This window comes from Spirosoma arboris (genome assembly GCF_009754945.1).
GTDB classification, from domain to species: domain Bacteria; phylum Bacteroidota; class Bacteroidia; order Cytophagales; family Spirosomataceae; genus Spirosoma; species Spirosoma arboris.
The window spans coordinates 111,993-227,335 of the sequence record NZ_WPIN01000001.1 but is presented as its reverse complement, the minus strand read 5'-3'; the positions used below and the strand labels follow the sequence as shown (position 1 = coordinate 227,335).

Here is a 115,343-nt window from a genome sequence, read left to right as displayed (position 1 = left end):
AAACTGTAGATAACACTTGGCAATAAGCAGTTAACAGCTATATAGTAACCATCATAAAGCGATTTGCAAATCACGAAACGCTTACCACCTAGGTGCCATTCATTGTTGCATTATTACCCAGAATTAACCCAGATAAGGGTAATTTAGCCTCGCAAAAGACTTTACAATCCTGGACGTGCGTACTTAGTAAATAGGGGCCGTAACGCTCGAACCTAACTAGCCATTAATTAACCTAAATCATGCAGGCAACAACCGCACCTGGCAAATCGACGCCAGCGACTTTTACCGACAGCAAGTACCTCGTTACCCTCGTCTTTGTCACATCGCTTTTCATGTTTTGGGGTATCGCCATTACGATGGGCGATGTGTTGAACAAGCACTTTCAGCATGTTCTGAGCCTGACCAAGACGCAATCGGCCTTTGTCCAGTTTGCTATTTTTGGCGCTTATTTCGTTATGGGTATTCCGGCTGGCTTGTTCATGAAGCGGTTTGGTTATAAAAATGGCGTATTACTGGGACTGTCACTATTTGCAATCGGTGCGTTTTTGTTTGTCCCAGCGGCAGCTGCTGTTTCCTTTACCTATTTTGGTATTGCTCTTTTCATACTCGGCTGTGGCCTTTCTACACTCGAAACGGTTGCTCACCCATTTGTGGCTTCCCTTGGCGATCAGCGTACCAGTGATCAACGGATCAATTTTGCGCAGGCGTTCAATGCTTTAGGAGCCATTATCGGACCAGCCATCGGGTCGTATTTTCTGCTACGAAATAATACTGAAGGAAGTACAGATCTAACTTCCGTTAAGACCTTATACATTGCTATCGGCAGTGTAATCGCCACCATTGCTATTCTTTTTTCCTTCGTAAAAGTCCCTGCTTTAACAGACCCACACGCAGCGGTCGATCCAGAAGCAGCGAATGTCGACGTTGAGCCCGGAAAAACTCTTTTTCAACATACGCACTTTGTATGGGCGGTAATTGCTCAAACGTTTAATGTGGCTGCGCAAGGCGGAACCTGGGCATTCTTCATTAATTACGGCCACGAAAAAATGGGATTCTCCGACGCCACAGCGGGCAATTACATGGTCCTGTTTATGGGGCTAATGCTCGCCGGTCGTTTTGTGGGTACATTTCTGATGCGCATCATCGCTCCTCACACCTTACTGGCTATTTTTGCAGGTAGCAATATTCTGATGTGCCTCATCATTACACAAAGTTTGGGGTGGCCTTCCTTCATTGCGTTACTGATGCTCAATTTCTTTTTCAGCATCATGTTCCCAACCATTTTTAGTCTGGGCTTAAAAAATCTGGGATCGCACACGCAACAGGCAGCTTCATTTATTTCAATGGGTGTAGCTGGGGGGGCTGTTTTCCCATTTTTGATGGGTATGGCCGCCGAGAAAGATGTAGCCAATGCCTACTACCTGCCAATCATCTGCTACACGGTCATTTTCCTGTTCGGAGCTAAGTTTTACAAGGTGAAGTGAGTTCAAAATTATTATCCACTTTCACGGGTATTTCAGGCCTATTCCTGACTATTTCTCGTTGGAATCTAACGCCAGCACAAAACAGTTGATTTCTGTTTTGTGCTTATTTTACCGTAAAATATGTAAACGTTCTGCTGTAAGCAGACAACCGATAGTTTTATGCAAACTGAATTGACCCCTCTTGCGAATAGCCGCGTCGAACAGGAAACCGTTTTTGAAAGCCGATATGCCAACTCTCCCAACGAAGTGAAAGGCATGAACACGGATCAACTCCGCCAGAATTTTCTTATTGAAAATCTGTTCGTAGCGGATCAGTTTCGCTGGGTTTTGTCATTCTTCGATCGATATCTGACCGGTGGTGTTATGCCTATAGCAGAGCCCTTAACGCTGGAAGCACCCGATCAACTCAAAGCAGCCTACTTCCTGGAACGCCGTGAATTAGGGATCATCAACGTCGGTGGGCCGGGGCAAGTGGTAGCGAATGGCACACCTTATGATTTAGAATACAAAGAGGCTCTTTACATTGGCCAGGGAACGCAGAGTGTCCAGTTCAGCTCGCATGACGACGCCAACCCAGCCAAGTTTTATCTGAATTCTACCCCCGCCGGTCATAGTTACCCAACCCGAAAAATAGCACGGGCAGATGCCGAAGTTGTTGAGCTAGGCAGCATGGAAACCGCCAATCATCGGGTTATTAATAAGTTACTGGTCAATAGTGTTTTACCAACCTGCCAGCTGCAAATGGGTATGACAGAGCTGAAAGCCGGTAGCGTTTGGAACACTATGCCTGCGCATACACATGATCGGCGCATGGAAGTCTATTTCTATTTTGAAGTCCCGCAGGGACAAAGTGTCTGTCATTTTATGGGGCAACCGCAGGAAACCCGCCATGTATGGATGCAGAACGAACAAGCCGTTATTTCACCCAACTGGTCGATTCACTCCGGGGCCGGTACGTCGAACTATACCTTCATTTGGGGAATGGCCGGTGAAAACCTCGACTACGGTGATATGGATTTCTGTGCAATCAATGATTTAAAATAATACGAATGCAAACCTATTGGGGTGTCGACTTAGGCGGCACCAAGATTGAAGGCGTTATTTTATCCGCCCCCTCGCCCGATGCGGTCATTATCCGCAAACGCATTGACACCGAAGCCCATTACGGTTACGAACATATCGTCAATCAAATTGGGAAACTGATCGAGTTACTCAAAGCCGAAACAGGGCTCCAACCCGATAAAATAGGCTTTTGTACACCAGGAACCCTCGATCCCGAAACAGGTACGATGAAAAACTCGAACATGACCTGTATCAATGGGATGCCGTTCCCACAAGACCTTGCCCGTACCCTTGGCGTATCCGTTACCACGACCAACGATGCGAACTGCTTTGCTCTCTCCGAAGCCACAATGGGTATTGTGCAGGATGTCATCCCCGATTACCGGATGGTCTTTGGGGTTATTTTGGGGACGGGTGTTGGCGGAGGTGTCGTTTTCCGCGGCTACGACGGTATACCAGTCGTGCAGGCAGGTCGTCAGGGTATTGGGGGCGAATGGGGGCATAACATTCTGGAAGAAAACGGTTATCCCTGTTATTGCGGCAAACGGGGCTGTAATGAACAGGTTATCTCAGGCCCAGCTCTGCAACGGTTTTATCTCGAACAAAGTGGAGAAAGTCGAAATCTAAAAGAAATTCTTGATCGGTATTATCAGGGCGCAGATCCTTACGCAGCGGCTACTGTGGACCGGTTGCTAGAGTATTTTGCCCGTGCCATTTCTACCATTGTGAACATGCTCGATCCAGATGCCATTGTGTTGGGCGGTGGTGTCGGGAACATCGACTTGCTCTATACAGAAGGTGTTGAGCGAGCGAAAAAATATGCATTTAACGATGGGCGACTCAATACGCTATTTTTAAAACCTAAACTTGGTGACAGCGCCGGGGTCTTTGGCGCTGCCCTAATGGGTTAGTGTCTATCTAAAAACCAATTATACTAAATTCTGGTACAGATATAGCCACTTACACGCTCGTAAGTAGGCTTAGTTACCGAATAATAAAAATCGGTTTCTTATATAAGAAAAAGCAAATTTTTTGTTTAAACTTTGATAGAAAAACTATCCAAAAAGTTAAACAATGAATTTGGCATGGAACGTAGACTCAACCAAAATGATCCACAATTACTAGATTATTCAACAGAAGCCACGGTTCTGACTAACTGGCTCGAAGCGACTTCTACTTTCTATATTCATTATAACCAGCTAGCTCCCTTTGCGAGCAAAGAGTACACACAAAAGGATTTACATTCGTTCAAGCGGCCTATCCCTGTTAATCAATTAAGGTCATTGCTAAGTAAAATGAAGCATGAGTTGGCAAAGCTCCTGCTTGATTTGGATCTGACGCAAACACATAACCTAGCCTGTACAAAGGGTAAGTATAAACAGCTAATCGCTCATACCCGTATCCTGAATCGTTTGAATCAGGAGGCAGAGGCAATGAGTTTTTTAGCTCAGCCAATCAAAGGTTAGATGCTTTTTACAATTTATCGTCCATAGCAGATAGCTTCTCGAGCGCGAGGTATAATGCCTGGTTGCCCGACGAACCTTTGTCCATTGCCTGAATAGATACGTAGAGTTGTTTAACCAACGCCAGACCAGGTAAGGATAATTTCATGGCATCAGCTTCTTCAAGTGCAATGCGCAGGTCCTTCACAAAATTATCGACTGAAAATCCAGGTGAATAATCGCCTTTGACAATTTTCGGGGCCAACACATCCAGACTCCAGCAACCGGCTGCTCCTTTGGAGATTGACTCAAGCATTGTTGTCAGATTAAGCCCCGCTTTCAGGCCATAAATCAACCCTTCACAAACGCCAATCAAGGTACCGGCAATGGTAATCTGATTGCACATTTTGGTGTGTTGCCCCGAGCCAGATGGGCCCTGGAATACTATATTTTTTCCGAACGTCTCAAATAAAGGAAGGACTGAATCAGCGACCTGTTTATCGCCCCCAATCATAATGGACAACGTACCATTGATTGCTCCCACTTCACCGCCCGAAACGGGGGCATCGATAAATTGGACACCCTGCTTACCAGCCACCTCCGATATCTTTATGGCAAGACTTGGTTTCGTCGTTGTCATATCGATCAGAATGGTACCGGGTTTTACAGCGTTGATGATGCCTTCCTGTCCAAAATAACACTCCTCCACATCAGTTGGCGAACCAATGATGGTGACAACCACGTCAGAGTCAGCAGCAACCTCAGCGGGTGTGTCGAACCAGGTGCAACCTAAATCGATCAATTCCAATGCCTTACTTTTTGTCCGATTCTGGATATTGACCTTATAGCCTGCTTTTAACAGGTGCTTAACCATAGGCTTCCCCATAAGCCCGGTACCAATCCATCCGATTACTTTGTCTGTAGTCATTACGTTACTATTAAAAAATTACCAGCCTTTTGTATGATCTATATGATTTCCAAGATCATACTTTACTCATACAGATCATGAAAATCTGCGTTCTATTCGCGATTACTTCTTTGACTTTCTTAAGCAGCTAAACCCGTTGAGGGCAGTTGTAGGGTAAAAAAGCACAGCAGAAGGTCTGCCATGCTTTCCAAATCCAACCTATGATGTAAAACAATGTAATGGATAGAAGATTAGTGGTTGTACCCATACATACAAACTCAGTGCGTTTTCGCCGTCGTTTTCGATTTTCCAGCCACGGGTTGTGCTATAAATTCGATAAAATCGACGCGGGCCGTTTCGCTACCGTTGGCAATGCCAACTAGTTCAATTTCATCGCCTGTATTAATTTTTATACCAGGAATCGTTTTTCGTCTCCAGCAATCAACGTCTTCCGTTAGTTGCCAGGTTGCTTTTTGTTTACCGGCAACCGATACGGCCAAATTGGCTTGCCCGCCTTTTTCATCGGCATACGAAACCACAATATCATAAACACCCGATGGATTTGTAAAGGTTGATTTCGCCGTTCCTTTAGTGGTCGTCTGCACACAAGGTTCAATCAGGAACCTGTCGGCAGTATAGCCCGAGAGCGTCATAGTTTCGACCTCCATACCCGAAATTGGCGTAAATCCGGCAACACCCGCTTCGCTAAGCCCATTCCTGACAGCCCGTAATAAAGAATAAGGCGAGCCATCATAATGCTTGATACCAATTCCCTTAGCGCCCCCATCTACCGAAATTTTAATGCTTGATTTCACGATTTCAGGGGTTGTGAGCAAGCGGGTAGGAACACCTGGAATAATGGGCATATCATTTCCCATAAAATATTTCGTGGTAGCTATTCTGGATTTTCGATCTCCTTTCTGATAACCGTTTTGCTCCGTGTGGGTCGATAAGTGAACGGAGTTGATGTTGTTCTTCAGCTCTTCGAGTTGTAGGCCAGATGTTCGGTCGTTGAGGTCATTTAAGCGAAAATCAATCTTTGGATTTATCTCGTGTAGCTTATCGGTCACTAACTTATAGATTTCTGTCGTGGATGCTATCCGAAATTTGCGCCAGTTATCCAGCTGCGGTTGTGCATACGGATTGTCTTTTAGAACGGGGATGGCAGCCTCCATATCGAAGCCCATTGATTTGGCTTTCCGCTTGCAGGATTCACAGAAACAAGTGCCGCCTTTCACGGGATCATCGGATCGACTAAACAGCAACATACACGTCTGAACGTAGTCTACATCGTAATTTTTGGCCAGATCGCCGTAAAGAGCTACCAGGTATTCCCGCACATCCGGATGATTGGTACAGGGCCGCTCAACGGGGTTATTATTAATATCCCGTTGTTTAAATTCTTCATGTTGATTCAGGTATTCGACCGGAATATAGGTATGAGAAACTTCAGCTCCCGCCCGAAGACCACGTGCATGCGCTTTGTCCAGAACCAGCTTTAACCAATCGGTTTCATTGAGCCAGGCATACTTTGAAAACATCGGCTTAATCCGCCCGTACAGGCTCATTTGTGGCCGAAAATAAGCTCTGGAGTCTTCGGCATCCCATTCCCGACGAATCGGATTATGGTTAAATGTGAATGTCCCCGGCAGTTTATCATTGTTGAAAGGCCGGTGCTCCTGGTGCATAACCGCCAGCATATACACGGAATTTACACCGGCTATGCTGGTCATATTGTCGAGGATAAGGTCGATACCTTCATCGTGCACTTCCCAGGGGTAAATACTCCCGGTAACTTCGAAATTTGGAGCAGGTACATTAGAACGCTGTATTACCTGTGCATTTACGTTTGCGATACACAGCAATGCAAAGGCTGTCAGAAGACCTTCTTTGCCGAAAAAGAATCGTTTCATCGCGCTTAATTGAGTTAAGAGGAAAATATCAGCTTACCAAGTTTGGGGTTTGAGGCTTCTTCTTCGTCATGACAACAATGGTTGAAGCCAGAGCAACTAATAGAATGGCTAACCCAAGAAGGTACACATACCCCCGCGATGCATCTGGGGTGGCAACGATCTTCGTACTATTGAGCATCTCATACACCGGAATGATCCATTTGACAGCATAAGCCTGCGCCAGCGTGATAACACAGATGACACTCAGCATGATAAAACTGTGTTTCACCGTAAAACGAAAGAGTTCGGATTCTTTCCCGACTAAATCGCCAGCCGCGGCAGCTACCGCGATCGACTGTGGCGAAATCATTTTACCAACTACTCCACCCGATACGTTAGCAGCAACCGTCACCACCGGGTCGACACCGATAGAGGCTGCTGTAGCGTATTGAAGTTTGCTGAACAGCGCGTTAGCCGATGTATCGGAGCCCGTAATGAAAACGCCTAGCCAACCCAAAACCGGGGCAAAGAATGGGAATAAAAAGCCCGTGTTAGCCAGCACAGCCGCCAGCGTGAGCGTAATGCCGGAATCATTCACGATGTAAGCGAATCCCAGTACAGCAGCTATCGTCAGAATCGGAAACTTCAACTGATTGACCGTAGCGGCAAATACCTGCGCTCCTTCACGATACGTTAGTCCGATAAGCGGAATAGCGATGAGGTCAGCAATGAGTATGGCCGTTCCTGCAGCTGATAAATAATTGACTTTGAATAGTTTAGGCAACAAAACACCCTCTTTATCCTGAATGGCATTATGTAGACCCGGTACTTCGAACTGAAACATGCCGATTGAGTTGAGCACGTCCTTGATGGGTTGCATGCCCCAGGCAATAACCATAATCGTCAGCACCATAAACGGCGACCAGGCCCGCAGCATTTGCCCATTCGTATACCTGATGTTAGTATTGACAGTAGGGGCTGGCTCGTTGGCAAATCGCCACACCACTTTTGGCTTCCAGAATCGCAGGAAAACCATCAGGCAGACAATTGAACCCAGTCCCGCAATTACGTCGGGGAGAGAGGGGCCTAAATAGTTAGAGGAGAACCATTGCAGAAAGGCAAACGAGATGCCCGACACCAGCACAGCCGGTAAAACCTCCTGCGCCTTTTTAAAGCCAGAAATAATCGTTACCAAATAAAACGGCAGTAATATCGACAGTAGCGGCAACGTGCGTCCTACCATTTGCGAGATAGGCAACTCTGGAATTCCTGACACCTGTGAAGCTACCGTAATGGGAATGCCGATTGAGCCAAATGCAACGGGAGCTGTATTGGCAATCAGGCAAATTCCCGACGCATAGAGTGGGTTGAATCCTAAGCCAACCAACATGGCGGCTGTGATGGCAACCGGTGCACCAAAACCTGCCGTACCTTCCAGAAACGAGCCAAACGAAAAGGCAATTAGCAGCGCCTGCAATCGTCGGTCGGAAGTGATGGACGCCATGAAGTGCTTAATAATCTCAAATTGACCGCTTTTAACGGTTAGGTTGAAAAGAAAGACAGACATGGTCACCAGCCAGCAGATCGGGAAAATGCCATATAAAGCGCCATGCCCAATGGAGATGACGGCCAGTTTTACAGGCATGCCGTACACAAGAATCGCAATGAGTGTGGCAATGACAATAGCAATCAGGCTGGCTTGGTAGCCCTTCATTTTTTTGATGATCAATGCCCAGAAAATAAAGAGAATGGGCACTGCCGCAATCAGTACGGACAACGCTATATTATTCAATGGGTCAATAACCTGCGTCCATTTCATAGGATTAACTGCATTTAGGTATTCACTAATAAGTAGGTTCAGTTTTTCAACATGGGGCCGTTCGTCGTTACAGCACTGAGAACACAAAGCAACAAGACATTGATTGCTAACTATTTAACCTCTGTATTCTCTGCGTCTTTATGTTAAAAAACTCAGTTTTGCATCGCCCACTTCTTATCGGTCTTCTCACCCATATCCAATACCAGCGTGCCCCCGTTCATCAATTCATCATGCGAAAACGAAAGTGATGTCAACGGTTTGCCATTCATGGTTGCCGATTGGATGTATTTGTTTCGGCGCGACGACTTGGGGGCCAGCAAGGTAAATTTCTTGCCGTTGGGCAAATCAATGCTCACTTTGGTGAACAGTGGACTGGTAATGCTGTAGCGGGGAATGCCGGGTGTAATAGGATAGAAACCCATAGCTGAAAAGACCACGAATGAAGACATTGACCCACCATCCTCATCACCAGGAACACCGAAGATGTTGTCCTGAAACCAGGTATCGAGCAGGAGTCGGGTGTATTTCTGAGTTTTCCACGGTGAGTTGGTATAATTAAAAATGTAGGGAATAAAGAAAGTCACCTGATTGCCCATCGCAAATTGACCGATCATACCCGTCTGGTTGGGCCATTTCTCCCAGAAAACGGGCTTACTGCGATCGAGTCCTTCCCGGAAAAGCTGGTCGAGTTTCTGCTCCATTTTATCCGCTCCACCCATCAACTCTCTCAGCCCTTTGAAATCCTGCTGAACATTCCACATATAACTCCAGCCGTTGTTTTCATTGTAGTAATCAAACCCGTTGTGGCCACCGTCAAATTTGGGATCAATATTGATCCAATCGCCTTTAGCGTCTTTGGGCATAAAGAAGCCCGTTTTTTCCTGCCAAACGTTCTTATAGTTTTGCGCCCGGGGTGCATACTTTTTATACACATCCTGATTACCCAATTCCTTACCAAGTTCACTCAACGCCCAGCTATCATAGGCATCACCTAAAGTTATAGCCACCGACGACCGTTTCTGACCAGACTTTTGTGAGGCAAAGGCATCGGTTTCTGCCTCACCAGGATGGAGTGCTGGATAATATCCTTTTTTGTAATAAAACTCTTCAAGGTCACCTTTTGGTCCATTTCTGAAGGGGAGCATGGTTGCCTGTTCAGCGTTTTTGAGCATGCCTTCAAAGGCCGTTTTGACATCGAAATTTCGAATCCCTTTTCGATACGCATCCAGAAACATCACTGATGATTTGAACCCAAACATCCCTGGGCGATCACCAAAAGGTCTCGGATACTCAGGCATCCAGCCACTTTGCTGGTACATGGTCACGTACGACTGAAGCATATCGGCTTCCCGTTTTGGGTCGAGAATTGAGCGTAAAGGGTGTAGGGCCAGGTAGTTGCCCCAGGTATAGTCATCGTTGTAGAAAGGGCGAGTGGCGTCATGCACCTGCTTATCGGCACCACTGAAATATTTCCCATTCTCCGAAAAGTCAATCATTCGGACGTAACAGCGATAGAGAGCGGTGTAAAAACTGCGCTTCTGAGCCTCAGTGCCCCCTTCTACTTTTATCTGACCAATCGTTTTTTCCCAGGCAGCTTTGCCCTTCGCTTTAAGCTGATCGAACGTAACGCCGGTTAGCTCTTTGTCAAAATTCTTCTTCGCTTGTTCGGGGCTGACAAACGAAACAGCGTAGCGGAATTCAACAATGGGACTATCGCTTTCGCCGTAGCTGGCAAAGGCCCGTTCGCCAGCCATTTTCTTAGGCTTTTCCGGCACTCCACTAACCGTGTATTTCCCCCAGTCTTTTTCGCCGTCTTTCTTACCTGTTTGTGGCTTTCCCGTAAAAACGCCATAGAGATAAGCCATTCCTTTTTGGTCATGGATGGCATCGACAACGAACTCTGTACCAATGAGTTTATTGCCATCCTGGAGTTCATATTTTCCGTTTGCATAGTAATGCGATAACAGGAGGTTCTTTTTGACACCAGCTGGAAAAGTAAATCGGTAGATACCCGTTTTTGCACCTGCTGTATATTCCGTCAGAATATCATCGTCCGTCAATTTCACCGAGTAGTACCAAGGCTGAGTTACTTCCAGATCATGATCGTAGGTCAGACGACTATACCAGGCGGTATCCGCTACGTTTCCGACAGACGGTTTTATGGCAAAAATCATCTGGGGTGTAATGATATTCTGGCACAGCATCGGGAAGTCGGTGATCTGCATATCCAGATGATCCTGCCGATGCGGAAACACGCGCACCATCTGATTGGGCAGATGGACAATAGGCCGATTGGTGTTCAATAAAGGCGCTACGTTTCCAATGGTTGGGTCGATGTAATTAATGCCTGTACTGCTTACTTTAGTTGTTTGGGCTAAGCTGAGTTGGCCCAAGCTGGAAGCAACAATCAGGGTGGTTAAAACTAGTTTCCTTAACTTATCGTGGAGCATTGTTCGATTTATTTTGAAATTGAACGAGTCAGGTTAAATGCAAGCCATTTCTGTCATCTCGACGAAAGGAGAGATCTTAAGCTTGACTAATTAGGAAGTTCGAGATCTCTCCTTTCGTCGAGATGACAGAAAAATAGTTTGGTTTTCAATACGTTATTCCCCACTTCTTATCGGTCTTCTCGCCCATATCCAGTACCAGCGTGCCGCCATTCATCAACTCATCGTGCGAAAACGAAAGTGAGGTCAACGGTTTGCCATTCATGGTTGCCGATTGGATGTACTTGTTTCGGCGCGACGACTTGGGAGCCAGCAAGGTAAATTTCTTGCCATTCGGCAAATCAATGCTCACTTTGGTAAACAGAGGGCTCGTAATGCTATAGCGGGGTAATCCGGGTGTGGTTGGGTAAAAACCCATGGCCGAGAAGACTACGAATGAAGACATTGACCCGCCATCTTCATCACCAGGAACACCGAAGATGGTATCCTGGAACCAGGTATCGAGCAGGAGTCGGGTGTATTTCTGAGTTTTCCAGGGCGAATTGGTGTAATTGAACAGGTAGGGAATGAAGAAGGTTACCTGATTACCCATCGCAAACTGGCCGATCATACCCGTCTGATCGGGAAATTTTTCCCAGAAAACAGGCTTACTACGATCGAGACCTTCCCGGAAAAGCTGGTCGAGGTTTTGTTCCAGTTTGTCTGGCCCACCCATTAACTCGGTAAAGCCCTTGATATCCTGCTGAACATTCCAGCGATAACTCCAGCCGTTGTTTTCATTGTAATAGTCATTACCGGCGTGGCCACCATCAAACTTGGGGTCGATTTCAATCCAGTTGCCATTTGCGTCTTTTGGTATGAAAAAACCGGTTTTAGCATGCCAGACGTTCTTATAGTTCTGCGCCCGTGGAGCATATTTTTTATACACATCCTGATTGCCCAGTTCCTTTCCGAATTCGCTCAACGCCCAGCTATCGTAGCTGTTTCCCAACGTAATAGCAACAGCCGACCGACGTTGACCGTTGCCGTGGAGTTTAGCAACGGAGTCGGTTTCTGCTTCGCCGGGGCGGAGTGCAGGATAATAACCTTTTGCGTAGTAGAAATCATCTAAGGCTCCTTTCGGATCGTTCCGGTGCGGCAGCATGGTTCGTTTATCGGCGCTTTTCACCATGCCCTCCAATGCCGTTTTGGTATCAAAATTCCGGATTCCTTTGCGATAAGCATCCAGAAATACCACCATGGATTTGAACCCGAACATCCCCGCCCGATCACCAAAGAATTTTGGATATTCGGGTATCCAGCCGCTTTCCTGATACATACGCACATACGTCTGTAGAATGTCGGCTTCGCGTTTTGGATCGAGGATTGAGCGCAACGGGTGCAACGCCAGGTAGTTGCCCCAGGTGTAATCATCCGTGTAGAATGATCGGTTGTCCTCATGCACCTTCTTGTCGTAGCCACTGAAGTATTTCCCTTCTTCCGACATATCGACCATGCGAGCGTAACAGCGATAGAGAGCCGTATAGAAACTCCGTTTCTGGGCATCGGTCCCTCCTTCCACCTGCACTTGTCCAATTGTTTTTTCCCAGGCAGCTTTGCCTTTTTCTTTAAGCTGATCGAACGTAACGCCGGTTAGTTCTTTGTCAAAATTCTTCTTTGCCTGTTCAGGACTAATGAATGAAATAGCGTAGCGGAATTCCTGCACCGGCGCATCAGATTCGGCGTAGCTAAAGTATGCCCGTTCGCCATCTACTTTTTTATGTTTTTGTGGAGGCCCGAGAACTGTATAGCGACCCCAATCTTTCTCCCCCTGCTTTTTTCCACTTTCGGGCTTGCCAGAGACCTTTCCATACAAATAAGCCATGCCTTTCTGCTGGTGATTCGCATCATCTACGAATTCAACTCCAGTTAGGGTATTGCCATCAGTCAAGTCATACTTTCCTTTTGCGTAATAATGCGACAACAGCAGGTTTTTCTTTGTGCCGGTCGGGAAAGTAAATCGGTAAATACCCGTTTTTTCTCCAGCCGTGTATTCGGTCAGTATATCATCATCCGTCAGCTTCACCGAATAGTACCAGGGTTGGGTAACTTCCAGGTCATGATCGTAGGTCAACCGCCGGTACCAGCCTGTATCGGCTAACGCACCCGCATAGGGCTTGATCGCGAAAATTACCTGTGGTGTAATGATATTCAGGGACGACATCGGGAAGTCGGTAATCTGCATATCCAGATGATCCTGCCGTTTGGGGAACATCCGCACCATCTGATTGGGCAACTGAACAATGGGCCGATTGGTATTGTAGAAAGGCGCCACATTCCCAATGGTCGGATCAATGTAGTTTATGCCAGTTGTTGACGTAGCGGGCAGAGACTTCTTTTTTTGTTGAGCATAGCCAATTTGAATTCCTGTTAGAGAAAGAAGGATTGACAGGGTGAATATGGTCTTGATTCTAAAGCTCATGAGTAGGTTCAATTTTTAGTAGCCCCTCTCCCGTTCTGGGAGAGGGGTTGGGGTGAGGGTAACTACAGAATTAGCCGCTTTTCCCTCACCCCCGGCCCCTCCCGCAACGGCGGACCGCCCAAAACGGGAGAGGGGAGAGTAACATGATGCACTAATTAATTATACCCCGGATTCTGTGGTAAAACAGCCGGGTTATTAATGATTTGAATTTCGACTAATGGAATTGGAAAAATACCGTTAAACGCCTTAAAACCAAGTGGTCCCATCACCGTCGTTAACCGATCGGTTCTAGCCAGATCAAACCAGCGGACTCCTTCCATCGACAATTCGTATACCCGCTCATCATATATCTTCGTACGTAATTCATCTTTTGTCATTGTCGTATACGCAGGCATTTTTGCGCGGGTACGTACCTGATTCAGGTAGGTAAGCGCCAGATCGGTTTTGCCGTTTTCGTTCAGGGCTTCAGCATACATTAATAAGACATCGGCATAACGGATTACCTTCCAGTTTACTTTACTGTCGTTCAGGGAGTTGGTAATAGCCAGGTATTTTTTGGTAAAGGTTGCAATTTGCAGGAAACCCTGAAAAACGCCGTTGTTATCGGTGTATCCTTTCGCTACGGTCACATCCCGTCTTGGATCAGCGGGGTCAAAGGAATCAAACAGAGCAAGGGTTGGGGTATTTTGTTCGCCTGCTCCCCCCTTAATACCATAGAAGGTTTCTGCTAACGAGTTGGCTGATTTTGGCAAAAACTTATTCGAAAACCCACTTCCTGCCCCCAGGTTACCATCCTGGTATTCGATATCAAATACGTACTCACTGTGGTGCTCATCTTTGGTGTAATCGAACAGGTCTTTGTAGTTGGGCAGAAGCGAATAACCCAGAGTTGTCACTTCCTGAAATTTAGCTTCTGCTTTTACAAAATCCTTCCGTGTCATATACACCCGTCCCAGAATCGCTTTTGCCGCTCCTTTCGTTGCCCGGCCTACATCAACTCCCGTGTATTTCGCAGGGAGCTTCGCTTCTGCTTCTAATAAGTCTTTGATAATAAGATCGTCGTAAATCTTATCTACCTTCTCACGCGTTTTGGTGTAGCCTTCCTCAATCGTTGTTGGTTTGGTGTTTAGAGGCACATCGCCATAGATGCGCACCAGATCAAAGTACGCAAAAGCCCGCAAAAACTTCGCTTCGCCAATGTGTCTGTCTTTATTGGTGACGACAGCCGGATCGGCGGATTCTATTTTCGATAGAATAAGATTAGCCCGGCTAATGGCGCTATAATAATTCCGCCAGCTGGATATCATCAGGGCCGCATCGCTGTTCATGTTGAACTTATCCACCGAAATCAGAAAGGCATCGTTCCCAAGTGCGTGCCACGAATCATCGGCGCGCAAATCGCCAAAGATCCAGAAATCCTGGTACTGATTGCGGAGCATGCTGTATACACCAACCACCGCGTCCTGAAAATCTTTATCGGTTTTGTAAACAGCGTCAACACTTACGGTAGATATCGGATTCAATTCAATAAAGTCCTTCTGGCACGACATGGTAAGCATGGATACGAAGAGGACAAGGCAGGCTATTTTTTTCATGTTCGTAGTTTTTACGGAGTGCCTTTATTAAAATCCTACATTTAAACCGATGAGTAAGCTTTTGGGCAACGGGTAGTCGTTAGCCTCAACGCCCGGCGTTAATGGATTATCCGTCGTACTGACATCAGGGTTAAACGCCGTGTTTTTCGTGATTATGAACGGGTTCGTTGCGTTTACATAGACCCGGAGTGACCCAAGTCCAAGTTTTTGCACAATGTTTCCTGGCAATACGTAGGCTAGTGAAATGTTATTTACCCGCAGGTAGGTGCCTGTATCCAGAAACAATTGACTTGGCAGACGAACACCACCGGTAGGCGTATCGTTTGGTCTTGGGGTCTTTCCATCACCAGGGTCCTGTTCCGATTTCCAGTAATTGTTGCTGAATGCATAGCCTCTCACACGAGCCCGTCCGCTATTGCCTCCGCCCCGAGACGTATTATACACCATACTCCCCTGCGAGCCCTGAAGTGTAAAGCTCAAGCTGATATTTTTATAGCTAACACGGTTTGTCATGCCATAATAAAAATCAGGATAGGGCGATCCCATGATCGTTTTATCCGCATTCGTAATGACGCCATCGCCATTGATATCCACGAATCGGATATCGCCAACGTGCGAACGGTCGCTGCCAGTTGGATTATAAAACGGCCCTTTATCCAGTTCTGCCTGGGTTTTAAAGATGCCATCCGTCAACCACCCGTAAAACATACCAATTGGCTGCCCAATCTGGGTAACGTTGTTGCCCGAGTAAATAGGATCGCCCTGTGGGCCTAATTTCACGACTTTATTGCGGTAGGTAGAGAGGTTAAAATCTGTTGACCATTTAATTTTCCGGTCAACGTTTACGGTACTTAAAACAAATTCCCAGCCCGTGTTTTTCACTTCTCCAATGTTCTGTAAAGCTGTACTAAAGCCAGTATTATTCGGGATATTTACATTTAACAGCAGGTTGGTATTCTTCGATTGAAAATGGTCGATCGAGCCGCTAATCCGGTTATTGAAGAAACTGGCATCGACACCAAAATTTATGGATGTTTGCGTTTCCCAGGTTAACGACGGATTGCCAATTCGTCCGGGTGCAATGGCAGTGGCAACCGAGTTCCCAAGTCCGTAATTTTCATAGGTAATGGTGCCATACTGGTCATAATTGCCAATATTATTATTTCCTGTTACCCCGTAACTGGTTCGTAGTTTTAGTTCATTGAGGCTCCGTACGTTTTTCAGGAAATTTTCATCCGAAATACGCCAGGCCAGCGCTACCGATGGGAATAAACCATATTTATTTTGAGCACCAAAGCGGGACGATCCATCGGTACGAATGGATGTAGTTACGTAGTATTTACTGTTGTAATTGTAATTCACCCTTGCCAGATACGATAGCAAAGACCACTCATAAATGCTTGATGTACCGTTGGTGATGAGTCCACCCACCGCACTTAATGTAGGCACTAGATTATTAGGAAACTTATTGCTGCTCAGCAAATTAGACTCACCATGTTCTTTCTGAACTGTGTAACCCGCCAGGGCCGCAAATGAATGCTTGTTAAAACTTTTCGTGTAATTCAGTGTGTACTCCGTAAGCCAGTTCGTCGTCAGAGAGGAATTATCAGTTCCTAACGCTAACTCATTGGCGAAGTAAACACGCTGAGGTCTGAAATACATGCCCTTCCCACTGATGAGGCTCCCTCCTATCAGAACGTTGAACTTTAGTCCGTCCATAATTTGATAGTCGAGGTTGATATTACCCAGCAGGCGAAGCCCTTTTTGGGACGTAATTGTTTCCTGAGCAACGGCCAACGGGTTATAGATATCAGCCATATCGGCCAGACCTGCGTAATTGAAATAATTGCCATTAGCATCCAGCAACGGGCGGAAATTGTGAATTTGTAACGTAGAAGCTACAATGCCTAACGTACTGGCCGTACCACCACTAACGCCCGTTGATGGAAGCGAACGTTGATCTGTATACGACGGATTGAAATTTAGTTTTAGAGACAGCCTTTTTGACAGCTGGGCGTCAATATTGGTCCGAAGCGAATACCGTTTGAAACCACTATTTATGATAATCCCATCCTGGTTGAAATACTCACCACTGACCGCATACCGTACATTTTCGGAACCACCCGTTGCCGACAGCTGAATCTGACGCTGGGGTGCGGTAACCAGTACCTTATCCAGCGAATTTTCATCGGTTGTGTTTCGTCCTTCCAGCACATCCATAATAATAGTGGGAACTGGTGTAAACCAGGCGGTTGCAGGCCCTGTCACATCTTTACCAGCGTCCAGATTCTTATTTCGCATGCCATCATAAAAAAACTGAGCCTGTTGAAGCGAGTTCTTCATAATGGGCACTTTCGACACTTTCTGCCAGCCATAATACGTATCGAGTGTAATGGCTGCTTTGCCCGACTTTCCCCGTTTGGTGTTGATAATCACAACCCCGTTTGAGCCCCGAGATCCGTAGATTGCCGTTGCAGAAGCATCTTTCAGTATATCCAGAGTTTCGATATCATTCGGGTTTAAGGTCTGAATGTTATCGGTCGGAAAACCATCGACGACGTAGAGAGGACCAGCGCCCGCCGAGATACTACCGATTCCTCGTACCCGAATTTGCGGGGCAGCACCTGGCTCACCCGAAACAGCTTTCACCTGAACGCCCGCTACCCGACCCGCCAACCCCTGCTCAATACGGGTCACACCCAAATCCTTTACCTCTTTGCTGCTTATTACGCCAACGGAGCCCGTCAAATCTTTCTTTTTGACTGCTCCATAGCCCACAACGACGATCTCATCGAGGGTTTTATTATCTATTTTAAGCGTAACATCGACAACAGTGCGATTACCAATGGCCACTTCCAGAGGCAGGTAGCCTACAAAACTAAAGATGAGTATAGCCGACGTATTCGGTACATCCAGTTTATACTTACCGTCTGCGTCGCTGGTCGTTCCTTTTTGAGTGCCTTTTACCACAATGCTCACACCGGGTAAATTCTCGCCTTTTTCGTCTGTTACGGTCCCCTGTATCGTTGTCTCGGCCAGTGCAGGAACATGCATATCCAGCGAACTATAGGCCGGTAGCGTAGTTCGGTTAAGGGGTGCTGTCGACAGAATTCCCGTGGTCTCCGAAGCGTTTGGCAGAACTTGGTTGACCGTAGTTTGAGCCTTCCTGCTTTTCACAATCACATAAACGCCTTCTCTTATTTTTTTAAAGCGAAGATCATATGGATGAAGCACCTTCGTTAAATTCTCTTCCAGCGTCGCCGTTGTCTCAATAACGGATGCGTTCACCGGTTGATTGACGAGCCGATCCTCAAAAAGGATATCGACATGGTAACGGGCTTTGAACTGAATTAGAACCTCACGTAATGAAAGCGTTGTGGCAGCAGGTACGGTTTGGGTACCCGTTGTGGTCATTTTTGAGCTAGCCAGCAGTTGGGCGGGTGCCTGATAGCATACAAACAGAAAAAAGCTGTGTAGCAACGTTTTTCGAGTTACCCGTAAAAAGTATCTCATGATCTAACAGGGATTAAAGGGTAGGAATTAGTCTTTGAAAACGATTTTATTGTTTTGGCGCGTCAAGTTGATGTCGAATAGTTCAGTAATCATGTCCAGTACTTCATCAGCATTATGAGCCGGGAAGGAACCCGTTGCGGTACGATTGGCTAATTCTGGATCTTTTATCTCGACCTGAAAGCCGTAATTTTCCTGTAGAATGGCGGCAATTTCTTTTAGCGAGGTTCTGTCTAACGTAATCCGTTGGTGTTTCCAGGCAGACTGGATTTCGGGATTGGCGGTATGCGCCCTTGTTAGCTTACCCGAATTATCCATTGTCACTAAATCACCGGGCTTCATGATAATGGACGGTGATTTGGGTGTTTGACTCATTTGCAGCGCGACCTTACCTGTACGAAGCGTAATCTGAGATCGACGCTGGCGGGCAAAAACCGTAAACTGCGTGCCTAATACGGTTACCTGTAGTCCTTTGGGGGTAACCACGACAAAACGCTGATTAAGCGGAGAATGCTGTACCTGAAAATCAGCTTCGCCGGTTAGTTCAACGGTTCGCGTTCCATCGCCGAAACCAAAGCGGGGAAACCGTAGCGACGAATTGGCGTTTAGCGTTACCAGCGATCCATCGGTTAGTTTAACTTGTTGTGTCTGACCGTATCCAACCTGAATGGTTTTGTAAAAAATGACCCCTTTCAACCCAAATACGGAAGCTCCGATTAACGTAATCAGTACAATAGCCGCCACCATTTTATGATTATAATACGACCACCAGCCAGGATTACGGGATACCGCCAAAAACGGCTGACTTTCGGGAGCCTCCTGACTTACTCGTTCCTGCGTCCGGGCAAATGCATCCTGCCAGGATGCAGGTGCCTGCAAGTGAGCCAATTCCCATTCGTGCAACCACTGATAATATTGCTCATGATTATTCGGATTCTGTAGCCAGGCTTCAATCGCTTTTTTTTGAAGAGGTGAGATCTGACCAGCGAAATAGTCGAACAATAGATTTTTTACAATAATATCTTCCATATAAGTTATTCAGGTTGACTGTGGATGTGTATTTTACCCTTAATTAACGAGCCAGAAAAGTAGACCTACGGCGAGGACTGCCTTTCGGAGATCACTTAATGCACGAGCCATATGAGCCTCAACCGTTTTCAGAGCAAGGCCAAGTTCGGTGGCGATTTCGTGATTTTTCTTCCCTTCAAATCGGCTCAGCAGAAAGATGCGCTGGCACTGTGGCGGCAGATTATGAATGACCGACTCTATGCGCTGAAAGAGTTCATCATATTCTATCAGGAGTTGCGGACTTTCGGCACTGGGAACCTGTTCCGATAATTCAGGGGAAGTCATACTGCGCTCTTCTTTGAGCTCATGCCGGATATAGGAATAGGCACGGTTACGAACGGCTGCGTATAAGTAAGCTCTGTAAGTAATCTGGATGGAATTGAAGCTATTACTCTTCCAGAAATCGTGAAATACTTCGCAGACAATATCTTCCGCCTTCTCTTTGGTGTACACAAAGCGAAGCGCGTGACTAAACAAGGCTTGATAATAGATTCGAAATAGTGCCTCAAACCCTTTGTTTGTCGACTCGGTAAAAGCTACTCGAATCAGATGTTCGTTATCTACCACTATTGACTGTAGTTCATCGTGTCGTAGACTACTTCCTTTATGAAAAGAAGTTTCTGAAACAGAAAAGTGTTCGACTGGGCGCATTGGCTAAGGGTCAGAGAGTATTTACATGGGTGACTGATTTTATCCCATTTACCCTTAGTCGCCAGCAAAAAAAAGTAAAAATAAAACTTCGCGTAATTACATTTAATCCCTTTACATAAGCATAAAGTTTATGTTTTATAACGATTTACCCCTCCCTAGTTGCCCTAATAAAGGCAACTAGGGAGGGGTAAATCGGTCGTTTTTGTGGGAAAAAGTGTACGTTCTGTGATGGAGTAGCGACCAAATGTTTATGGAAGAAGTACTCATGTATGCAGATCATACCGTACGGCATGAGCATGCATTATATTATTTCCTGCCCCGTCAGGGGCTCAACAGCGCAGCGTCGGCAGGAAAAAAAGTACTCATTTTCTTTCGTGGTGTCAGTTTCTTAAAACTGACATGATAGGTTTCTTAAAACCTACTGGATATGCTGTCAACTTAACGAGGTTTCTCAAAACCTCGCTTGTCAGTTTCTTAAAACTGACATCACCATGGGCTTAATCTTACGACTATAGTGAGGACACAGGCTTAACTAATCAGCCCTACTCATAACTCATCTTAATGGATCGAATATCGCTTTTACCCTTATTTTCTCCCGAAATACTGACGCCAATACGAGGTGCCCGATCCCAACGGGGAAGAAAAAAGGCATTCAGTGGATCATCGGTGACGAGTTGGGGTTTACCGCCGTCCACTTCCCGGCTGAAGGTATAAAATTGTCCAGCAGCGGTATGTACCAGCAAGTTAACCGAGTGTGCATTTTCGGGTATTGTCTGAGTTTTCAGAACTGTGCGGGTGCCCTCTTTTACCTGCCAAAGCTCCAGCGATCCTTTCTGGACGCCCAAGCCAAGCCCATTGGCCGCGTCGCCATACAAACATATACTTTGGAGAACACCGGGTTGCGGATTGATGGCTGCCGAAAAGGTGTAGGTTCCTCGTTTGATAACCAGGCCGAGAAAACTTCCTATTGGGCCAGAAGTAGTATTAACCAGTTGCAAGCTACCTTCCTTAGTGCTGAAGGTTGGCTTAGGCAGGCTAACATCCCAAACCCAGGGAATTTCAGTCTTCGTGTCCTTAAAATTTAGCGTTAGGTTAGGCACTATCTTCTGGCTATCCCCCGATGGCGATTCGCTCAAAACGGGCATTTTGGTACCATAGCGAAAGGCGGGCCATTGGGTTTTATCATCCCAAACTAATTCACTTAGTACACCCTGCCGTCCCACAGACGTAAAATCGGTTCCATTGTACGCATGGTGCAGATAAAAATAGCGATTATCGGGCGTAGTGACCACCGTTCCATGACCGGGACATTTCCAGGTTTCGTTGCTAACCAACACCGGATTCCCAGCGTATTTTTCCCACGGGCCCTGGAGTTTTTCGGCCCGTGCCAGACCAACCTGGTAATTGCATCGGGGACCGCAACAGGCATTGCCCGAATAGGTCATGTAGTAATACCGACCCCGTTTAAAAATAGCCTGGCCCTCTGCTCCTCCGCTTTCCCAATTAGTACGGTCAGCGGTTAATAGCGTAAAGGCTTTGCCGGTAACTTTAAGACCATCAGCCGAGAGTTCGGCACCCAGTATCTCAATGTCCTTACCTTTGTCTAATCCGTAGGCTTTCCAGGTAATGTACAGTTTTCCAGCATCTTCCAGCACAAATGCATCAATGGCTTCGGAGGTCCATTCGATCAGCAAGCCATGGTCGGTGAAGCCCTTACGCAGATCACGGGTGCTGGCGACACCGATGTACGACCGTTTGTCTGATTTCCGACGGGCGGTATAATACACGAAATACGTACCATTTCGGTAGAAAAGCTCCGGCGCCCAGTAGCTGCCCATTGTCCACGCGGGCATCTCCTTAAAAACAGGGCCGACGTATGTCCAGTTGACCAAATCGGTCGATGTGTAGATTGGATACGGAGGGGCCCATTCCGACGAAGTTCCTGCGGCATAATACGTGCTTCCAACCCGAATAATCGAAGGGTCGGCAAAATCACCCGCAATGACCGGATTTCGGTACGTGGTACCTGTTTTCGGAGATTGAGCCGTCTGCGCCAGACATCTTGTAATGAGTAAAATAGCGGTAAGGCTACTAAAAATGAGTTTCCTCATGAGTTATTTATTTCTGAAAGGCTTCTGGGTACTGTAGCCTTTTTGACCGTGAAACCAATTGGCTGCCTGACCCGTCAGCCAAAGGTAATAGTCGGTAGGTAAATCAGCTTCGATCCCTACAAATTTTCCGTTGGCATTAAGTGGTAATTCGCCTTCTCTTTTGGTTTTGAAAATGGCCGTTCCTTCATCCACTTCATCAAACATTGCCACGTACAAACTTTGAGCTCCGGCCTGCTTTGCACCAGCCACTTGCTGCCATAGGAAATCACCTTTCAGACGTGGAATCTGATTATAAACGCCAAGATTATTTTTCAGATTCCCCCAGCTAAAACCTGGAAACACCAGCGGCACATACTCAACGTTATTCGTTTTGCACCAACTAATATCATCAACCAGCGTACTTCCCGAAACCGACGCGTAGGTTGTTGAATTATAACGCCCTACGGCCCAAGGCATTAAGATATCGGCACGTTTAATAATAGCATGAAGTAAGTCGGACTTTTCGGTATCCTTCGTCATTGTTCGCCAGTAGTACGGTACGCCGAGTAGAATTGAAATTTTGTTCGTCGGCCCTTTTAGCTGATTTACCAGCCCCTGGATGTCGGCAATGGTGTAGTTGCGGTTATCGTTAAACCCTACCCCCCAAATGGCCAGTAGTGGCTTACCATTGTGGCGCAGATAAGTCGGGTTTTCTTTATTGTCGAACAACGAAAAAAGTTGCTGCACCTCATTCCAGTCATTCACCAGCAATGCCATATCAGCTGATGTTGATCCACTAAGATCATACATGATACACAGTGCGCGCTTGTATTTTTTAGCTGCTTTTAGTGCGTTGACCAACACTTTATTAAAATGTCGCTTCCCTTTTTCTGACTTTATTTCCGACAGAAACCGCTGCATAAACACACCGTCGATACCATATTCCTTCATCCACCTGAAATGTAGATCAACACTGGTTTCATCATAAGGGCTATATACATACGCATTCTCGCCGTTGGTGTATTGAAAAGCCGTTTTGTACGTAGTAGGGTAGTCTTTAGTATCCGGCCAAAAATCGACGGAGGCAAACCCCGGCTCAAACTTACCCTGCTTCTGGTAATGGTGCCATCCTCGATCGGAGGCATCGCCCAGGGCAGTGAACCAACCTTGGTAGCCCGCCATAACTAACCCTTTATAGCTAGTATAAAGGCAGCCCGTTTCGTCGTATCTGGTTTCGGCAGTCTGGCTGTGACAGTTAAAAGCAAGTAGTAAGAATAACGGTATTACTACGTAATGAAGCCCTTTCATACCTTGTTGAGTTGACTAGTTATTGTGTGTTTCACCTGCATTTCGATGCCACCAGGAGGCAAGTACAGAACCGGTAATGTTCATCAACGGCCCGAAAATGGCTGGAGCCAGCCCAACGGTAGCCATTTTCCCCATCTCTTTGGCAATGCCGGATGCCAGTCCCCCATTCTGCATGCCTACTTCAATGGCTATGGTCCGGCAATCGCGTTCGCTCATCCCAAATAAGCGAGCCGACCAGTAACCCAGTAAATAACCACATAGATTATGAATCAATACCAGCCCAATTAGAATAGGGCCAATGGTTAGCAGACTGGTTCGGCCAGCGGCTGTAATGACAACAATGATGAACGCGATACCGAACATGGAAACGAGAGGCATGGCATCGTCGAGCCATTTGGCCTTCCCACTCAGGAATTTATTAAAGAGCAATCCAGCCCCAATAGGGAGAATAACCATTTTGATAATATCCCACATCATATGCAGCACGTCGATTTCTACGAAAGCACCTGCCAGAAGCTTCATTAACAAGGGTGTAACGAATGGCGAAATAGTGGTCGAAATGGCCGTTATCGTAATTGAAAGAGCAAGATTTGCCTTCGCCAGATAAGAGATCACATTCGATGCCATGCCGTTGGGCGAACAGCCAATAAGAATAATGCCCGCTGCGATTTCGGGCTGTAATCCGCTGATGCTGGCTAGCGTAAATCCCAGCATCGGCATAATCAGAAAGTGGCTGAAAACCCCAATGAATACGCCTTTAGGCATCTTTACGACGCCCACAAAATCCTCCGCACTCATGGACGTACCCATCCCGAACATAATAAGCTGAATCAGTGGGGTGATCAAACCCGACAGCTTAAAGCCATTCACATCAACAAAGTAGTCGGGGTAATATAAAGCAGTCGTTACAGAGGCAAAAATGATGACCGTATAGGAAAACCCCTTTAATTGCTCAAACCCTCTGAAGCCAATGGCTAACCCGATAAAAAAGGCAATAAAAAATGGCCCTGCCTGAGCCAGCGCACCCGTTAAAACCAGATATAAGGCAATAAAAAGACATACAGCCGCGAGGCTTATTAATAGCTTATAAGCATTCATAAAATCCGAACTTGTTGGATAAAGACCTGATGTCCAGGCTAATTTTGTGATGCCAGATTCTGCAATCTGGCATCACAATCAATTGAATTTCAGAATACGGTCTTACTTACGGTTTTAGAATCGTACCGTCACTCTTTCGAACGGTCCATCTGGATTTAGTACCGATGGGGTATTTAGCGGCCTCTTTTTCGTTGATATCGATCCCCAAACCAGGCGACTCACTCACCTGATAATACCCATTCTTGATGATTGGACAACCTGGAAACACTTCCTTCACTTTATCATTGAACATCTGCGACTCCTGAATACCGAAGTTCCAGACGGCAATGTCGATGCTATTGTTGGCCGCATGCCCAACGGGAGACGTATCGCCCGGTCCGTGCCAGGCGGTTCTGACGTTGAACCACTCGCCCAGGCGCGCCACTTTCATGGCTGGCGTGATTCCTCCGATCTGCGAAATATGGATGCGGATAAAATCGAAGAGGTGATTGGCCATTGGCTCTTTAAATTCGTTGATGTTATTGAACAACTCACCCATCGCAATCGGCACAGCCGTTGTCTGACGCAGTTGCTTGAACCAGTTCATATTCTCCGGTGAGAACGGATCTTCGATAAAGAAAGGCCGGTATTCTTCCAGTCCCTTAATCATATTGATCGCATCGATGGGTTCTGTCAGTTCGTGCATATCGTGCAGAAGCTGAACATCTTCCCCGCAGCGTTTCCGAACGACATCAAACATTTTAGGCACTCGTTTCAGGTAAGTTCGCTGATCCGAAAAATCATCCGTTTCCCGGCCAAAACCAGCCGCTTTAAAGTCGGGTTTAATCTCCGCCATAGCACCTACACCACCGTAGCCACCCTGCTGAATTCGAACATGCCGGAAGCCCATCTCCATAAACTGCTGCACCTTTTCAGCAATAGCCTCAGGCGTTGGGCCACTGGCGTGAGTGTATGTATCAACGGCGATCCGAGCTTTGCCACCCAGTAGTTGGTAGACCGGCATGTTCGCCCGTTTGCCTTTAATGTCCCATAAAGCCTGATCCAGTCCAGAGAGGGCATTATTCAGCACCGGCCCGTTGCGCCAGTACGAACTTACGTAAGCCGACTGCCACATATCCTCAATGTTATCGACATCCTTCCCGACGCAAAATTCATTGAGATAAATATTAATGGCTGGTATAACGACCATTGCACGCTGCGTAAAGGTGGCACAGCCCACCCCATACAAGCCGGGCTCAGAGGTTTCTACCTTTACAATCACCAGATTAGATCCGCCCGGTGCCGTTGTAATCGCCCGCACACTTTTGATCGTCACGGGAGCCATACCTACTGCATAGGCTGGCTTGGTATAGGTTTCTGCCCGCGCCTTTGGGCTATCGAAGAGACCGAAGATTCCGGCAGTAGAGCCCATCCCCAGCATTTTGAGGGCGTTCCGGCGACTAGTTTCTGATTGTGATTCTGGCTTGTTCATAAGGAGGTTATTTCAGGTAATATTGATAGGTAATCTGCCAGCTAAAACTCTTGCCGGGCGCGATATTCAGGTTGATATAAGGTTCTGGACATACGGTCGTAGACGAAGACCAGAAGACTAGTTTGCTGATCTCCCGGTCGCCGGTAACGTTTACACCGGCACCCGTTTTCGTGTTCGATACGTTTAGTTCGTAAGGAACTGACTTTCCTGCTGCCAGATCAGGGAAATACGCTTGTTCTTTTTTCTCCAGATCACGCAGGTAAATCAGCTGATTATCCTTAAACGTCAGCAAGTCGCCCATACCCCGGCCACCTTCTGGCGACAGCGTGCTAACCGGAAGCGTGACGGCATAACCTGGTCCCGTCGGTTGCTGATCGATTACGAAAAAGTTGTGATTATAGACCGTTGTTTCGATGGTTCGGGTTCCGGTATTTTTTAGTGTATGTGTAATGACCAGCTCCGGTTTTCCTTTGGTTAGTTTTAGGGTTTTCTGGTAGTCGTAGCCGTAATTAGCGTCGGTCAGTGTATGCACAAACTGAACCTGATCGGCCTTCTTCTTCACGCTCCAGCTCCCCGGATTGGCAATGGTATAGGGTCTAAATGAACTATAAGGCTTCTCATCCGGCTTTGTGATTGCCCCGATTCCGATCTTGACAAAGGACTCGCCCACTTTGGCGTCGGTAAACCCCAATGGCCCGAACTCTTCAACGGGTCCCATAATGGCGTCGTGAGTAGTAGGATTATACTTATCGAACCACTTGCCGTGATAGGTATGGCCTTTATAGTCCAGGGTTGATACCACGCCAGACCAGTCGAAGCGGGTGCCCCGGTAATAGCCGTTTTCGCCATCGGGCAGGTAAAGTTGAGCATGCACAAGACCATTCGTAATCTCCGCTCCCGGAGCTTCTAGAACAGGTTTCATACTAATGATTAAACTGGCTAAAACGCAGATGGTAAAGCAAGTGATCGTCGCTGTTTTTTTCATAGTTATTTTAGGGCAAAGGCAATGTAGTTTCCACCAATTTTCTGGCCCCGTCCACCGCCAGCAGCAATGACCACATATTGTTTTCCATCAATCTCGTATGTAATCGGTGTGGCAAAACCACCAGCAGGAAGCTGGTATTCCCAGACAACTTTGCCGGTCTTTTTATCGAAAGCCCGGATTCGTTCGTCTTTGGTACCCGCTATAAATACGAGTCCACCTGCAGTAGCCAGCGGTCCACCATAACTTTCGGTTCCCGTGATGGGGACACCCTTTTTGGTTAGTTCCGGGAATTCGCCCAGTGGTACGCGCCATAGATAGTTGCCGGTGTTTAGGTCGATGGCGTTTAGCGTGCCCCAGGGTGGTTTGATTCCAGGGTACCCCTCCTGATCGACAAAGGGTTGCCAGCTCTTGACCACATAATCTGGCACGTAGGGGAAGCCATTTTTAGGCGTTGGCGCATTCGATGAACTGCTGGCTACCTTCGCTGATCCAGCATCTGTATTGAGTAAGAAACTCACCAGTGCATCGCGTTCTTTTTCCGACAATTGCTGGAAGGAAGGCATCCGTCCACTACCCGTTTTTAGAATGGCCTTGATCTCATCGGCCGACCGCCGTTTTCCAATGTCAATCAGTGAAGGAAGTTCCTGCCCACTCCCCTTTCGGTCCTGTCCGTGACAAGCAGCACAATTATTGATATACAGCGTATTACCAGCCGTGAGGGGAGTATTTTTCTGACTCAGACTTGCCCGTTCTGCCATGATTAGCTCCCAGGGCTGGTGATTGGCGTTCTGATAGAGAATCCCATCTGGATCGACAGAGTTACCTCCCCACTCAGCCCCTCCACTGTAGCCAAAAAGTAGGGTGCCACTTGCATTTGGTGGTGTAAACTTATTGTCGGTGCGGATTTTCTGGAAACGCTCCTTTATGTACGCATGAGCTTCAGGCGAAATATCCGTAATATCGGCTTCGGTATAAACCTGGCGATTTAACGGGAGAGGCTTCAGTGGATATTTCTGAGTTGGCCAGGGGTGTTCGCCGGGCAAGCCAGTGGTTGGAACTTTGCGCTCTTCGACCGGAAACAACGAGGTTCCTTTCTCCCGATCCAGCACGTACACCAGTCCATCTTTCGTTGTCTGAACAAGAGCATCGACCAGTTTTCCGTTGTGTTTCAGCGTGATTAAGTTAGGCGGGCAGGGATGATCCCGGTCCCATAAATCATGGTGGATGGTCTGGTAATACCATTTCATTTTGCCGGTTTCGGCATCCAGGGCCATAATGCAATTGGCAAATAGATTGGTGCCTTTTCGATCACCCCCGTAGAAATCAGACGCCGGAGAGCCCGTGCCGAAATAGACAATTCCCCGTTTTTCATCCAGCGACATACCACTCCAGTTGTTCGTGGCGCCAATTTTCTTGTACGCGTCTGCTGGCCAGGTATCGTAACCAAGTTCGCCCGGTTGCGGAATGGTATGAAACACCCATTTTAGCTTGCCAGTCACCACGTCGAACGCCCGTATATGACCAGGAGCCGCATCTCCCCCTTCCGAAACACTTGAGCCAATGATAAACGTATTGTGGTACACAATGCCGGGCGATGTTGCATTGACGGATAGTTTGCTCACATCATGGTCCATATTCGTTTGCAACCCTTCGTGCAAATCAGCTTTTCCGTTGGTACCAAAGCTGGGGATTCCCTGCCCGTTTTGTGCATTCACTGCGTACAAACTAGACCCAACGGTATAGACTATACGCTTATCATTCCCATCTTCCCAATAAACAACTCCCCGATTTGAATTACGACGGTCGCTTTTCGAAGGTTCGAACCGCCAAAGTTCCTCGCCAGTCCCTGCCTTGATGGCGAATAGAATAAGCTCGGGCGTGGTGCCGTACAGGATGCCGTTTACAACAATGGGCTGGCATTGAATGGCCCGATCTCGCTTACGGCCGTTCGGATCGGGCTTTTCGGATGCGTCGTACATCCAGGCGACCTGTAAGTTCTTTACATTTCCCGCATTAATCTGGCTGAGTGGTGAGTAGCGATTATTCGCTTTATTCCCCCCATAATTCGGCCAATCCCGACCGGTGTCGGTGGTTGTGTTACGTTCCTGCATTCCAGACAGGAAGCAACCTCCCAGTAGCAATCCGATTGCGGTTACCTTACGCGTGGTTGTGGTAGAAAACGGTAAAAGAAACGTGGACATGAATTCAGGTTGTATTGATTGTCCAGCCCAATCGGCTAGTTTTTTTAAAGTATTCATTGGTACGCGAACCGTTTAGTGAATGCGCGACATCAGTACTAAAGCATCTTTATTGGTAGCATCTACCGTTAGCACTTTATGCAGGTATTTCGACGCGCCGTCTTTATTATCCATTCGAAAGTAAGCACGAGCGATCTGGTTCAAAATGAACACATTCGATGAATCCCGAGCGTATGCTTGTTGTAGATCAATGACTTGTTCGGCACTGGCTTTTACTGGACTAAGGTTGAATTGAGAGGTGTTGTTCTGAATCGCGTAATCCAGGTAAGGCATAGCCTCCACTGGTCGATCCTGCCGGAGATACAACACAAAAAGGTATCTCGCTTTATCAAACGAAGGTGCCAGCGCAAACGCTTTTTTAAAATAGAAAGCAGCATTCGCATTGTCGTTTAATTCGCCACTGAGCATGGCCGCTTTTTCGTAATAGGGCGCGTCTGTTGGATACTCCAGCGTTAAGGCTTCGGTTATTTTCTTTGCCTGTCGAAGGTCATGGATGCTGATGTGATAATCGTATGCTTTGCTCATCGCGTCGGACCAGGGAAGCTGCTTAAACGTCAGGTCATAGGCTAGTTTCTCTTCTACTGTTTTTACCGTAAATGGAGTTGCAGCCATTACCTCGCTGAACGGCCAGTTTCGTTTAAGATTAGTCACTTTATATAAGCCAGCCAATGAATCTACTTTCGTAATGGGCATAGCCTGAAGCAGTTGCGTAAGGCTCATTTCTGTTGGGGGTGGCACCGTAATAAGACGCTCTTTTTTCATTGCCTCATAGAAAGCATCCGACAATAAAGCATACCCTCTCAAATCGGGGTGAACGTGTTCCAGAATGAGTTCGTCGCCAATGATTCTATGCGCAGAATTGGCTTCAAAAACGGCCTTGGTGTCAACCAAATGGGCATTTTTATGAGTTCGGCATAACTGATTGATAATTGTATTTAATTCTGCTGGTGCTCGAAATCGCAACCCATCCAAGTCTCTGGCTTTGGAAAAATAGCGTTGCGCCTGCTTAAAATCGCCCTGCTGATACGCAAGTTGGCCCAGGTAATAATTGCATAGCGCATGGGCACTGTAGACCTGATTCGCTGCTTTTAAATAGCGATACGCTTCAGCCGTATTCTTACGATTGAGAGCGGCCAGGCCAAGAGCATAATTCGGCTTAAATCGGGGAAACTTAAGGCTGTCGACCGGAAAACTGACAAACGGTTTCAAGTCCTTTTCATTACTAACCAGATTACTGACAAAAACAGGGATGTCCCGTTTTGTCAGCAGCTCCAACGTCGCATCCATATTTGATCGGAACTGCTCAATACCACGCTTGTACAGTTCCGACTGGTACGGAATCTGTTGATCGGCCACCATCAACTTCATACGAGTGCCGCCCGAGCTTGCCTTGTTTGGCCCTACCAAGCTTTGGAGTTTTTCGTACGCGTTGGTCATCAATTGGACCATACGTAACTGCCGCAACCGAAGTATCAGGTTGACGAGTTGAGGATTACCGCCTATTTTTTCGGTAGAGCCAACCCCTAAAGCCCCGTAGTATTCATTATGACCCGTATAAATCAATACCGCATCGGGCTCATAATCGACGACTTCTTTAGCAAAACCGAACGTTGTGTACGAATTAACGGCTGTAAGGGCAATGTTGATAATCTCGAAATTACGATCAGGAAACGTATGTGTTAACCGATACTGGAGCCAACGATGAAAGGAGCCATTATGAAAATACGGGTAGCCTATCGTCGTCGATTCACCCAGTACGAAAATCCGGGTCGTGTTTTTGTCCTTTACCTTTTTAAATAATTCGACATTCCCGGTAGTTGCAATTTTCTGGTTCGTGAAATACCGTTTCGATGCGTTCGGATTCAGCACGAAAAACCGCTTATCGTCAGGGTATTCAACGAACAGGCTGACATCATATCCATAATTGAAAATCCGTAAAGCAATCTCAATAAAACAGAGTAGCAGAACCGAGATAAAAATACTGATCACCTTAAAGACTATAATCCGCCTTGGCGATTGGTTTTTAGGCTGATTATCGTCTTTTAGCTTGCTCATTGATAGATCGAGAATGCAATTTTTACCTTTCTATTTCAGTCTAAGACGTTGGTTTTGTCATTCCGACCTTAGGAGGAATCTCAAGCTTGACTTATGAGGAACTTTGAGATTCCTCCTATCGCCGGAATGACAAAAACTAATCAAATCACACTAATTCTAAATACCCTTAATACCCATCATTCTGTACCCAGGCTGGATTTCGGGCCATCTCATTCACGGGAATAGGTGCCAGGTATTTCTGGCTCACATTCGTATTGGCCGGAATTGGATTCTCTAACGGACTTCGGGATGCAATGACTTTCGGAAGCAGTTGCAGGCGGACAATGTCGAACCAGCGTACGCCAAACTCACCCGCAAATTCGTACGCTCGTTCATACACGACCGAATCCCGGAAAGCCTGTGCCGATAGGCCTGTTGTCAGATTGGGTAAACCCGCCCGCTTCCGTACCAGATTGATGGCGTTATAGCTGGCCGCAGTTGGTCCACTGGCCATAGCAGACGCTTCGGCATAGGCTAACAGCACAAGCGGGTACCGAATCACATCATACACCTTGTTGGTACTCGGATTGATGGCATTAATCGTCGTTTCGGTTTCAGAAACCCCATCGCCATTCAGACCAGCCCGGAATTTCTTGTAATACGGATGGCCCGCGTGCGTTTCGGGAGAATCCCAGGAAACCAGTTTAAACGTTTTACCATCTGGCTGGCGCAGCTTGATCGTCGTATAAAACGTGGCATCTGTCCGGCTACACTTGGGTGCGTTTTTATAGAAATTGATTTCGGGATAGTAATCATCCCAGCCACTTGACCCATTGGTAGCAATTTCGTCGAGCGGCACCGACGATGATCCGGCACTCCGCAAAGGCAGCCCACCACTCACATTATATTGGAAACCAAAAATAGACTCCGAGCTATTGTTGGTTGTAAAAACCGTGGCATAAGGCGTGTTTACGTCGTATTTGCCAGACTGCATAACTGAGTTAGCCTCGGCGGCCGCTAAGTCATAATTACTGGCCTGATTTAATGGCCAGCCGGTCATTGACAAATAAACATCGGCCAGTAAAGCTCTGGCAGCCATTTGGTTCGCTTTACCTGGCTGCCCCGGAAACGATACAGGCAAGAATTCCTTCGCTTTCTGTAAATCGTTGATAATAGCCGCGTATACTTTATCGACAGGATCTCTGGCCGGACGATCATTCACGTCAATCTGGGTCAGAATAATGGGCACTGGGCCAAAGGTTCTTACCAAATAATAATAACCCAGCGCTCGTAGGAAATATGCCTGACCAGCCGCCTGATTTTTCAGCACATCGGTCGAACTGACTTTGGCGTAGTTGGCAATTACGTTATTGGCCTGATAAATACCTTGCCAGGGCCCCTGCCACTGTGCTACCAGGCTACCGTTACCACTACCACCCGAGAGCCGGTCAAACAAGCGAAAATCCTCTTTATTCAGGCCAGGATCAGTTGTAAAATCATCGGACCCAAAATACGAGGTACTCCGGTTCGTGAAACCCCAGGCACCATCCCGAGCAAACTGAATATAAATAGCCGATACGGAAGCATCCAGATCAGCCTGGGTTTTGAAGTAGGTTCCCGGCGTCAAACTGCCTTTGGGGTCCTCGATTAGACTTTGACAGCCGCCCGTCAAAATCAGTACAACGAAAACAAGTATAAGTGAAAATTTAGTGTTCATGATTATGTTTCTTGATAGAATTCTACATCGTACAAACAGATCATTGCCTTACAAGCCCAGCCGTAATCCAACCGTATAGGTTCTTGGATTCGGAATAACGCCCATCTCCAGCCCCTGCGTAATGGCATTGGTGCCATTGGATACTTCCGGATCATAGCCGGGGTATTTGGTGATCGTGAACAGGTTCTGACCACTCACGTACACTTCCAGGCTACGAATCTTTGCCTTAGTCAACAGTTTGTCGGGTATCCGGTAGTTGAGCGACAGGTTTTTCAACTTGGTATAGCTACCGTCATACACGTATCGGCTGCTGTTGTTGAAATTCTTGCTGGTATTGCTGAACGCCGGATTATCCGTCTGGTTGCTGGAAGTCCAGATATTCAGAGCTTCGGTTGTGGTCGCGTTTCGCTGATCGCCTAAACCACCCCAGAGGTATGCCAGTGTCTGCGAGTAAATCTGGTTGCCATGCGTGCCCTGGAACATGAAGCTCAACGTAAAATTGCCATAGCTTACATCATTGATAAACCCGAATGAATACTTGGGCGTACCATTGCCAATGGGTACCCGGTCGGCTGCGGTATAGGCATGATCACCGTCGACGTCGACGTATTTTGCATCACCCGGTTTCATCCCAAACAAAGCGGCCTGATCAGCTTCGCTCGTTTTCCAGGTGCCCAGAAACTGGTAGCCGTAAAATTCACCCAACGGCCGGCCAACCCGCAGGATCGACGCACTGTTCAAAGCAGACCCAACTCCATTGACAATGACGTTGTCCAGGCCACCCAGATCAGTCACTTTATTCCGGTTAAAGGATATGTTGAAGTTGCTGGTCCAACGGACTTTACCAGTAGCAATCGGCGTACCGCTCAGCGAGAATTCGAGCCCTTTATTTTCGACACTACCGATGTTTCGCAGGTAATTTCCACCGCCTAAATAGAACGGTGCCTGATAGCTGTACAGGAGGTTCGAAATGTTTTTGTGATACGCATCCGCCGTGAACCGTAAACGACCATTTAAAAACGAGGCATCGAGACCTATGTCATATTGGGTTGTTGTTTCCCATTTCAGACTACTCGATACGGGTGAGCCGAGGGGTGTAGCAACGCTGGGCGTAGAGCCATCATAATAATAAGCGGGTTGGCTGCCTCCTGTAGTTACCTGAGCAATAGTGGCATAGGCGCCAACTGCCTGATTACCCGTCTGCCCATAGCTGGCCCGAAGTTTCAAATCAGAAAACAGTTTGGAGTTCTGAAAAAAGGATTCTTTCGATACGTTCCAACCGAGGGCAAGTGATGGAAATGTGCTGTACTTCTGGGTTAAGTGCGATGACCCATCAGTACGTACACTGGCCGTAAGGAGGTATTTGTCTTTATAGGCATAGTTCACGCGACCCATGTACGACTGCAAGGCATCGGCCGAATACCCGGACGACGTTTGCTGGGACGTTCCTAAACTTAAATTGTAATAGCCCAATGCATAGGTCGATAAACTGTTAGCCCGCGCCGTCACCGACATACCCTGTCCCTGCTGTTGCTCATACAGGGCAGTTACGGTCAGCGCGTGATCACCAAAATTCCCCTTGTAGGTCAGGAAGTTACTATTCTGAAAATTCCAGTTTCTAGAGGCATTTACCTGCGCGTACAAGACGCCATTGCCGGTTCCAGGACCAAACAATGTCTGGTTGAAGGGCGACGAAATCTGGTAGGTCGTGTTTGTCGTAAACGTAAGTCCATCCAGAATACGGTAAGTCAAAATACCCGTTCCGGCCAGGTTTGTGTTCCGACTTTCATCGAACTGACTGGTGGCACGCGCTACGGGGTTATACTGAATCGACGCATAGGGAGCTGTGAGGATAAACGCTCCAGTTGCTGGGTCGCGAACGGGCGACGTTGGGTCCCACTCCGTTGCCTGTGTAAATGGATCGGTCAGATCTCCCGAGTAGTTTGTGTTCCGGTTTTGTGGAATCACAGCCGCTACGTTAAACTTTACATTCAGGCGGTCATTGATCTTGGCGTCAATATTCGCCCGTAAGGTGGCGCGTTTGTAGTATTGATTCAGAATTAAGCCGGGTTGGTCAAGATAGTTCGCCGAAATCAGGTATTTGACATTGGCCGACCCACCCGACACATCGAGCTGGTAGTTCTGGATCAAGGGTTCCTGATGCAGTTCATTCTGCCAGTCGGTACCGCCATTTGCCTTTAGCGTTTGTAAACGATCATCCGAAAAAGCGGGGGGATTTCCGGTCGATGCAAACTGTGTATTGACCGTACGAGCAAAGTCGTAGGCATTCATCAGCGACAGTTTTTTAGGCACACTGGCCCGGCTAAACCAGGTACTGAAGTTTACTTTTGCTTTGCCCTCCTGACCCGACTTTGTGGTAATCAGTACCACACCATTCGACCCTCGAGAGCCGTAAATCGCTGTAGATGAGGCATCTTTCAGGATTTCCAGCGATTCAATATCGTTGGGATTGATCGACTCAATATTACCCCCAATAAACCCGTCGATAACATACAGCGGATCGTTGGAACCCGTAATGGAGTTGGACCCTCTGATTCGTACATTTAGCCCCCGCCCTGGCTGACCGCTGCTGCTGGCGACAACAACACCAGACGTGGTACCCTGCAAAGCCTGCTCCACCCGGACGAGTGGACGCTTAGCAATTTCCTTAGCCGATACTGTGCTGGTGGCGCCTGTTACATCACTTTTGCGCTGTTCGCCATACCCAACCACGACTACTTCCTGCAATCCCTTTTCGCTTACTCTCAACGTTACATTGAGCGTACTTTGGGAACCTACCGGAACTTCCTGGCTTTCGTAACCAACGAAACTAAAAACCAGTACAACTCCCCGCTCAGCGATATCAAGTTGAAACTGCCCCCTCGAATCGCTGGTGGTTCCTTTTTGTGTGCCTTTCACGACAATGCTTACGCCCGGCATGCCTTCTCCTTTTTCATCGGTAACCCTACCTATTATTGGCACGAGTGCAGGTTTGATAGTTTGTGCTCGATCAATCAGGATTTCCGATATTTTCTTCTCGAACTCCACCCTGGAATCAGCATTCAGACCAGTTCTCAATTCGGTTGTTGGTAAGCTGGGGTAGTTCGTTGTTTTATCCGATGCCGAGTCTTCTTTCTTTTTGATAACAATGGTTTTGCTAACAATAGAATAGCTTAATGGCTGATTTCTAAAGAGTTCGTTCAGTACAGTTTCCAGGCTGGCATTTTTCAGGTGCAGAGACACCTTGTTGCTTTTGGCCAGCAAATCTGTCTGTAGAAAGAACGAGTACCCGCTCTGTTTCTCAATCTTATCCAGAACTTTTTCGAGGGGTGTATTTCGTTCGTTAATCGAGATACGCTGACTATAGCCAGCCGCATACATATGCAGGCAGGTCGCCAGGATCAGGATACTAAGCAAGTTGAGTCGCATAACCCATTTTCGTTTCATTCCCGGACTGATATCGGCCAGGCGAGAATTGATAAGTTTACTAAGTTGTCCCCACCGCCTTGTTGAACAGAGCGGTAGGTATAAAGTAGAGGATTCCATACTTTTGTAAGGGTTTGGGATTTGATAAACGTGTCTACGCAATTGATTCGTTATTGTCTGCCTGTTTACAGGTAGGCGATCTCACCCATTAGGCCGGAAGTGCTCGCAACACATTCCGGCTTTTTTATGTGAGATAGCCTGCGGCCGATCTGAGCCTTGCCCAGTCTAGCCAATGTCGCTCATGATTTTACGGTGATTTTTCGTCCTTCTATTTTAAAGTTTACGCCACTTAATTGCAGAATTTGAAAAAACTGGGAAAGAGGAACATCGCGGGAAATCTTACCCCGAAACTTCGCATCGGATACACGGCCCTGAAAGGCGATCTCAACATCATACCAGCGGGCTATCTGACGCATAATGGTGGGCAAGTCAGTGTCTTTAAACTGAAATTGTCCATTCTTCCAGGCCACCGCTTCTTCCAGATCCACCTGAGCAACCAAATTGAGTTTAGGTTGAGTACCCAATGCTAGTTGCGCCTGCTCGCCGGGCTTAAGTACCAAGGCCGAAGCAGCTTCAGTTTTCGCGCTGTTGGCTAGCGCATAGGCCCGCGTTTTAATCACCTTTACCTTTCCTTCCAGGAGCGTAGTTTTTGTGCTGTTCTCATCAGAATAGCTATTGATATTAAAATGTGTGCCCAGCACTTCCACTATTTGCCCCGCCGACAGCACACGAAAAGGGACGCGTTCGTTAGCCTTGTTTTTAGCATGTGCGACTTCGAAATAAGCTTCACCCTTAAGCTCCACAGCCCGCTCCCGTCCCCGGAATTTTGTAGGGTATCTCAGTGACGATGCTGCATTTAACCAAACCTTACTCCCATCTGGTAATGCCACCCGAAATTTTCCGCCACGAGGTGTGGTAATGGTATTATAAATCGGAGATACCTCCTGATCCTCTGATGAACCAGCTGCTGATTGAGACAGATCGTACACTAGCTGTCCATCTGCGGTTTTTGTGATGATCATATCAGCCTGCTGGGCAATCTTGCCGTTCGTTGCGTCATCCAGATTGATTTGCGACGCATCGGCCAGGGTCAGGATAGCTTTATTGCTTCCGGGCGCAAAATCGGTAGGTTGTACGGTAACCTGAGGAGCAGGTTCTGGCTTATAAATCAGCTCATAAGCCGCTAATCCGGAAACAAGCAACAGCAGGGCAGCAACACCATAACGAGTCCAACGGTTTACTATATACGTAACAAAAGTAGGCTTAGTAAACCCCGTTTCAGTAGCTATCCGCTCCCAGGCTTCTGCTTTTCGGGAGGGTGCAAACTGGTCAAGTTCGCGATTGAGGGTTTCCTCCTGCGTTAATTTGCCAAATAGCGCCCGGTTGTGGTCACTTTGCGCGATCCAGTCCGTTAACTCGTCTTGCTCCTGACTGCTTAATTCACCTTTCAGGTATTTCGCAATCAGATCTCCCTGCCTGAAATAGCCACTATAGTCTTCCATAATGCTGCTTTACACTATAGAGACACCTGAGTCGGGAAATAGGATAAAGGGAGTATAAATTTTAATTAACTTTTTTTCGAGGCCAACAAAAAGAGACCAAAACCACATAAATAGGTTTTTTTGCAAAAAGCCGGCCACGGTTCTCGCTTGGCTTCGCCGAGTGAGGGCTATATTTTTAACGGCCTCTGGCCGGAGAATAGCCAGTTAGGTTAAAAACGGGCCAGAGGCCCTTAAACTAATAGTCCTCACTCGGCGAAGCCAAGCGAGAACAGAAAACGTTAAACGATCAAAATCACATAATATAGAACTGACGGTCAAACCACACGACCAATGGCCAGAGCGAATAGGAGCCCATATAATTCGGGCGAAAGAGTTAATCGGAGTAGTTCGAGTGCCCGGTGCTTTTGCTTCTTGACGGTATTGATTGACATGCCTAACTCATCGGCGATCTCCTGATTCTTCTTCCCTTCCAGATAACTCAGGATAGAAATCTGACGGTAATTTTCGGGAAGCGCTTCAATAGCCGAATGAATTTCGGCCATAACTTCGGAGGAAATGATAGCCTCCATAATCGTCAACTCTTCTTCTGGTTCCGAAGTCCCCTGCTGCTGCCAGTAGGCGTCGACCACTTTGCTATGCCGAATAATATTCAGGCTGGCATTACGAACTGTGGTGTATAAATAGTTTTTTACGGCACCCTTGTTTGCCAGGATAAACTCGCGCTCCTGCCAGTATTTTATAAAAGCATCCTGCGCAATATCCTGCGCCTGTGCCTGATCCCGAACGAGCTGTAGGGAAAAGTACACCAGACGATCATAGAATTCAGCAAACAGTGCGTCCAGCGCCAGAGGGTCTGGCTGTTCCACTGTTTTATTTTTTGTTGAATACATCTTCCTTATCACACTCATCGCAGGAAGTATTAATGTAAACGAATCGCTCGCAGTAAACGGATTTTTCTAAACTAACCAGGCACTAAGTAAAGCGAAGGGACTTAAAAAAATCTTAATAAATGCTTAATATGTAAGAAAACTATGGATTTTTTGGAAAATATAGAGAAAACCATCAGTCTATAATAGCCGAGAAGGATTGTTTGTAGTCTTCCCCATAAATGGTTTTAAAGTCCCGGGTGAACTTTTCGAACGCATTTTTTGCCAGCGTGTGTTTGCCCATCCATGCCAGTGCTTTGCATTTCAGAATAATGGCATCTTCGTTGACCGGGTCGTAATAGAAAATGAAATTCGTTAACTGAATCAGGAATTCAGGATCATCACCAATACGTAGTTTATCAGCGTATTGCAGGAATGTATTGATAATTTTATTGGAAATCTCCGCTTTAAAATCGTCTAACCAGGCATATTCTGTATTGAGCAAAAAGGAACCTTGCTTGGTCAGTTCTCCCAATTCAATGATCGTTTGTTTAGTAAGGGTTGACTTGTCGTTGATCAAGGCCATATACCGCTCATAATCAACATAAACCTGACTAAAATCAAACGTAATGTTCCAGTAGCCCGACTCTTTTGAAAGCGAACACCCGCCTACTTTATCCAGAAGGCTCCGTAGCTTGGTAATGTTTACCGATCGGTTATTACTCGCATCTCGACCCGATTTATCTGGCCAGAGAAGTTCATTGAGCTTTTCAGAAGGCACTCCTCGGTGTTTACCGATACTATTCAGAGCCAGTAGCAGAAACAGCTCTTTCAGGAGCGGAGTAAACGCTTTTGTCGTGTCACTACCGGTCTGATCAAACGCTTGAAAATTACCAAAAAAGAAGAAACTGGCTTTCGGTCCGGGAATAGGTACAAACTCAATTTGCTCAGTTTGTACAGGCGGATTACTGGCCATCGTTTCCTGATCAGCTTCCCGAAACTCATCCTTAGTCTGCACGTTGCGCCCACGACGCCGGAAATAGAACAGAGCCAATCCACCTGCCACGAGACCGGCTATTCCCCAAAACCAGTACACCCTCGTTGATTGCTTTTCTGGAGTAGCCTGCGATTCCAGCACATTAGGTGGAAAGGCAATTGAGTAGATTTTCACATCTGTACTGCCTTTCTGCTCATTTCGATAGAGTGTAACGGCCAGTAGTTGCTGGCTGGCAGCGCAGTAATAAAGGTCAGAAAAGGCATGCGTATCGTGAAACTGATAGGGAATGGGCGTGCCAACTGATTCATAAGTCGGTTGCGTCAACGATCCACGAATCAGTTGCAGTTGCGATTTAAATTGCTGATTCGGGAAAATAAGGCCGTAATAAAGCCCCGATTTTGAGTCGATAATCAGCGAGTTCGCAAAGGCAAAATCGGTTTTTGGAAGGGGTAATTCGTACAGTTTTTTAAAGGTATTGTCGCTGACAGTATAGCGCAAAAAGTCATACGTGCTTTTGGGATTCAGCATTTGTTCGCCGGTGAGGCTACCATAGCCGCCAATTAAATAAGCCGTGTCAGCAGTAGGTGTTGTTCCTAATGCGGCTAAATAACGCGGAGTGTAGGCGCTCCCTTTTGCAGGAACGGTTTCCCACTTTCGGCTCCCAAAGTGGTACCGCTGAATGCTGTTTTTGTACGTCAACTGCCCGTATCCACCCAGAATATATAAGGCAGAGTCAACGCCCGAAATGAATTTATTGGCTTGCCAATACTCGGTAGCAATGGTGTATTTAGGAATCAGCGATTCGTTTCTCCAGCTTTTCGAAACAGAGTCATACGCAGCAATTGCCTTTTGATCTACATAAAAATTGTAAAGCCTGTTTGAGAAAGGATTAAATACAGACTGGTTACCAGGCAGAAAGCTGGGCGGAGGGCTCTTTTGTGCTCGAAATTCGCGTTCGTGTTTTTGAGCCGAATAGCTATAAACTCTGTCTGAACCAACAACATAAACGGTTTCGGTAGAAGGGTCAAATGCAGCACTGGCATTCCCGTTGATTGTAACTTGTTCGGCTACTTTCCAGGCCGTGTGGAGCGACTTAATCCAGACCGGGTTTTTAACGACTGCTGCCTGCCCCGTCACTTCATCTTTCGCTAGGGCGCCCTTCACTTCGTTTAACGGCCAGTAATACATTCGCTGACCATTTTCTGACACAACAATCTCCCGGAGGTTCATGGGCGGCAAATCTTTCGATTTAAACTCCCTGAATTCATTGCCCCCAAAAAATACCCTAAAGCAGCCCGATTCCGTAAAAGGCACGTTGTCTTTAATAACCAGCTTATTATTGGTATAGACCCGTAACGTACTCGTATTCAGATCCAGTTGTATCCGAAAGGTAGTCCAGCGATTAAATAACTGCGTGGAATCGAGCTTGATTATCGATTGGGAGAAGCGTTCTCCAATGATTATTTTAAAGCTGGTTGACTTTTGATCGTAAATCAGATCAAGGTTCTTCTTGTCGTCCTGAATGATTCGAAAAATGTAGCCAAAATACGTTCTGTAGTTTGGCACCAGCGATAAATCAAAGGCAATTTCAAGGTTTCCGTCAACGCATAACGGTTTCTCAGGCGTCAGATCTAAGGTCGTACGACGATCCTGTATATCCTCCTGACCTGTAAAGCGTAGCCCATACGATTGGGCCCTGAGGGTTGTCGAAGCCATCAGGAGCGTAGTTATCGAATACAAGCATAAGCGCAGTAACACTCGTGTCGTTTTTGAAGCCTCTAAGTTACCCAACATCCATCAGCAGACAAAACCCGTACTTTATCTACCCGTACTTACCTAATAGGCCTGAAGTAGAAAGAAAACAACAGGAAAGTTAATAAAATACAGGAACTGGCTATACTAATTAAGCATTTATTAAGCTTTTCTTAAGTGGCCTCGACGTATTTCGCGCCAGATTCTAAGACAATCATGCATTAATCTTCATTATAGGTTGGATTCCCCTAAAGCCCCACCAATTGTGTGCGGGCTTTTTTGTGGGCCAATGGTCACCTGGTCAACCATTTTTATAGTTCTTTCTACCGATTACAAAGTCAAATCAGCTCCCTATATAGTCTTATTATCAGCGCTTTCGGTGCGTAGTAACTTTCAGTAGTCGAAGATATCAAGGTCTACGGCATACTCTCTTTTTGTTTAGAAACGCATAAAGACTACGCAATTATGACCGCTCAAATTCCGCTCACTACTGACAAACCCGGCAAAGTACAACCCATTACACTGACGCAGTTTTTGAGTCAGTCAGCCCTACGCTTCGGCGACCGGCCAGCGCTTACATTTATGGGCTTTTCAATTACCTATATAGCCCTCACGGATCTGGTAAATCGCTTCGCTCAATCGCTCACTGACCTGGGCGTTCAGCACGGCGACCGGGTGGCTATTATGTTGCCCAACATGCCACAAACTGTAGTCGCCAACTATGCGATCCTCCGCATGGGCGCTGTAACCGTCATGGTGAATCCCCTCTATACGATCCCCGAGCTCACCTATCAATTGAACGATGCCGGGGTAGAAACGCTGATTGTACTGGATACCCTGGTCGACAAAGCTAAAGCCGTTTGGCCTCACACGCCTTTAAAGCGACTTATTGTCTGCCATAGTAACGACCTCATTCCCGTACCCAGCGAGTCATTGCCGGCTGGCGCTTATCGACCAGTCGAAACAGGTAACGCTGTGTTTAGCTACAGGGAGCTACAGGAATTTCATCCAATAGGGCAGCCCTTTGCTGATCAGAGTGAGTGGAACGGGCTCGCTACGCTGATGTATACAGGCGGCACTACCGGGCAAAGCAAAGGGGTCATTCTCACGCATGCTACCATGTCGAGCAATATTCAGTTAGTACGAGCCGATTGGAACGAAGTATGGCAAGACGGGCAGGAAAGGCTCGCGGCTATTTTTCCGATGTTTCATGTAGGCGGCTACATTGGTATGCAGCTCCTGAGTTTGAGCTACGGAGCCACACTGATCTTGATTCCTCGTCCAGAACCAGATACGCTCATGCGCTTGCTGGAAATTGATAAACCTACAGTTCTGGCGGCCGTTCCGACTATCTATGTTGGTCTATTGAACCATCCAAACTGGGCCAATCTGGATCTGTCATTTATCAAAATTATGGCCACGGCAGCGGCTCCGATGGCCGCGTCAATCTATCCATTATTGGTCGAAAAATGCCCCGAGGCACGGTTGGTAGAGGTTTGGGGAATGACTGAACTTTCTGGCTTTGCTACCTGCACACCCCTGGCAACCGAAAAAGTCAAACTGGGTTCGGTGGGTTTACCCTTGCCGGGTTGTGACGTCAAAATTGTTGATATAACTACCGGATTGACGGCTTTACCGGATGGTCAGGCAGGTGAAATTTGTTTTCGAGGACCTCAGGTCATGTTGGGTTACTGGAATAAAGCCGAAGCTACGGCCGATGTGGTTCGGGAAGGCTGGCTCTATTCTGGCGACATTGGCTATGTCGATGAGGATGGCTGGCTTTACATTGTGGATCGTAAGAAAGATCTGGTCATTGCGGGTGGTTATAATGTTTATCCTCGGGAAATCGACGACGTGCTGGTTAGTCATCCAGCTATACTGGAAGCCTGTTGCATAGGCGTACCAGACGCCTACCGGGGCGAAACCGTGAAGGCCTTTATTGTTTGCAAACCGTATAAATCCCTTGAGGCCGACGAAGTGATCACCTACTGCCGCGAACGGTTAGCTGCTTATAAGCTGCCCCGACAAATTGAATTTGTTACAGAAATTCCTAAAAGTGTGGTTGGTAAAATTCTGCGTCGGGAAGTGCGTCGACTAGCTATGCTGCAACCCGCATAATCACAAGGCTTTCCCAAAAATCCCTTTTCTGAAGTTCAATTAGCCACTTATAAACCTAAGTCTGCCACATACAGCTTTCCTGTTTTCAGGTGTGGTGACACTAGTAGTTTTGACTCATTAAGCAGAAAAACGAATTACTGGTCAACAGTTTACCTCAATAAACTTCCTCCCTTTGTATGAAAACGAATCGCATACTAACGACTGTAATCCTGGCAACGGTACTCTTAACTGCCTGCCAGAAAAGTAGTGACTCCACACCCGCTCCCGCACTAACAAAAGCTCAGATGCTGGTTGGCGGTCAGTGGAAAATCAAGGCTTTGACGGCCAGTCCTGCCATTAAAATTGGCGTACTCTCGGTCACCGATGTACTCTCACTTTATCCAAGCTGTATCACCGATAATTTCCAGACTTTTTCGGCAGATGGCGTGTATGTCTTCGATGAAGGCACAACGAAATGTGATAGCTCAGATCCGCAGCGCGAAACGGGAACCTGGAAATTAAGCGCCGACGAAACGCAGGTAATTCTGAATATGCCCAGTAATAGCCACGAGGTTTGGGAACTCCCTATGCTGACCAGCACCCAGGCTACAACTCGCTCGCAAATGGTTGTCTATGGTACAACCTATACCATAACGGCATCGTTGGAAAAGGTAAATTAAGGCTATAGGTGCCTATAATTACCTTCGGGAAATAATAGGTCAGATTCAGCCTTACGTTGTAGGACACTAACTGATTATGCAGATTGACCGTTGGCAGTCCTACTTTATGGTGAACTTCAAATTCTCTTCAGAATACCACTGTTAGTTTGCACCTATTATTCCCGTTTTAGGCGAACTATCTACGACATGACTACGCATTGACGCCAACAGTAGCTACCGGCTAATCGTGGGGATATAGTTGTTACTCACTTATCCATGATTTTATCCGGATTGCTTTTATTTGGCTGCGCCCTGTTGGCATTTTCACTCAGCGCCGTTTGTGGTGGTGGGGCTGGCCTTTTGTTATTACCCGTATTGGGCTCCCTATTGCCGGGAGCCCAGGTGCCAGCAGCCTTATCTATTGGCACCGTTTCCAGTTCCATTTCCCGAATTATCGCCTTCTGGTCCCGCATACGCTGGGATGTCGTGAGTTGGTTTGTGCCCCCTGCCCTACCTGCCGTATGGCTGGGAGCCAGGTTGTTGAGCTACATTAATCCCCTTTATCTGGAACTGTTAATGGGGTTATTTTTGATAGCCAACCTACCGTTGATTTTCCGTTCTACTAAAGAACTTGAAGAAACGAATCCCTTGCCAAAAGGATATTTAGCGCTAATTGGTCTGGCTGCGGGTTTTGTATCGGGTTTGACCGGTGCTGTTGGGTTACTTTTTAACCGATTCTACCTCCGTTACGGCATGACCAAAGAAGAAATTGTAGCCACCCGAGCGGCCAATGAAGTCATGCTTCACCTTGTCAAACTAGCCTTATACGCTTCGTTTGGCTTACTAACAGGTAAAGCCCTGACCTTAGGAGCGGTGATCGCCGTTGCCGCCATGCTTTCTTCATGGGGTATGAAATGGCTACTCCCGCGCCTGAGTGAAAGCCTGTTTCGCCGGGTAGGCTACACGGCTATGGTCGTTTCGGGACTGAGTTTATTTACCGAAGCCGCTGGTCAGGTGGTGACCAAAACGCCCGTTGAAATCAATTATTCACCCGTGGCCGATGGCCTGACAACACAGCTCCAATGGCGTAATAAACTGTTTTCGCTGGAGTTCGAATATGATGAAGGTTTTGAGTTCGAGCATAGCATTTCCCTCAGCGAATTACCTCCAGATAAGCAAGATCAGGTAAAGTTGCTTAGTCAGGGAGCCGAAAAAGTAATGCTGGAAGAAGTATTTGGTATCGATAAGCATTCGTACGAGGCCTATGTCTATCGAAAAGGGAAACTGGAAAAGTTTGATCTGTAGTTTTGATTACAACAAGTCGCCGGCTTCTACCGAGTTGCAAACCACTCAGTAGAAGCTGGACAGTGAATAGCCAACCGCAAAGGTTATCTGATCGTGTTGACAGTGTAGCTTCTTTACTTGCCCATCCAGGTTTTAAAATCGCTTACTTTTTCCCGGCTCACGATCGACTCTTTATCATAGGCGGGTTTAAGTGTCAGCGCAAGGCGGTTGCCAAAATAAGGCTGAATTTGCTCAACAGCGCCGTGCGTTAAAATGAGCCCCCGATTAACCCGGAAAAACTGAGCGGGGTCAAGAGAGTCGGCCAGTTCATCCAGCGTGTAATCGACCAGAAACTTTTGTCCTGTGCGGGTGCGGAAGAAACTGAACCGCTCATCGGTATAGAAGTACAGGATGTCACCTACTTCTACCGACAACAGTTTTTGCCCCTGCTTCACCAGAAAACGTTTGCGATGTACTTTATTGGCCATGCCATTGCCCACCTGTAGTTCGCGCAGCAGCTTTTCAATATTGAGCGACTGCATGGCCGACAGTGATTCAACAGATTCGCTGGCTGGTGTCAAATCGCGTAATTTCTTCAGGCTGCGCTGCAAATCCTCTTTCTGAATGGGTTTCAGCAGATAATCAATACTATTAACCTTAAAGGCCTGGAGCGCATACTCGTCGTACGAGGTCGTAAAAATAACGCGGCTCTTTACTTCTACCTGGTCAAATATCTCAAAACTCTGCCCATCGGCCAGTTCAATATCCATAAAAATCAGGTCGGGAGCGGGGTTCTCCTGAAGCCAGATCACCGAATCTTCGATGCTGCTCGTTACGCCCTGAATGATCAGTGTTGGATCTACTTCGGCTACTAATTTGCGCAGTTTGCGTACTGCTAATTCTTCATCTTCAACAATCAATACGTTCATGTAGGTATCTGGTTTAAAAGGGGTAAGAGAAGGGTAAAATGAGTGCTGCTTTCCTCAATGAAAATATCATTGGCAAACGTGGGCGAGGAGCCAGAACGATGCTGTGCCAGCAGGCGGTATTTAGCTTTTATATTACTCAGGCCCGCCTTATTGCTCAACACAGGTTTGCGGTCTGAGCGGATAATCTTACGCTGTAGGTTATTCCGTACCAACAAATAGCCCCCAGGCGCAGATTTGATTTCAATTAGCAGCGGCTTGTTGGCATGGATAACATTGTGCTTCACCGCATTCTCGACCAGCATTTGTAAGGTAAGGGGCGGAAGCTGGCTTGTTTTATCCATTTCGTTCACCGCAACCTCTAAGTCAATACCGGCACCATAGCGGGTTTTGAGCAGATGAAAATAGGATTTAATAAATTCAAGCTCGGTAGCCAGGGTCGTCAACTCGCCATCATGATCGGCCGGGCCACGATTTGTCTGGAGCAGGTATCGATACACGTTGGCCATCTCATGAACAAACTTCTCGGCTTGCTGTGGCTCATCATCAATCAGCGAAGAGAGTGAGTTGAGTGTATTAAATAGGAAATGAGGGTTCACCTGATTTTTAAGACTTTCGTACTGGCTTTGCAGATTCGCTTTTTTAAGCTGTTCTTTCTCAAGCATGTTCTCTCGCCATTTGGTTAATGAATAGAGACTCTCGAAAACGCCCACCGATATACTATTTGCTATTACGTTAGCCACTAAAATGCGACCCAGCAGGCCGGGATGCGGGTTATAACCGAACCAGTGAAAATGCGTATACCCCCAGAGAGTGCCCAGGACAAACATAGGTGTGACCACCATAAACACACAGCCCAGCAGTACCAACCGTTTACTACTCTGATGCAGGCTAGGATAGCGAGCCGTAACGCGCTGAGTCAGCCTATCGAGCAGCAACTGACATCCTACAGCCACGCTTGTATTCAGCGTAGTTGCCCCCAGAAAGGTGTACCAGTTGCTCAGGTAACCCGGCCCTAGCAGCAGGTAAGTCATCATGGGTATAAACCACGGCAGTATGACCAGCAATTGCCAGCGAAACTGTTTCGTGAGTCGAAACCCAGGCTGAGGAAGAGATATAGTAAACGGCATCATTTGGTCACGACAGTACCTTCTGCCAGAAGCGGAAGTGTTATAGTAAAACAACCATCGTCATCAACTGTTGCTACCATTGGCACAGCCAAAGTTTTGTACCTGGCCAGTAGCGTGGCGAGTTCATCACTTGCCTCGTTGCCGCCCGCAGGACGAAACTGACGCTTAAACTTTACCAGCAAAACGCCAGTGGGCGTAGTGCTAATGCCAATAGGGAGCGGTTGTTGCGCATCGACAACATTATGCCGGATAGCATAATCAAGAATCAGCTGTAACGATAATGGCAGCAAATTAGCTGACCGCAGGCTAGGCTCTATCTCGATTTGCAGTGAAATGGCGGATTGATAGCGTGTATTGAGCAAATAGATGTAGGAGTTGACAAAGGCTATTTCGGCATCTAACGTCGTAAGTGACTGACTCGTTGTACCCAATAGATAGCGATACACCTTTGACAGGTGATTGACGAAGACGCCAGCCTGTTGGCGATCCTGACCAATAAGCGCAGGCAGGGTGGTGAGTGAATTAAACAGAAAATCGGGATTGATTTGCTGCTTCAGATCGTCGAAATCCTGCTGTAGGGCAGCCCGTTTCAGCTGTTCTTTTTCGGTCTGGTTTTCCTGCCAGCGGCCGTACGTATACTGAATACCCAGCACCAGACAGAGCAACACATCGAACAAGACCCCCAGCAGCACAACTGCCCGCACCGTAGTCCAGGTAAAGGGTCGCTCAAAAATCGGGAATAAGCTGTATGCCCAGACATCAAATACCGCCAGACCGACAGTGAGTGTCGTAACGGCCAGTAAGGTAACCAGGTTACGTTGCCGAACCTGTCGTACATCGGGGTATTGCTGAATAATAAGTTTGACTACTGCTGTCAGCACCACCAGCGAGAACACGTACAGGACAAACACCAGCAACGTTCCCCAACCGAACACAGCTGCATTAGTGAAATAACGTTCACGTAAAAAAAAGTAGTTACCTGCCGGAAACAGAATGGGCATCATCAAAATGTGATACCAAAGTTCAGAGCGGGTAAACAGCGGTCTGGGAAAATGGGCTCTCATTAAAAACGCGGGCATCGTTGATCAGCTTGGTGACCAGTACTAAAAGTAGTTGCCCCCCAGCCATTTACCGTGCCAGAACGACACAGATTGTCAGTTTAGCTGTATGAATTGAGAAAAACCCTGCATGAATTGTAAATGCTGATGGGCAACAAAAACGGGCTTGATTCTAAGAAAGAATCAAGCCCGTATCAGAAATTTTTAGTGTCAGTTAGCCCTATAGTTTCTATTCATGCCCCCACCACTGCTGAGAACGGACCGCAGGTCGTTTAGGCTGGGGCGCCTTTCGCGTTCTTAACTTTTTAAGCAAGCGTTTCATACACTTAGAGCGTTTTCCAGGTTACCGTTGCTGACTGCCCATCTTTGTCGAGTGGCATTTTTATTTTCAGGTGCTTTGCCGACGATTCCAGAATGCGCCATTGAGAAACGCTCTTCGTTGATCCGTTAACAAGGCTGAGCATATTCGTGCCCTCATCGTACGACCAGTTGCTTAGCTTGGGCGAGGTAAAACCCTGTTTACCATCGCACTGGAGTTCGCCCGTTTCGACCGACATGGTGCCATTGGACTCAAACGTTACCGTGTTGTCCAAATCGCAGGGGTTCAAGAACTGGGTCAATTCAGTCTCAAGCTTGCCATCGCCATCAAAGTCGATAGCCTTATCGAGGGTGAAATCAGCCATTTGCCATTGTACACCTACAACTGAGGAGGTAAATCCATCTTTAGTGGTCGTAGTTGAGGCAATGCCGTTGCTGGCTTTAGGCCCCGCAGCAGTTAATACAAACAGGCCAGAGAGGGCTGCACAAATTGTGAAAGTTGATAAACGGTTCATTGTAGTTGTTGTTAATTGTGTTTGACGATACAAAGATGTTGGATGGGCTAGCCGCCATCAACGACCAATGAATTGGAGTGGCAGGAGTGGCGTATCAACCGTATAAAAAGGGGGTTGATTTGTTCAGTATCTAGCAAGGCACAACCTTAGAATGTAATTTTCATCAGTGCGTTATCCCCTAAGCTGGTTAGGTAAGCCGTATGATTATCAACTATTTTAATATCAGTCGGCAAGTTCAGACTGCTTAGCAGTATGTCGCTACTACTCCCCTTGGCCCGTAGTAATCGTCCCGTATTTTTGGTGAATCCTGTTGGTCCAAATACGGCATGCTCCAGCACTAAATAGTTGCCATTTCCATCATTCTCAATATCGACCAGGCTGTTAAATGTCTGCTGAAAAACCGTCAGCTTACCCGATAAGTCCATACGGTAAATGAGGGACTTTCCAGCCGGAAAAGGAAAACCTAACAACGTACTGATCGCAAACTGTTTACCATCGTAAGTAATCCCCGTTGGTACAGACTCGATAACCGGTGGGCCTGGAGGAGGGCCGCTGGGATTGGGGTTAATAATTCCCGGCACGTCAGTGACCACACTTAATTGTCCGGCTGGCGAACGGCGGATAATCGCGTTGGCGGCTGCATCGGCGAAGTAAAGTGCACCGTCGGGACCAAGCGTCATATTATATAAGTGCGATTCGCCGGTGTCGTTTGTAAACGTATAATTAACGACAAACTGCTGAATATTCTCGGGCGTCAGGCTGGAAGCCGGAATGGGCGCATCGCCGGTTTTATACGATGCCAGATTGAGTTGATAAAGCCCTTTCGCATTCAAAATGTAAAGAATGCCGCCAGTTGCCAGGAGGTGATCTGTTGCATCAAGCTCGTTATCAGGGCGTTTGAAAGAGTAAAGCCCCGTAATCACTGGATGCACTTGTCCATTGGGGGTGATTTCAGAGACACGGCCGTCGTTTTGGCCAGTGCCTTGCTCGGTGACAAACACCCGGCCACTGGCATCGGTCTCAACACCAATTGGTGCTACTAAACCCGTGGCTAATGTAGTGATAGTCGGTGTTGTTGGTGTTGTTGGGATTCGGTGGTCCTGGCAACCGGTGGCTAGTAGTACTGCCAGTGCGAGGCTTGAACTAGAGAATTTACGAAACATAGTACGCGTTGTTTTAAAAAGAGTGAAACGAATAAATTAGATGAATTGAAACTGCGGTTTCTAATGCTAAGCGGATAAGGTAAAGGCTTGACCGAACCCGGCTTGTGTTATTATTTATGAAGTCAAAACTGGTTGGATCAGGCCCCGAAATCAATGGCAGCTGGGATGAACTGTCAAAAACAACGCATGAATTGCGTCATGGGGTGTTTCAGGCATCGACCTATCAAGTAGCTACTTGCGGCTAGGGCGTTGGCTACTTGATCCAGCCACTACAGCTCCCTTTATTGTCAATTCAGTCAATAGAAGTGGCATTTCAGACAGGTTGCCCCTGAATACGACGAGGTAAGCGCTCAATTTTGATGCAGTAAACACAAAAACTAATTGCATCATGAAAACTGCTACAGCACTATTTGCGCTATCACTTCTCCCTCTAAGTTTGTTAGCCCAAACCAAACCAGCCGCTAGAAAACCAGCTACGGCAACCCATTCTGCCACTAACCGAGTGGCTAAAGCACCCGTAAAAAAACCGGCAACAGTGCCACAATACACCGCACCACAGCCAACAAATACGGTTAACACGGCTGCCCCTGCTGCTCAACCACAACCGACTACAGCCTACGTAGCTCCGGCTGCACAGCCTGCGGTGATCAGTCATCAGGCCCCGGCTCCTCAACGAGTTCCTGCAAAGGCCAGTCAGAGCCATTTTCGGATTGGCTTCCGCGTAGGCGGCAATTCATCGACAATTGGTGGTGTCGATTTGTCGGCGGTGGGCGAAGGTGTTAAGCTTGCCCGCGTTACGGGCTTTCATGGCGGAGTGATTTTCAATATCGGCGGACCATCTTTTTCGGTACAGCCTGAAATTCTTTTTACGCAATATGGCGTTCGCCTGGCGTCTGGCTCCGATTATTTACAGCTAAAATACAATACTGTGGAAGTCCCCGTGCTACTCAAAGCCAGCTTTGGCCAGCCTAACCTTCGCTTCTTTATCAATGCCGGTCCAGTGGCAGCTTATACGCTAAGTGGTGTAGTTTCTGTTCAACAGGGAGGCCAGTCTGATTCACAAAAAATGGACATGACAAACGATGGTCGGTTGTCGTTCGGTGCGTCGGGTGGAGCTGGCGTATCGCTTCAAGCTGGCCCCGGTGCCTTTCAGGTAGAAGCCCGTTACTCATATTTATTCTCGAGCAACGACGATGGAGCAAAGCTTACTCCTCAAAATGCGATGCTGTCAATAGGCTATCTGATTCCCCTGGGTGGTCGTTAATGGCAACGGTCATGAGCGGATTCAGAGTTTTTGCAAAATAGCTTTTATGATTCTATAGTTTCTGTTGATTCTGATTGTTAATCAGTAGAATCAACAGAAGCTATAGAATCTATTTTTTTGATGCGTTAGTATGAATAATTTCATGCTACTTAATTTCCCTAATCGTCCTTCAATCTCTGTTTAGTATGCCCGTTATTTCGCCTTCGACTACCTTTCCTCTGGCTGGTTATCAGCGACTCTGTTTCTTAAAAAACCTGATTAATCATCCGCAGATACGTGTGGGTGATTATACGTATTACGATGATTTCGAGTCAGTTGAGAATTTTCATAAAAATGTTCGGTACCTGTTTGACTTTACGGGCGACCAGCTCATCATTGGGAAGTTTTGCATGATTGCCTCCGGGGTTGAATTCATCATGAATGGAGCCAATCATCTGGTTCAGGCGGTTAGTTCATACCCGTTTGCCATTTTTGGTGGAGACTGGAGTGATGCTATGGCAGGAAAATCGTATCCCAGCAAAGGCAATACTGTCATTGGGAATGATGTCTGGCTTGGCTATAGAGCCAGTATTTTGCCCGGTATCATAATTGGACACGGGTCCATCATCGGTTCGTATTCCGTAGTGACCCGCGATATTCCGCCTTATAGTATTGTTGGCGGTAATCCGGCCAGGGTCATCCGGCCCAGATTTGACGAATCGACAATCGCTCAACTTTTAAACGTGGCCTGGTGGGATTGGCCCATTGAAAAGATTACTCGTTTCGCTTCACGTTTAACCGGAAACGTAGCTGAATTTCTGTTAGAAGTGAGTCTGGATGAGGGATAGTTTTTATTAGGTAAGCAAGGGCAGCAGGACTGTAAAATGCCCATTATTTTCCTGAATGCTTATTCCGTTTGGCGTTAACATCTGGTATTTTGCCGAAATGTTGGACAACCCAATGCCGTTGCTGATAACCACCACATTTTTACGCTGAAGGTTGTTTCGTACACGTAGCTGCCCCGTTTGAGTCGTATCGATTTCAATCAGCAAAGGACGGCCAGCCATGACTATATTATGCTTAACCGCATTTTCAACCAGTAACTGAAGTGTTAACGGCGGTAGCAAATGGTTCATATATTGCTCCGATACCGTAACCTGCACACAGATCCCGGTACCATAGCGCGTCTGCAATAGGTGTGCATACGATTCAATGAAGGATAATTCTGTACTCAGCAAAACCAGTTCCCGCTCGTTCGACTGAAGTAAATAACGGTACATTTTCGACAGCTCATCAACAAACTGAATCGCCTGCCCAGGTGATTCGTCAATCAGGGCCGAAAGCGAGTTTAATGAATTGAACAAAAAATGCGGGTTAACCTGATTCTTCAGCGAATGGAAACGGGTTTGCCATTGAATTTTTGTCATTTCGTCTTTTTCCCGCTGGATAGTCTGCCATTGACTGAACACATACCAACCTTCGTAAATACCGAAATAGACCCCATGATAAAATAGTTGGATACCCATTGAAGCCAGATAGTCTACTGTACCAAGCCATATAGCTGACCGCGATCCCAGCAGAAAATGTAGGCTAAATCGAAGAAAAACGGCTGCGTTTACGGAAAAAGGAATTAGCAGTAACCACATCAATAGACGATGCTTCGTACGTGCCAATCCAGGAAATCGGGTTTGAAATTGCTGAATGAACCAGCGATTCAACTGCCAGAATAGCCAGCCCGCTCCCAGCCCCACCAGCGCCGATTGAATGAGGTCGGGCGGTGCGGCTGTCACCCAGAAAGAAGGTCGAAAAAATAAATTACCGAAAAAAAAGAGCCCAACAGGGCCAAGCCAGCGTAAGCGGGAGTCATTAATTGGTTTCATGACAAGCCCCCAGAAAAAACCGTAAAATACACCCGTAGTGTCCGGCCTATGTAGCGATATGGTTTAGGGTACATACTCGTCTTTGAGATAGATTAGGTCTTCGGAATAGATTAGGAAACTTATCAATACTTTTTACAAATATGAGTTGGCTTTGGCAGGAATAAACAGAAGAAAATGGTTGAATTGGAAAAATTGGCGGATCAACTGTTCAATTGCTCTTCCCTAGTGTTTTAACAAATTGCTTAGTTCGTAACACCTTCCTATAGTTTTCGATAAGTATACTAAACAACTTGGATAAACCAAAGTCTTCTGCTAATTTGCTTTCCTGGAATTCATGTTTATCCGAACCCGTTGAAATCGTCTATCGACACCAGATTACGTTTAATCGGACCGCCCATTCTATTTGTCTGTGGGACTCTCTTCTTTCGATTAAATACCCTTGTCGTTTTTGATTATACCGATTTATACCGCTATGATCTAGTGGGGCTGCTAGCTGGTTATGTAAACTGGCATGTGGCTCGCTGGGTCTTACTGAGTCTCCAAAAGCGCTATCCAGGAATTGATCGTACCCGTGTTCGATTAGTCATCTACGGCCTGGCGTTACCACTGCTGGTATTAAACGGCACGCTACTGCGAACGCAGCCACTTTATTGGTTAGGGTTAGACCCGTCTCCCGAAGCTCCCTTTCAGCAATATGTACTAACCGCTGGTATTCAGCTATTTCATCACTGTATTTACCTCGGCGTGTATGAAAGTATTTATTTATTTGGGCAGTGGCAGCTGCTTTATACGGAGAAAGAGCGTTTGTTAAAGGCCGAATGGCAGGCGCGTTTTGATGCCATGAAAAGTCAGGTTAATCCGCACTTCCTGTTTAATGCCCTGAACTCCCTTTCGGCGCTAATCGACGAGTCACCTGTTCAGGCCGGGCGATTTGTGGATGAACTAGCGCAGGTGTACCGCTATCTTTTACAGGCCAACGATCGGGAACTCATCACATTAGACTCGGAGCTTCGCTTCATTCAGTCATACACGCACCTGCTTCAAACACGGCATGGCAGCGGCATAACTGTACATATCGATGTCGATGATCAATATCGGCACTATTCACTGCCTCCCCTGACGTTACAATTACTGATGGAAAACGCAGTAAAACACAACACCACAACAGCTAGGCAACCATTGACGGTGGAAATCCGAACGACTGAAAACGGTCGACTTCAAGTTTGCAATAATATTCAGCGTAAGAAGAGTCTTGTGCTGAGCAATGGTGTGGGGCTTCGTAACATCGCGGCTAAGTACCAGTTGCTCACTCAGGCAACCATTGGTATCGATGAAAATAACAACTCCTTTACTGTAACACTCCCGCTCCTGGGAGTAGCAGATTGATTGCCGTTATTTCCCCCGTTCTCGCTTGGCTTCGCCGAGTGAGGGCTATTACTTCAAGGGCCTCTGGCCCGTTTTTGGCTTATTACTCCGGCCAGAGGCCGTTAAAAAAATAACCCTCACTCGGCGAAGCCAAGCGAGAACGGAGGGAACGACATTGGTAGATAATGTGATTTGAGAGCCTAGTTAGCGTGCTGTCAGGTACGCAACCTTTATCTAGGGTCGCGCACCTAGGGCACGGAGTAGCAGATTGATTGACGTTATTTCGTTCCATCCCGAGTGCCATTCCAAACCTGGTGGTTAATACTCAGAATAACTCCCTTCTTTTCCAGCAAACTCTTTAGCTCGTTATAATTCACGGCTTGCACCGCTTTCTTCTGTTTCACCGCCAGCGCAGCCGCAATGCCCGCACTATTACCCAATTGCATCCAGGTTGATTCGACCCGTAGGGAGCAAAACCCAACGTGTGAAGCGGATACACATACCGGCACGAGCAAGTTCGTACATTCACTGCCTTTGGGCGTAATAGCCCGGTAAGACACTTCATAAGGCTGGGTAATCGGCTCCCAGATACGCCCTTCATTCACAAACTGCGTCTTCGAAACGGCAACTCTCTGAACATGATGGCTATCAATCCAATGAGAGGCTAAACAAATGGCATCGGGCTTCGTGCGTTCCTCCAGAATGTCTTTTTGCGTTTGTACATAAGCGCCAATCATACGCCGGGCTTCGCGTACGTAGAGGTAGTAAGGAAAATTTTCATTATCTGTAAACTCATCGGCGCTCAAGCCATAACTCGCCGTTTCTATCCGTAAGGCTTCGGGCACAGCTGGATCATTAGCCAGATAATACATCAGTCCGAGTGTCCAGGCTTTATGATCCTGATAGATAGCGTCCCGTCGGGCGTAATCTGCTTCTGGGTAATCGACGTTACCGCCAAAATGGCCCAATGAAATAACCGCTTTTTGTTTGTTATTCGTCTCAAACTTTCCCTTCGGATACGTCCAGGAATACAGATCAATAATATCCTTTAATTGCGTTTCAGGGTGGTTTTTCAGCAAACGGGTCAATAAGATATACCGCTCAGGCTTATAAGCTGCTGGCTTTGGAAAAGGACGCCGATTCGCATTGGTCGACATCATCAATCGGAAATTGTAATTCATAACCCGATCGCTGGCCTTCCCCTCCGTCAACGTAGTCCGTTCCACAAAACCCGGCAGTAACTTTCCCGAATCGTCGTAAGGAGCAGCTTCGATGGGCGTGTCAATAAAGCGTACTCCCGCCAGAGACTCTCCGTACTGTTCGCGACTCTCCCGGCCATGTGTATGAGATACCTTAGCGCGAGCCATCAAGTCTCCTTCATAGGTAGCATCAATGAAAACTTTTCCGGCGACGTTCGTTCCGTTTGTCAGACTGATGGACTGGATTGCGGTGCCCTTTTTCGTAACTGACTTGACAAAAGCTTCGTAAACGACCTTCACCTTAGCTTCCTGCACTAAATCATTGAAGACTTTTTCGGCTACGTGCGACTCGAAGTAAAACGTAGGACCGTTTTTGCCGTACGCTTTACCCAGTCGTTCATAAAATTCCAGCGGTAATCCAGAATACGTTTCCTCAATCATGTGTTCGGATTCAGATGTACCAATTCCACTGGTGTTGAGCCCACCCAGATGTTTCGTGGGCTCAATAAGTAATACTCTTGCTCCCTCGCGGGCAGCAGCGACAGCCGCTACAACACCTCCGGGCGTTCCTCCATATACGACTACGTCGTAGGTTCCTGTTTGACTAGGTATTACTAGCTGAAAAGAACTGCAGCAGATCAGCAGCAGACAAAAAAAGAAAGTCGATTTCATCGTATGGTTTAAGGTTAATATTCTACTTTCTAGTCCCTCTCCCATAATGGGAGAGGGACGGTCCGACGCTTCGGTTGGGGTGAGGGGGAATTAGACAACTTTGCATTTTCCCTCACCCCCGGCCCCTCTCCCATAACGGGAGAGGGGAGCAAAGACCGCAAAACGTCGAATTAAAAGCCTGGATTTTGAGTAAGAGCCGGATTAGCGTCTCGTTCAAAGGTAGGTATGGGGAAAAGCAGGTATTTCTCTGAAGCCGTATAACCCTGTTTTTGAGCGGCTTCCAATAATTTTCCTGTACGAAGTAAGTCCCAGCGACGATGGCCTTCCCCGGCCAGTTCCCAGCTTCGTTCCTGTAGTAGTGCGTCGCGAAACTGAGCCTGGGTCAGTCCGGCCAGGTCCTGCGGACCTGTGGTGTTTACGCCTTTTCTGGCCCGTGCCCGTATCTGATTAATAGCTGCATAAGCGTCTGCGCCAGGGCCGGCCACTTCATTGAGTGCCTCAGCATACATCAGTAAAACATCGGCGTAGCGAATCACTAAGAAATTATTCCGGGCAGCCCCGGCACCACAGGCATTCGGGTCCCAGTATTTATCCAGATGAGGTCCCGTGCGGGACATAACGACCGTGCCATTGGCAAGGGTCTTCTGGGTAATAACAGCAACCTGCTTACGATAGTCGCCGTCCACAAATGAGTTGGCATAACTGTCTGTTACCTGAAACGATCCACCTGTCAGGTTAATCGGGTAGCTGAAATAAATAGCAAAATTTTCGGCCATTGCGCTGCCATACTTTGGTTGGATACAACTGAATTGAATCGAGAAAATATGCTCGGGTCCGTTTTCTTTTTCGGGTGTAAAAATATCCCGAAAGTCAGCCACCAGGCTATAGGTTTTGGCATTAATTACCTCTTTGGCTTTTGCGGCCGCATTGGTCCAGTCTTTCCGCGTCAGGTATACTTTGGCTAAGATTGACTTGGCAGCCCCTACCGTGGCACGACCAATTTCGCCAGCCGCCGTGTAACTAACAGGTAGCACCTTTTCGGCATCTAGCAGATCCTGAATGATCTGTTGGTAGACTTTATCGGCGGGATCGCGGGGGATTTTGACATTGACGACATCGGTCGTCGTTTTCACAACTAAGGGAACGTCGCCAAAAGCCCGGACTAAATTAAAATAATGTAAGGCCCGCATAAATTTCGCTTCCCCAACAATCTGGTCTCGAAGTTTGGTGTCCATCGCAATTTTAGGGACGTTTTCGATGACCCGATTAGATCGGTCGATGGCGACGTAGGCGTTGGTATAAAAGTTGTCAAAGTAGTTTGTCGATGCCGTATATTTAAATTGATCGACTTCATTGGCGGCAGGGTCTCCATCGGGCCGTACGAAAAGGTCATCTCCACTTAAATCGCCCAAGACGATCATAGGAATCTGGTAGATAACCCGGGCACGGTCATATACCGCATTGATAGCAGTAGTAGCATCGGCGGCTGACGTAAACGAATTTGATTCGCTGAGAAAACTGATTGGCACTTCTTCCAGGTTACTCTGGCAGCCTCCAGCTATCAGTAAGCAGCCTAATACCGTTAGCAGATAGGTAAATCGGTTCATTCGATTAAATAGGTTATAGGTTGTTAATTCAGTTGACAGGCAACGAATCAGGAGTTAGAACGTAATGTTAGCGCCAAGGGTAAAGGTGCGGGAAGGCGGATAGGCATAGTTGTCAATGCCGTAGGTGGTATTACTGGTAAAGCTCGAATTCACCTCAGGATCATAGCCTGTGTATTTCGTGAAAGTGAGCAGATTTTGTCCGCTTACATACACGCGGGCCGATCGGATTACTTTCGTTTTCAGCGGGAGTCGGTAACCCAGCGAGACGTTTTTAAGCCGTAAAAAAGAGCCACTTTCAATCAGGTACGAACTATTCGTAAAATTCCATTGCCGGGCCGAAGGTCGATTATTAGACGGTTTGTCCGTTTGCCAATGGTCATCAATAAAGCTTTGAAGCGCAGTAGCTCCCGGATCAATTTCGGTGACACTACGGGTATAATTAAAGATCTGATTTCCCTGCACACCCTGAAAGAAAATAGAAAGATCCAGCCCTTTGAACGAAACGGTATTCGTCAGCCCGTAGATAAATTTAGGCAAGCCATTTCCAATGATGGTGCGATCTGTAGTGTTATTGAATACACCATCTCCGTTCACATCTTTAAAGCGGGGAGCCCCGCCTATATCTCCTGTTTGAGCCAGAGCGCCAGCGGCCTTAACCGCGTCGGTTGATTGCCATACACCGTCAAAGACTCGTCCATAAAACGATCCAATTGGCTCACCTACTTTAACAATCGTTTGCATACTCGTACCTGGGTCAGTAACCAGATATTGATCGGCATCGGCCAGTCGGGTTACTTTATTTCGGTTAGCCGAGATATTTCCCGATGTCGTCCACTTCACTTTCCCATCGATGTTGACCGAGCTAATTCCCAGTTCAACACCCTTATTCTGGAGGCTACCAATATTTCTGATCACAGACGTAAAACCAGTCGTGGCGGGCAGGTCGATACTGAGCAGCAGGTCGGTTGTTGATTTAAGGTAATAATCAGCCGTTATCTGAATTCGGTTGTTGAGTAACCCCAGATCAAATCCGGCATCAAATTGTCCCGTTTTTTCCCAGCGCAGATCAGGGTTACCGATCGTTGCGGCCTGGGTTGTCAATACTTCTGTATCCCCAAATACAGTTCGGGACGTCACGTAGGAAGGCAATGAACTGTACAGACCAATTCCATCATTGCCTGTCAATCCGTAACTTAAACGTACTTTAAGATCGCTAACAGCTTTAACGTTTTTCAGGAACGGCTCATCTGATACGCGCCAGGCAAATGCGCCCGAGGGGAAGAAACCATATTTGTTGTTTAGCCCAAATCGCGACGATCCATCGATCCGACCGGTCAGGGTAAATAGGTAACGATCCATGAACCGGTAGTTAATCCGGCCTAAGTAGGAGTTGAGTCCCCATTTTTGAACAGTAGTTGTTGGGGCAAGCAATACCGAACCCTGTCCCAGACTATATGCACCCAGGGTGTAGTTGGCAAAGTTCTGGGCTTCCTGATACGTTCGGTCTTCGCGGTTAGACTGGAAAGTAATCCCCGCTAACACGTCGAAGGCGTGATTGGCATTCAGCGTCCGGCTATAGGTTAAGGTATTTTCGTTCAGCAAGTTCAGGTTGCTGGAACTACCATTCGAGCCGTAACCATTTACCGTGTTGGCAACCAGCGTTTGGGGTGTGTAAAAAACATAACGTCGGGTATTGAGCACATCGACCCCTACACTCACGCGAGCAGTCAAACCATCCAGCAGTTTATATTCTCCGAAAAGATTGCCCAGCACCCGATCACTAAACAGCACATTTGTTGATGTTCGTAACAAGGCAACCGGGTTGGCAATGCTGGCCATTCCCGATCCAGGACCCACATTTAGCAGTTGCCAGTTGCCACTGGCATCATAAACGGGGCTGGCTGGCGAAATGGTCCGGGCCGCTCCCACCGGGCTGCCCGTATAACCAGTCTCGTTAATACCATTGTTAACACCATGACTGACAGTGAACGTAGTCCCAATTTTTAGCCGGGGGCTTATGTTGGCGTCCAGGTTAATCCGGCCTGTATAGCGTTTATAGTTATTCGTAATAATGATACCGTCCTGATTGAAATAATTTCCGCTGATCAGATACCGGAGCTTATCGGTTCCGCCCGAAAACGAGAGTTGATAGTTCTGCATCGGCGCAGAGCGGTATATTTCCTTCTGCCAATTGGTACCAACACCATACTCTGACGGCTTTTTAGGATAGGCTGTCGTATACCCAAACCGTTCAGCGAATCCGAGATTTCGTAGTTGTTCATTCTTGAGCGCCGTTTGCTCTTCAGCGGTGGCCAGATCGAGCATTTTGGTGATGTTTGACACCCCATAATACGTATCAAAATTGACCGTTGACCGGCCTTCTTTACCACGTCGGGTTGTGACCAGTACAACGCCATTCGCCCCCCGAGAACCGTAGATAGCGGTAGCCGATGCGTCTTTCAGCACTTCGATACTTTCAATGTCGGCCGGATTAATCGTTGAGAGCACATTCGGGAAATTGGATGAACCGCTAGCGCCCTGGGCCGAGGATGGGTTGGTTACCGGGAAGCCATCTATGACATAGAGCGGGTCGTTGGAAGCCGAGATTGAATTGCCACCCCGAACCCGGATAGTAACGCCCCCGCCCGGTGCATTAGAGGAATTTGTAACCTGCACACCCGCTACCCTACCCTGAAGGGCCTGATTAAAGGATGAGATGGGCTGTGCAGCTAGTTCGGTTGTACCGATGGAAGCGACCGAGCCGGTTAAATCCCGCTTTTTTACGGCCCCATAGCCAATGACCACGACCTCATTCAGCGATTTATTATCTGCTTTCAGGGCAATACTGATCGTTGTCTGATTACCGACAGTTATCTCCTGCGGTTCATACCCAACATAGGAAAAAATCAGCACGGTACTGGCATTCGGTATCACAAGCTGAAACTTCCCCGCCCCATCCGACGTAGTTCCCCGATTTGTGCCTTTTATCACCACATTTACACCGGGGAGCGTCTGCCCCGTTTCATCGGATACGGTCCCGCTAACAGTCTGATCAACTGGAACAACGGCTTCCTCCTGAAAAGACGATCGGGATTCTTCGGGCGGTGCCGCCGGACTTAATACAATTTGTCGACCTACCACTTCGTAGCGTAACCGAAGTGGTTTGATGACCTTTTCCAGTACGTCGCCCAGCGATTCATTAGCGGCTACGACCGTGATTTTGAGGTCAGAGGGAATCTCACGGGGGCGAAACGCAAATCGTATATTCGTTTGACTTTCAATTTCTTTCAGCACTTTACGAAGGCCCTGGTTTTCGAGCCGGAAGGTTACCCGCTTGTTGAGTAACTCCTGGGCGGTGGCATCGTTAGCCAGTGAAGCCCCCGCAAAAATCACCGCCAGAAGCGCTTGTAAGAGCGAGAGTTTCATGAGGTGAAAGAGGGTTTGTACGGGTACTAGTTTTTTCATTAGTTTTACCTGTTTTTGAAAGTTTTTAGGACAAAAACGCCCCTTGCATCTGGAAATGAGATGCCTGCGGACCAAACGCGTGAAGGGGATTTTCGACATCCGTAGTGCTCGTAACACTACGGATGTTCTCGTTAAGGGAACGCTATCTGCTGCTTATGACGGGTTGGTTGTTAAGGTGACTTAATTCGGTTTCTGACAGCCTTTGCTATAGATGACCACCTGCGCATCAATGAGTTTGTAGTGCGCATCCAATACCTTGCAGATGACATCTAACTTTTGAAAAAGGTCTTCATCATTAAGACTGAGTGTCAACGTGCAATGGCTCATCACTTCTTCGTCAAAAATGACATTGACTCCGTAAGCCCGCTCAATTGCCCCAAATACCTGCGCTGCCGATGCATCGTCAAACGTAAACGCCTGAACGTCTTTTGGGGAAATAAGCAGACGCGGGCTTTCGATCAATGTTTTATTAAACGTAGCTGCATCACGATGAAAAACGACTCGCTGATTGGGCGTGAGCACCATCCCTTTCGATTCTGGGTCATGAATTCGGCTGGGCTGATTCGGATAAACGGAAACCCGACCCGTTCGCACCGTTACCGTTACGGTTGGTGCGTCGGCTAGTGCTTTTATTCGAAAGCTCGTCCCTAAAACCTTAGTTATCAACCCATTGGCATATACGATAAACGGTTTCTTGGGATTCTTTGTGACGTCAAAAAAGGCCTCTCCTGTCAGATATACCTCGCGCTGAGCGCCTGCCAGGTCGGTACGGTAACGAAGCTTGCTCTCTTTTTGTAAGTCAACCCGGCTACCGTCGGCCAGTTGAACCTGCATAATCTGACTGGCTTCATTCACGGTTTCAACCCATTCATCGGCTGTCTGAGTTATTTTCTGCACCGTGAATTGCGTTTTTCCTGTCTGCTGGAGCACCAGAAAACCAATGCCCAGTATCAGGATAATCGATGCGGCAATTTTCCAGGCCCGTTGCCAGTTTAGCCAATGTGTTATCGGAATTGTGCGTGACTCTTCCAGTGTGTTTTCAATCCGATCCCAGATTGTATCTACCGTTTCGCTCTCGGCAGACGTGTGCTGAATGACCTGCAAACCAGTAACCAGACGACGGGCCTCCTCTACCTGATAATACCGTTCTGGATAGTCGCGCAGAAACTCTTTCCAAAACGCTTCCGTCTCAGGTGTGGGAGAGCTGATCCACTCCTTAAAGTAGTCGTCGGCCGCCAGATCTTCCGCATTAAATTGATAATAATTCATGGTTGTATCTTTTAGAATAATCTTGCTAATTCGATCCAGAGCAGCGATAAAGAAAAAATTCGGACAACTTCGCGGAGTGTTTTCAGCGCTGAGTAGATGAATCGGCAGGCAGACTGGTAATTGACGCCCATAATCTGGGCAATCTCTTCGTTGCTGAAATGCTGGTAGAATCGCAGGTTTAGTGCTTCCTGCTGACGAGGAGTAAGTAAGGCGTAGCTTTTGCGAAGCTGTCGGTGAAGCTGTTCGATTTCTTCGCGCTCGATGAGGTTATTTTCAATGACAAAGTCATCAGCCGTCGACGTGGGAGTTGAGTCAATATCCGACGCCTGAAAGAACAAATCCCGATTACGGACTTTATGAATTTTATTCCGCAAGGATCGAAACAGGTAGAATTTAATTGAATCGGTGTCGCTCAAATTAGCCCGACTCTGCCACAGTTCGATAAACAGGTCATGAATGCTATCTTCAACCAGAGGCACATCGTTGGTAACTTTATTGCCGTAATTCAACAGGTCATGCGCGTAGAGCCGGTAAATCTGTTGAAAGGCCGCTTCATCTCCCTGGCGAAAGGCATACCACAGATCGTTGGCAGAAGAATGGGTCGGCACCATGCGTTACGAGTTAAGTATGGGTTATTGGATCAAGTAAATGTGATTCATGCCCCTTTTATATACTAATGCCAAGTTTATAGGCTTTTAATCCTATTTTTTTGATATTTTTTTTAATCAGGCTTTTTCAGCACGCACACGATCGATCTTTATAAACCAGGGCTTCAATAACGGCTTAAAATTCCTCGGCAACTAAGGGGAATTCATTATTTAGAAACTCTTCTATAAACCCGTTGGTATTTTCTTTCTTTACTAGAAGAATCTGATTGCGTCAGTTTATATTAAAAAACAGCAAAATTTTCAGTACAAAATACCAATACCCTTCTATAGATTATAACTACTTGATCTGATTGATTACTTACAATGTCTGAGTACACCGTTGCTACAGAGCTTTGGACGGCCTTTAAAAAAGGCGATAAAGAGGCCTATGGCAATCTGGTGGCCCTTTTCTACAAAACGCTCTATAACTACGGCACCAAACTCACACGGGATAAAACTGTCGTTGAAGATTGTATTCAGGATTTATTTCTGGAGCTGTGGCAACGTCGGGAGTATTTGTCTGAGACGGAATACGTACGGTTTTACCTACTGAAATCGCTACGTCGGAAAATATATGCTCAGCAATCTCTCCAACAGAAATGGCTGCACCAATCCCTTGAAACGAATACCGAAGGCGAATTTCTGGGTGAATTTTCAATCGAAACCCGAATGATCGAGGTCGAAACGACGGAGCATCATCTGAAGAAATTGAATCAACTCCTAGGCAAGCTCACCCGACGGGAGCGGGAAGTCATTTATCTGAAATTTTATCAGGAGCTGGACTATGAACAGATTGCGGCCATTATGTCGATCAATTACCAATCGGTCCGAAATCTGATCTACACGGCCATCAAGGAGTTACAGAGCGCGTGGTTCGAAGAATAATTCAGAAAAAAATCTGAATTATTCAGTACAAAACGAGAAATGGCCTCTATTGGTAGTAGAACCGCATTCATCATGGACTATTCTAACTATACATCCGAAGATTTTGTATTGGACGATTATTTCCAAAAATGGGTTGCCGGAAAACTGCCCGAAGAAGATACGTTCTGGCCTGACTGGGTGCGCGAACACCCGGAAAAAGGGCCATTGATTAGCCAGGCAACCTTTGTCCTGAAAGCACTTGATATGGATCACGAACCAATTAGTGATCAAAAAGTCAGGGAAAAGGTGCGGCAGATTATCGATAATGCCACTGACAAACCCGTTTCTATCCACCCCTTCTATCAATCGCTCTGGTTTAGAGCTGCTGCTGCCGTCACGCTTTTGCTGGGTCTTGGCTGGTACCTGATGAGTCAACAGAAGCCTGCGCCTATGCTGTATGACGAACTGGTGATAGCTCAACCTCAGCCACTTCTGGAAAAAATAAATAATTCTGATCAACCACTCCGAATCAGTCTTAGCGATGGCTCCGTCATTACATTACAGCCCAATGGTAAGCTAAGTTATCCAGAACGATTTGAAACCGACAAACGGGAAGTATACCTGCTGGGAGAAGGCATGTTCGAGATTACAAAAAATCCGAAGCAACCGTTTTATGTCTACGCCAATGAACTAACGACCAAAGTGTTAGGAACCCGATTCTCGGTCAAAGCATACGCCAACGACAAGGCGATCATTGTGAAAGTATTTACCGGGAAAGTATCGGTGCAAACTCGAAATCCCCCTGCACACTCTTCTGAACAGCCATTTAACCAGCGGGAAGGAATTATTCTCACGCCCAATCAAATGGCAGTTTATGACCGCCCGCCCGCTCATCTTACCAGAACGCTGGTCGAAAACCCGGTACTCGTCAAAACTACGCCCGAGAACAAGCCCGATTTTCATTTCGAGAATACGCCGGTTTCCCAAGTGTTTGAGCGGTTGGAACAAGGGTATGGGGTGAAAATTGTGTACGACAGCGACCAACTGAAAAACTGTACCGTTACGGCCCCGTTTGACAACGAAAGTCTATACGAAAAACTGAACTTGATTTGTAAAGTGATCCGGGCCTCATACGAAGTTATTGATACCCAGATTGTTATTTCCAGCAGAGGATGTAATTAAGTTGTCGCCCAAACGGTCAGTCAAACCGATAAAATCCTATTCGCGAATCTGCCTCAGGAATTGGGCCGATCGCTACAGAAATGGGTCAGCAATGTGCCACCATTGCTGACCCTGAATTCCCCCGAACTGCTATCGTTTCGTTCACCCAACAGGTGAACTCGGGGAGCTTTTGCCTAGTCTGAATAACCTACAAAAACCGAGTGAAACTATGGAAAAACCCTTACGAAATCATGCCTTTTGGCTAAAAGCCATGAAAATTTCTTTTGTCCAGGTGGTCTTGCTGGTATTTTTCTCCAGCATGACCTACGCGATTAACTCAAATGCGCAGTTGTTAGATACACGGCTATCCCTGCAGGTCAACAACCAGGAGGTCGTACGAGTCTTAAGTCGTCTGGAGAAGCTGGCTCGTATCAAATTTGTATTTAGCCCCCAGGTTATTAAAGCGGGGCAAAAAGTAACAATTCAGTTTGAGAATGAACGACTTGGCACTGTTCTGGAAAAGATGCTGCGCCCCCTCCATATTCAGTACGAAGTATCGGGCAACTACATTCTGCTGAGTGACGCGGAAGCTGAAAGCATGATTCGGCGTCTTCCTGTAACTATTGGAACCGAATTGGAACCAGCTGAACTAACGGTTACCGGCACGGTGGCCGATGAAACTGGCGAAGGGCTCCCAGGAGTCAATGTGCTGCTCAAGGGAACTCAGAAAGGAACCAACACGGATCAGTATGGCAAGTTTCGTCTGAATGTTCCTGATGCCAGCGCCACACTCGTTTTTTCATTCGTTGGTTATGAATCAGTGGAATTGATTGTGGGGAATCGTACTACGCTGGATGTCCGCTTAAAAACAGACCAGAAGGCGCTGGGCGAAGTGGTCGTGGTTGGTTACGGTACTCAAAGCCGACGGAATGTAACAGGGTCTGTTGCCAAAATCGATATGAAGCAGACCGAAAACCTGCCGAATACGAATGTTGCTCAGGCGTTACGGGGTCGGGTGGCGGGTGTACAGTTTACCGATAACGGTCGCCCCGGACAAGGCGGAACAATCTTGGTACGTGGACAACGATCAATCACAGCGGGCAATAACCCGCTGATTATTCTGGACGGAATCTTCTTCGACGGAAGCCTGAACGATATTAATCCGGGCGATGTGGAGTCGATGGAAATTCTGAAAGATGCTTCAGCAACCGCCATTTATGGAGCCCGAGCAGCCAATGGCGTTATTCTGATCACATCAAAAAAAGGAACGTCAGAAAAACCGACGATTCGACTTAGTACATATTATGGCGCTTCGTCCTGGAGTTATAAACCCAAATTGCTGACGCCCGAACGCTACATTGAGAAAACCCTGGAATGGCGAAGGCAGAGCGGACTGGATGCTGATCCGGCCAAAATAAGCGGTTACCTGACAGCAACAGAAGCGAAAAACTACGCAGCCGGAAACGTCATTGATCCCTGGGAAGTCGTATCTCAGGCAGCCAGCATTCAGAACTATGATTTAAATATTTCAGGTCGCTCAGGTCGCACCAATTACTTTATCTCAGGAAATTACAATAACGAAAAAGGGCTGATCTTTAACGATAATGCAAGCCGAACCAGTGTTCGGATCAATCTTGACAACCAGATTACCAACTGGTTAAAAATCGGGGTGAATGCCCAATATGCCATACGGGATTTGTCCGGAAACGAAGCGAACGTAGCCAATGCCTATGGAACATCCCCCTTTAATTCTGTCTGGCTCGATGCGGCCAAGACCGACCCCAATCCTAACCCGAACGAAGACGGCCTGATTGGTCCCATTAATTTCGACGCAATTATCAAGAAGAATCGGGAAGTCGCCAGCAACCTATTTGCTAATTTCTACGGCATCGTCGACATCCCTTTTGTAAAAGGATTAACCTACCGTATTAATTACTCGCCAAACTATCGATGGTATAATCTGGATAATTTTAGTCCAATCTACCAGCGGAATAACGTTAACAGCACCGGGAGTGCCAGTCGGCGGTTGGACCTGAACAAGAACTGGGTTCTGGAGAATATTCTGACCTATACGCGCCAGATTGCGACGAATCATAGTCTTGATTTCACGCTGCTATATGGCCGAAATGAAGCTTACTACGAAACAGTAACAGCAACAGGAAGTGATTTTACGGGCTCCAGCGATGTTAATGGCTGGAATAATCTGGGTCTGGCAAAAATACAAACGAACACATCGGCGGCCTCCGATATTAACGCGATCTCCTCAATGGCTCGCTTAAATTATCGGTTTAAAGATCGGTACCTATTGACTCTAACGACCCGACGTGATGGCAATTCGGTATTTGGTGCCAACCATAAGTATGGCGTATTTCCTTCGGCGGCTCTGGCTTGGATAGCCTCAGATGAAGCTTTTTTCAAACAGTTTCCGATGATCAATCTGCTTAAATTCAGAGCGTCCTATGGATCGGTAGGTAATCAGGCTATTTCAGCGTACCAGTCACTGACTCAACAAGGGCAGGTGCAATACGTTTTTGGCGATGGCGGCACTACGTCAACAGGTCTTTATCCAGCCAATCTGGCCAATCCCAATTTAAAATGGGAAACGACCACAACGGCTAATATTGGGGTTGACTTTGAGATCTGGAAAGGCCGAATCGGCGGTACCATCGAATACTATAACATGGATACCAAAGATTTGCTGCTAAGCCGGCAATTGCCTTCGCCTACGGGCTTCGCCAACATCCTAACCAATGTTGGGGCCACGAACAATAAAGGGGTCGAAATCACACTCAACACTATGAACCTGAAAAAAGGAGGGTTCGAGTGGACTAGCAACCTTACGTTCTCAACCAATAAGAACCGCATTGTCCACATTTATCAAAGCGACGTAAACGGCGATGGCGTTGAAGATAATGACGTTGGCAATAAGTGGTTTATTGGTCAGCCTATTTCGGTGGCTTACGATTATAAAATCGACGGCGTCTATCAGCAGAACGACCAAATACCCACGGGTCAGAAAGCGGGCTTTTATCGCTTGCAGGATGTAAATAATGATGGAAAAATAGACGCCAGCGACCGGCAGGTGCTCGGCACATTACAGCCCAAATACCGCTGGAGCTTTACCAATAATTTTCGGTATGGCCATTTAAGTCTAATGGTCATGCTCAATGCATTACAAGGCTGGATAGGCTCAAACCCCAAGTTAGCCCTCGTGTCGGATGCGGGTTCGATTGGTTCTGGCAACTTCCCCGGTCGGGCGGCCAATTTTCTGGATGACGGTTGGTGGACACCCGAAAACAAATCCAATACCGTCACGTCGCTGTTGTACACCAACCCCTACAACCACGGGTACTACCAAAGCCGGGATTTTGTTCGGATTCAGGAAGTGTCACTAGCCTTCGATTTTCCCCGTTCGCTCACCAGCCGCCTGAAAATGAACAACCTGAAAGCCTACGTCAGCGGACGGAATCTGTATACGTTCACAAATTGGCAGGGTATGGACCCAGAAAGCGGTAACGGCCCTGCTTCCTTTCCAACTCCCCGTACCGTTTCGGTTGGCCTGAATATGAGTTTTTAGTCCTTGTCCTAAACCGATCATCCATCATGAAATATAAAATCAATTACCTGACCAAACGCCTACTAGCCGCTCTTGCTTGTCATTTCCCAGGCTTGTAAAGACGCGGTATTAGATGAAAAACCTCTCTCTTTTTTATCGCCCGATATTACTTTGGTGAATAATGCCGGCTTTCAAAGCGCGATAACAGCCTTGCACCAGGGAGCTCGTGAATTAATGGGGACCGACGATTCCAACACCTACTGGTCGCTGTATTTAGCAACCGACATTGGCTCCATCGGCGTTCGGGATGTTCTCTTGCGGGATTATAATACCCAACTGACACCTACCTATACGGCGGTTAACTGGTTTTGGGAGTGGGCTTATCTGACTATGCTTCCTCGTGCAAACCAGATTATCGACTACGCCCAGCGCCCAACGGCTGTCTGGAAAAGTGACGCTGAAAAAAATGCGGTGTTGGCCGAAGCCCGTTTTTTCCGGGCCTATACCTTTAACATACTCTCCAATTTATACGGAGACGTGCCAATCGTCGACAAAGTAGCGACAGAACCTAAAGTTGACTACAAACGAAATCCACGCAAAGAGGTGCTGGAATTTGCGAAGGCTGATCTGGAGTATGCCTCTCAATGGTTGCCCCTCACCGAACCACAAGGAGGGCGTATTGTCAAAAATGCGGCCGACCATCTGCTAACGGAAGTGAATATCAGTCTGGGGAACTACGACAAAGCCATTGAAACGGCGACAAATGTGATCACATCGGGTCGTAATCAGTTAATGACCAGCCGATTTGGAACGACAAAAGCTCAGGCTGGCGATGTCTTCTCGGATTTATTCCGGGACGGTAATATCAACCGGTCAGGTGGCAATCTGGAAACCTTATGGGCAATTCAGTATGAATATCAGACGCCCGGCGGAGTTAGTTCGACGGGTATTGGAAAGCCCTGGCTTCGTTGTTGGGGCGCCCGCTATTTCGATGCCCGTGATCCAGATAATGCATCGGGTATGTTGCTTGCCGATAGTCTGGGTCGTGGCGTAAGCTGGATGCGCCCCAACAACCACACCCTTTATGAAATCTGGCAGGAAGACCCGAACGATATGCGAAACTCAGTCTATAATATTCGCCGGAAGTGGTATTACAATAATCCAGCGTCCAAGTACTACGGAAAAGAAGTGAAATTCCACGCTTATCTGGATACGCTCTACCATGTCTATCCTATATTCCGGAAAATAGAAGGTTTATCACTGGCTGGGGCAGCCAATGGTCGTACATTCAGTGACTGGCCCATGATGCGACTGGCCGAAACGTACCTGCTACGTGCCGAAGCCTATATCCTGAAAGGCGACAAGCAAAAGGCCGCCGACGATATTAATGTTATCCGACAACGCGCCAATGCCAAGCTAGTTTCGGCAGCTCAAGTCGATATGGACTATCTCCTGGACGAGCGTTTACGGGAGCTACTTATCGAAGAACCTCGGCGTCTGACGTTGAATCGTATGGGCAAAACAGTGGATCGAATTCGTAAATACAACGGCTTTGCAGCAACCGTTAGCTCGATTCAGGATAGGAATACATTATACCCCATTCCCCAGAAATTCATTGACGCCAATTTTGGATTTAAAATCACTCAAAATCCAGGGTATTAAGAAAACTGTCTTCGCCATTTTCAAGGTTTCTGCTGGTTGCATAAGCTATACGTATATGGGTAGCGTTATCGAATTTGCATTGATAACGCTACTTGAACTTCCATCTATAACAACGACTTCCTCAATTATTAATCTGGTGGAGAGATGATAAAAAAACTGGCACTATTTCTGGCACTTTGGGTTTTCTCATGTTCCCCAAAGGCGAATCTGCCACGTTCGATTTTACCTGTCAACTATTGGAAGGTTATCGTCTGTCAAGATTCAGCGTTGCCTTTACAGACGGCAAGTCAGAATCTAAAACATAGTCTGGAACGATTAGGAACATATTCGATTTCCATTCAGTCGTTGGTATCAGGAGTGCAAAAACCCAGGCTTGGCAGCATGCTGATCGGAACGCCATCGACTCTTCCAATCCTGGCCAGCTGGATTCAGAGCGGACGTATCAACGCTATCACCGAATCGTCGACCGTCGACAATTACGAAATTGCAGTGGTTGATGGTTCCGTGGCTATCGTTGGTAGCAATCCGCGAGCGGCTCTGTATGCAACCTATAAACTGGAAGATGTACTGCACCAATTTGGTGGTATTCCGGTCAATTTCCGTGAGTCGGCGAAACCGGTCCTGGGTTTGCGTATGTTACACCCACGCGCCAGGGGCGGATTTACTAATTACAAATCCACTGATTTTGAGTTCATTGCCCGAACAGGTGGCAATTTGGCGCTTCTCCAGCATGACTGGATGAAGGAAAAAACGTTGTTCAGTTTTGTGGAATGCCCTGAATTTCCCAACGTTACACCCGCCAGTGAACTCAAAACCAATCGGGAACAGCTTCGCCAATATCTGGACTGGTGTCGGCAATACGGATTAGGCGCGGGGTTGTGGCTTTGCGAGGTGGTTTGCCAGGGTGGCCCTTGGGTAGCAACTGAAAAACGAGCCGCTTTCCTGGATCTTTTTCCGGCAGAAGTTTTGTCGGAATCGGGTTCACACCAGGGCAAAGTGCTTTGTATGGCCCATCCGAAGGTTGAGCAGGCTTACCGGAAAATGGTTCGCCAGCTACTCACCGATTTTCCAGAATTGCAATTGTTTCTAACGTTTACGCTTGATTCGAATGGTGAACTCTGCGATCCAGCGAGTTGCGAACGACACCGTGGCGTCAGCAAACTCACGCAGTATAACCAGTTCCAACGGCTATTGCTCGACGAAACCCGCAAACTACGGCCTGATTTTCAGGTCATTTCGGTTGTATGGTCGTGGAAATTCCGGAAAGAATCCGACTTCCTGAGTCAGCAGGCTGCATTGCCGCCGGGCACGGGTCTCGCTACGTTGCCCGACGCCGAAGCCTGGTCGTTTGATCGGAAGATCACCAATGCGCTACGAAGTCAGGCGCAGGTAACTCATCAGCATCAGCAGAGCCTAATTGGGTACGACATCTTTCGGTGGGGTGATGACACGATTTTCCCATCTACCGAATTGTATGATTTTCCGTTGGGCGTTGCGGCCAAATTAAGGCGTTGGCAGGCTCTTGGAGTCGATGGTATTTTTGACCAGTGGGGCACCCAGGCCGAATACGTACCTGCCAACGCCATTGCCCTCCGGGAAATGTTCTTCCACCCAGAGCTTACGCAGCCACCATTGGCTACTCAATGGGTTGATCAACTGGCTCTTTCTCAATATGGTAAAGCAGCAGGTCCAATGGTATCGGCTGCCTGGAAGGAAATAGAAACGGCTCAGCAAATCCAGTCGGATTTCACGTATTACTGGCACCAGTTACGCCCCAACTGGGCTAAAGTTTCACTGACAATTCCATTAACAATCGAGGCATTAAGGGTGGTCAATCTGTCGATTTTCAATCAGAAAACCTTAACCGGAATTGATCCGTCCAAACTTGATGGCACTCATGCTTATGGACCAACAAGCGACGATGTCGCAGCGGCTCAGGCGACCGGCATCGAACTTCAGAAAACTGTAGCTCACTTTCAAGCCGCGGCCAATCACCTGAAGGACGCCTTAAACGCAACCCCTACTGACCAGCCAGCTTTCAGCAGCTACTGGCTTCCGGTGAACGATGCAGAGCGCAAGCCAGTAAGCGCGCGACAACAGCTTGAGAAACAATGGATTTCAGTTCGATTACAGGCCGAAGTACAGCGGGAATTAGCCCACTTTTTTACGAGCTACTCACTTGTAAAAAGCTTATCTAAGGAGGACACGTCAGAAAATATCCGGAAGCTGGCGCAGTTGCGCGCGATTCAGACTGAGGCAGCAATCACCTCGCCTATGGTTGCTCAATTTCTGGAGCAAACCGGAACCAAAGGCAGGATTGCTCAACAATTCCGCGATCGCGTGGCGGGTCTTCCGCCACCTTAATGACACATGATGACAACTCGTACATGTTTTATTCTTGCGCTTGTTTCGATAGCGCAATCGGCCTTTTCCCGTCAATTTTATGTAGACAGTCAGCGGGGCAACGATAGTTGGGGAGGAAGTAAAGAGCATCCCTGGCAAAGTTTGGCAGTCGTGCGTAAAGCTACTTTTCTACCGGGAGATCGGCTTTGTTTCCGTCGGGGCAGTCAGTTTATGGGGACGTTGGTATTCACTCATTCGGGTACCACTCAAAAACCCATTGTGCTCACCGCCTATGGAACTGGGCCTGCTCCGCGTTTTAGCAACCCAATTTTCGACTCCGAAAGTCTGGGGCGGGTTCTTCAACTCAAAGGAAGTCATGTGATCGTAGAGCACTTGTATTTTTACGACAACCCTATTCCACCCTCAACACTACATCCAGATGTTCGACACGACTATGTGACGCAAATGGGCGCACTTTTTATTCATAAAGGAGCCAACTCCGTTTGTGTACGTCATTGCGAATTCGCTCACTCCCCTATTGGTATTCGGGTTAGAGGAGCCCACAATCAAATCATTCACAACTACTTACATGACGCCGACAGTATTACGTACCGATGGGGGTCAATCGCGATTGTTGTGGTAGGGCCATACAATGAAATCGCTCATAATAAAGTAGTTAACTATGGCTATTACGGCGGCAAATTTGGGCTGGATGGAGCTGCCGTTGAACTCGATGGCGAAGACAAGCTCTTCAATGCTGACCACACATCGATTCACCACAACTACTCGATCAACACCAAAGGAGGTTTTCTGGAAATAACCGGTCGAACGACCGACGTTACGGTAGCCTATAATGTGAGTGATGACATCGATAAGTTCGTAGGCGTTAACGGGGTTAAGCAGTTACAGATTTATAATAACACGATTGTTCGTACCCGAACGCCCGATTTTTATCAGATTGTCTTCTGGTCACTCAACAAGCAACGCGACGATGAGATGAGTATCACCAATAACATTATCTACCTGAATCCCAGGGTATATGTATACATCACACCGAAGCGGGACTGGGGTATCGGTAATAAGCCACGATCACACAACCTGTATTTCTGTCCAAACGGATCGGCCATAGATCTGCTGGGTGTTTCGCCCGACGAGGGCGCTCAGTTCGCTGATCCCCAGTTTGTTGATCCTAAAAACGGAGATTTCCGGCTTAAGCCCCAAAGTCCTGCCCGATCAGCCGGTATACAGATGCCTACTGACCTAAATCGCGGAAGTACAGTACCCAATCTGGGGGCGCTATAGGTAAATCTATAATCGCAAAGGCGATAATCGTTAATCGAGTAAAATCTATATGAGGAACACGCTCCTTTCTCTTAGTTTGACTTTGTTAGTTTTTACAGCCTGTGGTCAAACGGTATTAACCCACACTGCATCAACCTTTCGGTTTAAGTCGGCTTTTGTTACGTTCAGGGCGAATCGACTTACCATCAGCACGGGCAAGTTAACGCGCCAGTGGGTATGGACAGGTAAGGGACTCGCCACTCATAGCCTTCGACAGGAGCATACACAAAAAGAGTGGTGTAGCCCAACATCGAACCAGGCTGCCGATTGGACACTACCTAATCAGGATATTTTGCCGACCGGAAAGTTGGTTCGGATTACAGCGCGAGAAAGTGATGATGAAGGCTTCACAACGAAGCATCTTGACGTCGTCGCTGAAGTAAATTACCCCTCAACAGGCATCACGCTTCGTTATATCGTTTGGGCGTATCCGGGATTAGATGGACTTCGGACGCAATTATCGGTCAAAACCGACAGGCCAATTTCTGTTAACTCGAACCCTATAAAGGGAATACCAGCCACCAGCCTGTCTGTTCTATCTGCTACACCCGAAAAGGATTCAACTGGAGCACCAGCCAATGTTCTGGATGGCGATGTGAACACTTCCTGGAAAACGGCCGTCGAACCGACTCGCCCCGATCGGCCGAATTTTTTAGTCATTGCCCTAAACAAATCCCAAACGATTACCGGATTAACCCTCACCCAGCCTCAGGACTATCGCAAAGTAGGGTTTGTTCATCATTGCATCGTCTACGCATCGAGCGATACGCTCAACTGGGGTATGCCAATCGGAACGGCAGAGCTGACCCGCGCAGAGTACCCGCAATGGATAGCTGTAACGCCAACAAAAGCACGCTATCTCAAAGTAGTGATGCCTGCTACCAACCGCGTGAATTACCCAGACTGGCAAACCGTAGTCGCCGAACTAACGCTCTACTCTGCTGAATTCCCTTACGTCAAACCGGTTTCTTTACAAGCCGATTTTTTACCACTTCCTTCTTTTTCGTATATGCGTCGTGGCATGGGGTATTACGGGGATACTCAATTCCGAAACTCGCTCGATTTACCTTTTTATAAAGAAGAAACAAAGACAACGGCTGTCAACTCCTCTGAACTGTGGGACTGGAATAATATACTTTCCATCGAATCTCAAACCGAAGGGGTATGCCTGGTCAAGGAATCGCATAAAACGGTGCTCCATCATGGACACGAAACCGGAGAATTTAGTTGTACTAAACAGGGTGTTTCAGTCACGGGTTGGGGGATTTCCACTGATGAGTTGACCGGCGAGTTCAGGGAGTGTTGGGCCAATTGGTGTATTACTTATAGCGGTGGCGAAGATGAGCGCCAACTGGCTGTGAAAACCTTTGATCGAGCCCGCTTCCCGACCCTATTGCCGGGTCATAACGATATTATTGCCGGGAGTTGGGGATATGGCGTATCACCCGAGGCTGGCTGGCGAGAAAAAATGAATGGCGGGCAAGAGAAAAATGTGCTTAAAGCCTTGTCCGTATGCCAGGAATTGGGAATAGAGACGTATTTAATTGATGCAGGTTGGACAGAGGATACGCTCCCAACCACGACCACAAATAAATTCCCCGCTTTCCGCCCCCACCCTGATGCCTATCAACATGGTTGGTCAACAGTTAAGCGATGGGCCGATAGTTTGCACGTAAAACTAGCTTTATGGGCACCCGTCAGCATTCCGGCTGCCGATTTAGAATGGAATCAGCAACAAGTGCCATTTACTAGCTGGAAACTGGATTTTGCAACTCTATCAACGTATCAGGGACGAAAAATCATTGAACAAAAGATTAGGGGGTTCATCAATCAATTTCATCATAAAGTAGGTGCTCAATGGGATTTGACAGAAATTTCTCCTCGCTACGGGTTTTATTGGGCTCGGGAATACGGGGTAATCTGGCTGGAAAACAAAGAGCCGAATCGTCACATCCTGTATACACCCTCCACCACCTTACGAGACGCCTGGGAATTAGCGCAGTATGTCAATACGAATAAGTTTCAGTTGCCAGTTCGGAATGTAAAAACAGTGCCCTCGCCGAGCGACGCTTATTTATATAACCAGCCATATGCAGTGGCCATCGGTCTGGTGGGTATTCCCATGTTTTTCGAAAAGCTTGACGACTATAGCCCCGAAGACAGGCGGGCAATCAAGGGTACACTCGACGATTACAAAGCAGAACGTAGTCTGCTTCACCAAAGCTATTTATTCCCCATTGGTGAACGACCCACCAATGCGTCATTCACCGGATTTCAGGCAGTACATCCAAATGGAAAACAAGGTCATTTCCTGCTATTTAGGGAGTTATATGCCCCTTCGTCAACGCATGAACTAACCATTCGATTTCTGAAAAACAAACGATTGAAATTAACCAACGTACGCACAAAAGAAATCGACTACGCGAACGTAAATGCACAAGGGCAACTCGCCTTCAAGATTAACCATCCTGCTGACTTCGTGTTCTATCGGTATGAAATCGTGCCTTAACAGAGCGTGTTACCAAACCGATCACGACAACACTATGTTGTTTTCAGAATAAGCCGGTAAAAGCAATCCCCTATTCCAGGCATAATTGCCTTTGGAATAGGGGATTATCTAAATAAATTCAGTAGTCCTGAAATAGGGCTTACTTGAGAGAATAGGCTTTTACCGTATTGTGGAAAAAGGTAGGGACAAACAGCATTTTTGTCGCTGGATTATAGCCAATGTCTGCCGAATTGATTTTCTCTTTCGAGGTATCCATTTTTAATTCGGGAGTGCCATCTGCGTGTATATACCAAATCTTTCCACCCCACTCCGTAACCATGTATGTCTTGTTTCCTAAAGCAACAATGCCATCAATACCGCCCATACCCTTGGCTATTGTATTTAGTTGCTTCGTAGCAGGATTCAGGGTCAGTAGTGATCCGTCGCCATTGCCAATCAGCAATTGATTATTTTCAAATAAAAGGCCGTTGGTGCCTTTGAGGGGAGCTCCTTCCAGGACAAGACTAGGTTTCCCTTTAGTGATTGACCAAATTTTGCTGTCATTCGAATCTGTGACATAAATTATACCCTTCTGGGGATCAACGGCAATATCGTTGAGAAATTTAGCCCCTTCAATTGGGTATCGGTTCAGTATTTTGCCCGTAGCCAGTGATATTTCTGCGACCTGAGTCATTTCGGTAACATACAATTTGTCACCCAGTATACCCATACCTTTAGTCGAATTGAGATTTTCGGTAAATTTCAATTGGATTACCTTCCCATTCAGACCCAATTTGGCGATAAAACTGCCTTTGTTTTCCAGCGACGGACCTCCATTGATACAGGCAACGTATAAAACGTTTTTTCCCGGATCAAACAAAACACATTCGGGTGTACGTATCGTTGTATCAGTTTCCCATACGGGTTTTAACTCCACTGTTTGTGCCTGCGTGGCAGAAATGGCACCAGCGGCTAGACTAATGAGGAGGGTAAGGATTGATTTTCTCATGGTGATAGGTTCAGATTAATGACTGAAATCTGGGAAGTAGAACTGGTTTAGAATATCCGGCGAATGTATATAATTTCTGTCAATTATTGCTTGCGCTACAAGGCAATACGCGAGAATCACACGTCAACCCGGCCTAGATTCAGTGTAATTCCCTGTCAGAATAGCAGCTTCATGCAGCAGGCAAAGCCCCTGAAGCTCCTCGTTGACTTCTATTAGCTTTTCTTCTACTTCGGCAAGGCGCGCCCGATGCTCCTCGAGGTGCTCGGTATATCCCTGTGCCTGGGAGTGCTCAATGGTTCGCTTCAAAACCGAATCGGCGAGCCTAAGCATAGACGCTATTTGATTCAGAAGCGCTAAATCGTTAGACCATTTACTTGTCTTCATGCTCAAAGATACAAAATAGGATAGGTCAGAGGTGTCTAACGTTGATGTTTACCTCAGAGGCACAATCACGTCGTAGTTTCTACCGTTTAATTAATTTTCAAAAATAAAATTTAACCTTAAGTTACTATTACGATATATTTTAGTCTAAAAAGAAAATTCAATTTTACTATAATATAATTAATGATACAGGTAAACTACAAAGGCCAGCCTACTATTCAGAGTGTGATTGATATGGCTAAAACTTATGCACAACAGGGCATAAGCCAGGAGGAAGCTATTCGACGCGCTATATTGGCAACAGCACCGCCTGTTGTTATAGCGAAGAGAACATTTCATTGTTAATTTCTCCCGGCTATACTTACTTATTCCAGCTAAATTTCTCCTCCTCGCATCCATAGGTGATTTACTACCGTATATAGGCTAGTAGCGCGATTCATCTATGAAGAAATCACTACTACCGGGTGCCTGGCCGCTGGTTATTGCCATTGGTCTGGTTTTGCTGTATTTGTGCGTGCGATTGCTTTTTTAGGCAAGCGAATTCCCGTATGCTCGCTTTTTGTGACTACCTAAAATTGAGGCAAGTCCAAACAGCATGAGAAAACGAGCAGACTGGCCTGATCCAGGTCCGTGGACACTTTTATTCGCTATTCTAGCCGTTGGGTTGTGGATATTGGCCCAATGGTTATGGCGGTATTGGAATTAACAAGCTATTTCAGGCATACTATCTGCATAGGGCGTTTAGGCCTGTTTAGTAAAAATATGGCTTAAACTAAGCACTCAGTTTAAAGCAGCCAGCGTCCTTTCATGTTGATCCTGGAGTTCTCTTAAGCATCGCTGAAGCCTTCTCTTCTCGTTAATAAGCTCTATATTCAGTTGTAGAGAAGTAGCTAGCTGGTCGGTTAGTTGACAAAATCGTTTTGCATAGGCCAGTTCAATTCGTTTCTCCTGATTACGATATAGCTGCTGCTGGAGAGTATGTTGAAGAATGTGAATCAGATAGCCCACCCAAAAGGCGATTAAGACTGCTAGATAGATCATGGCGTAAGAGCTTTTATAGATTGGCTAATATACGCCCAGAGATTTGTTTACAATTTATCCTTTTAGTAAATATTTAGTGACCCTTTCTAGAATCTCAGTCTAAAGATTAAACCGTACCTCAATAGCTTGTCAGCTTATCTATCATGAATACCCAAAATCTACATTCAGTCATTCTTAATTATATACTCTGCACACTGACTGTCCTCTCGGCTGTTGTTGCCGGCTTGCTTATCGTTCTTTAATAGGCTAACCTCTTTTAGCTACTATCATCGTCTATGGGTCAATAAAGTCTTCTCCAGACTATCCCATAAGATACAGTAAATTGTCTCAGCTCACTAGCAGCCAGACATTTTCGAATAGTCCCATCAATAAAATCCGATTCATAATCCTGCCCCTCGATCCAAGCTAGTTGCACTGCTTGAGCGGATTATAATAGGCGTTCTTCATGTCAAAGCACAATAGCTAAGATTTCGGAAGGTAAATCAGGGCATTCGCTTGAGAAAAACAGGGATTCCGCTTCTTCAATTTGACCAGCCGAAAAAAAGTAGAGAAGTTAGCACAGCGTCTGACGAATGGGTAGAAATTTCTTCTCACTCCTAGCTCATGCGGCCACACTGTTCGATTTATCTCTAAAAGAATGCAGCACTTTCTCATGGATAGTAAGCTAGCCAAACAACCTCCATTTGTAGTAACCTTGCTTGCGGCCTGCTCCTTTTTTCTAGCGCTCAGCAGCATTACTCTGGGTATTATTGAGCTACTCCAAAACGGCTTAGAGGGAGTTTGGTTTGTAAGCCTGGGTGTTCTGCTGCATGTCGTTGCCGTTTGGATGGCTCTAGTAGCCGAAAGGACACAACAGAGCGATTTGCGATACAAATTACGGTTTCACGATTCTATTAATTCTAAGTAGTAAGTTATGGTTTACTGCCGGGAAATATATTTTGAGAGTTACCCTCCATCAATTGAAAAAATAGTTGAGCGGGTAGGCCAACGAACAGGCATAAAGGTAACTTACCTGGCCGATAAGTGGCTCCTAACGAATCCGGCCAACATAGCCGATTTTTTTAGCCTCTATCCAGATGAAGCCAACACCATTACCTTACTTAATGAAGGGGAAGTGACCGATTTATTAAGGGCTACTTTATATACCCTGCTAGAAATGGGTGGTTATTATTCAGAGTGGACTTGTTGACACGCTTCAGTTGAAGCGTTCAGCCCTTTAAGGTAATAGAGAGATCGCCAGATCAAGCTGCCTTTTGAATCGATCAAACGCTTGTTCATAATCAGCTTCTGCCAGAGATGATGGCTTTTCTTTGCGGATGTTGGCGTAATATAGCTGCATAGCTCTGAAATCAGCCTTACTGTAATAAACCAATAAATTCCAGGCTATCAGGTAGTGTGGGTTGTTCTCATCAATCTGCCGCAGCTTATCTACTAGCTTTTGAAGTTGAGCGTAGGCCTTTGCCAGCTCGGTCAGTCCTTTCTGGTTGCTCATATGCTGGATTTTTGCATTGAGCTGCCGAATCTCTTCAGTTAACGCTATAGTCATATTGCCTACCGTTGAGTCTAAGAAATCATTTAAACTACGATTGGCGATGATGCTTGGATTTATGCTTACTATACTATTATCAATCTTGGGGCGCTAGCTGAGTTATGGCAATGGCTTAGTTTTTGCTGATGCTGAGTTTTACGCCATACCTATGCCAACTCATCCCTACCAGTTTCTTAATCGACGAGGAGAAAATAGCCTGAACTATCGACGACGTTTAATGGGCTTTGCCATTTCATATCGCATCTCCAAACCAAGTCATTACCAGCATGTGGCCGAGCAGATTGTAGCCCTTGATTTAGTGAAGGAGTTCGACCAGTTTACCCCGATTCTGGATATTAACCAATGGATTAAATAAGTAATTCATTGGCCTATATCATACCAATAACGGTTTTTAATGGGGTAAATTGACCGTGATAGAAACGGGAAAAAGACGGTCTGTAATTGGGGGTTTTTCCCCTATCCCAGCACGGTAAAGATCACGATTATTGGCACACACTCTTTATGGCTTATTAATAGCAAGCAGGCGCCTGCCCTATTACTAAGCTCACCTGCGAGAGACTTGATCTCTCGGCCGATTGTTTCTATGATCTATTATTTAAAGCATCAACCTGAAAATGACTCTGATTTACTGGCTTGGCCTCCACTTCGAGTTTATACCAACGATACAGGAGTACAATGGTTGAACGTAGTTGATTTAGTGTATTTGGAAGGCGAAATCAATTACACCTGGTTACACTGGACTGATGGCAGGCGTCTATTGATGCCTTACACACTTAAACGGCTGGCATCTAAATTACCGCCAGCTTGGTTTCTTCGTTTACACCGCCATTATATGGTTAACCTCCGGTTTATTGAGAAAGTAGAATTAAAGTCAAATAAGCCAGAGGTTCATTTACTCACTGGGGTGTATTTGCCCATCTCCCGTCGTCGCTGGGTTGAACTTCGTAAGCAATTCGTTTTTCAGTAACTTGATTACGAGAAATAGCTAGGTGAACCTCACGAAATAATAACACACGTAGACGGCCCATCAACTGACTTTTCACGATTGAGTCAGTTGATGGGCCGTAGAGACTGGTCTGGTTATAAGCCTGAGGCCGACATCCAAATCGGTGGATTCGGCTCAAGGAAGCAGGAACTTCGGCAATTGCCGAGCTATTCAGGAAGCTAAAACCTGATTATTGCTAACGGACAGTGCCCTTCCATAACTGGGCTTGGTTGAGTTTGGATACTTGACCTGCGTAGCATTGTAAACGGTCAGTAAGGGGACAATTTCAGGCCAGAAGTCACACAAAAACCAGTGCAAATTCATCGCAGTGTAGTTCACATTTTTAAATTCTCTTAAAAGAACAGCCCCTGTTTTAAGTTTATCCGTTTCAAGAACAAATTTGAGGGTAAAGTGAATAGCCACCAGTTCAGAACGACTAAACTCATTGCCCCACTGACGGGGCAGAATACCAGGGAAATCTACTTCGGTAGCCACCAGCGTTTTAATGTACTCTTTGAGCAGATTGGTGTTTGCTTGAGTGTTCATGATGGTAGAGTTTTATTGACTACATAAACGATGAAATTCTGATTGTTCTTTGTAGATGTGCCTACGAAATCTGTACGATTTTTTTGTTTAATTGGATTTATTTGGCATTATATTTTCAACAAATATCATTCCAACTTCTGTTGAAAATGCACGTTGTTAGCCAAAAATGGACAGATCAGGCTGGGCCGTCGCTACGGTTAAAAAGAATATAGACTTTTATATAGGCTTATTGAAAATTACTTGCCCTCAGGCAACTATTTGTGTAGCTTACAAAGACAGATATATTGCGTCTATCAACCGTACAACATTCCTTTTTTACCAGCTCTATTTCTTTTACCATGACTTGCCAGACCTGCGGCCATCATAATCAGGAAAAATTTTGCCCCAACTGTGGCGAAAAACGCTTCGATCCGCATAGTTTGACCCTCAGCCATGTCGCCGAGGAAATAGTTGAGAGCTTTACCCATGCCGATCACACCTTATTGCGCACCTTAAATACACTGCTATTTAAGCCAGGTTATCTTAGCGTCGAGTATGTAGCAGGCCGTCGAGTACGCTACATGAAACCTCTTGGTTTGTTTTTGGTCATTAACCTGGTCTTCTTTCTACTTGTTACTTATAATGCGTTTAATCAGCCACTGAGCAGCTTCCTGAATTACGATAACTATACTGCTTTTGGCACTAAAGAGGCTGTGGCCCATAAACTAAAGGAATCAGGGCAAACGCTAGCGGCTTACCAGATCGTGTTCGATGCATCCATGAAAGCTAGCTCAAAGAGTTATCTTATCGTTCTCATTCCTGTTTATGCGTTAATTTTTTCGCTGCTTATGTGGTCTGCTCATCGAACATTTATTGAGCATCTGGTCTTCGCAGCGCACTTCTTGAGTTTTGTCTTACTTTATTTTTTAGTACAGCAGTTTCTGATTGTCCTGCCTTTTATCTGGCTATTTGGTCAGGAGCAGTGGGCTGCCCGCGGTGATTTAATTTGGAGCCTCCTGAGTCTGATTTTAGTAGGTCTTTATCAGGCTAAAGCGTTCAGTCGGTTTTATCAGGTCGATAGACGTTGGTCGGTCTTAGCAGCCTTGTTAAGTACTGTGTTGTTTGCAGGTGTGGTCATGGCTTACCGGCTGCTCCTATTTTACAAAATAGTATACCTAAGCCATTAGAAAAAGTAAATGACAGGATATAACCCATTGCCAACAATCCGACCGGGTTGTGTGTTGAGCAGTGAAGGCCAATATGAATGAGCCTGTTTTAGAGTATGGAAAACCAATCGATTAAAGCAAAAATTCTAGCCGATTATCAAACCCTATTGGCGTTAAAGTTTGATAGTCCCGAACTGATCAAAGACAAGCTCAAATTAATCAGCGAGCATGTTGACCAACTCAGTAGCTCTACGCCTGAAGACAACCTGACGTATGAAAATGCAGCAAACCTTCTTAAATCGGCCAGCACAACCGAGTATACCGCTTTTCGTGATGCTATGAGTGACGATGAAAAAGAGCAGGCCTTGGTTCAGCTTAAGCATAAAGTGGCAGAGGCTTGCCAGCTAGTAACTATTCACGGGTAGCAACGGTCAAAATCCACCCGCGCAGGCAGCTATGACTATACGGGTAAATACACGCTGAAGGTAGCGCCCTGATTTGGGCTGCTACTGGCAGTAATCGCTCCACCGTGATTGGCCACCACACGTTCACAAATCGCTAAACCAATTCCCGTTCCGGCAAACTCAGTCTTTCCATGCAGGCGTTGGAAGACCTGGAATATGCGGTCCAGATATTTCTCATCAAAGCCAATACCGTTGTCCACTATATCAATCCGATAATACGCTTTGGCAGCCCTGGCAGGTTTAACCGAAGGTGGTAACTCTGTAGCCAGTATCGCATGGCACGTAATCTGAATCACCGGCAGTAGAATGGGTTGCCGAAATTTCAAGGCATTACTAAGTAAATTTTGGAAAAGCTGGTCCAGCTGGGAAGCATTCCCCAAAAGAGTCGGTAAAGGTTCAATGGTAACCTCCGCCTGCGTTTCAGCAATCGTCAGCTCCAGAGTCGTCAATACCCGTTCAACCACCTCCTGAAGGGATACAAACCTATTTGTACTAATGTCACGCTGGGTAGAGATGCGCGAAAAGTCGAGTAGGTCCCGAATCAGGGTAGCCATTCGATTGGCGGCTGACTGCATCCGTTCAATGTACATTAACTCCTCTCCTGATAACGTCCGTTGGCGGGCTCGCAACAAGTCCCCAAACTGCTGAATCTTACGCAGCGGCTCCTGCAAATCATGAGAGGCTACGTACGCAAACTTTTGCAGATTATCATTGGACCGATTCAGGAGTAAATTCGCTTCTTCTAACTCCTCATTGATAGCTGCATATTCCTCATTATTAGCAGCTAGCTCTTCATTTCCAGCGGCTAATTCTTCATTGGCCGTTTCCAGTTCTTCGGTGCGAAGCTGTACTTCGTTTTCGAGCGCCAGTTGAAGTTCCCGCTGAATGGTAATATCCTGAGCGGTCCCATTCAGCCGCACAGCTTTTCCGCTTTCATCAAAGATGGCTTTGCCCTGAGCATGCAGGATTCGCTTTGCTCCTGTTCTGGGATGAATAATGGTATAAATTTCATCGTAAATCCCGTTAGATTCTGGCGTCAAGGCCCAGGCTATTGCTCTGGCAACCCGTTCTAGATCTTCAGTCTGAAGAATCGGCCCTACCTGCTCGTAAGACTGCTGTCGAGGGTCATATCCGAACCAGTCCATCATCCGGTCAGAATACGTAAGCTGGTCAGTAGCCACATCGATGCTCCAGGTGCCTAACTGGGCTAATTCGATTGCCCCCCGAAGACCTGCTTCGGCTTCTTCCAGTTTTTGGTGAGCTATAACCTGGGGAGTTACGTCTATAGTTGTACAAATAACCCCATAGACATTTTCATCCTTACCAAACAAAGGCTTGAATGCATAATCATAAAAACCCCAGTACGATTCGCCGTTCCTGATCAGTTCTATACGTTCAGCCCATGCCACATACGTCTCACCGTTAGCCAATACCTGGCGGTACTTGTCCAGAAGTTGAGTTCGCTTCAGTTCGGGAATAGTTTCCATTATCGGTCTCCCAATGATTGAGGCATCGCGTCCAAAGATCTCAAGCATCTTTTCATTGGCTTCCCGCAGAACCATATCCTGTCCAATATACACCAGTTTGGCGACGGGTGAGTTGTAAAACACAGTACGTGAAAAGCGCTCACTTTCTTCAATCGCCTGGCGGGCCAGTACTTGCTCCGTGACATCTACAGCCATATTCAAAATGGCATAGACCTGCCCCTCTTCATCGAAAACGGGTTGGTAAGTGAAATTAAAATAAAAGGTACGCGGCTGACCATTGATCACTAACTCACAACGATCGGCGGTAGCCTGATACGGCTTCCCGGTAGTATATACCTCATCCAGAATCTTAATGAAGGGTTGATCCTCGAGTTCGGGTAACACTTCGGCAAAGGCCTTGCCAAACACAGTATGACCCTTACCCCAAAACTGAAGCATTGGCTCATTGGCCAGCTCAATAATAAGCTTGCGGCCTATGAGTAGACCAGTAGCCACTGGAGCCTGTTCGATCAGGGAACGAAAACGGGCTTCGCTTTGCATGAGTGCTTCCCGACCCGAAACAAGCTCCTCAATGTCCACACAATAGCCAGCATAGCCCGCATAACTACCATCTTCCTGGTAATACGGATCACCAGCCGCCCGACACCAGACTAGTTGGCCATCCCCTTTTTTAAGCCTAAACTGAACATCATAATGGGTACGGGTAGCAATGGCTTCCCCAAAAGCAGCTATACTCCGCTGCCGGTCAGCTTCAATAATAGCATTGGACCAGCCTCCTCTCAAGAGGTCTTCGTAGGCTATGCCTGTCCAGTCGACCAGCGTTTTATTCAGATACGTAAGGCCACCGGTCTGGTCGGAGAGCCACAGACCCGTTGGCGAGCTATTCGTCACGTTTCGGAATAAGGCATCGCTTTGGCGCTGAACCTGGGCAACCTGCTCTTCGGCCTTCTGTAAAGCCTGCCGCTGATTTTCGGCCTCGGTAATGTCTTTGACCGTACCGGAGAACGTTATGGGTTGACCTTCTTCATCGTATATAAAACCGCCCGCCACGTTAATGGAGTGGATTGAGCCATCGATCCAGATTACCCGTGTTTTGTACTCAAGTTCGCCCGCTTTCAGTCCGGCATTCGTGGCGGCTTCCCGTAGTAGCCGATCGTCAGGATGAATGTACTTGACAAAGTCATGCCGAGTCAATGCTTTTTTAGTCGAATCGCCACTAACAATAGCAGCATAAGCAGGCGTGTAGTCGATCTGTTCGGTGGCCAAATCCACCTGAAACAGGCCAATTCCTGAGCTTTTAATAGCTAAGTCGGCCAGTTTCTGGGCTTTTTTCTCTTTGGTGATGTCCTGTAAAGTACCATTGAATCGATAAGCAGTCTGCTCATCTGTAAACGAGGCCCGACCTTTTGCTCTAACAATCGTTTCCTGCCGGGTTACTGGATGTACGATCGTATACTCCACCTCATAATAGCCACCAGAGTCATACGTTAAGGCCCGCTGAATCGCATCGCTCACGCGTTGTCTATCGTTGTGGGCAATGACATTGATCGCTAGCGGCAGTTCTACTTCATCTTCGGGAAGTAAGCCAAACCACTCTTTCAAGCGAGCGTTGGCCCTAAACTTATTCGTGACCGGGTTTAAGTCCCAGGTACCTAACTCCGCAGCGTCAATGGCAAATGTCAATTGATCTTTGTTTTCCTGAAGCTGTTCCAGATTTTTTACTTTTTCTGTGGTTTCAGTACAGGTAACAAATACGCCAGCCGAACTTCCAGATTCATCAATGACTGGACTGTAACTAAAGGTCCAATACACATCCTCCATCTGGCCATTGCGGTAAATCGGCAGCAACTGGTCTTCGTTCCAGGTCGCCCCCTGATCCAACAGAACCTGATCAATCAAGGGCTTGATAAACTCCCAGATTTCCGGCCATACTTCGGCACCAGGTCTGCCCAGGGCTTGCGGGTGCTTGCCTTCATTGCCCAGACTTGGCCGATAGGCATCATTATAGAAGCAAAGATGCGTTGGCCCCCAAAACAGAAACATGGGAAACCTGGAGTTAAGAAGGATACTCAGGGTAGTACGCAGGCTTTGGGGCCACTGGTCCGGTGTCCCTAGCGATGTGTTTGCCCAGTTATACTGGCGGGTGAGTGCCCCCATTTCTCCCCCTCCTTTTAAAAAGGGGTATTGATTATTGGTAGCTGTCGTATCCAAGATAAAAAGAGTTCGCCTTGCAGAACGTTAATCAGTGGGGCAGGATAAGGTTGGGTTTTAACTGCGTAAAAATAAGAGTTATTAACCCTGATTAAAGCCGGAGGCCAATCAGTTTTTCCCAAATCGTTCACTGAATAATTACAGCAATTAGCGCAGGAGTTAAGCCAGAAGTGGGCGTCGGGCTTACTAGTTGGAATAATCTTACCTCAAAAGCCTACTGATGGCTAGCAATGGAGTCGGGTTAAGTGATTGACCCAAGCCGGCTATTGGCTCTGTTGACCCGTTTGATTTCTGCTTCCCGAAATTCTTTCGGCGTAACGCCAGCCTGCTTTTTGAAGAACTTGGTAAAGTAGGACGTGTCTTCAAAGTTGAGGTTGTAGGCGATTTCGGCAACAGTTAAGTCCAGATTAACGAGCTGCCTTTTGGCTTCCATCACGATTCGGATTCGGATGACTTCGCCGGATGAAACACCCATGAGCTGACGGCAAATTGTATTGAGGTAGTTAGGCGTTAAAAAGAGTTTTTCAGCGTATTCTTTCGGCAATCGCAACGTGTTATAATTGGCCTCAATAAGCTTTTGAAAATTCTTGAGGATGGCATAATTGTGCAGAGACGTTTTGCCACTTTTTTCTGCGTCACTAATTCTATGTATCGTGATGAATAATTGAATCAATAGTGCCCGAACCATATCCAGTCCGAACGTAGAATCGGTATCACTTTCTTTCAAAAGGGCTTCAAAATAGTGCTTTACTTTTGGCTGGATTTCCTCTGGAATATCGATAACCGAATCGTCAACGATTCCATTAAAAAACGAGAACTGACTCAGGAAATCGGCTCGTGCCAGAAACGAATGAAAGAAGGAGCCGGAGAAATTGATGACATACCCATCGACAGGGCCTTCAAAACTCCAGCTGTGAACCTGCCCCGGAATCATGAAATAAATCTGATAAGGGCGTACCGGAAACGTGTGAAAATCAATGTCGTGGGTACCCCCACCTTCCAGAAACAGAATCAAATGATAAAAGTCGTGCTTGTGGGCCAGATGCAGATTTTTATGGACAGCCAGATAGGGAGCAAACCGACTGATCTGTATGTCCTTTTGTTTGAAAAGGGATAGCTTGTCGATGCTGTAAACTGGAATGTCTTTTTTTATCATGGATAGCTTCTGGTAAGGCAGGCTTAAAGAACTTTTATCAGTTGATTCTTATCATTGATAGTCGCTATTCGTGCTTTTAACCGGGCTAACTCGCCCATCGCCGATGTGCATTCGAAACCATAACGTTCGTAAACACGCTGACTCGCCAGTTGTAAAGCTTGTGAGATTCGCTCGTCGAAATCCTGAATCGACAGGGAATCTCCTGATTTTATATATTGAAGCAGCACAGTTGAAGGCGAGTAAATACTGTCCTTCTGTTTATCTGGCCATTCAATAGTTACGTTGACTTCTGGCATGATTTACGTTGATTGTTTAAGTTTTTCTTTGGAATCCGATTTTGTCATGCTGACGAAGGAAGCATCTTAAAGTTTCTTGACAAGCTAGTAAGGATGCCTGTAAGATGCTTCCTTCGTCAGCATGACAAAAATTACTGCTTAGGAAATTTTAAACAGTTTTTAAGCTAATAATTGATTGCCCTTCCCCCATATGCACTACAATTTGCTGATTTTCAATGATATTTCCGATAGCGTTGCACTGAATAGTATGTGATGTAAACAAATCAATGCATGTATTTTCATCGCCGGGTTTACAGGTAAACAAATAGCCGAAACTCGGAAAGCTAACCAGCCACTTTTCCCAATCGACACCCTCAGGTTTGGGAATCTGATCCAGGTACAGTTCTGCACCAACGCCCGAGGCTTTCACGAACATGGCGAGGGTACCAATAATGCCCCCCATACTGATATCTTTGGCTGCTACCGAAAGCCCCCGGTTAGCCAGCTCGTACATGAGCGACAGGTTAGCCCGAAGATGAGCCGGATCGGCCGTCGTCGATGCATTCCAGAAGGGGTAATTCTGGTAATAACTCCCATTCATATCTACGGCCATTAGTAACGTTTCGGATTGCCGGGCCGCTTTACTTTCTAACAATTTTTTCGCCTTACCAAGTATCGAAACCGCAAGATGACGACTCTCGGTATGATAACAGGTATGCCCACCAACGATGGGGACTCCGTAAGCTATCGAAGCAGCCATCATGCCTTCCCAGATCAAAGTGCCCTGTTCCTGGTCTTTTAACCATAAAACATCCGTTACCGCCATTGGCAAACCACCCATCGAACAGATGTCGCTGATATTGACCATAATGGATGAATAACCCGCAAACCAAGGCGCAGCCTCCAGAAAACTCGTAATGATTCCTTCGGAAGAAAACAGAAGGTGATCGCCGTGGCCATCGGGAATCACAGCGCAATCATCGCCGAGGAAAATTTGGTGTTCGCTTCGATCAAACGGATCCTGGTACGAAACATAATCGCCAAGGGTTGAATAGGTCTGATCAATGGCAAGTTTATCACGTACCGAACGCTGACTGAGTACCTGCTCTATGATACGTTGCAACATAGATTAGGCTTCGGTTGAATTCAGAACAGAAACGGTCGCTGGCAGGTTTTTCTCAATACTTTCCAGTAAGTATTCGGCATCTTTACCCACGCCCGAAAACCGCGCCGAGCCCCAGGTGTTTTGCCAGGTCAGCCCCAGAAAATACAGACCATCAACTTCCGTAAGGCCCCGCTGGTGAACAGGATGTCCTCGTTCATTCATCACGGGTAGTTTGAGCCAGGAATAATCCATGCCAAAGCCGATGCACCACACAACAGAAGTAATGTTGGTATTTTCAAGTAGTACAGAGGTCACTTCGTCGGCAGGTTCCCAGACCGGAACATAAGTCGGTTCGACAGGGGCATCGATCTGGTTATCGAGAATGTACTGGTCGATTCGCTTTTTGATATTTTCCGATACCTTATCGGCATAGTCAAGATGCTCCTTCAGATTGGAGGCAAAAACCAGTTCGGAGTCGTTTGCGTCATTGAGTACTCCATAGAGCTTCATGCCTTCGAGGGCGAACTTACGCAGGTCGATTTCACGGCCACCATCGCGCCCGGTTACGTAATGGTTGGTTTTTTCGCGTACGTTTTCGCCTTCCGGGTGTTTGTCGACCGGAATGTCGTAGTACTTCATCATATCCAGCCATTCCACAACATCTTTCCCCCGATACAGCCGTGCACAGCGGGGCGCTTTACCGACACACAAGTGCACGTTTCGACCTGCCAGATGTAAGTCTTCAGCAATTTGCGCGCCCGACTGCCCAGTTCCCACAACCAGCACATCGCCCGCTGGCAAACTTTCTGGATTCTTATAATGAGCTGAATGAACTTGCTCTATATACGTCGGAAATTTTTCGGCCAGTTTCGGCAAGGGTGCCGAGTGAAAATTACCAATACAGACAACTACCTGATTGGCGGTGTAGACACCTTCATTGGTCAGGACGGTGAACGAATCGGTCAGTGGTTCCTTGGAAACGGCCAGAACTTCGACGCCCTCTTTTACTGGTGGATTAAAACTGGCGGCATAACCTTCCAAAAAGTCCACAATCTCGTCTTTAACCATAAACCCATAAGGATCATTGCCGGAGTACGAATAGCCGGGCAAGTTACATTGCCAGTTGGGCGTGACCAGGCAGAATGTGTCCCAGCGGTAACTTCTCCAGGAATCGGAGATACGTTTCTTCTCGAACACGACGTGGTCAATTCCCTGTTGTTTCAATAAGTAACTCATAGAGAGGCCAGCCTGTCCCGCTCCAATTACGATTACTTCATATTGAGTTTTCATATTTTTATAGTAGGTAGTAAGTACATCATAAAGTATAGTAAAGCCCATAGGCTTGACCGCAGCCGCGGACGGTCGATGTTATAGCTCCCGAATTTATTCGGGGGAATCGGCAGAGGAGTTGCGAACAAAGATTGATATCGGCCATCCCTACGGGACTTTGTTATCGATCCATCGTCTGGTCCCCGAATAAATCCGGGGGTTACAACATTGGTCAAGCCTACGGCTTTGGCCAGTAAATACCAGCAGACTTAGCTTACAATGCACTTAAGTTGGTACAATGACTTTTGCGAAGGGGTATAGAATTCGAGATCGCATTTCATGTGATAATGCAGTTTCCCGAAAACATGCAGTGGATCACCGGTTTGCCAGTGCATTCGATTGAAAAATGTTACGTTCTGTTCCTGCACATACGCATAGAACTCCCGGCAGCCGAGCGTGAGTGCAGTTGATACGGCCTTGAAAATCAGGGCTCCGCCTATCGTTTGGGTAAAGGGGTAAATCGGATGCTGATCGTTGAAAAGGCCCGAAGTCTGAAATCGAGCGAGCTTTCGGTACGATTTGGCTACGCCCAGTCGGCCACCCCACCAAACGCCCGGACTTCGTTCGTCGATGCGTACAATGCCAACAACCTGATCCAGAAAGCCAGTGTAACTACTTTCGGCGATAATTGGCAAGGCCTTGTCGTCAATGGAATCGCGGTCCGATCCGGTAAAGATCTGCTGCTCCTCGCAAAAAATCTGCCGACGCAAGTCCCAGTATTGATTGATCTGCCAGGAATCTTGGGCAAAATCAAACGTAATATGACTTGCTCTATACTCGGTTGGTTTTTCAATAATCATGGGACATGCAAGGTTTTGGATTGACTGTCAATTCTTATGCAAAGGCCATCGTTTTGGCCATTTTCTCGAACGATTTCAGGGTTGAACACGCACCACACTTCGCGCAACCTGCTTTCATTTTGTTCGAGGTGATTTCCCCTTCGGCAATGATGCTGCCTACTTCGGAGAGGACGCGTTGCATGAAATCTTTGTTGGGGGTTGGGTGGTTTTCCAACGGCGTACCACCCACGGGAACAAACGGCACCACAAACGGATAAACCCCAATATCGACCAACTCGCGACTGATGTTGATGAGCGCTTCTTCGGAATCGCCCAGCCCGGCCAGCAGATAAGTCGAGACCTGACCTCGGCCAAACACCTCGACCGCAGCTTTGAAGGCTTCCATGTAGTAACTGACCGAAACTTCAGCCTTGCCCGGCATTATCCGTTGGCGGACGGCCTCTTCCACTGCTTCCAGATGCATACCCAGCGCATCGGCACCTGCTTCTTTCAGCCGTTCGAACCAGACGAAATCAGCGGGTGGTTCACATTGAACCTGAATCGGGATATCAACGCTCGCCTTGATGGCTCTGACACTTTCACAAAGCACCTTAGCCCCGCGATCGGGCGTCGAGGGTGTACCCGTCGTTAACACAAACTGCTCGATACCATCCAACTCGACAGCCGCTTTGGCCACTTCGGCCAACTGAAACGGGCGCTTATACGAGATGGTCCTTTTCAGTTTTAGCGACTCGCCAATAGCGCAAAACTGACAGGAGGTTTCCTTATCGCCGTAGCGCACACAGTTCTGTAGGACGGTCGTAGCCAGCACGTTATGGCTATGAAGCTGCGCAATTTTCCAGAACGGAACACCATCGGAGGTTGTGTACGAATAGAACTTAGGTTGTTTTGGAAATACGATCATTCCGACAAACTCGCCATTTTTGGAAAGTTTTGAAACGCCCAGCAGGTTTGGTTCTTCGGCGGAATAGGGCGAGCGTAAAGAAGCTGAATTATGGACAGGTACCATAATCGTGGCGTCGCCCAGTCGAACGGCTTTATGATCGGTTGGGCCAGCTCCTCCTTTTCGGCCACCCTTGTCAGCGAATCCGTCCAGCCGTAATCCATACGCCTGTAGTTCGGTCAATAATTCTGGATTGCTCATATCTGGTCCATGCTTTCCTTGATGGCTATGCTTTTATCACTGACTTCGACGTGTCTGTAAGCCGTTTTGTCGACCACTACAGACAGTAACTCGGGTCGGGAATAATGACCAACCGAGTCCATCATTCGCTTGCGTTTATCAATCAGCTTCATGTCGAGGTCTGCGTACAGGATACCTTCCCCTTCGGTTATCGGTGTTGCCAGATGTTTACCCTCGGGTGAAATGATCATGGTATTGCAGCCCCCACGCAATGCCTTTTGCAGCTTATCGTCTGGTGTGATTGACTTGATCTGATCATCGTCGAGCCAACCCGTTGCATTGATGACAAAACAGCCACTTTCCAGCGCATGATGGCGCATCGTAACTTCCATCTGATCGGCGAAGATTGGCCCCACAAGCGAACCCGGAAACTGGCTACAGTGAATCTCCTCGTGGTCGGCCATTAAGGCATAGCGGGCCAGTGGATTGTAATGCTCCCAGCAGGCCAGCACCCCGATACGCGCTATTGTCGTGTCAACCGCTTTTAGTCCGCTACCATCGCCCTGTCCCCAAATCATGCGTTCATGATAAGTGGGCGTGATTTTCCGGCGTTTCAACACAATCTGGCCATCCGTATCGAACACAAGCTGGGTATTGTACAACGTACCATAATCCCGCTCATTGACGCCTAGTACGACTACAATTCCACATTCTTTTGCCGCAGAAGCAACGAGCGCTGTAATAGGCCCCGGTACAACAACCGCTTCGTCATATAACCTGAGGTGATCGGGGCCTTGTAAAACAGGGGGGAGAATGAATGAAAAGTACGGATAGTTCGGTACGCACGTTTCGGGAAATACAATGATATCGGCCCCCTGCGATGCGCTTGCGCGAATCATGTCACAAATCTTTTCAGTTGTGGCCAGGCTATCATTCAATACCGGTTTCAATTGCGCAGCCGCAGCTTTGATAACAGACTTAGAGGCCATAGGAGAGCTGTTTAGTCAGACTTACAAGGTCCAGGTGTCGAAGATAAATGCGCCTTCTTTCCGGTGCAGGAGTTGAATATCAAGCACATCGAGGGGACTAATGGGCGTGATGCCTGCCAATAAGTTCGGTTCGCCCATGCCGTAAAGTGCCTGTAGGGCAAAGCGGCAAGCATATACTTTACCGCCTTCAGCGATAAATTTTAGCAGTCGATCGGTGTAGGCCATATGGCCAGGAAAGGCTTCATCACCAATTTTTGGAAACCCGCGTTGAACGCCCAGCAAAACGCCTGGACCATATAACAGGATAGACGTTTCGAAGCCTTTCCGAAGCAAACGAGTTGCGGTCAGGATATTAACCAGGCCAATTGATCCTTCAAATGCGACGGTGTGAAAGGTTACCAGTGCCTTTTGACCAGACTCAGCTTTCACATCCTCAAACACCTTTTCTTCATAGTCGACAAAGAAATCTCCAGTCTTGTTGGGGGCAGTTTCAACTTTAGGCATAACAAAAGTGATTAAGTTTGATTTTAAACTGATTTTTTAAGTTTTCTCAAAATTAATCCCCGAAAAGGTTTGATTTTAAAGTTATTTATGGAGGTTTTTACATAAAATATGGAATTTATCATTAAAAATAAACCTGTTTTATAAAATCTATAATTATTACAATACAGATTTTTACCTGTAAAAGAGCCTATATTCCTGAAATGCCTCAGAAACAGCGTATAGGCAAAATCCAAAAACAAGAGGAGTTTCAAAAAGTGGGGTAATTGGAAGTGAGCCGCACCAGATAGGGTAAGTAATCTCAACTTCGACTTTGAACCGTATAGTATGCTGCCTACCAATGCCAGACCGATTGGTTAGGCGCAGTTTTATGTTCCACTGACTAGATAACCCAATGAAAAATTATCTGATTGATACGTTTCGGTTCAATGATGCAACCAATAAAAAGTTGCTGACTAAAATCAATCTGCTAGCCAACAAAACTGAATGTGTGCGCCTGTTTAGTCATTTAATCAACTGTCAATACAAATGGATGGCCAGACTTTTAGGTGACCCAAAAGCGGATGAGATGAGCTGGTGGGACCCTGTTTACACGTTTGACGAACTGGAGCAGGAATGGACTCGTAGTGTAGAGCCCTGGATTGCCTACCTAACGGCCAGGACGGAAGAGGATTTATCGACTGAACTCAAATTTATTGGGTTTGATGGAGCCCAGTATGCGGTGAGTCTACAGGATATTGCCCTTCAACTCAACTATCATTCGTTTCACCATAGGGGGCAAATACAAACCCTGATTCGTCAACAAGGCCTGATACCCGACACACTGGATTACATTCGAACAAAGTCCAGAAAACTCAGTGAATGATCGGTGTAACCTACTTAGTCGTCCATACCAATCTTCACTTAGACCTGCTACCTTTTACTGGATACCACGTTAGGATCAGCTAAGTAATGTTTAGTAAAAGGTAGCAAGTCCGCTTTTGGGTTAGTATTAGTTTAACGAGCGGGTGATTAAATCGACCACTGAATCCATTTCGTCCAACGTATTAAAATAGTGGGGTGACAGCCTAATCAGCCAGTCTATACCTTTTCGCTGAAAGTCGATTAGGGCGGAAGGCGGATACTGTGTTGTGAAAATCACACGTTCGTGTCTAAGGGTTGCCTCCAATGTAGGGAGTGATTGACGGGTTGTGTGGAATGTCAGGAGGTTACTTTGCCGGGAGCCCCGGTCCAGCAAGACCAGGCCGTCGATCTGTTCCAGCCCCGTTCGGAGCCGGTTCATCAGGTGTTGGTTCTGTTGGATAATGGCCTCCAGGCTCACCTGATTCGCGTAACGAATGGCTTCGGTCAGTCCGACGCTAAGGAGGGAGATTTCCTGCGGTTCAAATCGGCGGGCGCTCGTTTGTAACGCATACGCGTCCGGCCCGGTCCAGGTGGCCGCCCGTCGGTCGATAAATAATGGCGACAACCCGGCTTCCAGCACCTTATCCGATACATACAGAAATCCCGTATTGCGAGGTCCACGCAGAAACTTACGCCCTGTTGCTATCAGAAAATCGGGCTGAATCCGGGCAACATCGAGCGGCAACTGCCCTGCCGATTGAGCCGCATCAAGCAGATACCAGACGTTATATTGTCGACAGAGTTTGCCTACTTCTTCGGCCGGCAACACCAGTCCGGAATTAGTCGGAATGTGGGTAACGGCCACCAATACTGGTCGGTGGATTCGAATTAATTCCTCTAAATGAGTCAGATCGAGGTCACCGTTGGGTAGATCATTGATCCGCAGCAATCGGATACCTAACCGTTGCTGCATAGACAGAAACGCCAGTTGATTGGAGACATAATCATTCGTAGTGGTTAGAATAGTATCGCCCGCGCGAAACGGTATGGCCGATAGTACCTGAATACAGGCATCGGTGGCACTATAGGCGTAGGCGATATTGCCGGGTTGGGTATTCAGTAACTGAGCTGTCTCGTCGTAAAATCGGGCGATCTGTCCGGTTCGCAGTCGTTCGACTTCGTAACCACCTAGTTGAGTTTCCTGCTGAAGATACTCCATCATGGCCGTTACAACGGGTTGAGGCATTAAGGAAGCTCCGGCACTATTCATAAATAGGTTGTCGAGGCAGCCCGGTGTATCGGCCCGCAGTCGAGCGAGATCAAGAAAGGGAGTTGTTTGGATTTGCATGGGGCAAAAAAGAGAATGAGTCTGTACGAAACCAGATACACTTTAGTGGTTCCAGAACCATACAGATTGCTTTTTCGAAGGTTGACTGATCCAATCAAACTGTACGAGCTACTTTCGCAAAATCTGTATGGTAATGCGTACAGATGAGCGCACTACTTTTGCTTTGTAAACCAGCTCTCACGGTCTTCAAAATAGTCTATGAATGTATCGATTCCCAAGTATCAGCAGGTAGCTCGTCAGTTGGGGGATAAGTTGCGGCTCGGTGTGTTAACCGAGGGAGATAAGCTTCCTTCTGTTCGTACCCTGAGTCAGGAACTTGGCGTTAGCATCAACACCGTACAACAGGCATACTATTGTCTGGAAGCAGAAGGATTGGTAGAAGCCCGGCCGCAGTCGGGTTACTACGCTCGAACACTAATTGAGCGGATGGGTCAGGTACCCCGCCGGTCTGAGCCCCAGGCTATGGCACATCAATCTGATCTGTCTAATCAGGAGTCGGTACTGCTCAGACTAATGCGCCAGCAACGACAGCCCGGTTGGCTTCCTTTGTCACTGAGCGTACCTGCGCCCAGCCTACTCCCGGTGAGCAAGTTAACAAAGGCTCTCCAGCAGGCCCAACGCGAACTACCCCACGGTGGAATCGAGTACGAATTGATGGCCGGTAACGCTGCGCTGCGTCGACAAATTGCCCGCTATGCGCTGTTCTGGGGTGGTCAGCTTATCGATGAGGAGATTATTACGACCGAAGGCTGTACGGGGGCTCTAACCCTGTGTCTGAAAACCGTCACCCAACCGGGTGATACCGTTGCCGTAGAGAGCCCCGTTTATTTCGGTATCCTTCAGACGATCCTCTCGCTGGGCCTGAAGGTACTTGAGCTGCCAACCGATCCACTGACAGGCGTTGATCTGGACGTATTGGAAGGGCATCTGCGAACGGGCAAGGTACAAACCTGTTTGCTGGTGCCCAGTTTCAGTAATCCCCTCGGCTGCTGTATGCCGAATGCCCACAAACAACGATTGGTGCAAATGCTGGAAACCTACCAGATTCCGCTCATCGAAGATGACCTCTATGGCGACCTGCATTTCGCCCCAGACCGACCGCTTCCCTGTAAAGCCTTCGACCGACAAGGGCTGGTCTTATGGTGTGGTTCTTTCAGTAAAACCCTGGCACCCGGCTACCGGGTGGGCTGGGTGGCTCCGGGACGATATTACGATACCCTGTTTCAGATAAAGCGCTATCAGTCTGGCTTTTCGCCGGGTATAACCCAGCAGGCAGTAGCCAATTTTCTGGCTAACGATCGCTATGAACTGCACCTGCGTCGGCTTCGGCAGCGACTGAAAAGCAACTGCCAGCGCTACCAGCAGACTATCCGAAACCACTTTCCGGATGGCACTCGTATCAGCGAACCACAGGGTGGCTTTACCTTGTGGGTTGAAGTCGATGCCCGAGTGAATACATTGGAATTGCTCGATCAGTTGGCGCCCTATAAAATCAGTATGCTGCCAGGCAGTTTATTCAGCCTTCAGCCGCAGTATACCAATTGTATGCGACTCAGTTACGGGATGCCTTTTGACGAGCGCGTCGCCTGGGGCCTGCAAACGATCGGACAGCTCATTCACCAGCAACTGGCGTTATGAAACAACTACCCTGGCGAACACCCATCCAGACCGCAGCTTTCGTCTTATGCCTGTCGGTATGCCTGATAGCATCTGTATGCGCAGCCGATAAGGTGCGCGAGCAGTATCAGAAACTGGAATACCGGATACCGATGCGTGATGGGGTTAAGTTGTACACCGCTGTTTATGTGCCCCGAAATGTATCATCAGGCAAGAGGTATCCTTTTCTGATGCAACGTACCTGCTTTGGGGTTACACCTTACGGTCCCGATCAGTATAAAACGGCTTTGGGGCCTTCGCCCACGCTTCAGGCAGATGGATACATTTTTGTGTATCAGGATGTACGGGGGCGCTGGGCCTCCGAAGGGCGTTGGACCAATATGACTCCCGTTGTTAGCGACCGCCGAAAGCCGTCAGCGACCAGGGCAATTGATGAAAGTACCGATACTTATGACACCATTGAATGGCTACTCCGGCACGTGCACTATCACAACGGTCGAGTCGGGTTGTGGGGGATGAGTTATGCAGGATTTTACGCAATGGCGGGTTCAATCAACGCGCATCCGGCATTGAAAGCGTCTTCACCACAAGCCCCTATTGCCGACTTTTTTCGGGAGGACATTCATCACAATGGGGCCTTTACACAGGTCGCTTTGCTGGCCTACCCGCTGTTTGGTGACGGGCCAACTGGTCCAACCACAAAGCCCTGGTTCTTCAAGGACTGGATTCAAACGGGAAAACAGACGGAGTTTGCGTGGCATCAACGGTTGGGTCCCTTAGCAAACGCAAAGGCCTATTTAGCCCGAAATGTGTTTTGGCAACAAACGGTGGAACACCCCAATTACGATGCCTTCTGGCAGAAACGAAACATCCTCCCCCACCTCCGAAAGATTCGGCCTGCCGTACTGGTCGTAGGGGGCTGGTTCGACGCCGAAGACTTATACGGGCCATTGAGTATCTACAAAACGCTCAAACAACATAGTCCGCAGGCGCGTCCGATGTTGGTGATGGGGCCGTTTGGTCACCGAGGCTGGTCAGAAGAAACTGGCCATACGCTTCACAACGATCTCTATTTTGGCGATAGTCTGGCGACCTACTACCAGCGTACGTTAGAAGCGCCTTTCTTTCACCATTACCTGAAAGGCGCTGGCGATGGAAATACCGGGTTACCCAAAATCTGTCTGTTCGACACGGGCAAAAAAAATTGGCGAATATTTACCAACTGGCCATCGTCGGACAGTCATCGATTACGCTGGTATTTAACCCCTACTGGCCAGCTAACGACACAGCCCGCTGGAACGCCAGGTTATCGGGAGTATGTCAGTGATCCGGCGAATCCCGTCCCTTACACCGAAGCCTCGCTTACCGCTGAGCCGGATTTCAGTGCGTTGGCGAGCTACATATCGGCCGATCAGCGATTTGCCGGTGAACGACCCGATGTACTTACCTTTCAAACCGATGTGCTGACTGAAAATCTGACCGTAGGCGGGGAAATAACCGTTCGACTAAAGGTCAGTACGACGGGTACCGATGCGGACTGGGTAGTAAAACTCATCGATGTGTACCCACCCAACGAACCGAATCATCCTTATCTGCCCAATTCACAAACGCAGTTGGCAAATTACCAGCAACTGGTTCGGGCCGATGTCATACGCGGACGGTTTCGGGATAGTTTTGAAACCCCAAAATCCTTCACACCGAATCAAATTACCGATGTGACATTCCGGCTCCAGGACATGCTCCACACCTTTAAAAAAGGGCATCGAGTGATGATTCAGGTGCAAAGCAGTTGGTTCCCGCTGATCGACCGGAACCCTCAGACGTATGTGGAGAATATTTATAAAGCACAACCCGTCGATTTTCAATCGGCCCGTCACCGCCTTTTTAGTGACTCCTCCATTGAGGTAATGATCTTACCATAAGCCAATTACACATGCATACCCCTATCTATATTATCGGAGTCGGTGCCATCGGCATGACCTTAGCTGTTATGCTCCGGCAGGCTGGTAAAGAAGTAATGCTGGTGCATGGTCGCCAGGGTAATTATTCAGAAGCTGAAGCCTCCATCATGGTTGAGTGTAGCGATGGGACTGTTCTCTCGGCTACCATTCCGATCCATACGCTGGAACAGGTTGCGCCCTTGAACGGCCTTATTTTATTGACCACCAAATCGTTCGGCAATCAGGGTTTGGCCCGACGCTTGAGTAGTAAGACGGGCCAGTCCCCCCTGATTTTGCTACAAAATGGGCTGGACATCGAAGCGCCATTTCTGGAAGCGGATTTTCCTGAAGTGTACCGGTGCGTGCTACTGGCGACCAGTCAGGTACGAGCCGTTCATACGGTCAGCTATAAGCCCGTGGCGGCTTCGCCGATTGGGGTAGTCCGAGGGCAAGAATCCAGTTTAGCAGCGCTTGTGGAGCAACTGAATACACCTCAGTTTCCGTTTCGAACCGAAATTGCCATTCAACGGGCTGTCTGGGAGAAAGTTATCACGAACTGCGTCTTCAATGCCATCTGTCCGCTACTTGGGATCGATAATGGTATTTTTCACCGGAATGCCTCAGCGCTGGCTTTAGCTGGCGAGATCATCGACGAATGTGTCGCTGTGGCGAAGGAAGTGAATATTATGCTGAATCGGCAGGAAGTAGAGCAGCGATTACTAGACATCAGTCAGCGTTCAGATGGGCAGCTCATCTCGACGCTGGTCGATATTAATCATGGCCGAGAGACTGAAATAGATACATTGAACGGAGCCGTTGCTAATCTGGCTCAACGGTTGGAAAAACCGAATTTAGCGAATCGGACCCGACTTCTGGGGGAACTAATCCGATTGAAATCAGCCGTGAACCGTGTTTCATAAGCTTATTCGACGCGGTTTTTACAGCAAGCATAGGTAGGGATGGTAATGCAGGACGATTCATTTGGCTTATTAAATAAACTCCTGTATTTTTAAACTACTGTCCTCTTTCTTAACCCATTCGTGAAAATCGGCTCGTGGCTTTCGGTTCTACTGTTTCTGATAACCAGTAAGTTACTGGCTCAATCGTATACAGTTCGTAACTTAAGCATTCAGCACGGCCTTCCAGAATATTATGTTTCGGGGCTGGTTCAGGACAAGGCAGGCTTTATCTGGGTTGCTACCCGAGATGGATTGGCTCGTTACGACGGCCGGCAGTTTAAGGTGTTTCGCCATCAGCCTTTCGGAAATCGATCGTTAGCCAATAACGTCATTCTGTCGCTGGGATCGATTTCGGATACGACTTTACTGATTCGTTTTGAGGACTACAGCATCCAATTGTTCAATCCTATTACCGAGCAATTTACGGATCTGCTTACGGTTAAACAGTTGGAGAAAGTCCATATCAAACTGTTTCAGGCCACTTTATTGCCCAACGAAAAACAACTTTGGGGTCGGCATGGAACCGAGCTGGTTGCCTATAACCCCCAATCGAAGCAATTTAAAAATTTCCCATTTCCAGGACAGCCCGATCCCGGTAAGCTATATCCAGGAAACACGTTTCTGCTCGATGCGCAACGACAACTGTATGCGCCGTTCCCCGGAAAATTGTTCCAGTTTGACACCCGAACGCATACGTACAGCGTCTGGTCCCACCCACTTATTGCCATTCCAGGCAAGATCGAAACGTATTATGGTACACCGTTGATCCAGCGGGCGAATGGCGAAATTATTATTAGTGCAGCCCAGCAACTACTGCTGTTTAATCCGAAGACAAACCGATTTCGGTCAATCCCGATTCCCGGTACGATAAACACGCTGGTCGGTCCAATTTATGAAGCCGAAGATGGGAATGTGTATTTTACCTACGCCATGACCGTCTACCGACTGACGCCTGACGACCGGCTTTCGGCTCTTTGGACATTTTCCAGCGCTGATTACCAGAATTATTTTCACGCGCTACTGGTCGATCGGTCCGGCGTTTTATGGATTGGCACCAATGGCGATGGTATTCAGCAGATCGATTTGCGGGCGTTGCCGATTAAGGCCCACCCCTATCGGACCAATTTTGTACACGATGTCCTTTCGGATGAACTGGGCTGGTCAGCACCCGATTGGATGAAAACCAATCAGCACATTTACCGACTGCGTCTGGGCGGTACCGCTCCTTTTATTACCATTGGCCTGGATAATGCCTATCAATTGCTACAAGGCGACCCTGGTCTGCGTGCACTCCGCCCCCTCTTAAAACTACCGCAGACGAATCTAGTTAACGGTGTGGAAGGGGGCAATGCCGTTCGGGTTTCAGCAGACGGGACTGTCTGGATGTATGACCCATTCCACGGCCTTCTTAAAGCCACCTCGGCCGGACGGTTGCTGGATACCTTTACTTGCTCTGTTAACTGGGTCACGTCCATTCAGCCTTTGGGTTCCTGGGTTTGGTTGGGCTCCGAAGAAGATGGCCTGTATGCCTACGATACAAAAGCCCGGCGAATTGTTCGACACCTGCGCTACCAGCCAGCTGATTCTACTTCGCTACCCTCTAACCATGTGTCGTGCCTGGTGGCTGACCCAACGAACCCGACGGTACTCTGGGTCGGCACGCAGGAGGGGCTTTCCCGATTAGACACCCGGACGACGCATTTTCAAAACTGGACTGAAAACCAGGGGTTGCCCAGTGCCACCATCAATACGTTGTTGACCGACCGAAAGGGGAATTTATGGTTCAGTACTGTAAAAGGAATCAGTCGAATGACCTCTCGCACGGGTCAGATGCGTCACTTTTCGACTGCCGACGGGTTACAGGATATTGAGTACCGGCAGAACCACGCCGTTCAGCTACCCGACGGTCAGCTGGCATTCGGGGGCGCTACGGGCGTAACGGTGTTTGATCCGTTAGCGCTCAACGAAGTGGCTCAACCGATAACCACTGTCCTGACGGGCCTTCGTCTGGCTAATTTGCCGGTTGAACCGGGAGAAGAAGGCTCTCCATTAACACGCCCGTTAAATGCAACGACAACGCTCCGGCTTCAGCCCACGCAAAACTTTCTGAGCCTGGAGTTTGCAGGCTTGCAATACAACAAGCCTGCCAGCCTGCGTTATCGATACCAACTCACTGGTGTTGATGCCAACTGGGTAGATGCGGGCAGTCACAACGTAGCAAACTACACGCAATTGAACCCAGGTGAGTACGAATTTCGGGTGAAAGCGGCCGACGCGGGAGGGCATTGGAGTCCACTCATCAAGACAATTCGGATTATTATTGATCCGCCCTGGTGGAGAACCTGGTGGGCCTACGTCCTATACGCCCTGTTGCTGGCGGGAATGATTCGGGCGTATATCCAGTATCGGATCAATCGGGCCCAGCTTCACCAGGAAATGCTACTTAAGGAACAGGAGGCACAGCTTCTAAAAGAGAACGCCGACTGGCAAACCCGCTTCTTTACCAACATCACCCACGAGTTTCGTACCCCGCTAACGCTGATCATCAATCCGCTGGAGCGGCTCATGGCGACAGCAGCACTGCCGACTCGCGCAAGTCTGCAACAACAATACGGGGTCATGCACCGCAACGCCCGTCGGTTGCTCCGACTGATCAATCAACTACTGGATATTGCCAAACTCGAAGCAGACCAGTTGGGTATCGTTCAGTCACGGGGCAATCTGGCTAGTTTCTTTGCCGAACTGGTGGACTCGTTCCGACTCCGAGCCGAACGCAAAGGCGTAGAACTAATTTATGAAACTATTGACCTGCCAGCCGATTCACTGTTTGATGCGCAAAAGCTGGAAACCATCGGCTACAATTTGCTCGCCAACGCCCTCAAATTCACTCCGGAGGGCGGTCAGATTCGAATCATTCTCCAGTCAGAACAGGTCAGTAATGAATCAATGATCAGCTTACAGGTCATTGACTCAGGCATTGGTATTTCAGCCGAGCAACTGCCTCATATTTTTGAGCGATTTTTTCAGGGTCGTCAAGCCGAAGGCAGTGTAGGAGGAGGTACGGGGATTGGCTTGTTTCTGGTGGCGGAATTTACGAGACTATTGGGCGGTACGATTACTGTGGATAGCCAGCTTGGTCAAGGTACTACCTTTACGGTCCGTCTGCCCCTCAAAGACCCATCGAAGGAACTGGCAGCCTTAGACGTACTTCCGGCTCTCCTTCGTCCTGTCCTGGTTAATCCCACGGAGGAGTTTACGCCTGACTCGAAGCCGGTTTCTGCCGATGCTCCGCTGATTCTGGTGGTGGAAGACAATGATGAACTGCGCGAGTTTATTGCCGGGGAGCTGACTCGTACCTATCGGGTGCTGACAGCGCCCAACGGACAGGAAGGCTGGCAAGTGTGTTTGCAGGAACTCCCTGAACTCGTTATCTCGGACGTAATGATGCCGCTGATGGACGGGTTTTCGCTCGTGGAGCATATCAAAACCACCCCACTGACAGCCCATATTGCCGTTATTTTGCTGACGGCCAAAACCATGACCGATGCCCGTATCAAAGGCTTAACGGTTGGGGCAAATGATTATCTGACCAAGCCATTTTATGCGCAGGAATTAACGCTCCGAATAGCTAATCTGCTCCAACACCAGCATCAACTACGGTGGCATTGGCAGCAGCGAATCAATCAGTTGGAGAACCCCACCGTGCCTGATCCAGGACCAATATCCGACGATCCGTTTCTGCTTAAATTCCATGAAGTGATGGATCGTGAGCTGGCCAATTCTTCCTTCAGCGTCGAACAACTGGCCGATGAACTGGCCGTTAGCCAGCGGACGCTCCATCGCAAACTAAGCACGTTAACAGGCACCAATGCCAACGAATTGATACGTTCGCACCGGCTGCGTAAGGCCGCTTTGTTCTTACAGGAAGGCAGTTCGGTATCAGAGGCTGCGGAGAAAGCGGGTTTCGAAGGGCTTTCCTATTTTTCAAAATCGTTTAAAGCCCAGTTCGCCGTTTCTCCCTCGGCCTATCTGCAGGCGCAAAAAAACTGATTCTTTTTGCGTGTTTCCCAATGCTCCTGGCATTCATAGCTTGGCTAAACAGATTGGCCGATTTGTGCTAGTGACTTGGCCAATCTGTGCTAACAATATGGCTGACCCGATTTCTACTTTTGCCCCATACTTAATCAGGCAAAGGCGAGGAAACATGAATACGGTTAGCACACAAAATCAGATTCAAATTTTAGTCATCGAAGACGAAGCGGTACTGGCCATGTACGTCAGCGATCTGTTAGAGAATCAGGGGTATGAAGTCGTTGGTACAGCGGATAACGGCCGGGAGGCTTTGACCCTCTATCAGCAAAATCGCGTTGACCTTGTCCTTTGCGACATCAATCTGAAAGGCGACTGGGATGGCATCGAAACCATTCAGAACATCATCCGTTTCAAACCTGTACCGGTTATCTACATGACCGCCCAAACTGACAAAGAAACAGTTGAACGAGCCAAGCAAACCTATCCGGCAGCTTATCTGACCAAACCCGTTCGTCCTGATAATCTTCAGATTGCGGTTGATCTGGCGATCCACAATTTCGTACTTCGCAAAGTATCAGCCAGCCCTGATCTTGGGCATAAAACCACAACGACCGAAAAAGACCATCATAGCCGCGAAGCCATTCTGAAGATTGAGGATAAAGTATTTATTAAACACAATTATCAGTTTGTCTCCATCAATTTAGACGATATTCTGTTTCTGGAAGCCGACAATACATACACGACATTGGTGACCAAATCCCAGAAATTTGCCCTCCGGTTAACACTAGGCAACGCACTCAATCGGCTGGACTTTAGCGATCTGGTCCGGGTTCACCGCTCGTTTGTGGTCAATATCAAAAAGCTGAAAGGCTTCAATGAGCGCGAGATGTTCATCGAGTCATTTACCATTCCCCTCAGTCAACAATACAAAGAGGATTTCATCGGCCATTTTGCGTTTCACTGATCGCATACTTCCCCTTTCCTATTCTCGACCAACAACTTTATGAAACCGATTTTCATGGCCCTGCTGGGGCTACTGTTCGTGACACAATGTGCAGTTGCCCAAACCGCACCACCCACTACATATCAAGCGTTACAACAGCAGATTGCCACCTTGCCCGATACCACCCGTTTTGAACGACTGGCCGCGTTTTATCAGGACAAACTGAACCCAGCCCAGTCCAATCAGGCAGCCAACGCTATTGCTGACATGGAGCGAATTGCCGAGCGACTCCAAAATCAGACCCTGATTGGCCGTACGTATATGGCTAAAGGCTATTTGGAACAAGGATTAAACAATACGAATCAGGCCATCTTTAATTTCCAAAAAGCAGCCACGACGTTCAGCGCAACCCCCGGCGCCATTTCCCGGGAAATTCGGGCTTTGCAGCGAATAACGGGCGTATATATTGGACTGCGCGAGTTGAAGATGGCGCAATACTATAGCGAGAAAGCCCTGAAGATCGCTCGTCGGGCGAATCGGAAGCTGGAAATAGCGAATCTGTATACCGATCTGGCAACAATCGAAGATATCCGCCAGCAGCCGCAAAGAGCACTGCATTACAATACTCAGGCAATCGGAATCTATCGGTCATTGGGCGAAGATTATCTCTACACGCTGTTCAACCGGGCCATCATACTAAAAAATGCCGGGCTCTACCAAGAGTCCACCGAAACGTACCGGCAGTGCCTGGTCCGGGCTCAACAGCAGAGCGACAGTCTGCTAGTGGGGATGATTTATTTGAATCTGCCCAATACGCTTCTCCTGATGAATCGACTGGACGAAGCCGAACATTACATTCAACTGGCGAAAACCTGGTCTCAGTATCAACCTGAAAATCTGCTCCATCTAAAGAATGTCTACGAAACGCTCACGGCGATTTACGAAAAACGGAGCAAGTACAAACAGGCATTGGGGTACCACAAACAATGGGCTATATACCGGGATAGTCTGTTCAATACCCAGAAAAGTCGGCAGCTAATCGAAAGTGAGACCCGCTTTCAGACGCGCGAAAAACAACTACAAATTCAACATCTGAATCAGGACAATCTGAATCAGAAACAACAACTTAGCTGGTTGATTGGTGGCGTTTCATTGCTATTGGTATTACTATGCATCATGGGTTGGCAATACCGCGCTATTCGCCGGGCCAATCGTGCGCTGGACGAAACGAACCATACTCTATCGGCGGCTAATGAACGGATTCAGCAGCAGGCAGGCCAATTGAAGGAGTTGATGCGGGAACTGCACCACCGGGTCAAAAATAACCTGGCTATTGTATCCAGTCTGCTCTACCTGCAATCGAATCGGCTGGACGATGAAAAGGCGATTCAGGCTGTACGCGAAGGTCAGCAACGGGTCGAAGCGATGTCGCTTATTCATCAACAGCTTTATCAGACTGATAACGTTACTCGGGTCAGCATGCCCGACTACGTTGGCGACCTGGTTCGGGGCCTGATGCAGTCCTTCCGTCATCAGGATAATTTTGACCTACAACTGGAAATCGAACCCATCGAAGTCGATGTCGAGCTAGCCGTACCGCTGGGGCTAATTCTGAACGAGTTAACCACCAACGCGTTCAAACATGCGTACCACGGTGTTGTCGATCCCCGGCTGAGTATCCGCATGTGGCAATCCGATCAGTTATATCTGGAAATCAGCGACAACGGCCCTGGTATCGACGCCATTCAGTGGCAAAAGCCCGCCCGATCCTTTGGTAAACGGCTCATCAACTCGCTGGTGAAACAGGCGGGTGGAGCATTGGAGGTTACAAGCCAGTACGGCACCTGTTTTCAGCTCGTTCTTCCCCGAGCCAATGCGTCTGTTGACACTCCCAACTCGCCCGTCATTGATCATGTAATGGCATAGTTTCTCTTTTTTGGATTTACTGTGCGTCACAAGCCGGAATCGCGGATCATCCCTGCTTTTCCGGCTTGGTCGTTTAACAGGTTCTCCTCAAGTCGTTGCTCCTTTCACACTTATTGCGGAGGTGGTTTCCCTTACAAAATCCGAGTGTTCACTATCACACGAACCACGTTCACTACCTATTCCCAGCATAAAAAATCAGCTCGTCGTAATCTTGTATCGTATTCAGAATCAGGAAAGTCCTGACAATTCTCAGAAAATAACTACGACAGCATAAAATGGCGGATTTGTGCTACCGAATTGGCCAATTTGAGCTAACCCGCCGGGTCTTCGGCCCGGTACTTTTGCCACCACAAAACCGACTTATCGCCGTCTGAATCAACCCGAAACACAAGTATTTACACATTCAGCATATATGAAATACCCATGAAAAAATTCGCATTCCTCGTTCACGTTCGTAGCAGTTACCAAACCGATCTGGCCGCTGTAGCCAAGCCACTAGGCTGGCTTCCTGAGTCATTTTATCAATACGCCTTCCGCAACCGCCCATTCCCTCCTTTTCTCTGGAGTAATATTACGTTGACGCCCAATGCAGTCGAACCACAGGGCCATGTCATCATGATTCCTTACTCTGGTCAGCAGATGCTTCAACAGCAAAAAGCCATGCTGCCCCGCATCGAACAGGGACTGCAACTGGCCGCTTCGCTCGGAGCTGAAATCGTAGGGCTAGGCGCGCTGACATCCCCTGTTACGATGGGCGGTAAACTGTTGACCCAGAATCCTTACGCGTCCATCACAAACGGCAATGCGTTTACGGCGGTGATCACTTACCAAAAAGTAGCTCAATTGATCCAGGAGTGCCCAAAACGATATCCAGTCGTAGCGCTGGTCGGTGCTACGGGTAGCGTAGGTAGTCTGGTAAGCCAACTGTTAGCCCTTCATCAACCGAATGCCGATTATGTACTCGTTGCCCGCAACGAACGAAAATTAAGAGGGTTGGCCACCAGCATGGTCGCGCTGAATGGCGATGTATTGCCCGAGATTGCCCTGAGCATGGAACGGGTCAAACAGGCCGATATAGTCGTCATGCTGACCAGCTCGGCCGACGCCCTGTTGCAGGCCGATCATCTGAAACCTGGCGCTGTTGTACTGGACGATACTATTCCGCGTAACACCCAGCCTAATTTGCTTCAGCAACGACCCGATGTAACCATCATCGACGGTGGACTGGTTGCCATGCCACATCTCCGGCTTAGCCGACCCATTGGCATACCGACGCAGACCTCCTATGCCTGTCTGGCCGAAACGATGCTCCTGGCCCTGGCCGGTCACGAAGGTCACTTCAGCATTGGCAACCCGACTCTGGAACAAGCCGACTACATCCGTGGACTGGCCAGTCGATTTGCACACCTGGGTTTTTGTCCAGCTGCCGATTACAGTTTTGGTCAGCCTGTCGATCCCCAAACGGTCCTTCCATACATTCCCTCTTCGTCTACCATTCCCTCCTATTTCGAACCTGAATTAATATGAAAACTCTTCCAACCCAAATCGTCCTGCTCGGGGGCGGATACGTTTCTGTTCTGGCCTACCAATCGATGGTTAAGAGGCTGCGTCGTCAACTCAAAAACGATGATGTTCAGATTACAGTCGTTTGTCCATTGCAGCATCATACCTTTCACGGCTGGACTGCCGAAACGCTCACGGGCGTTTTACAGGCCGACAACCAATTAAGTCCCCTGTCCGAAGTCATGCCCCTGGCTCAACTGCGAGTGGCGCAGGCCGAATCAATTGATTCTGACTGGCAAACCGTCACGATTCGACTGGAAGATGGAACGGTTGAAACCCTATTCTATGATCACCTGCTGATTGGCTACGGCTCCTTCGACAGCGAAATCGTTCCTGGCATTCACGAATATGGTTATCAGGTGAAAGCCCGTGATGCTTTTCATCAGACCAAAGACACGCTGTATAACCTGGTACAACAAGCGGCTCAGGTTGATGAATTGACGGCCCGTCAGTTGCTGACGTTCACCGTTGCTGGTGGTGGTTTCACTGGCGTTGAGCTGGCGAGCAACATCATGGAATACACACGTGTATTGAAAAAAAGGCACGCATCACTACAAACCATCGAGCCGCAGGTTCGACTGGTTCACAGCGGTCCTCACATTCTGACTGCCTTGCCAGACGGCTGTGAACGGCTGGTTCAGTACGCTGAGCAAACGATGATGGAATACGGGATTGAGGTCATTGCAAACCGCCGGATCACCAAACTAATCGAAACGGGCGTTTTCCTGAATGATGGCTCGTTTTTACCGAGTCGAATGGTGATTTCGACAGTCGGTCAAAGTCGAATTCGGCTCAAGGGTACCGAACTAATGAAGCGGGATACCGTCGGACGGCTCTGCGCCAATGCGAACTTGCAGATCACAGGGTACGATAACATCTGGGGCGGGGGCGATGCCTGCCACGTCAAACGCCCCAATGCCGACACGGCCTGTCCAGCCAATGCGCTTTGGGCAATCAAGCACGGTGAGCATGTGGGACGAAACATTGCCCGGGCGGTGCTGGGTAAAAAAATTAAACCATTAACATTCCGGGGTCTGGGCGAAGCGGCCAGCCTGGGTATTGGCAAAGGTATCGGTGAGCTGTACGGGGTATTGTTTACTGGCTGGCTAGCCTGGGTATTGCGCCTGATCTTTTTTCACTACTTCATGCCCTCACCAACAGTACGACTACGCGCTATGCGCGACTGGGCTTTCCTGCTTTTTCGAGGCCAACGCAAAGGGGTTTGGGTAATGGAACAGGAGCATAGAGCAGTAACTAGCAATGGTATCCTGCAGCCTGCCGATTTCCGTTATGAGCTGGCCGAGGTCCAGTAGTTCTTCGCGCATCTTATTAATTTTATTGCTACGTATGGAGCCATCCATTCACCGATCAGTTACGTCTAGTCAAGCCCCGAATGTGATCCGGGGGATAGCGTTGCTGGGCATGCTTATCATTAATTCCCAGACGTATTCGTTGTTTGCGTTTCTTACGCCCCAACAGGTATATCAGTTACAGTTGGATCGATCCGATGCGTATGTGCCCATGCAATTTTTTATCTATCTCTTTGTCAAGGGGCCATTTGAGATGATCTATAGTTTTTTGTTTGGATTTTGGTTCTATAAGCAATGGGAGAGCGATAAACAGGCGGACTTAGATGCCGACCGAATAGCCCAGCTTCGGCTCGTTTTTTTGCTTGTTCTGGGAGTGACTCATGGAATTATATTCTGGTCTGGCGATATTCTTCACCTCTATGCGCTCCTCGGTTTCAGCTTGCTTTACTTTGCGAAACGATCTGTACCCAGCTTAGGCAAATGGATCGTGGGGCTCGTTCTGCTGGCTATCTTACTGCCATTTGGCCAGGTGCTGATCCAACCAAAAGGAGCGACAGAGGTAATTCAGCGCGACCTGCAAATGGAAAATATACTTGACCAGTTGCTTACTAGCTGGCAACAGGGATCGATCTGGGACGTAATGACTAATCAACGAATGGCCATCATGATGCGTTATCGTATAGCGTTTACACAAGGTCTTTCGTCTTATATTCTTCATGAAACCATGTTGCTGATCGGGCTGATTGCGAGTAAGTTAGGGCTCCCCTACCGTATTACCCGGTTAAAAGTGCGGTTTTCTCTGTTCCTTTTACTGCTTTTCCCGGTAGCATTTCTGATCAAAAGTTTTTCGGTTCTTCTGGAGCTTGGGTTAGTCGTGTTTCCTGCTATTGATCAAGCCTGTCAACCGCTCCTGGTTTCAGTTTCTACGTTTATCGGAACGCTGTTACTCACAATGGTTTATTTACTGGAGATGGGACTAAACGTTCGGCTCCGGCCATCGGGCTGGATGATGTGGGTTGGCCGGGTGGGTCAGATGGGGTTAAGTAATTACCTGCTGCAAACCCTCCTATGCAGTATTCTTTTTTACGGATATGGTCTGGGACTTTCCGGTCATCTGACCCTGCTGGAATCACTCATACCGGTGCTGGGTATCTATGTCCTACAGGTTGTTAGTAGCAACTTGTGGCTCCGCTATTATCAGCAGGGACCAGTAGAATACCTCTGGCACCGAATAACGTATGGAAAGTCGATTCCCTCAAACCAAACGGCAACCGTTCGTTTGTAACGAATGTATTGTTGCCCTTTATTATGCATTATGGCACAACAACTTATCAATGGGATTCACCTGTATTACGAAGTTCATGGAACAGGTGAACCGCTTATTTTAATCAGTGGGCTTGGCGGTGACCATACGTTCTGGCAATCGAGCATTCCTGTATTGGCTTCTCACTTTCAGGTTATCGTGTATGATACGCGGGGCATTGGTCAAACGGATGCGCCGGAGGGTGTATATAGTATGGCGTTATTTGCCGATGATCTGGCCGGTCTGATGGATGCGCTGCAACTGAAGAAAGCCTATATATTGGGCTTTTCGATGGGCGGGGCGATTGCGCAGGCCTTTACGTTGGCTTATCCGGAACGAGTGTCTAAGTTGATCCTGGCTGCTACGTTTGCCGTGATGAATAGCCAGGCCAGACTTTTCCTGGATGCTGTGCTAGCCGTCTATGAACAGGGAGCGACAACCAGGCAAATGTTTGACCTGATTTTACCCTGGTTATTTTCTGCCCGTTTTTTGAGTAATCCCGAGAATGCTGCCTATCTGGTCTATGACGAAGACGATCCGTATCCACAACCCCTATATGCCTGGCGGGCACAGTATTTAGCTCAACAGCACTATTCGAGTTTGCTATTCGTACATACTATTCAGGTGCCAACTTTAGTACTTGCTGGGGAGCAGGATCGACTCGCTCACGTTGACGATGCCGAATTATTGGCTTCTACCATTCAACACGCCGGGCTAGTGATTATTCCCGGTTCTGGTCATTTAATCAATTATGAACAACCTGATTTATTCCATGAACACATCCTCGATTTTATAAGTAGGAGTATTAAAACTGGTGGCCAATAGACTTACCTATTGACCACTGCTCCTATATAGCCTGGTACTATAATTGATAAAAAAGTTTATGACGATCCATCCATCTGACTCAACGCCTAACCAGGTATCTGTGATTTATACTATTGACCTCCATAGAGACAAGCAGGTACCTAAACCTAGACGGGTGAAGCTGTCTAGCATCTTATTCGGTGTATTTTTAATTCTGGTCCTGGTAAAACAGCTACATGTACTGGAGGTGTCCTGGTGGTGGATTTGCCTGCCGATTTATTTGATACCTGCTGGCTATGGACTGCTCATTATTGTGATCTTTTTGATATGGCTGGGGCAGGAACTCCAGCATAGATTACGAATCCGCTAAAATTGGCACTTTTTACACGTAACGCTTATTGCGGAGCAATGGATGCTGGCATTTGCGTCAGCACCTGTTTGAACGATTCGGCATCCACACTAAAATCGCCCCGAAAAGGATTATCCATCGCAACCGTTAAAAATAGCAGGGAGCCAAGTAACAGGGCCAATAAAAGAGTCAGTAATAGGTGATAGCTTACGTGCTCACTGACAAAGAACCAGGTGATGATAATATTGATAAAGGAGCCTAGAATAATGACCCACCACAAAACCGCCGGTAAGCTACTGTTACTGCCCTGCAACCGATCCCGCCGAACCTTGGCCAGCTCGTTATACTGCTCCAGAGCCTGTTCATGAATCAATCGTAGCCCCGCATCTGTGGGCACAAAGTTGAATAACTCCCGTTTGAACCGATACAGGATATGGGTACTTGCTCTGGGCATAGTACCCTGTCGCAACTGAGGCCAATCCTGATTAATCACAGC

85 protein-coding genes (1 of these 85 only partly in view) are annotated in these 115,343 nt (G+C 47.4%); 37 read left to right on the top strand and 48 right to left on the bottom strand.

Annotated elements, in window-relative coordinates:
- The first annotated feature begins 239 nt into the window (after positions 1 to 239).
- The 4 genes from fucP to GO755_RS00935 all read left to right on the top strand — a co-directional run bounded on the left by fucP (position 240) and on the right by GO755_RS00935 (position 4,012).
- The gene (gene fucP, locus GO755_RS00950) at positions 240 to 1,484 is read left to right on the top strand and encodes an L-fucose:H+ symporter permease (RefSeq protein ID WP_157582696.1); all 1,245 of its coding nucleotides are present in this window, start codon (positions 240 to 242) and stop codon (positions 1,482 to 1,484) included.
- Positions 1,485 to 1,643: 159 nt separating this feature from the next.
- Positions 1,644 to 2,528 (top strand): 5-dehydro-4-deoxy-D-glucuronate isomerase, encoded by an 885-nt coding sequence (kduI, locus tag GO755_RS00945; protein WP_157582695.1) that lies wholly within the window; start codon positions 1,644 to 1,646, stop codon positions 2,526 to 2,528.
- Between the two features lie 5 nt (positions 2,529 to 2,533).
- On the top strand, positions 2,534 to 3,457 hold the full coding sequence (locus tag GO755_RS00940) for an ROK family protein (protein ID WP_157582694.1): 924 nt from the start codon (positions 2,534 to 2,536) through the stop codon (positions 3,455 to 3,457).
- A 174-nt stretch (positions 3,458 to 3,631) separates the two neighbouring features.
- Entirely contained in the window at positions 3,632 to 4,012 is a 381-nt protein-coding gene (locus tag GO755_RS00935; RefSeq protein ID WP_157582693.1) for a hypothetical protein, read from the top strand.
- A gap of 7 nt (positions 4,013 to 4,019) precedes the next feature.
- Here the strand turns inward: GO755_RS00935 and GO755_RS00930 are convergent, their stop codons facing one another.
- The 9 genes from GO755_RS00930 to GO755_RS00890 form a co-directional block, all read right to left on the bottom strand.
- Positions 4,020 to 4,916: an NAD(P)-dependent oxidoreductase gene (locus GO755_RS00930; protein ID WP_157582692.1), complete on the bottom strand. Its 897-nt coding sequence runs from the start codon at positions 4,914 to 4,916 to the stop codon at positions 4,020 to 4,022.
- Positions 4,917 to 5,173: 257 nt separating this feature from the next.
- Complete coding sequence (locus GO755_RS00925) at positions 5,174 to 6,808, bottom strand: hypothetical protein (protein WP_157582691.1); 1,635 nt, start codon at positions 6,806 to 6,808, stop codon at positions 5,174 to 5,176.
- A gap of 28 nt (positions 6,809 to 6,836) precedes the next feature.
- On the bottom strand, positions 6,837 to 8,606 hold the full coding sequence (locus GO755_RS00920; protein ID WP_157582690.1) for an L-lactate permease: 1,770 nt from the start codon (positions 8,604 to 8,606) through the stop codon (positions 6,837 to 6,839).
- Positions 8,607 to 8,758: 152 nt separating this feature from the next.
- Positions 8,759 to 11,056 carry a GH92 family glycosyl hydrolase gene (locus tag GO755_RS00915; protein ID WP_157582689.1) on the bottom strand — a complete coding sequence of 766 codons (2,298 nt, stop codon included), beginning with the start codon at positions 11,054 to 11,056 and terminating at the stop codon, positions 8,759 to 8,761.
- A gap of 145 nt (positions 11,057 to 11,201) precedes the next feature.
- Positions 11,202 to 13,514: a GH92 family glycosyl hydrolase gene (locus GO755_RS00910; RefSeq protein WP_157582688.1), complete on the bottom strand. Its 2,313-nt coding sequence runs from the start codon at positions 13,512 to 13,514 to the stop codon at positions 11,202 to 11,204.
- 155 nt (positions 13,515 to 13,669) lie between these two features.
- Positions 13,670 to 15,109, bottom strand: coding sequence for a RagB/SusD family nutrient uptake outer membrane protein (locus tag GO755_RS00905; RefSeq protein WP_157582687.1), 1,440 nt, complete (start codon positions 15,107 to 15,109; stop codon positions 13,670 to 13,672).
- A 27-nt stretch (positions 15,110 to 15,136) separates the two neighbouring features.
- Positions 15,137 to 18,622: a SusC/RagA family TonB-linked outer membrane protein gene (locus tag GO755_RS00900; protein WP_227686823.1), complete on the bottom strand. Its 3,486-nt coding sequence runs from the start codon at positions 18,620 to 18,622 to the stop codon at positions 15,137 to 15,139.
- 27 nt (positions 18,623 to 18,649) lie between these two features.
- Positions 18,650 to 19,648, bottom strand: a complete 999-nt coding sequence (locus GO755_RS00895) for a FecR family protein (RefSeq protein WP_157582686.1) — start codon at positions 19,646 to 19,648, stop codon at positions 18,650 to 18,652.
- Between the two features lie 39 nt (positions 19,649 to 19,687).
- Entirely contained in the window at positions 19,688 to 20,338 is a 651-nt protein-coding gene (locus GO755_RS00890) for an RNA polymerase sigma-70 factor (RefSeq protein WP_157582685.1), read from the bottom strand.
- Between the two features lie 250 nt (positions 20,339 to 20,588).
- Here GO755_RS00890 and GO755_RS00885 point away from each other — a divergent pair, with 250 nt between their 5' ends.
- The gene (locus GO755_RS00885; RefSeq protein ID WP_157582684.1) at positions 20,589 to 20,741 is read left to right on the top strand and encodes a hypothetical protein; all 153 of its coding nucleotides are present in this window, start codon (positions 20,589 to 20,591) and stop codon (positions 20,739 to 20,741) included.
- Positions 20,742 to 20,880: 139 nt separating this feature from the next.
- Here the strand turns inward: GO755_RS00885 and GO755_RS00880 are convergent, their stop codons facing one another.
- The 12 genes from GO755_RS00880 to GO755_RS00825 all read right to left on the bottom strand — a co-directional run bounded on the left by GO755_RS00880 (position 20,881) and on the right by GO755_RS00825 (position 41,866).
- On the bottom strand, positions 20,881 to 22,449 hold the full coding sequence (locus tag GO755_RS00880; RefSeq protein WP_157582683.1) for a glycoside hydrolase family 43 protein: 1,569 nt from the start codon (positions 22,447 to 22,449) through the stop codon (positions 20,881 to 20,883).
- A gap of 3 nt (positions 22,450 to 22,452) precedes the next feature.
- A complete protein-coding gene (locus tag GO755_RS00875; protein ID WP_227686822.1) occupies positions 22,453 to 23,736 on the bottom strand; it encodes a glycoside hydrolase family 71/99-like protein in 1,284 nt (427 codons plus the stop codon).
- A 15-nt stretch (positions 23,737 to 23,751) separates the two neighbouring features.
- Positions 23,752 to 24,834: a bile acid:sodium symporter family protein gene (locus GO755_RS00870; RefSeq protein WP_157582682.1), complete on the bottom strand. Its 1,083-nt coding sequence runs from the start codon at positions 24,832 to 24,834 to the stop codon at positions 23,752 to 23,754.
- A gap of 106 nt (positions 24,835 to 24,940) precedes the next feature.
- Positions 24,941 to 26,305 (bottom strand): enolase C-terminal domain-like protein, encoded by a 1,365-nt coding sequence (locus GO755_RS00865; RefSeq protein ID WP_157582681.1) that lies wholly within the window; start codon positions 26,303 to 26,305, stop codon positions 24,941 to 24,943.
- 7 nt (positions 26,306 to 26,312) lie between these two features.
- Positions 26,313 to 27,227 (bottom strand): hypothetical protein, encoded by a 915-nt coding sequence (locus GO755_RS00860; RefSeq protein ID WP_227686821.1) that lies wholly within the window; start codon positions 27,225 to 27,227, stop codon positions 26,313 to 26,315.
- Positions 27,228 to 27,292: 65 nt separating this feature from the next.
- Positions 27,293 to 29,401, bottom strand: a complete 2,109-nt coding sequence (locus GO755_RS00855) for an outer membrane protein assembly factor BamB family protein (RefSeq protein ID WP_227686850.1) — start codon at positions 29,399 to 29,401, stop codon at positions 27,293 to 27,295.
- Between the two features lie 162 nt (positions 29,402 to 29,563).
- A complete protein-coding gene (locus tag GO755_RS00850) occupies positions 29,564 to 31,603 on the bottom strand; it encodes a GSCFA domain-containing protein (RefSeq protein ID WP_157582679.1) in 2,040 nt (679 codons plus the stop codon).
- Between the two features lie 166 nt (positions 31,604 to 31,769).
- Positions 31,770 to 33,299, bottom strand: coding sequence for a RagB/SusD family nutrient uptake outer membrane protein (locus tag GO755_RS00845; protein WP_157582678.1), 1,530 nt, complete (start codon positions 33,297 to 33,299; stop codon positions 31,770 to 31,772).
- A gap of 48 nt (positions 33,300 to 33,347) precedes the next feature.
- The gene (locus tag GO755_RS00840) at positions 33,348 to 36,845 is read right to left on the bottom strand and encodes a TonB-dependent receptor (RefSeq protein ID WP_157582677.1); all 3,498 of its coding nucleotides are present in this window, start codon (positions 36,843 to 36,845) and stop codon (positions 33,348 to 33,350) included.
- A 179-nt stretch (positions 36,846 to 37,024) separates the two neighbouring features.
- Positions 37,025 to 38,287, bottom strand: a complete 1,263-nt coding sequence (locus GO755_RS00835) for a FecR family protein (RefSeq protein WP_157582676.1) — start codon at positions 38,285 to 38,287, stop codon at positions 37,025 to 37,027.
- Positions 38,288 to 38,601: 314 nt separating this feature from the next.
- Positions 38,602 to 39,153: an RNA polymerase sigma-70 factor gene (locus GO755_RS00830; protein ID WP_198174724.1), complete on the bottom strand. Its 552-nt coding sequence runs from the start codon at positions 39,151 to 39,153 to the stop codon at positions 38,602 to 38,604.
- 196 nt (positions 39,154 to 39,349) lie between these two features.
- Positions 39,350 to 41,866, bottom strand: a complete 2,517-nt coding sequence (locus GO755_RS00825) for a galactose oxidase (RefSeq protein ID WP_198174723.1) — start codon at positions 41,864 to 41,866, stop codon at positions 39,350 to 39,352.
- A gap of 501 nt (positions 41,867 to 42,367) precedes the next feature.
- Between GO755_RS00825 and GO755_RS00820 the strand changes: the two genes are divergently transcribed.
- The 3 genes from GO755_RS00820 to GO755_RS00810 all read left to right on the top strand — a co-directional run bounded on the left by GO755_RS00820 (position 42,368) and on the right by GO755_RS00810 (position 45,963).
- Entirely contained in the window at positions 42,368 to 44,020 is a 1,653-nt protein-coding gene (locus GO755_RS00820; protein WP_157582673.1) for a long-chain-fatty-acid--CoA ligase, read from the top strand.
- Positions 44,021 to 44,196: 176 nt separating this feature from the next.
- On the top strand, positions 44,197 to 44,679 hold the full coding sequence (locus GO755_RS00815) for a DUF5004 domain-containing protein (RefSeq protein ID WP_157582672.1): 483 nt from the start codon (positions 44,197 to 44,199) through the stop codon (positions 44,677 to 44,679).
- Positions 44,680 to 44,934: 255 nt separating this feature from the next.
- The gene (locus GO755_RS00810) at positions 44,935 to 45,963 is read left to right on the top strand and encodes a sulfite exporter TauE/SafE family protein (RefSeq protein ID WP_157582671.1); all 1,029 of its coding nucleotides are present in this window, start codon (positions 44,935 to 44,937) and stop codon (positions 45,961 to 45,963) included.
- A gap of 113 nt (positions 45,964 to 46,076) precedes the next feature.
- Here the strand turns inward: GO755_RS00810 and GO755_RS00805 are convergent, their stop codons facing one another.
- The 5 genes from GO755_RS00805 to GO755_RS00785 form a co-directional block, all read right to left on the bottom strand.
- Positions 46,077 to 46,871, bottom strand: coding sequence for a LytR/AlgR family response regulator transcription factor (locus GO755_RS00805; protein WP_157582670.1), 795 nt, complete (start codon positions 46,869 to 46,871; stop codon positions 46,077 to 46,079).
- Positions 46,868 to 48,001 carry a sensor histidine kinase gene (locus tag GO755_RS00800; RefSeq protein ID WP_157582669.1) on the bottom strand — a complete coding sequence of 378 codons (1,134 nt, stop codon included), beginning with the start codon at positions 47,999 to 48,001 and terminating at the stop codon, positions 46,868 to 46,870. Before GO755_RS00800 ends, GO755_RS00805 begins: the two co-directional genes overlap by 4 nt.
- Positions 47,998 to 49,002: a sensor histidine kinase gene (locus GO755_RS00795; protein WP_198174722.1), complete on the bottom strand. Its 1,005-nt coding sequence runs from the start codon at positions 49,000 to 49,002 to the stop codon at positions 47,998 to 48,000. Before GO755_RS00795 ends, GO755_RS00800 begins: the two co-directional genes overlap by 4 nt.
- A gap of 380 nt (positions 49,003 to 49,382) precedes the next feature.
- Positions 49,383 to 49,889, bottom strand: a complete 507-nt coding sequence (locus GO755_RS00790; protein ID WP_157582667.1) for a hypothetical protein — start codon at positions 49,887 to 49,889, stop codon at positions 49,383 to 49,385.
- A gap of 146 nt (positions 49,890 to 50,035) precedes the next feature.
- A complete protein-coding gene (locus GO755_RS00785; protein ID WP_157582666.1) occupies positions 50,036 to 51,052 on the bottom strand; it encodes a ScyD/ScyE family protein in 1,017 nt (338 codons plus the stop codon).
- Positions 51,053 to 51,168: 116 nt separating this feature from the next.
- Between GO755_RS00785 and GO755_RS41760 the strand changes: the two genes are divergently transcribed.
- The 3 genes from GO755_RS41760 to GO755_RS00775 all read left to right on the top strand — a co-directional run bounded on the left by GO755_RS41760 (position 51,169) and on the right by GO755_RS00775 (position 53,143).
- Positions 51,169 to 51,297, top strand: coding sequence for a hypothetical protein (locus GO755_RS41760; protein WP_262886974.1), 129 nt, complete (start codon positions 51,169 to 51,171; stop codon positions 51,295 to 51,297).
- A gap of 143 nt (positions 51,298 to 51,440) precedes the next feature.
- Positions 51,441 to 52,316 carry a porin family protein gene (locus tag GO755_RS00780; RefSeq protein WP_157582665.1) on the top strand — a complete coding sequence of 292 codons (876 nt, stop codon included), beginning with the start codon at positions 51,441 to 51,443 and terminating at the stop codon, positions 52,314 to 52,316.
- Positions 52,317 to 52,501: 185 nt separating this feature from the next.
- Positions 52,502 to 53,143 carry a CatB-related O-acetyltransferase gene (locus tag GO755_RS00775; RefSeq protein WP_157582664.1) on the top strand — a complete coding sequence of 214 codons (642 nt, stop codon included), beginning with the start codon at positions 52,502 to 52,504 and terminating at the stop codon, positions 53,141 to 53,143.
- Between the two features lie 6 nt (positions 53,144 to 53,149).
- Here GO755_RS00775 and GO755_RS00770 read toward each other — a convergent pair whose 3' ends face one another.
- Positions 53,150 to 54,175, bottom strand: coding sequence for a sensor histidine kinase (locus tag GO755_RS00770; RefSeq protein ID WP_157582663.1), 1,026 nt, complete (start codon positions 54,173 to 54,175; stop codon positions 53,150 to 53,152).
- A gap of 351 nt (positions 54,176 to 54,526) precedes the next feature.
- On the opposite strand from GO755_RS00770, the gene GO755_RS00765 reads away from it, so the two are divergent.
- Complete coding sequence (locus tag GO755_RS00765; protein ID WP_157582662.1) at positions 54,527 to 55,561, top strand: sensor histidine kinase; 1,035 nt, start codon at positions 54,527 to 54,529, stop codon at positions 55,559 to 55,561.
- Between the two features lie 257 nt (positions 55,562 to 55,818).
- Here GO755_RS00765 and GO755_RS00760 read toward each other — a convergent pair whose 3' ends face one another.
- The 5 genes from GO755_RS00760 to GO755_RS00740 form a co-directional block, all read right to left on the bottom strand.
- Positions 55,819 to 57,411: an FAD-dependent oxidoreductase gene (locus tag GO755_RS00760; RefSeq protein ID WP_157582661.1), complete on the bottom strand. Its 1,593-nt coding sequence runs from the start codon at positions 57,409 to 57,411 to the stop codon at positions 55,819 to 55,821.
- 170 nt (positions 57,412 to 57,581) lie between these two features.
- Positions 57,582 to 59,018: a RagB/SusD family nutrient uptake outer membrane protein gene (locus tag GO755_RS00755; protein ID WP_157582660.1), complete on the bottom strand. Its 1,437-nt coding sequence runs from the start codon at positions 59,016 to 59,018 to the stop codon at positions 57,582 to 57,584.
- A gap of 54 nt (positions 59,019 to 59,072) precedes the next feature.
- On the bottom strand, positions 59,073 to 62,483 hold the full coding sequence (locus tag GO755_RS00750; protein WP_198174721.1) for a SusC/RagA family TonB-linked outer membrane protein: 3,411 nt from the start codon (positions 62,481 to 62,483) through the stop codon (positions 59,073 to 59,075).
- A 180-nt stretch (positions 62,484 to 62,663) separates the two neighbouring features.
- A complete protein-coding gene (locus GO755_RS00745) occupies positions 62,664 to 63,752 on the bottom strand; it encodes a FecR family protein (protein ID WP_157582658.1) in 1,089 nt (362 codons plus the stop codon).
- Between the two features lie 11 nt (positions 63,753 to 63,763).
- Entirely contained in the window at positions 63,764 to 64,363 is a 600-nt protein-coding gene (locus tag GO755_RS00740) for an RNA polymerase sigma factor (RefSeq protein WP_157582657.1), read from the bottom strand.
- 360 nt (positions 64,364 to 64,723) lie between these two features.
- On the opposite strand from GO755_RS00740, the gene GO755_RS00735 reads away from it, so the two are divergent.
- The 7 genes from GO755_RS00735 to GO755_RS00705 all read left to right on the top strand — a co-directional run bounded on the left by GO755_RS00735 (position 64,724) and on the right by GO755_RS00705 (position 77,835).
- Positions 64,724 to 65,284, top strand: a complete 561-nt coding sequence (locus GO755_RS00735) for an RNA polymerase sigma factor (RefSeq protein WP_157582656.1) — start codon at positions 64,724 to 64,726, stop codon at positions 65,282 to 65,284.
- 72 nt (positions 65,285 to 65,356) lie between these two features.
- Positions 65,357 to 66,445 (top strand): FecR family protein, encoded by a 1,089-nt coding sequence (locus GO755_RS00730; protein WP_198174720.1) that lies wholly within the window; start codon positions 65,357 to 65,359, stop codon positions 66,443 to 66,445.
- Between the two features lie 208 nt (positions 66,446 to 66,653).
- Positions 66,654 to 70,001, top strand: coding sequence for a TonB-dependent receptor (locus GO755_RS00725; RefSeq protein WP_227686819.1), 3,348 nt, complete (start codon positions 66,654 to 66,656; stop codon positions 69,999 to 70,001).
- A 72-nt stretch (positions 70,002 to 70,073) separates the two neighbouring features.
- The gene (locus GO755_RS00720; protein ID WP_157582654.1) at positions 70,074 to 71,642 is read left to right on the top strand and encodes a RagB/SusD family nutrient uptake outer membrane protein; all 1,569 of its coding nucleotides are present in this window, start codon (positions 70,074 to 70,076) and stop codon (positions 71,640 to 71,642) included.
- 144 nt (positions 71,643 to 71,786) lie between these two features.
- Complete coding sequence (locus tag GO755_RS00715) at positions 71,787 to 74,006, top strand: beta-N-acetylhexosaminidase family protein (RefSeq protein ID WP_157582653.1); 2,220 nt, start codon at positions 71,787 to 71,789, stop codon at positions 74,004 to 74,006.
- A 6-nt stretch (positions 74,007 to 74,012) separates the two neighbouring features.
- Positions 74,013 to 75,287 (top strand): chondroitinase-B domain-containing protein, encoded by a 1,275-nt coding sequence (locus GO755_RS00710; protein WP_157582652.1) that lies wholly within the window; start codon positions 74,013 to 74,015, stop codon positions 75,285 to 75,287.
- A 76-nt stretch (positions 75,288 to 75,363) separates the two neighbouring features.
- A complete protein-coding gene (locus GO755_RS00705) occupies positions 75,364 to 77,835 on the top strand; it encodes a discoidin domain-containing protein (protein WP_198174719.1) in 2,472 nt (823 codons plus the stop codon).
- Between the two features lie 139 nt (positions 77,836 to 77,974).
- On the opposite strand, the gene GO755_RS00700 is transcribed toward GO755_RS00705, so the two are convergent.
- The 3 genes from GO755_RS00700 to GO755_RS00690 all read right to left on the bottom strand — a co-directional run bounded on the left by GO755_RS00700 (position 77,975) and on the right by GO755_RS00690 (position 80,245).
- Positions 77,975 to 78,823 carry an SMP-30/gluconolactonase/LRE family protein gene (locus GO755_RS00700; RefSeq protein WP_157582650.1) on the bottom strand — a complete coding sequence of 283 codons (849 nt, stop codon included), beginning with the start codon at positions 78,821 to 78,823 and terminating at the stop codon, positions 77,975 to 77,977.
- Positions 78,824 to 78,946: 123 nt separating this feature from the next.
- Positions 78,947 to 79,207, bottom strand: a complete 261-nt coding sequence (locus GO755_RS00695) for a hypothetical protein (protein WP_157582649.1) — start codon at positions 79,205 to 79,207, stop codon at positions 78,947 to 78,949.
- Positions 79,208 to 79,984: 777 nt separating this feature from the next.
- Positions 79,985 to 80,245 carry a hypothetical protein gene (locus GO755_RS00690; protein WP_157582648.1) on the bottom strand — a complete coding sequence of 87 codons (261 nt, stop codon included), beginning with the start codon at positions 80,243 to 80,245 and terminating at the stop codon, positions 79,985 to 79,987.
- A 637-nt stretch (positions 80,246 to 80,882) separates the two neighbouring features.
- On the opposite strand from GO755_RS00690, the gene GO755_RS00685 reads away from it, so the two are divergent.
- Positions 80,883 to 81,152 carry a hypothetical protein gene (locus GO755_RS00685; protein ID WP_157582647.1) on the top strand — a complete coding sequence of 90 codons (270 nt, stop codon included), beginning with the start codon at positions 80,883 to 80,885 and terminating at the stop codon, positions 81,150 to 81,152.
- Between the two features lie 6 nt (positions 81,153 to 81,158).
- Entirely contained in the window at positions 81,159 to 81,434 is a 276-nt protein-coding gene (locus tag GO755_RS00680) for a hypothetical protein (RefSeq protein WP_157582646.1), read from the top strand.
- 27 nt (positions 81,435 to 81,461) lie between these two features.
- Here the strand turns inward: GO755_RS00680 and GO755_RS00675 are convergent, their stop codons facing one another.
- Positions 81,462 to 81,791 carry a hypothetical protein gene (locus GO755_RS00675; protein WP_157582645.1) on the bottom strand — a complete coding sequence of 110 codons (330 nt, stop codon included), beginning with the start codon at positions 81,789 to 81,791 and terminating at the stop codon, positions 81,462 to 81,464.
- A gap of 151 nt (positions 81,792 to 81,942) precedes the next feature.
- Between GO755_RS00675 and GO755_RS00670 the strand changes: the two genes are divergently transcribed.
- Positions 81,943 to 82,149: a hypothetical protein gene (locus GO755_RS00670; protein WP_157582644.1), complete on the top strand. Its 207-nt coding sequence runs from the start codon at positions 81,943 to 81,945 to the stop codon at positions 82,147 to 82,149.
- Positions 82,150 to 82,377: 228 nt separating this feature from the next.
- A complete protein-coding gene (locus GO755_RS00665; protein ID WP_157582643.1) occupies positions 82,378 to 82,761 on the top strand; it encodes a LytR/AlgR family response regulator transcription factor in 384 nt (127 codons plus the stop codon).
- Positions 82,762 to 82,950: 189 nt separating this feature from the next.
- Here the strand turns inward: GO755_RS00665 and GO755_RS00660 are convergent, their stop codons facing one another.
- Positions 82,951 to 83,325, bottom strand: coding sequence for a hypothetical protein (locus GO755_RS00660; RefSeq protein ID WP_157582642.1), 375 nt, complete (start codon positions 83,323 to 83,325; stop codon positions 82,951 to 82,953).
- 338 nt (positions 83,326 to 83,663) lie between these two features.
- Here GO755_RS00660 and GO755_RS00655 point away from each other — a divergent pair, with 338 nt between their 5' ends.
- Together GO755_RS00655 and GO755_RS00650 are read left to right on the top strand one after the other, a co-directional pair.
- Positions 83,664 to 84,491 (top strand): DUF3667 domain-containing protein, encoded by an 828-nt coding sequence (locus GO755_RS00655; protein WP_157582641.1) that lies wholly within the window; start codon positions 83,664 to 83,666, stop codon positions 84,489 to 84,491.
- 95 nt (positions 84,492 to 84,586) lie between these two features.
- Positions 84,587 to 84,895: a hypothetical protein gene (locus GO755_RS00650; protein WP_157582640.1), complete on the top strand. Its 309-nt coding sequence runs from the start codon at positions 84,587 to 84,589 to the stop codon at positions 84,893 to 84,895.
- Positions 84,896 to 84,930: 35 nt separating this feature from the next.
- Here GO755_RS00650 and GO755_RS41305 read toward each other — a convergent pair whose 3' ends face one another.
- From GO755_RS41305 to GO755_RS00605, 9 genes are all read right to left on the bottom strand, one after another.
- The gene (locus tag GO755_RS41305; RefSeq protein ID WP_157582639.1) at positions 84,931 to 88,632 is read right to left on the bottom strand and encodes a PAS domain S-box protein; all 3,702 of its coding nucleotides are present in this window, start codon (positions 88,630 to 88,632) and stop codon (positions 84,931 to 84,933) included.
- A gap of 241 nt (positions 88,633 to 88,873) precedes the next feature.
- A complete protein-coding gene (locus GO755_RS00640; protein ID WP_157582638.1) occupies positions 88,874 to 89,788 on the bottom strand; it encodes a helix-turn-helix domain-containing protein in 915 nt (304 codons plus the stop codon).
- 23 nt (positions 89,789 to 89,811) lie between these two features.
- Positions 89,812 to 90,084, bottom strand: a complete 273-nt coding sequence (locus GO755_RS00635; protein ID WP_157582637.1) for an MSMEG_0570 family nitrogen starvation response protein — start codon at positions 90,082 to 90,084, stop codon at positions 89,812 to 89,814.
- A 148-nt stretch (positions 90,085 to 90,232) separates the two neighbouring features.
- Positions 90,233 to 91,189, bottom strand: coding sequence for a sll0787 family AIR synthase-like protein (locus tag GO755_RS00630; RefSeq protein WP_157582636.1), 957 nt, complete (start codon positions 91,187 to 91,189; stop codon positions 90,233 to 90,235).
- 3 nt (positions 91,190 to 91,192) lie between these two features.
- The gene (locus tag GO755_RS00625; RefSeq protein ID WP_157582635.1) at positions 91,193 to 92,458 is read right to left on the bottom strand and encodes an MSMEG_0569 family flavin-dependent oxidoreductase; all 1,266 of its coding nucleotides are present in this window, start codon (positions 92,456 to 92,458) and stop codon (positions 91,193 to 91,195) included.
- Between the two features lie 248 nt (positions 92,459 to 92,706).
- Positions 92,707 to 93,297 carry an MSMEG_0567/Sll0786 family nitrogen starvation N-acetyltransferase gene (locus GO755_RS00620; RefSeq protein WP_157582634.1) on the bottom strand — a complete coding sequence of 197 codons (591 nt, stop codon included), beginning with the start codon at positions 93,295 to 93,297 and terminating at the stop codon, positions 92,707 to 92,709.
- Between the two features lie 34 nt (positions 93,298 to 93,331).
- Positions 93,332 to 94,441: an MSMEG_0568 family radical SAM protein gene (locus GO755_RS00615; protein ID WP_157582633.1), complete on the bottom strand. Its 1,110-nt coding sequence runs from the start codon at positions 94,439 to 94,441 to the stop codon at positions 93,332 to 93,334.
- Positions 94,438 to 95,409, bottom strand: coding sequence for a Nit6803 family nitrilase (locus tag GO755_RS00610; RefSeq protein ID WP_157582632.1), 972 nt, complete (start codon positions 95,407 to 95,409; stop codon positions 94,438 to 94,440). The genes GO755_RS00615 and GO755_RS00610 overlap by 4 nt, the downstream gene beginning before the upstream one ends.
- Positions 95,410 to 95,430: 21 nt before the next feature.
- On the bottom strand, positions 95,431 to 95,913 hold the full coding sequence (locus GO755_RS00605) for an MSMEG_0572/Sll0783 family nitrogen starvation response protein (protein ID WP_157582631.1): 483 nt from the start codon (positions 95,911 to 95,913) through the stop codon (positions 95,431 to 95,433).
- A 391-nt stretch (positions 95,914 to 96,304) separates the two neighbouring features.
- Here GO755_RS00605 and GO755_RS00600 point away from each other — a divergent pair, with 391 nt between their 5' ends.
- Positions 96,305 to 96,775, top strand: coding sequence for a DinB family protein (locus tag GO755_RS00600; protein WP_157582630.1), 471 nt, complete (start codon positions 96,305 to 96,307; stop codon positions 96,773 to 96,775).
- A gap of 126 nt (positions 96,776 to 96,901) precedes the next feature.
- Here the strand turns inward: GO755_RS00600 and GO755_RS00595 are convergent, their stop codons facing one another.
- Positions 96,902 to 98,101 carry an aminotransferase class V-fold PLP-dependent enzyme gene (locus GO755_RS00595; protein ID WP_157582629.1) on the bottom strand — a complete coding sequence of 400 codons (1,200 nt, stop codon included), beginning with the start codon at positions 98,099 to 98,101 and terminating at the stop codon, positions 96,902 to 96,904.
- A gap of 198 nt (positions 98,102 to 98,299) precedes the next feature.
- Between GO755_RS00595 and GO755_RS00590 the strand changes: the two genes are divergently transcribed.
- The 11 genes from GO755_RS00590 (at position 98,300) to GO755_RS00540 (ending at position 114,868) form a co-directional block, all read left to right on the top strand.
- Positions 98,300 to 99,739, top strand: coding sequence for an aminotransferase-like domain-containing protein (locus GO755_RS00590; RefSeq protein WP_157582628.1), 1,440 nt, complete (start codon positions 98,300 to 98,302; stop codon positions 99,737 to 99,739).
- Positions 99,736 to 101,640: a CocE/NonD family hydrolase gene (locus GO755_RS00585; RefSeq protein WP_157582627.1), complete on the top strand. Its 1,905-nt coding sequence runs from the start codon at positions 99,736 to 99,738 to the stop codon at positions 101,638 to 101,640. Before GO755_RS00590 ends, GO755_RS00585 begins: the two co-directional genes overlap by 4 nt.
- An 11-nt stretch (positions 101,641 to 101,651) precedes the next feature.
- Positions 101,652 to 102,578 (top strand): ketopantoate reductase family protein, encoded by a 927-nt coding sequence (locus GO755_RS00580; protein WP_157582626.1) that lies wholly within the window; start codon positions 101,652 to 101,654, stop codon positions 102,576 to 102,578.
- Between the two features lie 120 nt (positions 102,579 to 102,698).
- Complete coding sequence (locus GO755_RS00575) at positions 102,699 to 106,667, top strand: hybrid sensor histidine kinase/response regulator transcription factor (RefSeq protein WP_157582625.1); 3,969 nt, start codon at positions 102,699 to 102,701, stop codon at positions 106,665 to 106,667.
- A 154-nt stretch (positions 106,668 to 106,821) separates the two neighbouring features.
- Positions 106,822 to 107,613, top strand: coding sequence for a response regulator (locus GO755_RS00570; protein ID WP_157582624.1), 792 nt, complete (start codon positions 106,822 to 106,824; stop codon positions 107,611 to 107,613).
- A 39-nt stretch (positions 107,614 to 107,652) separates the two neighbouring features.
- Complete coding sequence (locus GO755_RS00565) at positions 107,653 to 109,518, top strand: sensor histidine kinase (protein ID WP_157582623.1); 1,866 nt, start codon at positions 107,653 to 107,655, stop codon at positions 109,516 to 109,518.
- 423 nt (positions 109,519 to 109,941) lie between these two features.
- Positions 109,942 to 111,045 (top strand): shikimate dehydrogenase, encoded by a 1,104-nt coding sequence (locus GO755_RS00560; protein ID WP_157582622.1) that lies wholly within the window; start codon positions 109,942 to 109,944, stop codon positions 111,043 to 111,045.
- Complete coding sequence (locus GO755_RS00555; RefSeq protein ID WP_157582621.1) at positions 111,042 to 112,394, top strand: NAD(P)/FAD-dependent oxidoreductase; 1,353 nt, start codon at positions 111,042 to 111,044, stop codon at positions 112,392 to 112,394. The genes GO755_RS00560 and GO755_RS00555 overlap by 4 nt, the downstream gene beginning before the upstream one ends.
- 34 nt (positions 112,395 to 112,428) lie before the next feature.
- Positions 112,429 to 113,676, top strand: coding sequence for a DUF418 domain-containing protein (locus tag GO755_RS00550; protein WP_198174718.1), 1,248 nt, complete (start codon positions 112,429 to 112,431; stop codon positions 113,674 to 113,676).
- A 30-nt stretch (positions 113,677 to 113,706) separates the two neighbouring features.
- A complete protein-coding gene (locus tag GO755_RS00545) occupies positions 113,707 to 114,519 on the top strand; it encodes an alpha/beta fold hydrolase (RefSeq protein WP_198174717.1) in 813 nt (270 codons plus the stop codon).
- A gap of 58 nt (positions 114,520 to 114,577) precedes the next feature.
- Positions 114,578 to 114,868: a hypothetical protein gene (locus GO755_RS00540; protein WP_157582618.1), complete on the top strand. Its 291-nt coding sequence runs from the start codon at positions 114,578 to 114,580 to the stop codon at positions 114,866 to 114,868.
- A 25-nt stretch (positions 114,869 to 114,893) separates the two neighbouring features.
- Here the strand turns inward: GO755_RS00540 and GO755_RS00535 are convergent, their stop codons facing one another.
- Positions 114,894 to 115,343, bottom strand: the 3' portion of a protein-coding gene (locus GO755_RS00535; RefSeq protein WP_157582617.1) for a bestrophin-like domain. The gene runs 348 nt beyond the window's last position; only the last 450 of its 798 coding nucleotides appear in the window; its start codon lies beyond the right edge, outside the window; its stop codon occupies positions 114,894 to 114,896.

Excerpts from the sequence above, each read along its gene's own strand:
- GO755_RS00550 (WP_198174718.1), top strand. The coding sequence starts at position 112,429 with ATGGAGCCATCCATTCACCGATCAGTTACGTCTAGTCAAGCCCCGAAT.
- GO755_RS00715 (WP_157582653.1), top strand. The coding sequence starts at position 71,787 with ATGATAAAAAAACTGGCACTATTTCTGGCACTTTGGGTTTTCTCATGT.
- GO755_RS00595 (WP_157582629.1), bottom strand. The coding sequence starts at position 98,101 with ATGCAAATCCAAACAACTCCCTTTCTTGATCTCGCTCGACTGCGGGCC.
- GO755_RS00780 (WP_157582665.1), top strand. The coding sequence starts at position 51,441 with ATGAAAACTGCTACAGCACTATTTGCGCTATCACTTCTCCCTCTAAGT.
- GO755_RS00745 (WP_157582658.1), bottom strand. The coding sequence starts at position 63,752 with ATGAATTATTATCAATTTAATGCGGAAGATCTGGCGGCCGACGACTAC.
- GO755_RS00875 (WP_227686822.1), bottom strand. The coding sequence starts at position 23,736 with ATGAAAGGGCTTCATTACGTAGTAATACCGTTATTCTTACTACTTGCT.
- GO755_RS00570 (WP_157582624.1), top strand. The coding sequence starts at position 106,822 with ATGAATACGGTTAGCACACAAAATCAGATTCAAATTTTAGTCATCGAA.
- GO755_RS41760 (WP_262886974.1), top strand. The coding sequence starts at position 51,169 with ATGAAGTCAAAACTGGTTGGATCAGGCCCCGAAATCAATGGCAGCTGG.
- GO755_RS00910 (WP_157582688.1), bottom strand. The coding sequence starts at position 13,514 with ATGAGCTTTAGAATCAAGACCATATTCACCCTGTCAATCCTTCTTTCT.
- GO755_RS00785 (WP_157582666.1), bottom strand. The coding sequence starts at position 51,052 with ATGTTTCGTAAATTCTCTAGTTCAAGCCTCGCACTGGCAGTACTACTA.
- GO755_RS00855 (WP_227686850.1), bottom strand. The coding sequence starts at position 29,401 with ATGCAGGAACGTAACACAACCACCGACACCGGTCGGGATTGGCCGAAT.
- GO755_RS00815 (WP_157582672.1), top strand. The coding sequence starts at position 44,197 with ATGAAAACGAATCGCATACTAACGACTGTAATCCTGGCAACGGTACTC.
- GO755_RS00590 (WP_157582628.1), top strand. The coding sequence starts at position 98,300 with ATGAATGTATCGATTCCCAAGTATCAGCAGGTAGCTCGTCAGTTGGGG.
- GO755_RS00915 (WP_157582689.1), bottom strand. The coding sequence starts at position 11,056 with ATGCTCCACGATAAGTTAAGGAAACTAGTTTTAACCACCCTGATTGTT.
- GO755_RS00730 (WP_198174720.1), top strand. The coding sequence starts at position 65,357 with ATGGACTATTCTAACTATACATCCGAAGATTTTGTATTGGACGATTAT.
- GO755_RS00585 (WP_157582627.1), top strand. The coding sequence starts at position 99,736 with ATGAAACAACTACCCTGGCGAACACCCATCCAGACCGCAGCTTTCGTC.
- GO755_RS00665 (WP_157582643.1), top strand. The coding sequence starts at position 82,378 with ATGATCTATTATTTAAAGCATCAACCTGAAAATGACTCTGATTTACTG.
- GO755_RS00610 (WP_157582632.1), bottom strand. The coding sequence starts at position 95,409 with ATGGCCTCTAAGTCTGTTATCAAAGCTGCGGCTGCGCAATTGAAACCG.
- GO755_RS00835 (WP_157582676.1), bottom strand. The coding sequence starts at position 38,287 with ATGGAAGACTATAGTGGCTATTTCAGGCAGGGAGATCTGATTGCGAAA.
- GO755_RS00655 (WP_157582641.1), top strand. The coding sequence starts at position 83,664 with ATGACTTGCCAGACCTGCGGCCATCATAATCAGGAAAAATTTTGCCCC.
- GO755_RS00725 (WP_227686819.1), top strand. The coding sequence starts at position 66,654 with ATGGAAAAACCCTTACGAAATCATGCCTTTTGGCTAAAAGCCATGAAA.
- GO755_RS00845 (WP_157582678.1), bottom strand. The coding sequence starts at position 33,299 with ATGAACACTAAATTTTCACTTATACTTGTTTTCGTTGTACTGATTTTG.
- kduI (WP_157582695.1), top strand. The coding sequence starts at position 1,644 with ATGCAAACTGAATTGACCCCTCTTGCGAATAGCCGCGTCGAACAGGAA.
- GO755_RS00690 (WP_157582648.1), bottom strand. The coding sequence starts at position 80,245 with ATGATCTATCTAGCAGTCTTAATCGCCTTTTGGGTGGGCTATCTGATT.
- GO755_RS00620 (WP_157582634.1), bottom strand. The coding sequence starts at position 93,297 with ATGATTATTGAAAAACCAACCGAGTATAGAGCAAGTCATATTACGTTT.
- GO755_RS00630 (WP_157582636.1), bottom strand. The coding sequence starts at position 91,189 with ATGTTGCAACGTATCATAGAGCAGGTACTCAGTCAGCGTTCGGTACGT.
- GO755_RS00925 (WP_157582691.1), bottom strand. The coding sequence starts at position 6,808 with ATGAAACGATTCTTTTTCGGCAAAGAAGGTCTTCTGACAGCCTTTGCA.
- GO755_RS00840 (WP_157582677.1), bottom strand. The coding sequence starts at position 36,845 with ATGGAATCCTCTACTTTATACCTACCGCTCTGTTCAACAAGGCGGTGG.
- GO755_RS00685 (WP_157582647.1), top strand. The coding sequence starts at position 80,883 with ATGCAGCACTTTCTCATGGATAGTAAGCTAGCCAAACAACCTCCATTT.
- GO755_RS00865 (WP_157582681.1), bottom strand. The coding sequence starts at position 26,305 with ATGAACAAGCCAGAATCACAATCAGAAACTAGTCGCCGGAACGCCCTC.
- GO755_RS00710 (WP_157582652.1), top strand. The coding sequence starts at position 74,013 with ATGATGACAACTCGTACATGTTTTATTCTTGCGCTTGTTTCGATAGCG.
- GO755_RS00675 (WP_157582645.1), bottom strand. The coding sequence starts at position 81,791 with ATGACTATAGCGTTAACTGAAGAGATTCGGCAGCTCAATGCAAAAATC.
- GO755_RS00695 (WP_157582649.1), bottom strand. The coding sequence starts at position 79,207 with ATGAAGACAAGTAAATGGTCTAACGATTTAGCGCTTCTGAATCAAATA.
- GO755_RS00860 (WP_227686821.1), bottom strand. The coding sequence starts at position 27,227 with ATGAAACCTGTTCTAGAAGCTCCGGGAGCGGAGATTACGAATGGTCTT.
- GO755_RS00930 (WP_157582692.1), bottom strand. The coding sequence starts at position 4,916 with ATGACTACAGACAAAGTAATCGGATGGATTGGTACCGGGCTTATGGGG.
- GO755_RS00885 (WP_157582684.1), top strand. The coding sequence starts at position 20,589 with ATGGAAGAAGTACTCATGTATGCAGATCATACCGTACGGCATGAGCAT.
- GO755_RS00735 (WP_157582656.1), top strand. The coding sequence starts at position 64,724 with ATGTCTGAGTACACCGTTGCTACAGAGCTTTGGACGGCCTTTAAAAAA.
- GO755_RS00900 (WP_227686823.1), bottom strand. The coding sequence starts at position 18,622 with ATGAGATACTTTTTACGGGTAACTCGAAAAACGTTGCTACACAGCTTT.
- GO755_RS00700 (WP_157582650.1), bottom strand. The coding sequence starts at position 78,823 with ATGAGAAAATCAATCCTTACCCTCCTCATTAGTCTAGCCGCTGGTGCC.
- GO755_RS00555 (WP_157582621.1), top strand. The coding sequence starts at position 111,042 with ATGAAAACTCTTCCAACCCAAATCGTCCTGCTCGGGGGCGGATACGTT.
- GO755_RS00795 (WP_198174722.1), bottom strand. The coding sequence starts at position 49,002 with ATGATGCCCATTCTGTTTCCGGCAGGTAACTACTTTTTTTTACGTGAA.
- GO755_RS00650 (WP_157582640.1), top strand. The coding sequence starts at position 84,587 with ATGGAAAACCAATCGATTAAAGCAAAAATTCTAGCCGATTATCAAACC.
- GO755_RS00775 (WP_157582664.1), top strand. The coding sequence starts at position 52,502 with ATGCCCGTTATTTCGCCTTCGACTACCTTTCCTCTGGCTGGTTATCAG.
- fucP (WP_157582696.1), top strand. The coding sequence starts at position 240 with ATGCAGGCAACAACCGCACCTGGCAAATCGACGCCAGCGACTTTTACC.
- GO755_RS00740 (WP_157582657.1), bottom strand. The coding sequence starts at position 64,363 with ATGGTGCCGACCCATTCTTCTGCCAACGATCTGTGGTATGCCTTTCGC.
- GO755_RS00880 (WP_157582683.1), bottom strand. The coding sequence starts at position 22,449 with ATGAGGAAACTCATTTTTAGTAGCCTTACCGCTATTTTACTCATTACA.
- GO755_RS00905 (WP_157582687.1), bottom strand. The coding sequence starts at position 15,109 with ATGAAAAAAATAGCCTGCCTTGTCCTCTTCGTATCCATGCTTACCATG.
- GO755_RS00605 (WP_157582631.1), bottom strand. The coding sequence starts at position 95,913 with ATGCCTAAAGTTGAAACTGCCCCCAACAAGACTGGAGATTTCTTTGTC.
- GO755_RS00895 (WP_157582686.1), bottom strand. The coding sequence starts at position 19,648 with ATGGAAGATATTATTGTAAAAAATCTATTGTTCGACTATTTCGCTGGT.
- GO755_RS00560 (WP_157582622.1), top strand. The coding sequence starts at position 109,942 with ATGAAAAAATTCGCATTCCTCGTTCACGTTCGTAGCAGTTACCAAACC.
- GO755_RS00890 (WP_157582685.1), bottom strand. The coding sequence starts at position 20,338 with ATGCGCCCAGTCGAACACTTTTCTGTTTCAGAAACTTCTTTTCATAAA.
- GO755_RS00790 (WP_157582667.1), bottom strand. The coding sequence starts at position 49,889 with ATGAACCGTTTATCAACTTTCACAATTTGTGCAGCCCTCTCTGGCCTG.
- GO755_RS00540 (WP_157582618.1), top strand. The coding sequence starts at position 114,578 with ATGACGATCCATCCATCTGACTCAACGCCTAACCAGGTATCTGTGATT.
- GO755_RS00755 (WP_157582660.1), bottom strand. The coding sequence starts at position 59,018 with ATGAACCGATTTACCTATCTGCTAACGGTATTAGGCTGCTTACTGATA.
- GO755_RS00760 (WP_157582661.1), bottom strand. The coding sequence starts at position 57,411 with ATGAAATCGACTTTCTTTTTTTGTCTGCTGCTGATCTGCTGCAGTTCT.
- GO755_RS00545 (WP_198174717.1), top strand. The coding sequence starts at position 113,707 with ATGGCACAACAACTTATCAATGGGATTCACCTGTATTACGAAGTTCAT.
- GO755_RS00625 (WP_157582635.1), bottom strand. The coding sequence starts at position 92,458 with ATGAAAACTCAATATGAAGTAATCGTAATTGGAGCGGGACAGGCTGGC.
- GO755_RS00850 (WP_157582679.1), bottom strand. The coding sequence starts at position 31,603 with ATGAGCAAGCTAAAAGACGATAATCAGCCTAAAAACCAATCGCCAAGG.
- GO755_RS00805 (WP_157582670.1), bottom strand. The coding sequence starts at position 46,871 with ATGAACGTATTGATTGTTGAAGATGAAGAATTAGCAGTACGCAAACTG.
- GO755_RS00680 (WP_157582646.1), top strand. The coding sequence starts at position 81,159 with ATGGTTTACTGCCGGGAAATATATTTTGAGAGTTACCCTCCATCAATT.
- GO755_RS00670 (WP_157582644.1), top strand. The coding sequence starts at position 81,943 with ATGCCAACTCATCCCTACCAGTTTCTTAATCGACGAGGAGAAAATAGC.
- GO755_RS00660 (WP_157582642.1), bottom strand. The coding sequence starts at position 83,325 with ATGAACACTCAAGCAAACACCAATCTGCTCAAAGAGTACATTAAAACG.
- GO755_RS00800 (WP_157582669.1), bottom strand. The coding sequence starts at position 48,001 with ATGATGCCGTTTACTATATCTCTTCCTCAGCCTGGGTTTCGACTCACG.
- GO755_RS00920 (WP_157582690.1), bottom strand. The coding sequence starts at position 8,606 with ATGAAATGGACGCAGGTTATTGACCCATTGAATAATATAGCGTTGTCC.
- GO755_RS00600 (WP_157582630.1), top strand. The coding sequence starts at position 96,305 with ATGAAAAATTATCTGATTGATACGTTTCGGTTCAATGATGCAACCAAT.
- GO755_RS00870 (WP_157582682.1), bottom strand. The coding sequence starts at position 24,834 with ATGAATGCTTATAAGCTATTAATAAGCCTCGCGGCTGTATGTCTTTTT.
- GO755_RS00935 (WP_157582693.1), top strand. The coding sequence starts at position 3,632 with ATGGAACGTAGACTCAACCAAAATGATCCACAATTACTAGATTATTCA.
- GO755_RS00750 (WP_198174721.1), bottom strand. The coding sequence starts at position 62,483 with ATGAAAAAACTAGTACCCGTACAAACCCTCTTTCACCTCATGAAACTC.
- GO755_RS00820 (WP_157582673.1), top strand. The coding sequence starts at position 42,368 with ATGACCGCTCAAATTCCGCTCACTACTGACAAACCCGGCAAAGTACAA.
- GO755_RS00640 (WP_157582638.1), bottom strand. The coding sequence starts at position 89,788 with ATGATAAAAAAAGACATTCCAGTTTACAGCATCGACAAGCTATCCCTT.
- GO755_RS00565 (WP_157582623.1), top strand. The coding sequence starts at position 107,653 with ATGAAACCGATTTTCATGGCCCTGCTGGGGCTACTGTTCGTGACACAA.
- GO755_RS00940 (WP_157582694.1), top strand. The coding sequence starts at position 2,534 with ATGCAAACCTATTGGGGTGTCGACTTAGGCGGCACCAAGATTGAAGGC.
- GO755_RS00810 (WP_157582671.1), top strand. The coding sequence starts at position 44,935 with ATGATTTTATCCGGATTGCTTTTATTTGGCTGCGCCCTGTTGGCATTT.
- GO755_RS00770 (WP_157582663.1), bottom strand. The coding sequence starts at position 54,175 with ATGAAACCAATTAATGACTCCCGCTTACGCTGGCTTGGCCCTGTTGGG.
- GO755_RS00580 (WP_157582626.1), top strand. The coding sequence starts at position 101,652 with ATGCATACCCCTATCTATATTATCGGAGTCGGTGCCATCGGCATGACC.
- GO755_RS00615 (WP_157582633.1), bottom strand. The coding sequence starts at position 94,441 with ATGAGCAATCCAGAATTATTGACCGAACTACAGGCGTATGGATTACGG.
- GO755_RS00825 (WP_198174723.1), bottom strand. The coding sequence starts at position 41,866 with ATGGCTTCGACAACCCTCAGGGCCCAATCGTATGGGCTACGCTTTACA.
- GO755_RS00635 (WP_157582637.1), bottom strand. The coding sequence starts at position 90,084 with ATGCCAGAAGTCAACGTAACTATTGAATGGCCAGATAAACAGAAGGAC.